We start from the raw sequence: 115343 nt of genomic DNA on the forward strand, positions 1-115343 counted from the left end.
TGAATTTTCTGAATTTGAGAGTTATGAGACATTTTATTTCCTGAGATTCTCTATATGTTGTCCGTTGAATATTCGCGTTTTGCGATTTCGATCGGAGTCAGGGTTATTAAACGGTCCATATCCAAGAAATCAAGCGGGAAACGAAAAAATGGATTGCTTGCGGTTTTGGATTGGTCTTAGTTTGTTTCGTTTGTCTTTGCTTTTGCAAAAGCCGAGAATTTTCCGCTCCGCGGATTTTCGGTGATCGAGACGCGACCTTATCGGAAAAGAGGGAGCGTCTTTAGTTGAGTTTTCTGAGGATCGCTCGATAATGAAAGTTTCTGAAAAACACGCATTCGGTTTTCATATTTGTTTTGCCGTTTTGGCGATTTTGATTTTGTTTCTTCCCGGCGGTGTCGCCACGGGTTGGCGGGTGTTCTCTCTGGTTTTGATTTACAACGTGGGAGTTCCCACATTTGCCAGAGTTTGGGCGCATGAACGCTGGTTGGATCTTTGGCTCTTTCTTCTTCCCTTAAGTTTTTTTCAGGTCTTTCCGGATTGGTTTCTTTCTCAAGTTTTGAACACTGTGGAATTTCCCGAGGACGGATTTCCGAAGATCGGTAGCGTTTCGGGTTATATGGCCGGACTTTGGGTGATTCCATTATTTATTTCCACGTTCATTTCCGTTCGTTATCGAAAACGTCGACCCGACGCGCCCGCGCTCCAAAGTTATTTGGTCGGTGGATTGGTTGCTTTTTTGATTTTTTTAGGTTCGGAAGAAGGTTCTTATTTGATTCCGGTTTGGTTTGCGAAAAACGTTTGGACGATCGGGCATGTCGCGGTTTATGTTCTGGTTCCCGAATTCATTTTGGCGGTTTTCGCTTGTTACGCTTATCATGTTTCGGAATATTCTTCCCTTCCTGAAAAAGTTCTTTGGGCGTTTCTGACGATGCTTGTGTATTTGGGTGCGCTTGGTTTTTTCTTTTTGTTTTTAGAAGGTCGGGTGAAGTTTCCGGTCTGAAGGTGATCGATCGAGTTTTGTAGGATCTCCCACGAGCGCGACAAGGATTCATTCCTTCAAAAAACGGAAGAATGTAGGATCTCCTACGTTTCGTCTTTGAAAAGCCGAGATTCATGTAGGATCTCACACATTCCTTCATGGACGGCGGCCGTATGAGTTCCCACAAATTTCTCCAACCACGACCGATTCTCGCCTAAAAGAAGAAAAAACCCATTCTCCCTATCCAAAGAACCGTAGTATTTTGCTTTCCAGTGTAGGCCTACACCAAAAATCATCGGAATGTACCCTCATGAGTGATAAACAGCAATTCATCCGTAACTTTTCCATCATCGCCCACATCGACCACGGTAAGTCCACCTTGGCCGACAGACTTTTGGAGATCGGTCAAGTTACAAACGACCGAACCAAAAAGGATCAGATTTTGGATTCGATGGACATCGAGAGAGAAAGAGGGATTACGATCAAGGCCAACAACGCGACCTTCGATTATCTCGCCGACGACGGCAATACTTATATCATGAATCTTCTCGATACGCCGGGCCACGTGGATTTTACGTATGAAGTTTCCCGCTCTCTCAAAGCCTGCGAAGGAGTTCTTCTGATCGTGGACGCGAGTCAAGGTGTGGAAGCGCAAACACTCGCCAATCTCTATCTCGCGATGGAACAGGATCTCGAAATTCTTCCGGTGATGAATAAGATCGATCTACCTGCGGCCGACGTGGAAAAAACAAAAGTGCAGATCGAAGAAAGTTTGGGGCTCGATTCCGAAAAGGCCGTCGCGATATCCGCAAAAACCGGACTCAACGTAAAAGCGGTTTTAGAAGCGATCACAAAAGAAATTCCCGCTCCGAAAGGAGATCCGAACGGACCTCTCAAGGCGCTCGTATATGATTCTTACTTCGATCCTTATATGGGAGTTGTGATTAAGATCCGAGTGTTCGACGGTTCGATCAAAAAGGGCGATCGGATTCTCATGATGAGCACAGGTAAGGACTTTAACGTCAACGAAGTCGGAATCAATCGAATCACCTTAACTCCGAAGGACAGCCTCGGCGCCGGAGAAGTGGGTTATATCATCGCGGGAATCAAAAAGGTTTCCGACGCAAAAACCGGGGACACGGTCACGTCATTTTCCAATCCTACCAAGGAATCGATTCCCGGTTATAAAGAAGCGAAGCCGATGGTATTCGCGGGACTTTTTCCGATCAACGGAGAACAATTCGACGAACTCGTGGACGCGATCGAAAAACTCAAGTTAAACGACGCCGCTCTCGTGTTCGAAAAGGAAAGTTCGGTCGCGCTCGGTTTCGGATTCCGAGTCGGTTATCTCGGACTTCTTCACATGGAAATCGTTCAGGAAAGATTGGAGAGAGAATTCAATCTCGATCTGATCACTACCGCGCCTTCCGTGAAATACATCATTCGAAGTAAGGATGGAACCGTCGAGGAAATCGACAACCCTTCCCGCTTTCCCGAGCCGATTACGATCGATTCTACTGAAGAACCTTACGTAAAGGCGACGGTCATTACTCCGAACGAATACGTGGGTAACATCATGGCCCTCGCGATGGACAAACGGGGAATCCAGTTGGATACGGTTTATCTCACTCAGGACAAGGTTCAACTCACGTATGAACTTCCTCTTGCAGAGCTTATATTCGAATTTTATGATAAACTAAAGTCTTTTACCCGAGGTTACGCGTCTCTCGATTACGAACCGTCCGGCTACAAGGCGTCTCAACTCGTCAAGATGGACATTCTCGTAAACGGCGAACCCGTGGACGCTCTTTCCATGATCGTTCATAGAACGAAGGCGGAACAAAGGGGAAGGGAAATCATCGAAAAGCTGAAGGATCTAATTCCGAGACATCAGTTTATGATCCCGATTCAGGCCGCGGTCGGCGGAAAAATTCTCGCGAGAGAAAGTATCTCCGCGCTTCGTAAGAACGTAACCGCGAAATGTTACGGCGGGGACATCACTCGTAAGAAAAAACTTTTAGAGAAACAGAAAGAAGGGAAAAAAAGAATGAAGCAGATCGGGAACGTGGAAATTCCTCAGGAAGCGTTCTTGGCGGTTCTCAAAACCGGGAACTGATCCCTCTGATCGAAACGAATCTTCGAAATCACTTTCTTTCGGAACTTACCGCGACGGAAACATCGCCGTTATCGTCGCTCCGATCCTCTTTTCGGATTCAAACCGTATCTTTCCAAAACGACTCGGAGATGTCGATTCTCCGGGACGATCGTCTTGCCTTCGGAGCAGGAACCAAGGCCCGAAAGTTTTTCGGGATTCACAGCGAACTCGAAACGAAAAAGATCCGATCGATCGTTCTCCAGGGAGAATTGCATAGCAACGCGTTAGGCGCGTTTTCTTTTTTGTTCCGCGTTTTCGGCTATGAGGTTTACACGATCGCTTATGCGCGAAATCTTTTCAAGGTCACCGCAAATTCCGTTCTCGTTAAAAGAAATTCTCATCGTTTGGAAATCTTTTCTTCCCGAAAAGAATGGGAGAATCGAATCGAATCGTTTTCGACAACAAATGAAGAATCCGTTTTGATTCCGGAATACGGGATGTGTTCCGCGGCGACGAACGGTCTCGATTTCCTTTGGAAACGGATTCAAATTTCCGAATATGATCGTTTGGTGTTGGATATCGGCTCGGGTTTGGTTTGGCTTTCCGCGAACTATTCTTTCGGAAAAAGGATTCCGATCTACGGGGTCAGCGTCGGTTTGCCCAAGAGAAAGATGATTCCTTGGCTCGAAGAAAAACAAAAGTCGCTCGGATTTACAAATTTCGTTTTGGATTCGGAAAAAATCATAGAATCTCCGTTCTCATCCGGATTCGGATCGGAGAATCCGCAAGTTTTAGAATATTCAAAATCCTTTTATCAGAAAAACGGAATTCTTTTGGAGCCGATTTATTCCGCAAATTCCGTAGCGGCCGTTCAAAGCCGGATCGATTCGGGAGAATGGAAAGGCCGCACTTTGTATCTGCATCAAGGCGGTCTTTTGAATTTTTTAGATCGTTTCTAAACGATGCGAACGTAGGTAAGGGCTTGCGAACGCGTTTCGTTTAACTTTCTTTCTTTTTACACAAACGGTTCGAAACAATCGTAGTTTTTCTGTCTGAAAATTTTGCCGTCTTTGAACTCGAAGATCATACAAAAATACGCCTTCAAATTTTGATCCGCTTGAAACGGTCCTAAGTCCGTTTTGACCGTCGCTTCCCAGTCGGCTTCCACTACGGCGGTATTTCCGATTTCCATAAAGTTTCGGATTTTCATGGATTGTCGTTTGAGAAGATTTTTGCCCGCGGGCATTCTTTGGAGAAGAGTTTCGAAATCGCTGGTTGTGATCGTTTTTGTAAGAGCGTTCGGATATTCGATTTGTTCGATTTCCGCATGGAAAATCGTTTCAAATTCTTTTCTTTCTAAGACGAAGTCGGAAAGAAGTTTTAGATACGTTTCTATGATTTGTCTTTGTTCGCTCATGATGAGAAAATCAAAAACATTCTTTTTTTTGCAATTGTTTCTCGGAGGAGAATTCTACGGTTCTATAATTTCGAGGTAAGAAAAGTTTCAGGAGCGAGAAGTATGGATCGGGATCTGCAGACTGCGATCCAATCAAAAAGCCGCCCAAGCAGGCGGCTTTTTTCAAAACGGCTTTCGGAATTCTTCTTAAGAAAGAATGTAATCCCGGTTCATCGTGCGGATAAAATCCCTTTTGATCGATTTCGGACACACCGCTTCGCATTCGTATTGGTTTGTGCAATTTCCGAATCCTTCCTCGTCCATTGCGTTGATCATTTTTTTCACGCGTTCTTTTTGTTCCACTTTTCCTTGTGGTAAAAGACCGAGGTGAGTGATCTTTGCGGATACGAACAACATCGCACTCGCGTTTTTGCAGGAAGCGACACAAGCCCCGCATCCGATACAAGTCGCGGCGTCCATCGCAACGTCCGCATCCACTTTAGGAATCGGTAATGCGTTTGCGTCCGGAGCCCCGCCGGTGTTAATGCTGATAAAACCTCCGGATTGGATGATTCTATCGAACGCGCTTCTGTCCACGACGAGATCCTTGATGACGGGAAACGCCTTCGCTCTCCAAGGTTCCACATAGACGGTGTCTCCGTCTTTGAAGGAACGCATGTGCAACTGACAAGAAGTAACTCCTTGGTGCGGTCCGTGCGCTTGTCCGTTGATCATGAGGTTGCAAGAACCGCAGATTCCCTCGCGACAATCGTGTTCAAACGCGATCGGATCGTCCCCTTTGGTAATGAGTTCTTCGTTGACTACGTCGAGCATTTCCAAGAAAGACATGTTCGGGGAAATATCTTTCGCATCGTAGTCTACGATCTTTCCCTTTTCTTCTCCGCTCTTTTGTCTCCAGACTTTGAGTTTCAGATCCATTATTTATAACTCCTTGTAGCGAGGTGAACGTTTTCGAACTCCAGTTTTTCTCTGTGTTCGGTCGGCTTTTTATCGACTCCGTTGAATTCCCAAGCGGTCGCGTGACAGAATTTATCGTCGTTCCGTTTCGCTTCTCCCTCTTCTTGGTATTCTTCTCGGAAGTGACCTCCGCAGGATTCTTCTCTTGTGAGCGCGTCCAAACAGAGAAGTTCTCCGAATTCGAGGAAGTCCGCGACTCTTCCCGCTTTTTCAAGCGATTGGTTGAGTTCGACTCCGCTTCCGGGAACGTTTACGTTTTGCCAGAATTCTTCTCTGATCTTAGGAATTTCGGCGATTGCTTCTCTCAAACCTTTGTCGTTACGCGCCATTCCGCACTTGTCCCACATCAGTTTACCGAGTTGTCGGTGGAAAGAATCAACGGTTCTTTTTCCCTTGATGGAAAGAAGTTTTTTCGTGGTTTCTTCCGCGTCGTTCAACGCCTTCTTCGCTTCCGGATGATCTTCTTTCGGATGAGAACCGAATCCCACTCCCGCGAGATAGTTTCCGATCGTATAAGGAAGAATGAAATATCCGTCCGCAAGTCCCTGCATCAGCGCCGAAGCTCCGAGGCGGTTCGCACCGTGATCGGAGAAGTTCGCTTCACCGATTACGAAAAGACCGGGAAGGTTGCTCATCAGGTTGTAATCTACCCAAAGACCTCCCATGGTGTAGTGAACCGCAGGATAAATTCTCATCGGTTGTTTGTATGGGTTTTCACCGGTAATCTGTTCATACATCTGGAAGAGGTTTTCGTAACGGTCGCGGATCTTCGGTTCTCCGAGTCTTCGGATCGAATCCGCGAAGTCGAGATACACACCTTGACCGGATTCTCCCACGCCGAGTCCGGCGTCGCAGGCTTCTTTCGCCGCACGGGACGCGATATCACGAGGGGAAAGGTTTCCGTAACTTGGATATTTTCTTTCGAGATAATAATCTCTTTCGGATTCAGGGATATCCGCTGGGTTGCGAGTATCGCCTTTCTTTTTGGGAACCCAGATTCTTCCGTCGTTTCTGAGAGACTCGGACATCAGAGTCAGCTTGGATTGATGATCTCCCGACACGGGAATACAAGTCGGGTGAATCTGCGTATAACATGGGTTTGCGAAGAACGCTCCTTTTTTGTGAGCCTTCCAAGTCGCGGTTACGTTACAACCTTTTGCGTTTGTGGAAAGGAAGAATACGTTTCCGTATCCGCCGGTTCCGAGTACGACCGCGTCGGCCATATGAGTCGAAAGTTTTCCGGTTACGAGATCGCGAACCACGATTCCTTTTGCGTGACCGTCGATTACGATCAGTTCGACCATTTCCGTTCTCGGATACATCTTCACGGCGCCGAGACCGATCTGACGAGAAAGAGCGGAATAAGCTCCGAGTAAAAGCTGTTGTCCGGTTTGACCTTTTGCGTAGAAGGTTCTGGAAACCTGAGCGCCGCCGAAAGAACGGTTGGAAAGATGTCCGCCGTATTCTCTCGCGAAAGGAACTCCTTGCGCGACACACTGATCGATGATGTTCACCGAAACTTCCGCCAAACGATGGACGTTCGCTTCTCTGGCGCGGAAGTCTCCACCCTTAACGGTGTCGTAGAACAATCGATGAACGGAGTCTCCGTCGTTTTGATAATTCTTAGCCGCGTTGATTCCCCCTTGAGCCGCGATACTGTGCGCTCTACGAGGACTGTCTTGAAAACAGAATGTCTTCACATTATAACCGAGTTCTGCGAGAGTCGCGGAAGCGGAAGCTCCTGCAAGACCGGAACCGACTACGATGATGTTGAATTTTCTTTTGTTAGCGGGGTTGACCAACTTGATGTTGGCCTTGTGATTGGACCATTTTTGTTCAATCGAGCCGCTTGGAATTTTAGAATCTAAACTCATGAAAGTTTCTCCAAAAAATTACGGATGAACGTATCCCAGCCAAATCGAAAGCGGGATGGAAGTGTTGCCGATAAAAATGATCAGAGCGAAAAGAATCGCTCCGGCTTTGATCTTTCCGCTCAGTTCCGGAGTACTGAGGCCGAGTGTTTGAAACACGCTGGCAACTCCGTGGCTGATATGAGAAGCGAGAAGGAACATCGCGAAGATGTAAGAACCCGCAACGATCGGATTTTGAAAACCGAGGATCACCATCGTAAAAACATCGTGTCTACCCTTGGAATCGGTCATCGCAAAATGATCCGGGTTCGTAACACCGAGCGTAAAGTGAAGAAGGTGATAGACAATAAAGGAAAAAATTAAGAGTCCCGTTAATGCCATGGTTCTGGAAGCGAGTGAAGCCTGAACCGTGTTCTTTTTTGCGTAGGGAACCGGGCGAGCCTGTTTATTCTCGATGGAAAGTTTTATCGCGTAGTAAACGTGTATGATAAAGCTAACGATCAGAATGATTCTGGCAACCCAGAGAAGAGGGGCAATATCTCTAAGTGATTGGCCGTATGCGTTGATTTTTTCTTGTCCTAGGAAGATCTGAAGATTTCCCAACATATGAACAACCACAAAGCCGAAATAAACGAGTCCGGTCGCCGCCACGAGAGTTTTTCTCCCGATGGAAGACCGGAGATATCCAGCCTTAAAATCCATTACATTTTCTCCTGTTTGTTTGGTGGAAAGAATTCATCGAAAAATTAGAATGATTCGAAAAAGTCGGCTCAAAGGCCCACTTTCTATAAATTAGGGTAAAAAAGCGAGTTGGGACGAAAAGCATTTTTATTCGGTAGGGAAAAAATTGATACGGAACCATAAAGTTATTAAGATTCTTTCTCAATTAGAAAATCAAGAAGTGGAAATCCGCTCGCTTGAGAATTTTGTGCGTCGCGTAACGAGCGTTTTTTGTAAGATCCAAAGGATAAAATCATGACTCAATCCGATCCATTCCAAGTTCTTTATCAACGGGACGTACTGAAAGGAGCATCCGATCTCCAAGCTACGAAAGAATATTCGGAAAATTCTCCCTTGATTCGAAACGTCGCGGACAAGGACCAGATTCTAAATCCGTATTTCGAATTTCGAGGAAGAATTCTTTCCCGAATCGCGTTCGGATGTTATCGAGTCGGACTCGAATCTCCCGAACACGAAGACGCGATGGAACTTTCTTTTACGGAAGGGTTCAACGTGATCGATACTTCTTCGAATTACGGAAACGGAGAAAGCGAAAGTTTAGTGGGAAAGGTTCTCCGAAAAAAAATCCAAAAGGGAGAATTAAAACGCGAGAACGTTTTTATTGTCACCAAAGCGGGTTATATCCAGGGAAGAAATCTTCAGATCGTAACCGAACTCGAAAAAGAGAACCGCGAATTTCCGGAGATCACGTATTATTCAGAAGGATGTTACCATTGCATTCATCCTTTGTTTTTGGAGGATCAACTCGAACGATCCCTCAAACGTCTCGGGCTTGAAACCGTGGACGTGTTTCTGCTTCACAACCCGGAATACTTTTTGATGGACCGAGAGAAGCATAACGTGCCCAAGGAAAAGGCCGCCGAACAATATTACGAAAGAATCAAGAACGCTTTCCGTTTTCTGGAACAAAAAAGAAAGGAAGGAAAGATCGTTTACTACGGAATTTCCTCCAATACCTTTCCGGAAGATCCGGAAAAATACACGGCCACTTCGCTTAACAAAATTTTGAAAATCGCGAATGAGATTCAAAAAGAACTCGGTTTGAAAGAATCCGGTTTTGCTGTCGTTCAGTTTCCGGGAAATCTTTTGGAAAGCGGTTTTCTCGAATCGAAGTTCGAAGGAAAAAATCTGATCTCCATCATCCGAGAGAATGGTCTTTTGCCTCTCGTCAATCGTCCGTTAAACGCCATCTCCGAAGCGGGAAGCATTCGCAGACTTGCATACGATCCTTCCAAAAAAAGCGAGGACGTTTTAAAACTTCTCAGGGAAGAATTGAACGGAATCTACGAACGGGAACAAAACCTTCTTTCCATCTTAGCCCAAGGTTCGTATAAATATACGTTTCGAAGCGTGACCGAACCGTATTTGGATCAGTTTCAAAATCAGGATCATCTGGGTCAGTTTTTGGAAAGAACCGTGATTCCGATCGTTCAACAACTCGTTTCTCAAGTGGAAAAAGTAGGCGGGGTGGAAACCCAAAGCGAATACATCGAGGTTTTAAACAGAGCGCTTCCGATTTTGGAGCGGTATGTCCTTCAGAAAAACGTTCAGGACAAAAGCGAACTGTATGAGAAAATTCTAACATACTATCCTCAGTACAAAGGCTGGAATCTTTCTTCGGTGGCTCTTCATTTACTCCATTCTTCCTTGGGAGAAGGGGTCGTACTTCTGGGTATGAGAAGAACGGAATACGTTGAGAACGCGATTCGGTCCTTTGCCGCTCCCGCGAGCGAGATTCAACCGAAGGATTGGAAACGTTTTGAAATTTGATCCGGAGATCGTAGAACTTTTCGAACATATCACCGCGACGAACGATCCCGAGCTTACGATCGACTTCGCTTATCAAAACGCGGAACGGTTGTTTCACGAGGGAAAATATTTCGAGGCGCACGAGGTTTTGGAGTTTCAGTGGAAAAAGGATTTCGGTCCGAGAAAAACTTTTTTGCAGGGGCTCATTCAACTTTCAGTTTCGCTTCACAAAATCTACGTGAAACCGAACGGACGGGGCTCTAGGATGCAGGCGGAAAAGGCCAAGGAAAAATTCGAATCCCTTCTACATTCTTCCGCATTAAACGGACTTGGGAAGAAGGAAACGTTAGACTTGCTTGCCGATCTGGACGGAATTTTAGGTCTTTACGACGGAGACGAACTTCATCCGGAAAGAGTTTCTGCTTTCAGGATTCCGAGGATTCCGAAAGATTGGCGGGAATTATTCAGGGGCTGACATGGGCGAAATCGAAAACGGTTTTTTTCAATCCGGCGGATACAATCTTTCCTATAAGATCCACAAAAACGGAAAAAAGGAAGCGATCCTTCTTTTTCACGGATTTCAGGACGCATCCGATACGTTTCTCTATCAGTTTCCGTTTCTATCGGAACATTTCGATATATATCGATTTGATTATAGAGGTCACGGAGATTCAGATTGGCTTCGGGAAGGAAATTATCATTTCATCCAAACCCTCGTGGACGTAAAGACGTTCGTCTCCAAGTTTCTTCCGGAAAAGTTTCACATCTTAGGACATTCCATGGGCGGAGGAATCGGAGCGCGGTTCGCGGGAATTTATCCCGAACGAATCCAAAGCGTCGTTTGTCTCGAGGGTTTTATGTCGATCCAAACCCCCGAGTTCGAAAAAAAACGTCTCAAGGTTTGGCTCGACACTTTGGAAAACAACGAGGTGGGAACCAAGGATCGGAAGAATAAAAGTTTTTCGAGTCTCGACGAATTGACTCTTCGTTTAAAACCGATTTATCCGAGATTGGATTTGGAAAAGGTTCGAGATTTGGCAAGTTATCTTTCCAAAAAAACGGACGGAGGCTTTCAATGGAAAAACGATCCTCTCTACAAAAGGGGTTTTCCATTCGTGTTTTCTCCGTATTTAACGAGATATCTTTGGGAATCGATCGCGTCTCCGACCATGATTATCTACGGAAAAGAAACACATCTGATGCCGGAGAATCGAGAGGAGATTCTTTCCCATTTTAAATTTTTGGAATACGTTGAAATGGAGAATGCGGGTCACAACATGCACCACGATCAACCCGAAAAACTCAAAGAATTGTTATACGACTTTTACGGAAGACACGGTTTTATTTCCAAGACCTGAACGAAAAAGAACGAAAGCCAATCGACCCGATACCAGAACGACTTCACCGAAAGACGGTCGATTTCGTTTATCATTTCGCTTAGTTTTTACGCTGTTCGATCAAGAAAACGCAGTTCGGGGTTCCGGACGCCGAATTACAATTCGATTCTGAAAACAAAAAGTTATTGATAACGACGCTCGAATTGCGTTATGATCTACGGAAAAGAAATTTCCGAATTTTTCCGCGTAAAAAATCGAGAATTCTTTTTTCTAAAATTCCGGCGGAGTTTTTTTTGAAGAACAGAACGGCTTCCTCATTTCGATCGATTCTCATCCTACTCGTTTTCTTTTCCGTTCCTCTTTGGAGCGCGCAAACCATTCTTCTGAAGAACGGATCTTCCATCAAAGGGGACGTCACCGGACAAAACGAAAAAACTCTCACCGTTCGAACCGAGAACGGTGTGCAGACGATTTCCAAAAGAAGCATTCTCAAGGTGATTTACAAAGACGTAAACGAAGAGGAAGCAAAGAGAATTCGCCAAGAGGAAGAAAACAAAATCCGGGAAGCGAAATCCGCGGAAGAAAAAAAGAAAATCGAAGAGGAAGCGATCGTCCAAAAGCCGGAACCGAAATTGTCCGGAACGAGAAGTCGCTGGAGCCTCGTTTGGAGATCCGCGGTTCTTCCGGGTTGGGGTCATTACAAAGCCGAACGAAAGAAAACCGCGATCGTTTACGGAACCTTATTTTGGAGCGGCGTGATCGCAACCGCGTTTGCCTCTCAACAAATCGGACAAAAAAAATCCGAATACGAAAGTTCCACTCTGATCGCTCAGGCTTCGGGCAATTTATTGTTCGGAGAATTGGTCGTAAGCGGCAAACGGGCCGAGTATAAAAAATCGATCCAAGACTATCAGAATGTCGTCGCGGGAACCGCTTTGATTTACCTGATTCAACTGACTCATTCTTACTTTACCGGAATTTCTTGGGAACAGGAGGAAGTCGCCGTAACTCCGGACGGTTCCATTCTCAAAAAAGGAATCCAACTGGATTCCATGAGGGAAACGAATCCGTTCAACGCAAACTCGATCGGCTCCGTCGGATGGAGAGCGGAAGCCCGTTACAACTGGTTTTTTTAAGGAATTGCTTATGAAACGATATTATTCTATTCTAATATTACTTTCTCTTTTGAACTGTTATAAATTCCAAGAGAGCGCTCTCGATCCTACGGGAACGTTCAGCATTCTACGGACTTTTTTTTCCGGGTCGACCGGTTATACGAATTTTATGATGAATCAATACGGCGCCTTTAAGGGAGCCGGGTTGGACATCTACGTTTCGTATGTAAAAAGAAACTTCGGAGCGGACAGCCCGAAGAATCGAATCGATCTGATCATTGCGGATTCTCAGACGACTACGATGATTCCGACGAACGTACCTATGACCGGTTCTCAGATTACGAGTATGGTGGGATACGGATATACCGCCGGTAACTCTACCAATAAATTCGCGATTCTGTTCGAAGTGAACGACTTCGGTTCCTATCAATATTACTATTGGGTCGGTTCCGCGCTTCCTTCTTCCGGAAGTAGAATGACCTTTACGCCGTTTACTCCTCCGGTTGCGGGCGTTCCGATCGTAGGTTTCGGTCCGTTTAACGTGGGCGCTGTGGAAAAACTCGTCTTCTGTCAGAAGTTGGGAGCGAGCACTCCTACCTGTTACAATACGAACAGCGATTTTACGAACTTACAAACGATCGCCGGTCCGGTTCCGACCTCTTGTACGACCGTGTACAATAACGGTTCCGTGGGTTGGTGTTTGGATTCGATTACGGGAAGCAGTTATTCGTTCTATTCAACGAACGGCGGGGTTGCGGCCTTTGGGGGACCGACTCCGATTACGCTGGTTTCCAACTTTAGATCGGGTGCGTATTCGAATTCGGGTTTGAACAGTTTTTTCGTTTCTCCGATCGGAACCGAATCGCATTACGTCGAACACGGGACCGCAACCTTGAGAATCACTTCCACGTTCGGAGATTTGACTTCTTTGGGCGCGTTGACTTCTCCCGGAAACTCGTATCAACAAGTGATCCCGATGGCCGCGATCGCGAGCACCGATTCCATCTATCCCGTTCGCGGTTTTGTAAACGGTTCCTTTTCATATCTTACGTTTATAGCAAACGCAACCGGTGGAACCAGCACTCCGTATGCGTTTAAGAGCAACGACTTGGGAGCCACTTGGACTCAACTCAACCAGAGTAGTCTTGCGTTACCCGCGCCCGCGTATCCGACGGATCCCGTGCCGAGTTATACGTCCGCTCTCGGTTTTTTTGCGACGAGTACGGGCGGGGACAAACTGCATAACTTCGTGAACATCGAGGGGGACGGTTTGAAACGTTATATGTCCGTGGACAACGGAGCGACTTGGACTTTGCTCGAAGCGATTCCGCTCACTTCCGAATAAATTTTTTTTGTCTCATTGAGAAAAAAAAGCTTGTACTTTCCTCCTTACTCCTAGAACATCCTTTCAACAATTTTAAAGGATGTTTCCATGCAAGAACAGGGTGCAAAGTTCAAGAGCCAGTTAGAAAGATATATTAACTACCGCGGGATCGATATCGTCCTGCATCTCAAAGACGGTTCTCGCGTGGAATTGGATCGTAATCGTAAAATGGTAGGCGAACAAATCGTCTATTTCCCTTCTAAGAACCTTTCCAGCGCGGTGGAACTCGCAAGCATCAGCCGCGCGGAGTTTTTCGTAGCCTAAAAACGATCTTCGAAGAAGACTAAAGTCGATCCGGAACCGTTTCGGTTTAAAATGCGAACGGTTTCTGAAAAATTAGAGAATTAGAATGTTCTAATTCTCTAATTTAACGACCCAAGTCGAGTAAAGTTCCGCAACCAGATCGCCTTCTTCGTCGAAGGCCTTGGAAACGAGCTTTACCACGGAACGTTTTTGGTCCGTGATCTCGCTCGTAACCTTCAAGGTGCCGCCCAATACTTTTTTGAGGTATTTGATTTCGGCCGCCGCGGTCGCCATAAACTTATACTTCAATTCCGAGGCTCGGATCCAAGAAGCCATGGCAGCGCCCGCGGAACTATCCATAGCCGCAAAAAGCGCGCCCCCGTGAACGATCTTGACCGGATTGTAAAAGGATTCGTCGACCGTAAGTTCGTATTCGCTTTTCCCTTCGCTCGCGGAGAGGATTTTATATCCGATCTTACTGGAGAATCTGTCTTCTGCTTGAAAATACTCGGTGAACTCTTTTGTGTTCGCTTCCGGCATAGTTGAGAATGGGTTCATATACGATGATATTTTTTCCCGAAGAATTTTCTGTCAATCCAAGGTAGTAGAACGGAATCAAACTCAGCTTACAAAGGAATATACGATACGTAGATTGCAACCAAATGCAAACTATTAGTTTGACATCAAAATTTTTAAACTTGGATGAAGAAGATGAAAGCGGGTCAAAAGGTTCGGTTCTTATAAAAGAGTCGTTGATTTTTTAAAATTCGACGGCGAGCTTCGTTTCTTTCCGAGTTTGAGAAACAAGGAAAGAAACCTGGAAACACTTACGGAAGAACGTTATGCGTTCTTTCTTTATCTTTTTTAGGAAAGGTCTCGGATCAAATCCTCGATTTCTTGAACCTTGGTGAAATCTCTTTCGGTGTAGTTCAGATAGAGGTCGTATTCCGATCCGGAGATTTTTTCGCAACGGATCACTTTGACCGGAATCTGAATCGCTCCGGACAGACTGATCGTTCCGAGTTTCAGCTCCAAAACCGTTCCCGGTTCTACGGGAGAATCGGTTCTATGGAGCAGACCTTTCAGAATATTCTCAGCCAGCCGAAGACTCTGATCGGCGAGTTCGCTCAGGTAGACGGTGATTGTGTTTGGGATTCTGTTATAGTGCATAGCACAATAGTAAAGAATCCCATTTGATTCGATCAAGCAAAATTCAAAAATTTCTTTCTTAGGACGATGTTTTTTATATTACATTTCCATTATATTTACATTTTGGCAAATCGCTTTACGTTAAGGCAGATTGTTCAGTAAAGAATCCGAGTTTTGATCGAAAACGGGTGTTTTTCGATTTTTTCCTTCAACTCGTCTCCCACGGATTTGTCGATCACCATAGAAAGATAACCGATTTCCGCACTGGTCCCTAAGTGTTGCGAGCTGATGTTCGCTCCGATTTCGGAAACCATGGAGTTGATATCCTTCAAAAAGCCGGGTTGGTTTTTGTGAACGTTCAAAATTCTATAATGACCGGAAGGCAAAGGAGTGATTTCCAAATTCGGAAAATTTACGGAGAAGGTCGTGGAACCGTTGTTTACGAATTTGAGTAACTTGCTCGCGACTTCGGAACCGATATTCTTTTGTGCTTCTTCCGTACTTCCCCCGATATGAGGAGTCAGAATCACGTTAGGCAAATTCTGCATCGGAGTTAAGAAGGGATCGTTGTTCGATTCGGGTTCTTCGGGGAATACGTCGATTCCCGCACCCGCGATATGACCGGACTTGATCGCTTCGGCAAGGGCTTCAAGATCCACGACCTTTCCTCGGGAAAGATTGATCATATAAGCGCCTTTTTTGGTGACTTCGATTTCTTTCTTTCCGTAGAGATTCATCGTCTGCGGTGTTTCGGGAACGTGAAACGAGATGAAGTCCGAGTTTCTTAAAAGTTCTTGATAACTTTCCACCGGGGTCGCGTTTCCGAGGGGAAGAACGGTCTGCACGTCATAGTAAATGACTTTCATTCCCATCGCTTCCGCGAGAACGGAAACCTGACTTCCGATATGACCGTATCCTACGATTCCGATCGTTTTTCCGCGAACCTCGAAACAGTTTTTGGAAATCTTATTCCAGATTCCGGAATGTGTGTTTCGAATATGATCGGGAACCCTTCTTGCGAGCATGATGACTTCGGAGATCACGAGTTCCGCGACGGAACGAGTGTTGGAATACGGCGCGTTGAAAACCGGAATTCCTTTTTTTTCGGCTTCGGTTAGATTCACTTGGTTGGTCCCGATACAAAAACAACCGATCGTCAAAAGACGTTTCGCTTTTTCCAAAACGGGCGCGGTCACGTTGGTCTTGCTTCGGATTCCCAAAACGTGAACGTTTTCGATTTCATTCAAGAGCTCTTTTTCCGAAAAAGCCGCAGGAAGAAGACGGACGTTAAAACCGTCTTTCTTGAATAGATTGAACGCGTCTTGGTGGACGTTTTCGAGAAGGAGGACGTTGATCTTATCTTTTGGAAATGAAATCATAGGTAGTACCTAACCAGGGTTTCAAGAGTGCGATTCTCTGAAAATTGAATTTTTCCTCCACGGTTCTTCGAGGAAGAATCCGAAGGAATTTTCTTTCAAATCCAAGGTAGGCCGGAAAAACTGGGGGAAAACTCTCTCGGGGGAGCCTTTGAAGATTCTATTTTTATCCCTTCTTCTTTGTGTCGTTTCGTTTATAGGAATCGGCTGTTCTGGCGATTTAATCCGACAAACCCCGGAACCAGCTCTCGAACAGGTATTATTCAGTTCCGATCCGTTGTGTCCCGGACTTCATCTTTTTTGCTCCAATGGAGATACGAAATCCCTGAGCTTTCGCGGAGTGTTCAAAAATCCGAGTTCGGAAAAGACGCTCTATTTGGATTATTTTTTGAGTTCTTTCGAAGTCAGTTTTCCGATCGGAGTTTCTCTAAAACTCGACGGGACCTGGTTCAATCTTCGCAAAGTCGGAACGGATTATTCCGATTCCATGAGAATTTCCTCTTTGGTTCCTCCGGACGTCGCTGAAAAAATCTTGAACGCGAAGGAAATCACGTTCAGCTTTTCCTCCCGGGAAAAAACGACGAATCAGACCTTTTCCTCCGGTGAAACCGTCAAGTTTCAGGGACTTCTAAAATCTCTTCGTGAAAAAGTGGATTCTCAATCAAAATTGAATATTCTGAATCTTTAAAATTTCTGTATTATAAAAAACGGAACCGGGTCCGGATCGGATTGTGCAAGAACGGAGAACGGACCGGAATTAGTTTGTCGGAATTCCGACAATTTCTCCGTAAATAACGCGCCGACCCTGCGGAGCGACCTGTAGAGAGCTACGCACTGAGTTGATCCAACTCAAACCTCGTTCCTATGGTTACTCGGTTAGGGTGGGGGCGGAAAATTCGGGAAATTTTTCTCTATCACAATATCATACTTTTTGCAAGTAAAAAGTGTGATTCTTGTCGGAACATTCCAAGAAACTAAGGTTCAATACAAAACAGGGTAGGCAGCGGAGAATTCTATTCTCTCGCCAACTTCTTTACGCTGTCGAGCGTCGGGGAAAGCCAGTCTTCGAGAAGCGGATCCTGTCCGATGGCTTCTTTTTTGAACATAAGATCCTTGTTGGACATCGCGATCTCCGAAACCTCGTTGATTTTTCTTGCGGTTTCGATCGCCTTCCAATAGTGTTTCAAAGCTTCCGCGGTATTTCCCTGTTTTTCGTAGACGGCGCCTATGTTGTTGTAAGCGGCGACTAACGTCTGATAGACTTCCTGGTGATACGGATCGTCGGGTTTCGGAAGACCCATGTTTAGAAGTTTTTCTTCCATGTCGTCTTGGACTTTCAGATAATTTCCGAGACTGGCCTTATACTGACCCGTATAAAAGAATGCGTTCGCCTTTCCCATCAAAAGAGTGGAATGATTGTATTCGTCCTCGTCTTCAAAACCGGACCATTCGTTGAGAGAGGCGGCAAAGTCTCCGCTCATATAATCCACCCAACCTTTGAAGTAACGAAGTTCTCTTTGAATTCCGGACGGAAGAGGGGTTCTCCATCTTCGGATCAACGTAAATTCGTTTTCGTCGCTTTGAACCGATTCCGCTTTGGAAAAACCGTCCAAAGAATTTTTAAGTTCCATCGATCTCGTTTTTGCGACGGCGTCCATCGCGGTTCTCGCGCGGAACGGATAAATCTTGCGGCCCGGAAATTCGGTGATCTTATCCTTTTCGTGAATTCCGGCCGCGGATAGATATTGAATTCTCGCCTTATCGAAATAAATACGACCGACGTTTCCTTGGATCAACGTTTCGTCTTCTTCTCTCGCTCCGTAACCCTGTTTGTAGTTCTCGAAACGTTTGAGGGATTCGTTTAACAATTTGTCCGCTTCCCCGAAGTTCGCGAGTCGGATCGCGTTTTCTGCGAGTTCCGTCGACGCGAGATAATGCGCCGGATCTAAGGTTGCGGCCTTTTCGAAGAATCTTCTGGCTTGAATCGATTCTTTGATCGAAGCGAAGTATCTTCCTCTTTGATAATAACCTTCCGCGTAATCCGCGCCGTCGATTTCCACGCCGGTCACCGGATCTTCTTCGGTTTTATGATAGATTAGATCCAGAATTTCGAGCGCGTTGTCGTTGACTTCCATTCCGGAAACCTGATCGACCGGGTTGATATTGTAACGAATTCTTAGTTCCTTTTTATTCAAGTCCGTATAAAACGAAGCGAGTTTGGAAAGAACGTGCAACGAAAGTTTCTTTTCGATGTCCAGATTGTTTTTGATCTGTCTGTGATGGTTGATGACGAACTGAGGATTTCCGTCCTCTTTCCACATTTCGATATAAGTGGAAAGAAGTCCGCCTTGGCCGACCGGGCTAGAAGGATCGATTTCAACGATCTTATTGTAAAAGGACGCGGCTTTGCCGAATTCTCTTCGGTTGTAATAAACCTTTGCGATTCCCGCGGTGGATTCCTCGTCATACGGTTCGTTTCCGTCCGTATAAACCTGTTTGTAAAAGTTGATCGCGAGCTGGTCGTTTTTGTATTTACCGCCGCCTAACGAGGATTCGGTGAACGAAGGCATGATGGAAGAATGGAATCTTCCCAGGTTTCTGTAAGTCGGGTTGTCGTGGATTTGTTTTTCCAAACGCATCACGATATAAGCGCCCGCTTTCATGATTTTTCTTTGAATCCCGTCCTGAGCCACGAGAATCATTCTGTTTTCGTTTCCGATCTTACCGGCTAACGGAAGTTTGGCGTTGTCCCAAATCTGACCTTTGGCAAGAGTGATGATGGGAACCTTCTCGCGTTTATCCCAAGCGTTGGAGGAGGGTTCTTCGCCGCCCGCGCCGAAATCGGGGCTCACTTTGCCGAAAAGTTTTTCAAAGGCACGATCGTATTCTTCGACGCGCGTGTATTCCACGCCGTAGAGATTCAAATATTTCAGATGGTTCGGAAGAATGTTTTCTCCCTTTGCGAAGGATTCTTCCGCTTCGAAAAATTTTTTCTTCCGAGCCTCGCTGTTTTTCGGATAAGCCCCGGCTTCGCGGATCAAGGTCAAACCTTGATCGTAATATTGAGCCGCTTGATTCGGGATGATGAAGTTTCTATAAAATAACGTTCCGCCGACCACGAGAAAGATCGTCGCCGCGATTCCGAGAATCGTTCTTCGGATCGCTTTCTTTTGTCTTTGTAATCCTTCCTTTGTATAAAGAGGATCGGTGGAAATGATCGGAACCCCGTCTTTGGAGAATCCGCTCGTTCTTTGCGAAATAGAAATCGTTTCGCCGAGAACCCCCGAAAGAAAATCGGCGATTTCCTCCGGAGAACTTTCTATTTTAATAAGTTCTAATAAACCCTTTTGATCTCTCGGCGTTAGGCGATCTTGAACGATCGCGTCGATGACCGCACGACGCAGGGTGGGCGGGTATCTGAGAATTTCCTTTTGAATGATCGCGAGTTCTTCGTCTTTGAGTCCCTTGTCGATTTCCTGTTTTTCTTCGCTCGCAAGACCTTGTAAATCCGCTTCGAGACCGAAAGAACTTCCGGAATCGAAATCCCCGCCGCTATCGGAATCCAGATCGGGGCTAAAGGAATCAAAGGAAGAATCCGCTCCGGCCGGGATGTCGGATAACGTATCTTCTTCTGTGGAAGGAACGAAGTCCGCAAACGGATCTTCCGAAACCTGAGCGGAAGAAGCAAGATCCGAAAACGGATCCTGTCCCGCGGGAGAACCTAAATCGCCGAAGTCGGCAAACGGATCGGTTTCCGCGGAAGAAGGACCGGAGTCCATCGGTTGACTGAAAAAATCGTCGTCTCCGCCGCCGGATGGAGTGGGCTCGGAGGACATGAAGTCGTCAAAAGAATCTCCGCCGCCGGATGGTTCTGCGGACATTCCGAAATCGTCTCCGCCGCTTGGAGAATCCAGTCCTCCCATTCCCGCAAACGGATCGGAATCATCCGACGAGGCTTCGGGAGTGGACGTAAAGGAATCCATATCCGCGAAAGGATCTGCGTCTCCGGAAGGAGCGGATGGAGTGGACGCGAAATCGTCCATCGGTTCGCTTCCAAAGTCGGTTCCTCCAAACGGGTCCGCGTCGGAACTCGTATCTCCCATTCCCGCAAACGGATCGGATTCTGCGGAAGGAGCTCCACCGGTCATCTCGTCTAAACCGGCAAATGGATCGGAGGCTTCCGTGCTCGGAGTAGGACCTTCGTCAAAGGAAAAATTGTCGGAAGAAGAAGCGGGAGTTTCTTCAGGAACTCCAAAATCTCCAAACGGATCGGAATCATCCGATGCGGCCGGAGAAGGTTCCGCATCCATTCCGAAATCTCCGAAAGGATCGGCCTCCGCGCTCGGCGCGGGAGATTCTTCCCCGAATGAAAAATCGTCGGAAGAAGGAGAGGACGCGCCTTGTCCCGGTTCTGATAAAAGTTCGTCTAAGTCGATATCGTCGTCTTCAAAAACCTTTGTCGGAGGTTTTTGCGGTCGGGCCGGTTCGGGAGATTCATCGTCGAAATCTCCGTCTTCGTCCGCTTCTGCGGTCGGCTCGTCGGATGGGGTTTCTTCCTCGTCGTCGGAGGAAGGCATTTGCGATCCGTAACCCATCTTCTGACGGAAAACGGAAAGCATCGGATTCAATTCTTCCGAAATATCCGGGTTCTTGGATAGAGGCTGGAGAATAGAACGAACTTGTTCTAATTCCGCTTCGCTAAGTGGGGTAGAATTCGCCTCTGCCATGATATCCTGCTAAATTATATCGGAATCCTTTGAGATTCTCCAAGGAAAAAACTCTTCCGAAAACCGACGAAACCGCAATCGAACCGAAAAAAAATCTTATGTCCTATATCGGGGGCGACTCGATTTCTTTGGAAGCGAATTTCCTTATTTGCCTTATGCTTTTTCGGAAAGTGATCGAACTTTTATTCAGAATGAAATCGATCCCTAAGACCAAAGTTTTATTAGCTCTTCTTTTAACGATCACCGTCGCCATCGGAGCCGACGATGCAGGAAATTGGATCGGGTCCTTTTCATCCGAAGATTACGAGGATTTTATAGAGCCGGTGGAGAAGGAGAAAATCTACTACTACTGGCAGATGGAAAAACTAAAACGCGCGGTCGCTCCGAGATACATTCGTTACATCGATTCCTCCTTGTCCTTGGAAACGGGGAGACTTTTGAACCGAGGAATTCTTTTCACCTTTGAAGGAATCGAAAACGAGGACGTTTCCGTCTGCGGAAATTTTTCGCTTTGGAGATGTATTCCGCTGAAGAAAAACGATCACGGAGTTTTTTACGCGGTCTACAATCCCGAAAGCAGGGACACGATTCGGGAAGAATTGAAAATCCTCGAATATAAGTTTCGAGTCGACGGACTTTTCACGCACGACCCGTCTAACCCCGATTCGGTGGAGGACGGGGACGGTTCCTTGGTTTCGAGATTGATTGCGGTTCCTTCCGGTTCGGATAAACTCGTAACGACTCGCATCTTGGAAGATTCTCCCTATGAAGAATTGGAATATAGAACCGTCGAGTTTCGGATCTATGCTCCCGACGCGGAGATGATTACGCTCGTGGGAGATTTCAATCATTGGGATCCCGAGGAAGACGTTTTGAAAAAGGAGAAGGACGTTTTCACTCTCATCAAAAAGATGAAGCCGGGAACTTATCTTTATAATTTCGTTCGAGACGGAAAGATCATCCTGGATACGTTCAATCAGAACACGAGACTTCGGGAAGACACGGGGGAGATTTCTTCCTATCTTACGGTTCCCGAACGTTCTTACGCTTTAGAAACGAAATAAGGACCTTTTTTTCATTGACCTGGTCTTTTCCCGGGCTTTTGTCTACTCATGGAAAAAATCCGATTGGGAGTCTACGCGTTCGGGATCATCGTCGTCGGGATTCTCGTCTTTACTCTTTCCAAAAGTTGGTTCATTTTAGATCGAGGTGTGGAACTCGTCGAACCCGGCTCTTCCAAGGAAGAACCTTTGACGCCCGCGGATCGAAGCGGGGATCTGCTGAATCATTCCGTCGTTTTGTGGGAACGTTATCTTTTTTATCCGTTTGAACTTTCCAGAGAAACCGTCGCGGGTCACAGAAAAACTTTGAACCACGCGAGAAATCTTACCGTCATCGATTTGGAATCCGGAAATCCGCGGAAACTTTTCAACCGAAACGTTTACATCTGGGATTATTTCACCGGAACCGAAAAGGAAAAAGAGGTTTCCGCGGCGGAAGGAACGGAAGAATCCGAACTGGATTCCGTTTTGGCGTCGGGGATTTCCACGGGAAAGAATCTGATTTTAATCGGAATGACCGAGGATACGAACAAGGACGGATTTCTAAATCAAAGAGACCGCAAACAGGTCTTCGTCTACAATCCGATCGGCGCTTCTCTTGTGGGAGTTCTTCCGAGAAAGTATTCTTTGGAAAAAATTCTTCCGTCTTCGGGCAAGGAAAGACTCGTAATGATCGTTTCCTTGGAAGAGGAAAAGGAAGAACCGAAAAAGAAAAAGCCGGTCGCGACAAGTCCGAAACTTCCGGAAATCACATTCTATATTTATGATATTCGAAACGGAAGAGGGATGCTTGTGGAACGTCCCTGACGTTCGGCGTTCTCTGAGTTTTCGCGTTCGTTTTATAATTTTGCCGGATTCCTCCGTATTTTTTATTTGCGAATTCGGTTTTTCGGACGAGAAAAAAGGGAACCTCTAAGGTTCCCTTTTTTATAAATTTAGAATATTCTAAAATTCTTATTCTTCTCTGGATTCGAGCCAGCGTTCCGCGTCGAGTGCGGCCATACAACCCGAACCCGCGGCTGAAACCGCTTGGCGATAGATCTTATCCTGAACGTCTCCGGCCGCAAAAACTCCCTCGATGCTCGTGCGAGTGGAACCCGGAACGGTTTTGATATAACCGCTTTCGTCCAGATCCAAAATTCCTTCGAAGATATCGGTGTTCGGTTTGTGACCGATCGCGTAAAAAAGACCGCCCACGGCGAGTTCTTTCTTTTGTCCGTTGACCGTGTCTTGCAAGGTCAAAGCCGTGAGATTTTTTCCGTCGCCTTTGGCTTCCTGCACTTGAGAATTCCAGATGATCTCGATCTTAGGATGTGTGGTCGCGCGTTTTTGCATGATCTTGGACGCGCGTAAAGAATCCCTTCTATGAACGAGATAAACCTTGGAAGCGAACTTAGTCAGGTGAGAGGCTTCTTCCACTGCGGAATCTCCTCCGCCTACGACTACGAGTTCTTTGTTTCTATAAATCGGTAAGGCCCCGTCGCAGACCGCACAAGCCGAAATTCCTCTTTGCCAATACGTATCTTCTCCGTTGACGTGCATTCTTTTTGCGGTCGCTCCGGTCGCGATGATTACGGCTTCGGCTTCGATGAGTTCGTCGTCTGACCAAAGTTTAAACGGTCTGGAAGTAAAATCCACTTTGGTGATCGTTTGTGTGTGGATGGTGGTTCCGTATTTTACGGATTGTTCACGGAAGAGTTGGGTCAACTTGGTTCCGTCGATTCCTTCCGGGAAACCGGGAAAGTTTTCGACCTCGGTAGTTGTCGTGAGTTGACCGCCTGCGGCGATTCCCCCCGCCATAAAACCTTCGTACATCACCGGGTTTAAGTTCGCTCTCGCCGCGTAGATCGCAGCCGTATGTCCGGCGGGTCCGGATCCTATGATGACAATTTTGTGGGCCATTGTTTCCTCGAATTAGAATGATTCTAAACTTGATCTATTTTTAGACTCTCAGGTTGTAAAGTAGATCCTTTTTTTTGCGGACGAATTTTGAAAGTTTTTCTTGGGTTGTCCGGGTTTTCAGGTTCGATCGCCTGCGGGTTTGTAGGGAGAATTCGCTTGCCAGGCAAGGCTTGTATTCCAATCTTTCCTCTATCCATGAAAGGATTCTTCTCCCGGGCAGGGCGAGCCCTCGCATTCTTCATTCTCGTTTTTATCGGAACGGAAATTCTTCTCAACATCCTGAAAGCACCTTCTCTTCAATTTTATAGGGACCAGAAGATTCTCCATAGATACAACCCGGTCTACTACGTGGACTTGGCTCCCAACGAAGACATTTATATCCGCCATTTCGCCGGAAAATGGGAAGGTCGATTCAGAACCAATTCTCTTGGAATGAGAGGACTCGAAGAAGCCGATCCTGAAAAACCGAAAATCGCCTGTCTTGGAGACAGTCTTGTGATGGGGTTCGGAGTTTCCGACGAGGACACGTTCTGTCATCAGTTAAACGGAATCGAACTCAAGGGCGGACCGAGACAGGCGATGAACCTCGCAGTGGACGCCTACGGCTCGTTAGGCGCCGTTCGAAGATTGAAGGACATGGCGCCCAAACTCAAAAATCTGAAAGAGGTTCTTTTTTTCGTTTCGGGAAACGACTTTACGATCCCCGACGAATTGAGAGCGAAGGGAATGCTTTCGGATGACGAGGTCGACGAGATCCGCAGTCAGGATCCGAATTTCAATCGAAACTTTAGAATTCAATTCGAACTTTCCAGAGCGTCCTATACGCTTCAGGCTTTGAAACTCGCCTTCGAACAGCTCAAGGTTCAATACGCGTTTACCGCGTTTAAATTGAAATCGGAATGGAATTCCACCGGACTTTCCGCGAGTTCGAGCGCGGATCAGACTCCCGCCAAGTATATGAAGGATTCCTTTTTTAGAAAACCGGAAGCGAAGTGCGATCCTTCCACTCAGACCGGTTCAAACACATTCGAAAAAAAGAATGTAGTTTTGACTCCGAATCCGGATCGGATGTCCCAAGAAGAATACAAAAAGAATTTTTGTCCCGAGCCGATCCCGGATTATTTTTCCTGCGTGGATCGGGAGCCGAGTCTTTCCTCACTCGAACCTTTGCCCCAGATTACACAAAACGCATACAATGAAATGGTGGAATACTCCAAGGCAAACGGAATCCGTTTGATCGTCGTTTTGATGCCGATCCAAGTCGAAGAGATATTTTGCAGAAACCGGGGGCTTTATCATCCTCTGGAGAATTACGCGCTCCGCGCCGGAGCCTATTTCGAAAAGAAGGGAGTTCCCGTTTTAAGACTCAGAAAAGAAACCGGCGAAATGTGCGGGGAAGTTTTGGAAACGCAGAAGGGCAAAAAGTTTTCGGGGATTCGGGATTATTTCATTCCGGAAGACGGACATTTGACGGTTCCGGGAAACCGTTGGGCAAAACGTTCCGTGGAAAAACAGCTCAAGGAATTGGAAAAGAAGAATGCTCTTTAATTCGGTTCAATATCTCATATTCGCTCCCGTAGTTATCCTGATTTATTTTTGGCTTCCCGCTCGATTTCAAAGACTTTGGCTTTTGGTCGCGAGTTTATACTTTTACGCGATCTTTAAGATTCCTTTTATTCTTCTGTTGATCTATTCGATCGTTTTGACGTTCTACGCGGTCAAGGGGATGGAAGCGGCACATTCAAAATTTGTAAAATTATTCTTTTTGAATATTGCGGTTTGGGGAAATCTCCTTCTTCTTTACGTGTTCAAATACATGGATTTTTCGATCCATGCTTGGAATATTTTTACTAATTCGCAACCTTGCGATCCGGCTTACGTTTCTTTGACGGGGGCGTTGCTTCCGATGGGAATTTCGTTTTTTACTTTGCAGGCGATTTCCTACGCGGTCGACGTTTATAGGGGAACCGTTCCTCAGGCGAAGAGTCTTTTTCAGTTCGGTTTATTCTTATCCTTTTTTCCTCAGTTGGTCGCGGGCCCGATCATCCGTGCACAGGATATGCTTCATCAGTTTCTGGAGAATTATACTTATAAAAAAGAGAATCTTCTTCCCGGAATCAGACAACTCGCTTGGGGACTTTTTAAAAAGACGTTCGTGGCCGATCCGATCTCGTTGACGGTCGATCCGGTTTTTGCCAATCCCGGAGCTTACGATTCTCTTTCGTTGCTCGTTACTTCGTTTTTATTTTCCTTTCAGATCTATTGCGACTTTTCGGGTTACTCGGACGTGGCGATCGGCACGGGAAGAATTATGGGTTATTCGATTCCGGAAAACTTTACGAGACCGTTTTTGTCCCAGACCGTGACTGAGTTTTGGAGAAGATGGCATATCTCATTTTCTTCTTGGCTTCGGGACTACATCTACATCTCGTTAGGCGGGAATCGGGTCAGCATTCTTCGCGCTTACTTTAACGTGTTCATCACGACCTTTGTGAGCGGGCTTTGGCACGGAGCGGATTGGAACTTCATTATCTGGGGAGCTTGCCACGCATCCGTGATGGTATTTGAACGGTTTATCTTTTCGTTTTCGATTTTAAAACGGGGATGGGATAAAATTCCGGAATGGATCAAATACGTTTATCCGTTTTTCGTATTTTCGTTTTCGATGTTTTTCTTTCGGGCCAAACCTTCTCCCGAATACGGCTACGATACGAGCTTGGAACTCGCGTTCGCGATTGTTAAGCGAAGTTTCTCTTTTGAAAGCGGTCAGACGTTGCAGGTTCCGTTTACCGTTTTATTCGCGGTGATCGTTTTGTTCGGCGCGGATTTTCTTCAGGAAAAAAGACAGACTTGGATGGAGAATCTTCAGGACAAACCTTGGATCGTTTATCCTTTGGCGGGAATGATGGTGCTCGTCGGATTCATTCTTTACAGCGTGACGGTCAGTCAGCCCTTTCTTTATTTTCAGTTCTAATTTGGAATTTTAGGAAATTCTAAATTAGGAACGCATGTTATGATTTGTTTTGTTCCGACAGGATTCGAGAATTTGGATTGAAATTTGGGGGAATTTCCGGTAGAGAGGATTTTGCCGTGATTTTCTTCCCACCTCCACACCCCACCACCCTAAACGCGGGTGGGGCCCGTTTCGTTTCACGGAAGAATTGTCGGAATTACGACAACATTCTACACCAACTATCTCGAAATTCTTTCCAAAATCCGATTTGCAATGAGCCGAGCCGAAACCGCGTTCGGATGACCGTCGTTCTGAAGATAAAAATCCGTTTTGTTCCGTTTGTATTCGTCCAAAAAATCGGGTCTCGTATCCAAAACGGGAATTCCGTTTTGTTTTGAGATCGCTTCGACCTTATCCAAAAGAGGCGTCGAAGGAAGAGGGGTCAAGGAATGAGTTCCGTTCGGATACAACACGACCGTCAAAGGAATATTCATTTTTTTGCAAGTATCAAAAAAGACTTTCATTTCCTTGAAAGAAGGATGATCGTTTGGATGATCGTCCAACGTTTCGGGAATCACTTCGGGACCGTTCTCCCTAAGTTTTTCGAGCCTTCTGTTTTCGCTTCTGATTTTGGAATAGTTATAAAGCGCGCTGTATCTGGATAAAAAAACGGAACCGCGGAAGAGCCAACGACCGCTTAAGGAATTTCTTAAATAGAATTCCCGATGAACGTCCTGCAGATCGGAAGGATGATAGATCCAAAAAACGGCCTTCGGCAAAACACAATCCTTTTTTAAGGAATCCTTACAAAGTAAGGCTCTTTCCATTCTTCTTTGAATCCCTCCGGTGCCGAGAGAATCCACTCCTAAATTTCGAACCTGAATCCCGTTCGGCCTAAGCGCTTCTTGGAGTTTCCACGCGATCGTGTCTTCATCATTCTGTCCGAAACCGTAAGCGATCGAATCTCCCATCAACCAAACTTCCGGTTTGGAACCGGGAATCGTTTTTTCTTCGGAGACGATTCTTTCCGCGCGTTCGTCCACTCTCACTCGAAACGTAAATCCGGCGGGATGGGGAAGAATTGTATCCGAATCGGGACAAAGCATGATCTCGGGAATTTCCCGTTCCTCGATGCAGTGAACCTGTTTGTCCCTGAGTCTATAGATCAAACCTACGGGCGGAAAAATTCTCAAGGCAACTTCGCCTAACAAGAGTAAGGCGATCGCGCTCAAAATTATTTTTAGATATGGAATCGATTTCATGAAGCGGGGGAAGCGTAAACCGAAAGTTCACATTTCAAAAACATACGTCTTGCGGGAGGCAATAGGGCGGGAATCGGACTCGCTTTGATTCGATTGAACTCGGAAACGTTTTTCTTTTTATCCAAAAGACAATCCTTTAGAAAAAGCGCGTAACTTTCCATATCCTTTTCCTTGGATTTGGAGAATTTTTCCAGGATTCGTTTCGTTTTATCCCTGTCTTTTTCTTGTAAATGAATTTCAAGAAGATAGAGTAATAGGAAAGAATCTCCGGGGGCCGCGAGTTCCGCGCGTTCGAGGTAAAAGGCCGCGGAGTTGAGAGCAAGACCGCTGTCCGCGAGAATCATTCCCAAGGTGCGATTCGCTTCCAAATGCGTGGGATTCTTTTTGAGAACCATCTCATACAGACGCATCGCCTCGGCGGTATTTCCTCTGGAAAGAGAATCTCTCGCGTCCCAGATCATTTCCTCGTTGGAGGAACAGGAAAAGAAAAAAATAAGAAGCAAAAAAGAGGAAGAAACGTATCGGATATTTAGTCTCATAAATACAGAAGTTTTTACTCTCATCGTTAGAAAAAAAAGAAAACTTAGACCTTCTTTGTCCGGGGTTTCGATTAGAATTTTCCAATAAACCCTTTAGGCAACATAAAAAAGTTTAATTCTCCTGAGAGGAAACGTCCGAAGGATTTAGTACTTGTTAAACATTTCAGACGGGACTAAAAACAGTGACATCTTCACATAACAACCTACTTCAAAATTTCCAGGAATATCTCTCCGTAGAAAAGGGATTAAGCGACAATTCGATTTACTCCTACGGATACGATTTGAACAAGTTTAAGAACTTTCTGGAAAAGGAACATATCGATTTCCTAGAAGTTCAGGCGAACGATATCATGCGTTTTTTGAACGAGGAAAAGGATCGAAAGATCAGTTCCAAGACGATCGCCCGCGAAGTCGTCGCCATCCGCCAGTTTTACAAGTTTCTCAAGGACGAGAAAAAACTCGATACCAACCCGACCGAAAAAATCGAAACGCCCGAGGTGATGCGGAGTATTCCGGATTATCTGACTCAGGATGAAATCGAGGAATTGTTCGCAAGCATCAAAGAGGACAATCTCTACGAACTCAGAGACAAGTGCATTTTCGAATTGTTGTATTCTTCCGGTCTTAGAATTTCGGAAGCCTGCAATCTTCGATTGAGCGATATGGATCTCGAAGGAATGACTCTCACCGTGGAAGGAAAGGGCGGACGTCAAAGACTGGTTCCTTTCGGCGAAAAATCCTTGGACATTCTCAATCGTTATCTAAAACAAAGTCGTCCTTTCATTCTCAAGGCGAGAAATTGCGAATACCTTTTCGTTTCCAAAAAAGGTTCCTATATCAACCGCAAATCCGTTTGGAGACTTCTCAATCATTATATCAAAAGAACTTCCATCGCGAAAAAAGTGACTCCTCACACGCTCCGACATTCCTTTGCGACTCACTTGTTGGAAAATCACGCGGACCTCAAATCGGTTCAGGAACTTTTGGGTCATATCGATATTTCCACGACTCAGATTTATACGCACATGGCCAATAAGACCCTGAAGGAAGTTCATAAGAAATTTCATCCGAGAGGATGATCTTCCTTTTTGAAAAAGGAGAATCCTTCCGAAATTTTTTTCCAAAGGTTTCGGACTCGAACTCGTTCTTGTTCGGCGCCGCGGATCCAAAAGAATTTCGGGAGATTTTTTTCTTTTTGTGATCGCGGTTCGGCGGACCGATTGGAAAAATTGAATCAAACTCGAAATGGATTCCGGCAAAAAGAAAAACTTTGAAAATCTGTTTCGACTGCAGATCCCATCTCATCCCCGTTATCTTTCCATCATTCGAAGTCTTGTTTATAATTTAGCTTTTGAGAACGGATTCACCACGAGCGATTCCGCCGATCTCAAACTCGCGGTCGGCGAGTGTCTTTTGAACGTCATCAAACATTCCTACGGCGGTAAAAAAAATTTACCGATTTTCGTGGAAATCAACCTTTTCGACAATCGAATGGAAATTAGGATTCGCGATTTCGGAAGTCAGAAAAATCTTTCCGAAATCAGAGGATATGAACCCAATGATTATCGGGAGGAAGGAATCGGTCTTTATCTCGTGAAAAAACTCACGGATCATTTTTATCTTGATCAATCCCTGCCGGAAGGGAACAGACTGATTCTTACGAAATTGAAATGAGTAAAACATCCGCTCGTCCTGATCGATCGTCCGTCTTCGCGATCGTTTTTATTTTCGTTTTGTTTTCCATTCTTACCTGCAGAAAAGGACCTTCCGTATCCAGGGAAGAAGTTCAGAAACTAAGTAAGGATTATTTCACCCGTCTTTGTACAAAAACCGCGGAGTGCGCGAGCCGTTATCTCGAAACCTTGCCCGCTTCCGAAAAACCTTCCGAGAATGCGGCTTATTCAGTGGACCAATGTATGGAAGAACAAAAGGATCAGAATATTCTTCCCGACGAATACGAAAAGGTGACCGACGCGCAGATCGCGAAGGTCAAGGTTTGTATGGAGGATCTTTTAAAGGTTCCTTGCGAGGAGATGGAAGGGGGAGGAATTCCTTCCTGTCAGGAATTGTTCCAGTCTTCCAAAGACGAATGAGAATATTCTAAAATACTCATATCTTTTCGAGGTAGTTATGTACGAAACGAATATAGAACTTCTCGGGCAGCTGATCCAAGAAAAGAGAAAGCCGTATGCGATTCTTTCCTTAATCCAGGATACGGTCGATTCCATGCGAACCGACGTGGAAGAAGTTTCCGTTTCCGAAAAGTTTTACGAAGCTTGTCAAAAAATTTCGGAAGCCTTGATTCAGATCGATTCCGAAATCCCGGAATAAAACTTTTCGTTTTTTGATCTTTAATCTTAAACCCGTTTTGTCTTTTGGCGCTCGTTTACGATCCAGAACGGAAGCGTGACCAAAATCAAAACGATGAATAAAAAGACGTCGTACATGTGCGCTCTCAATTCCGGTTCCGTCCGTAAAATTCTTGTTATCAAAAACATCAAAAAGAATGTCCAGAGATAGAGAAAGTAGGCGCGGCTGGAAAATCGGTCGCGTTTCGTTTTTTCCGCAACGAGCGACGGTTCGAAAAAGGGAGCGATAAAGATGATCGCATACGTGATCATTCCCAAAATCAAACGCGAAAAAACGGGAGTTTTTCCGGAAACATAAAGATAACAAAAAACGAAGATCAGATGGATTCCGTGAACGATCGCAAACGCGGAAAAGGGGCGTTTGGAAAGAATTTTTCCGATTCCGTTCTCGTTGGAAAAAACCATCCAAATCAAAAAGGTCAACAGAGAATACCGTCCGGACGTACGGGTCAGGATCTGAAGTCCTTGTTCCGTAAATCCGAACATCGAAAACGAAACGATTGCGATTCCCGTTTCGATCAATAATATATAGACGATCGCTTTGGTCAGTTTCATTTCGTTTAACAAAAATCCCTTTTCGATTTTTTGAAAGACGTTTTTGAACTCGCGCAAACGTTTTGCAAAAAACTTTTAGTCATCATTCTTAGATCCAATGTCTGTCCTCTGGTCCGATGTAAATCGCGTCCGGTCTTAGGATTCTTTCCTTCTTTTGTTCCAAACAATGGGCCATCCATCCCGCGGTCCGGCCGATCGCGAACACGGGCGTAAAAAGTTCCGTGGGCATTTGAAGGCCGTGTAGAAGTAGGGCCGTATAAAATTCCACGTTCGTATGGAGAACCCGATCCGGTTTAAATTCTTTTAATAAACGAAGCGCGATGTTTTCGACGATCATCGCAAGTTCGTAAAATTCTTTCAGCTCGGGTAGTTCGTACAGATTTTTCGCGGCTAAGGCCAACACATCCGCTCTCGGATCTCTGACCTTGTAGATTCTATGTCCGAATCCCATCAGCCTTTCTCCTCGTTCGAGTTTGTTTCTTAGATATTCTTCCGCGTTTTCCTTTTTACCGATTTCAAAAACCATATCGAGCGCGGGTCCGGGAGCGCCTCCGTGTAAAGGACCTTTGAGAGCGCCGACGGCGCCGGTCGCGGCGGAGATCAAATCGGATTGTGTGGATACGATCACTCTTGCGGTGAACGTGGATGCGTTGAGTCCGTGATCGGCCACGGTGTTCCAATAGGCGTTTAACGCTTTTTCTTTTTTAGGATCGGGATCGATTCCGAGCATGGATAAAAAGTTCGCGGCCTGATTGAGGTCGGCTCGAGGAAGAATCGGATTTAAACCTTGTTTGAGTCTGTGAACCCAAGCTACGATCAGAGGAAAACTCGCAACGACCGCATAACTTTCCTCTTCGGGAGAATTAAACGTTTCACCGAGTGAAAGGGAAGCCGCTCCGATTCTAAGACATTCTATGATGGAAGCTCCTTCTCGAACGGCCGCTTCCAAAATTTCTCTTTGCGTTTTTGAAAATCGACGAGCTTCGATCAAATTTCGTTCCATCCGCTCCGTTTCGTCCGAGTTGGGAAGTTTATCCTCCAGGAGCAGAAAGAAAGTTTCCTCGAAGCTGATTCTATTTGCGAACTCCTCGATCGGATAACCGGCTACGGTAAGTTTACCGTTTCTTCCGTCGACTTTCGAAATTCTCGTTTTTACCGCGGGAATTCCCTCGAGCCCCGGACTGTATTTGTTTTCTTCGAATACATTGATCGTGTTCATATTGATTTCCTTTTTCGATTATTAGTGTATAGTATTGACAAAAATGGATCAATATTGATTTTATAGTCAATGTATGAAATCCTCTTCTAAAAAACCGTTTTTATCCGCGTTGGAAGCAGCCCGCGAACTCAGCGTGGAGGTGGAAACGATCTACGCGTATGTCAGCCGGGGAATTCTTCATTCCGAACCGGGAGTGGGAAAGGACAGAAGCAAACGATACAGAAGGGAGGAAGTGGAACGTCTTCTTTTACAACGGGAGGAAAAATTACATCCGGGTAAAACCGCGCGCGCGGCTCTGACTTTCGGACAACCCGTTTTGGAATCTTCGATCACTCTGATCGAAAACGAACGATTGTATTACAGAGGAAAAAACGTTCTTGAGTTGGCGGAACATTTTAAGTTCGAATCGGTTTGCGATCTTCTCTGGGAATCCACGTCCGCGTTCGATTCTCCTTGGCCGAGTTGGAACGAGGCCTGTATCAAATCCTATCCGCATCTATACGATCGTCCTTTGATCGATCTCGGTAGAATTCTTTTAGGCATCGCCGAATACGAGGACGCTGGTTCGCTTTTAAAAAATCAGGAAGCCTTACAAAGAACCGCGACTAGGATCGTCCGTTTGTTGACCTTGTTCTCTTCCAAGTCGAAACGAGGAAGGGAATCGATCGCGGAAACGTTATGGTTTGCTTGGAAAGGATCTTCGGATTCTAAAAAGAACGAAAAGGTTCTCCTCGAACCGAAAAAAATTTCCAATTACACTTCCGAGGATAAAAAAGCGATTCGACTGATCGAAGCCGGTTTGATTCTTTCCGCGGATCACGAGTTGAACGCGTCTTCGTTTACGGCGCGTTGTGTGGCATCGACCGATGCGAGTTTGTATCAGGCCGTGATTGCGGGAATGGCCGCTCTTTCGGGAAGTAGACACGGACTTCTCACGGAAAAGACGATCGATCTTTTGGAAAGCGTTCACTCAAAAAAAAAGGAAAGCAAAGAAATTCTCACCGATCGTTTGCGAAGAGGGGAAAGAATTCCCGGCTTCGGTCATCCGTTTTACAAAAGCGGAGATCCGAGAGGAAAAAAATTGATGGAGTTGTGCGAAAACTTTTTTCCAAAGAATAAGGAATTTCTTTCCGCAAAAAATCTAATCGAGGAGGCGATTCTTCTTTTGGACGATTATCCCACCATCGACACGGGACTCGCCGTCGTTTGTAGAACCTTAAAGTTGCCGAAAGGGGCGGGGCTTGCGTTATTCGCCATTGGGAGAAGCGCGGGTTGGATCGCACATTCCATGGAACAATTCGGTTCGGAACAGTTGATTCGTCCGAGGGCGCGTTACGTGGGGCCTAAGTCCGATCGCGAATCGGAGTTAGGTTAGAATTTTACGAGGTTAAAATCGAATTGATTTCGCATAACGTTTGCGAAGAAGATCGCGAATTTTTTTATCCGTTGTCTTCTTGTAAAATGCCGAGGCGTTTCGGTCTTACCTTCGTGATCTGAGGGTTTCCGTCGTTTCCTAAAAATACGAAGGACGGTCCCGGAATTTCCTTCAAACGAACCTTGAAGTTTTTTCCCTTTCCCGGATAGATATCGACTCCGGGAAAAATTTCCTGTTCGACTTCCACATAAGAATCCTTGTCGGGTTCGAATCCCATAATCATCGACTGTTCCTGACCGAGAAGGTTGTTTAGAATTCCTGAATATTTCTGTTTGATCGCCGAAAGCTTGGGAAGACTTTCCTTTTCCTCGTTTGTGAGTTGTCTTCTCTGAGAATCCTCGTTCAGTTTTACGAGACTGAGTTCGACTTTTTTCAGGATGTCTTGGTTCTTTTGAACTTCGGATCTGAGTTTTTCCAAGTCTTCCAAAAGTTCGGGACGAATCCCCACCGAAACGGAGGTCTTTGTTTCGGCGATGGCGCCTAACTTGGTGCAGATGACGGACTTGCCCGCGACACAACTTCCTCCGATCAATTCTCCTCTTCCTCCTCGGATGACCACGGATTCGCCCGCAACGAGTTCGGAGTGCATGGACGCTTCTTCGATAAAGATCGTGTTTTTTGAAATCAATTTTCCCTGTTCCACGAACCTCGTATAAATGTCCGCGCCGGATTCGATCAGGCCGCCGTTTCTTCCCATAAAACCGCCGGATAACACCACGTCTCCGCCCGCTTTGAGAAACACTTTTCCCACCGATTTTTTTACGATGATCGATCCTTCGGTTTCCAACGTGAACCCGTCCGCGATCGAACCTTCCACGATGATGGTTCCGGGAAAACTGATATTGCCCGTTGAAAAATCGACGTTCTCCAGATGACAAACCTCGTCGACTCGGATTGTTCCTTGACGATCCAGAATCGGTCTTCCGCTGATTAAAGAATGAACGGTATTTCCGTCCGAAGAGAGTCTAACGTTGGCTCCGAGTTTCCATTCCGCTTCCTTGCCCGGATCGTAGGGAAGAATTTCTCCCATTACGTTTTTTCCCTCTTTGCCGGGAACGGGTGAAATTTTTTCCGCGAGTTTTTGATCCTTTGCGACACTTTGAATGATTTGAATATTCTTAAAGTCCACTCTTCCATACTCGTCTTCTTCCAGTTGCGGGGTCGCCGGATGAATGAATAAGATTCGAATGTCTCCATTCTTACCCGGAATCGGAGGAGCACCTTCCGCGATGAGAATTTTTTTTCCGTACTCAGGTTCTTCCGAAATACGATCTATGATTTCCTTATGAACGCCGAATTGAATTCCTCGAAGATGAATCGATTCCTGAATCTGTTCTGTGTTGAGAATTCTTCCTCCGTATTTGGGAGGATGAAAGATCAAAAACGCCTTCATTCGATCTTCCGGTATTTCGATTTCGATTCTCGAACTTTCGGGTTTGCCCGGCCATTTTCCGATGAGATGAGGAAGTCCGTCGGATTTGGATACGAGTTCTTTGACGACCGTGGGCGAGGTTTCGGTGATTTGAAAGAGTTCGATTCTTCTTAGAATTTCTTTGGGATCGACCGCCTTTCCTTTTTTGCCCGCGGGAAAAACGGAAAGATAAGCGAGGCCGTCTTCATTTTCGATTTTGAAGAATCCGTTCTCGTTTTCTTCCAGATCCTTTAAAAGGGAATCCGTGAAATTCTTGAGAGAGTCGCTCATCCGGGGTTTCAGTGTAGAAATCATTGTTCCTTTTTACAATCGAAATCTCCCGGAAAAACTTGAATGTTTGGAAAGATTTTTCGTCAGTGATGGTGAGAATGTTCCTCGCTTTGGGAAGAATTCCATTCTACTTTTTCGGAATTCGAAGGATGTTCGTGGTCTGCGTGATTGTGATTCATTCGAAAGAAGATCGTCGAAATTCCGATCAGGATCACCGCGATTCCTCCGAATCGGATCGCGTTCGATGGAAGTTTTAAAACGAGTTTTCTAAATCCGATTCCGAACAGAAAGAGCCCGGGAAAGGTTCCCAAAAAGAAAGAAGACATCACCAGAGAACCGGCTCCGACGTTTCCGGTTGCAAGCGCCAAACTGAACGCGGGATACAAAACCGCACAAGGCAAAAGTCCCGTGACCATTCCGAACGCGAGCGAAGCGCCGGAAAGATTTTTCCCTTGTTTGAGAGAGGTTACGAGCGAACCCGCAAATTTGTTAAGAATTTTTTGATAAAGTCCGGATCGTTCGGGACTCGCGTTTTGAAAAAGGCTCAGTCCGAAGATCACGATAAAAATCCCCGAAACGATCGCGGCAAACTCGTGAAGGGAAACGAGACTTCCCGCGAGATTGAGACCGGACCCGACGAACCCGAAGATGGCGCCTAACGTGGAATAGGAGAGAAATCTTCCAAGATTGTAGAATAGGTTCAGTCTGAATTTTCGATCCTCTCCCGCTAGGTTGAGAGTTCCCGCAAAGGGGCCGCACATTCCAAGACAATGAAGGGAACTCGTGATCCCGTGGATGAACGCGACCGAAATCGTCGTGAATATCAGTTCAGTTTGCATGAGAATCTCCTTTAGCTTGAATCCCTCGAACGGGCGGAGTTTTTTCCTCGTCGTCGTCGAACAACATCCTGTATTTCGGTCCTTCTATGTCCTCGTATTGCCCGGTCTTCAAAGACCAGAAAAATACAACAAGTGCGCCGAGCGCGATCAACATCGCCATCGGAATCGTAAGATACAAAGCGTTCATAGTTTGGTTCTCCATTGTAAAGAGATGGAATTCAGGACGACGGAAAGGGAACTCAAGGTCATAAACCCGGCGCAGATCACCGGAAGCATAAATCCGAACGCGGCCAAGGGGAGCATTACGGAATTGTAAGTTAAGGATATTAGAATGTTCTGAAATATAATCCTTCTTGTTTTTTGGGAGATCTGCACCGCGGAAACGAGTGAATCCAGCCGATTGGAAAGTAATACGAGATCGGATTTGTCTATGGAAAGATCGGATGCAATTCCCATGGAAACTCCGAGGTTCGCGGCGGCCAAACAAGCCGAATCGTTGATCCCGTCTCCGACCATCACGACGGTTTCTCCTTGGGATTGGGCCTTTTGGATCACTCTCAGTTTTTCTTCGGGTTTCAATTCGTATAAGGAATGTTGAATGTTGATTCGTCGTGCGAGAGTTTCCACGTTGGATTTGGAATCGCCGGAAAGAATTCCCAGAAATCGAATAACGGTTTTGAGTTTTTGGATCGTGGATTCCGCTTCGGGTCGCACCGTGTCTTCCAACGAAAAACTCGCGAGAATCTGTCCGTTCTTTCCGAGATGAATCTTTCCGTCCTGAGGGTTTTGTCCTTTGGTGACGAAGTTTCGGTTTCCGATCCGATAGGTAGATATTTCGTCTAACGCGGTAGCTTCGATTCCGTTTCCGGGGATTTCCTTCAATTCTTTCCAGGCGATCGGATCGGCTTGTTCTCCTAAGGAATCCAATTTTTTTTCGATTTCTTTTGTAAGACTGACCGCGAGAGGATGGGTCGAGCTTGATTCCATCGAAATTACAATCGAATAGAGTTTCGATTTGTCTTCGGGGTTTAAAAACCATTCTTCTTGGATCGATAGTTTTCCGAGGGTAAGCGTTCCTGTTTTATCGAAGTAGATCCGATCGGCGCGGCTTAAAATTTCCAGAGAATCCGGGTTCTTGACGAGAATTCCCTTAGAACCGTGCAGAAGATTGCTGACCACATACGCGGCGGGAACGGCGAGCCCGAGCGCGCAAGGGCAGGCTACGATTAAAACGCTGATCGTATTGAGAACAGCTTTTTCCCAATTCTCATAATAAAAACCGAATATACAAAAAGTTGCAAGCGCTATGACCAAAACCGCTTGGATAAAATATGTGGAAAATTTGTCCGTCGTTCTTTGGATTCCCGGTTTCGCTTGTAAAGACGTTTCGATCAAAGAGGAAATCCTCGACAAGGTGCTTTCTCTTGCGGTTGTGGTCGCCGTGAGGAGGACGTTCGAGCTCAAACAAAGAGAACCGGATAGGATCGTATCTCCGAATTTGTGCGTGACCGGTTTGGATTCTCCGGTAAGAAAGGATTCGTCGAAATATGCGATTTCCGATTTCAACATTCCGTCCACCGGAACCCTGTTTCCGTTTTTTAAAAGAATGGAATCCTCTTTTCGAATTTTACTCGGTGAAACGGAAGTTTCGGTTCCGTTTTGGATCACCGTGTATTCTTCGGGAAGTGTGGATAAAAGTTCTCCGATTTTTCTTCCTGCCTTCAGTCGAATCGCGGATTCCAAAAATTTTCCGATCAGAATGAAGAAGTAAATCGTACAGACCGAGTCGAAGTAAACTTCTCCCTTGTCGCTTAACGTTACGTAGACGCTGTAGAAGTAGGCGAGGGAAACTCCCGAAAAAAGCAACGTGTCCATGGACAAGATTCTTCTTTTGACGGATTCGATCGCTCCTTTGTAAAACGGATAACCGGAATAGAGATAAACGGGAGTCGCGAAGATCCAAGAAACGTAATGAAACAGACGTTTGAATTCCATTTCGATTCCCGTGAAATACCCCGCGTAAAGACCGATGCTGAAAAGCATGATGTTTCCCCAAGAAAAACCCGCGAGGGCCATTCGTAAAAAAAGATCTTTGGAAAAAAGGCCGACCTTCGTTTCCGCTTTTAAGGGAGAATATAGAGACGGTTCGTAACCGATTTGACGGATGATCGCAAAGATCCGGTTGAGATCGATTCGATTTCTGTCGTAGACGAGTTTCATTCTTCCCGTCGCGAAGTTAATTCTCGTTTCGAGAACGCCTTCCTGTTCGGAAAGAACCTTTTCGTTTAACCACACGCAGGCGGAACAATGAATCTTGCCGATGGTGATCGAGGTTTCGCAAATTCCGTTTTCTTTTCGGATTACGTATTCCTCATAGACCGATTCCGTTTCGAGATCCTCTCTTTCGAGTTTGTTTCCGGAAACCGGCTCCAGAGTTTCGGAGCCTCTTAGATCGTAAAAACGAGTCAGTCCGTTTTCCACGAGCAAGGTCGCGAGTGATCTGCAACCGGAACAGCAGAACGTTTCCCGATTTCCCCTCAATTCTCCGTAAATGATTTCCTTTTCGGAGCGGATGGGTGTGTTGCAGTGATAACAACGAGCCTCGATTTTCGTAAGAGTTTGCATGCAGATTATTGAATATTCAAATCCTGTGTTTTTTCGAGAATTCTTCCCGAGACGTCGCCTTTGAGGCTGAGAATCCAACGTCCGCTTTCCGGAAATTCTAGAACTCCCAAATAGGTTCCGCGGTTTTTGGAATCCTCTTGCAACGATACGGTTTGATTGTATTGATCCGTTGCGGATCTTTCGATTTGAACGATCAGCTTCGCGCCGACGATCGGCGTTCCCGACTTTTGAAACCGAATGAGAATCGGATTTTTTCCGACTTTCAAACCGGTGTTGGAGGAGAACAAAATACTTTCGTAAGAATATCCTTCCGCGAGCATCTTTCTTTGTTCGAGGATCGACTTTTCGTAGTTCAATCCTTTTTCGTAATATTCTTTTTCGATCGGTCCCGTATAACCCGTGTTCGCGTATCGGATCGTAACGACGGTCGCGGCGATCAACGCGATAAACGCGATCCAGATCCAGGCGAAAGCGAGTTTCATACTTTTGTGTAAGGCCATAAGATTCTTCCTTTAGTTCGAATCCGTGATAGGAATCCGAAACGGTATCGTTTTCATAATCGTGTAGTTCGGATTTTTGGAATCCGTCATTTTCAACGTAATCTGATGCGAAGTTTTTGTGCGATCCTCCGTTGCAAGGCTCGTCTCGAGGATGATTCTAAATTCTCCCGTATTGTTCGCGTCCACGGAGAACGAAGGAGTTTCCGTTCCGCCCAAAAGAATATGAACCGGAGAATGTAGTGTGCTTTTTTCAACCGTAACATGCAAGGATCGGTTTTCAAAGGTCAGATTCAGAAGTTGAGCGTTGTAAAAATTTCGAATCAATCCGCCCGGAACTTCCATCGGTTGTATGATCCGATCGGGAAGAATGTTCGCATACATCGGAACCCGGTTGTAAAGAAGAATCGTAGAAGTCGCAAGCACGCAGAAAAGCAGAAAGCCGTAGATCACGCTTCTGGGACGAAGCCAACGTACTTTTACTCCCGTTTGTTTGGCTTGGTTCTCGGACATATATCCGATCAAGGTTTTTTTACCTTCTTTCCCCATCGTTTTTGTGCAAGCGTCCACGCACTTTCCACAGGCGATACAGCCCACGTTTACACCTTCTCGAATGTCGATTCCGGTGGGACAGACCACCAAACATAGATTACACGACGTGCAGTCCCCGACTTGTGTTCCCGCTTTTCTTCTGGGTTCTCCGCGCCGGTAGTCGTAAGTGACGTTGACGGAATCTCCGTCCATCATCACGGTTTGAAATCTCGCGTAAGGACATGCGTATTTGCAGAATTGTTCCCGGACAAAAGCCATATCCAGATATAAGGTCATCGTAAAAAAGATCGTAAAGTAGATCCAAACCGGCGGGGAAGTAAAGAAGGAAGCGGAACGAATGTCGCTTATCATTTCGTATGGATCCGCAAAATACGAAACCCATGCGAGCGAACCGATCACGCTGATCAAAATCCAAAGTTTATGAACCGCGATCTTGCCCCAAAGAGGAGCGTCTTTTTTTCCGTATTTGGAACCGAGAACGGTTCTTCCGATCAGATCGAACAGATCTGTGAACACGGTTTGAGGACAGGCCCAGCCGCACCAAACCCTTCCGATCAATGTTGTAAAGAAGAATAGGGACAGGCCCATTCCGATTAAAAAGAGATGTAGATAAAAACCTTCCTGAGGTGTGAAGATGTTTCCGAGCAGATAAAATTTTCTTCCGGGTATGTCGAGCCGGATCAAAGGATGTTCTCCCCAACGCAACCAGGGAAGAAAAAGATAAAATGGAACTAAGACCGCTTCTACAAGATATCTTGCGGAACGAATCTTACCTGAAATATGTCTGGAGATGACCACAAAAGTCCCCCTTGTGTGGTCTCCGGAAAAAATCGGAAAGTAGTTTCGATTCTTTCCTCGTATTTTTTCCGGAGCTTATACATAGATTAACGAGACGCCTTGAGACTTGCGTTTTGAGAAGCAAGCCAAGCCATCACTTGATACACTTTTTCCGAACCGAGAGAATTCTCATGCGGAGGCATCGGTCCTCTTCCCAGTTTGGTTTTGTCCACGGCGATTCCCTTCATTATGTTTTCATAAACTTGTAAATCGGTGGAGCCGTGAATCCATTCTCCGTCCATCAAACTCGGTCCGACCAAACCTTGTCCGGTCGGTCCGTGACACGCCGCGCAGACGGTCTTGAAGGTTTTTTCGCCTTCCGCGATCGCGTTCGTGTTTCCGCGAAACGGATTGCTTCCGTCGTTCGAAGTCACCGCGACTTCTTTCGGAAACTTGGCTTCGTGTTCCTTTACTTCCAATTCGTAAGCGACGTCCTGCGGCCAGTTCGAAAATTTATGGAAATAAACGGAATAGGCGACCGCGACGACGATACAGATCACGAAGATCCATTTCCACCAAGCCGGTAGAGGATTATCCTCTTGTCTGATTCCGTCGAAATCCTTATTTGAATCATGAGTCATCGATCAATCCTCCTCGAGCATTCTAAACTTGGGTTCTTCCATCTCTTTGCTGCGTTTACGATTGTAGACGTAAGCGGTGATGAGCGCGATAGCCATCACGAGGATCGGAAGTCTTGCGAACTTGTAGATTTGAATCAGTTCTAATTCCATAAGGACCTCACTGAATGGATTTGGAAAGAGCCGCCGTGTCCTTTCCGAGTTTGAGAAGATACGCGATGAGAGCGTCTCCTTCCGTTTTACCTTCCAATTCCTTAGGAACGGAAAGATAATCCGCGTCCGTATAAGGAACTCCGACTTTGGAAAGACCTTTCATATGATTTACGATCTCTTCCGCGTTTAACTTGGAACCTTCTTCGAATAACCACGGATAGGCGGGCATAACCGAACCGGGAGAAGTGTCTCTCGGATTGATCAAGTGCGTTTTATGCCAAGCATACGAAGGTTGAATCTGAGATTCGTGAGCGAGATCCGGACCGGTTCTTTTCGAACCCCAGAGAAACGGATGATCGTAAACGAATTCTCCCGCTTTGGAATAACCGTCTCTTCCGAAAGATTTGGAAGGATCGAAACGATCCACTTCCCATTTGAACGGACGAATCATCTGAGTGTGACAGTTGTTACAGCCTTCTTTTTGATAGATGTCTCTTCCTGCGAGTTCCAAAGGGGAGAACGGGGTAACACCTTGAATCGGAACCGCCGTTCTCGAGATAAAAAACGGAGGAATGAGTTCGAAGATACCGCCGATCAAAACCGCGATCGTCGTATAAACGGTGAACTTAACTCCTTGTTTTTCCCATTTTTCGGTGAAACCCGAAAACCAAGTGAGAAGAATGTCGAATAATTTCATACGTTTCCTCCTTGTTCTTTCACTCTTAAATCCGTTTCTTGAAATCCGGAACCGGAGGATTGGATCGTCTTCACGACGTTATAGATCATCACGAAAACTCCGCTCAGATAAATCGCACCCGCAACCCCTCTTGCAAAACGGAAAGGTTTCAGAACTTCGGTGATCTGAACCCAGTTCGGATATTGAAGAAATCCTTTGGAGTCGATCGCTCTCCACATGGAACCTTCGGTGATTCCCGAAACCCACATCGAAACGATATAAAGAAGAATTCCCAGAGTCGCGAGCCAGAAGTGAAGATTCGCCAATCTTTCGGAATAGAGATTCGCGTTCCAAAGTCTAGGAACGAGATAGTAGATCGCTGCGAAGGACATCATTCCCACCCAACCTAAGGTTCCCGAATGAACGTGACCTACGATCCAGTCCGTGTTGTGACCGAGGGCGCTGATGGAACGAATGGAAAGAAGAGGACCTTCGAAGGTTGACATACCGTAGAACGTGATTCCCACGAGCATCATCTTGAGAAGCGCGTCGGTTTTGATCTTCTCCTTCGCTTGAGTCAACGTTAGGAACCCATTGAGCATTCCTCCCCAAGAAGGCATCCACAACATGATGGAAAAAGCCATCCCCGTGGTTTGAAGCCACTCGGGAAGAGGAGTGTTGAGCAAATGGTGAGGACCCGCCCAGATATAAATGAAGATCAAGGACCAGAAGTGAATGATCGACAATCTATGACTGTAGATGGGTTGTTTGATATGTTTCGGAAAGTAGTAATACATCAGACCGAGGAACGGAGTCGTCAATACGAAGGCGACCGCGTTGTGACCGTACCACCACTGGATGTTCGCGTCGTAAACTCCCGAAAAAACAGAATAGGATTTACCGAGTCCGACCGGAACCGATAGGTTGTTCACGATAAAAAGAATCGGAACGGTGACAAAGGACGCTATGTAAAACCAGATCGCCGCGTAGAGTTGTTTTTCCTCTCTCGTAAAGATGGTTGCAAAGAAGTTCACGATGAAGATCACGAACCAAACCACGATCAAAAGATCGAGAGGCCATTCCAACTCCGCGTATTCCTTGGATTGATTGAGTCCGAGAGGAAGCGTAATCGCCGCGAGAACGATCGTTAAATTGTAGAGAACAAAGTGGATCTTTGCTAAGGAATCGCTCCAGATTCTTACCCGGCAAAGTCTTTGGATAAGATGATAGGCTGTCGCGAATATAATACTCAACGCGAAACCGAAGATCGCCGCGTTGGTGTGTAAGGGTCTGATTCTACCGAAGGTGAAATACTGTGTGAAGTTCAACTCCGGAAAAACCATTTGAAAAGCGGCGAGAACTCCCACTAACATGGAAGCGACTCCCCAAACCATAGCCGATATGATGAACCCTTTTACGATGGAATCGTTGTATTTGGCGTTCGTTTGGCTCATGAGATTTTGTCTCCTGATTCGATTTTTCCTTCTGAATTAAACCGCGATTTATATCATTAACCAATTCTAATTTAATAAAATTGAATGTAATAAGTCGATCGGGTCTACGGTTTAACCTTATATTTAAACCGACTTAGGAATGGAACAATTCCGAACGGGATTCCGAGTTCAAAGACCATGATAAAAATCAAGTACTGAAGATTCGCTTGGAGTTGAGTTAAAAAAGGAAAGTTCGAGTATGGTCACTCGATTCGAAGATCTTTATGAGATTCCTTCTCAGAATGAGAATCAACGGTTCACGATCCGTTATGCGCGGTTTCGCGTTGGAAATACCTTTGAAAAGCCTTCCCGTTTTCCGAAGCTTCGGGGCTTTGGAAGAACATGTTCCGGCAAAAAGATTCTGAAAGACAATCCAATGGATACGCACCGGAGAACGGATTTTTACCGATCGATGCAAAAATCGGGGTTCTGCGCCGGGGCTTTCTCGTTCCCGATTCCCTACTAATTTTCATTTTCGGCCTACAGAAGATGCGTTTTGTTCCCTTGGGACCGGACGTTAAAAAATCCGGCGTCAAAAAAACCGATCGAGAATTTTCTCTTTATCGGTAGAATTGGGAAAACGACCGAAACTTAAAACGATGGATCTCAATATAAAAGATAAGCTTCAATCCGGATTTTCGTCGATAGACAGTCTGTCCCGAAATCTTCCTCCTCAAGTTCAAAAAACTCTTTTGTATACGGGGATTTCACTCGCGGTCTTGGGAGTTTCGCTTGCGGTTTTGATCGGAATCCAAAGAGGAAAAGAAGGCGCGGCCTTCGACGATCAGGCCAAAGAATTGGATCGCAAGGCCTTGTTCTTAGAGGATATAGAAAGAAATTATAATCGAAAACGAAGATCCATTCGTTACAGCGATCCCGATCTTTCCATCACGGGAGAATCTTCCGGTTTGGAAATCGATCGTTACGAACGCGAAAAACCGAAAAGCGGACTTCTACCCGAATCCGATCGTCCCGAAGGAAAGGATCCCTTACGAGATGGACGCAGAGAAGGAGTGGGAACTCCGAAACTTCCTACCGAGTCGGACGCACTTCCGACGGAAGATCGGAGAAGAACTCCGGATTCCAATCGAAACCAGGAAGACCCGGGAACGATTTCTCCCGATCGAGGAAATTCAAATCCGTCCAACCAAGATCGTCCGAGTCTGATTCGACCTCCGAAAAACAATTCCAATTCGGGAACTCTCGAACCTCGATGAAATCGATCCGTCCTTTACACAACTTGATCGTTTTGGTTTTTTCTATATTCGTTTTTACGAATGTATTATCTGCGGATATGCCTCTTCCGTTTCCGGAAGAATTGGGAACCCCGTCGAATGAAAGCCCCTCCGTAGAAGAAAAAGAAGGCGCGAACGGAACCGCTTCCGGCTCCGTTCCTTCCGAAAAAAAGGAAGGCTCGGATGAAAATCCGAACTCAAATTCTCAAACGGAAACAAAGACGACTCATGTTTCTTCGTCGGGTTCCGCGGAATCCGGTTCTCCGCAAAAATCCGGGACCGATGCTTCCGTTGTATCCTCGGGAAATTCGGAAATGTCCGAGCAAGAATCTACGAAACCCGCTTCAAAGACAACTCTCCCGAATTCGGAAAAGACGAGTCTGAAAAAGAAAAAGGATAAAAAGAAGGAAGATCCTTCCGAAAGCGGCTACAAAAAAGGGCTTTTGCGTCTGAGAGAAAATCAAAGAAATAATGCTAAGACGGAATTCAATCAATCCGGTGGACAAGGAAAATCGGCCAACGCTTCCCGATTGGAAGATGCAAGACTTACCGCGGAAAATTCGAGCGATACGAACGCGATCACGGAACAAATCGATTCCGAGGATGAAAAGTGGAAGGCGATCTTCGAAGTGGCGCGGGCTTTGCGCGGAAACGGAAAAATTCCGGAAGCGGAAACACAGTATTTAAAAATCATCACGGAAGCGCCCGAGAATTTTCAAAGCATTTCCCTTCTTTCCTTGGGTGAAATGTTGTCTTCCACCGATCGAAAGGATTCGGGAAGAAGATATTTGTTACAGCTTGTGAAGATGCTTCAGAAAAAACCGGAACTCGATCCGAAAAAAGACCAGCTCGAAAAAGCGGTTACCTTGATCGCAAGAATCTACGGAGATCAGGGAAAATACGAGGAGGCGGAGAATTGGGCGAAGGCCTATCTCAACCGAATGAATCCGGACGCCTCCGAGGATTCTCCCTTTGTAAAGGAACTTCGTAGGATTTTAAAACGAAGATATTATTGAATTTTAAATTAGAATTTTCTAAATTTAAAAACCAGCGCGAGAATTCCGCTCGGGTCGTGTTGTTCCTGAAATATTCTAAGATTCTTATGAAATCAAAAACGGGACCTTAGATCCGGTTTTTGGAAAGAGCCGCGTTCGTTCGGTGGACCGTTTTTTATAAGTCATTCGATCGGTCGCATTCATCGGCTTCGCTGAGAAACAAAAGGCAACGCTTCGTTGCCTTTTGTTTGAATTGCTTTCTATAAGAAGCAATAATTCAAAGAATCGCTTTCGAAATTCAAGTAAGAGATACGTTTACGTCTAATTTTCCGAACTTGGAAAACAGACTGATTCCCAAAGAAGGTTTTTTAGGAATCTTTAATGTTTCGTTTTTGGAATCGATGATGTTCGGAGCCGTAATTTCGATCGATTGTCCCGAAGTCGCGAAGATGTTCATCGCGTTCCCCGTGGTCATGTTCGCGATTTCACCCAGAATATCCTTGTATTCGTTTTTGATATCCTGATCGCTCATTCCCGGCATCAGAACCCCGGCGATCTTGTAAGCCGCGTCGTAATTCAATCCGTAGACGACTTCTCCGTTGAAGGTTCCGATTACGCCGATCACGATGGAAAGTTCGAGATTGGTTTCTGGGCTATCCTTGATTCCGATCTTCCCACGGATTAAATCCGTTTTCAAAACGTCTCTAAAAACGATCGTTGCGGCTTCGAGAAAGGGGTTTACCAGTTCAGCCCGGATTTGCATTATTCTTCTGCCTTTTGACCGATCCTTCGTTCAATCGGGTATTTTTCCTGAAGCGCCTGACTGATTTCCATAACGAACCCGTTCATCAGGTTCGGATTGTCTCTCAAATCGGGTCCCTGGGAATTATTGATTTTAGACGAATCGATTTCCAAGGAAGCGAATTCTACAAAAACATTTTTTTCGGATTCTCTGTAAGGGCCGCCGACTTTTTTAGACCCAAATGCTACGGTTGTCAAATCTTTAAGGAATTGCGTATTGTTTCCAAGGCGAATGTTTTGGTTTCCGGACTTAAGTTCCCAAAGGTTCAAAAGGGATTGGTCCTTAAAATCCTGAACGCTTACACCTAACAAGGCCGCGATCTTTTGAAGTCCGTCCGGTTCCTGTTGCAGATTTTTGAGTTTTCCCTTCCATTCTTCCTGGGACTTGGAACGGGTTTCGAGAAGGAGTTTGCTTTTTAGGAAATTTTTTCTTTCCTCGAAGCTGACTTCTTTTCCGTCCTTGTTTTTCGGAAGTTTTCCGTCTTTCTTTTCGTTTTCATATTTGGCGCGAAGAACTTCGTCGGAAACGGGAGCTTCTTTTTCCGCAAGTTTGGAAAGTTGATCGTCGGTATAAGTGACGATTCGGAGTTGAACCCGAGCCGAGGTGGATTCTTTTTGAAGCGTGATTTCTCCGTCGGTTTTCTTAAGATCCGAGTTCAAAAGAGAATCATAGAGACCGCTCGCATTCTTACGATCGATTCTATACTGCATCGGAGCGGAGTTAAGAATCTGCTTATAAATCGCTTCAGGTTTGCGAACGTCTTCGTCGGAATATCCGGCGCCGTTTACGGATTCTCTATAAATTCTACGGGCTTCGTCGGAAAGTTCTTCTCGAATTCCGGTTTCGGAAACGGAGAATCCCGTGGCCGATGCAATCTGTTGTGTTACGACCAAACTGCGAATCGTTTGAAACGCGCAGGATTGGAGCGTCGAAGGATCTTCTGCGAGAGAAGGGGCAATGTTTCTGTATTGGAAAAAACAATCTCTTCGAGCCGCTTGATAATAGTCCATCGGGATGGAGAATTCGCCGATTTTTCCGGCGTTGAGATTGGAACGACCGGCGATCACGTCGAAAAAGCTTTTTTCGGCGTCTCCCGGAAGAAAGGTGATGATCAAACCACCGACAAGGATAAAAAGAAAGAAGGCGACGACCGCGCGAATGATCTTGTCTTTGAGAGAAACGTTTTCTAATTCCATGATTGTATCTGTAAACTTGAAAGGGTTTGTGAAGGAATATTTCTGTAAAGGAGAAAAGTGAGAAAAACGCTTCAGAAACCCGCCCAAACGACAGATACATAAAATGATGCTCTTTATCGCAATCGCACTGATTCTCGTGGGACTTCTTTGTTTTATCTATGTCTCTCTGAACCCGAATCCTTCTTCGGGCGGGGACCGGTTTGGATTTAAGTCCGGTTCCCGAAGTCCTCGAAACGCGGGCTCGGAAAACGAGCATCTGATTTCGAGACCCAACCCTCGAAAAGGCGCCGAAATTTTAGCTTCTTCCAAGCGCGCGCCGAGCCTGGACCAGATCGAAAAACAGAAACATCTGGAAAATCTGTTCGTGGAAGGAAGAAGAATCCCGAAACAAAATCGATCCGCTGAACCGAGTTCGTCTTATAACGCCGCGCCCGAATACGAAGAAGTTTCTTCCATCGAGGAAGAATTTTCGGAGACGGAACTTTCCTCTCATTCTTCCCATTCCGGAATAGAAGTTTTGGAAGAATCTCCTAAATTCTCCTTTGCCGCAGAACAAAAACGTCCGGAAGAAGAAGTGAGAGAGATTCGGTTTGAAATCGAAGGAATTCTTTATTTGGATCAAGGCCGGGAACTTCCATACGAAAAGCTCGCGAACAAAAAAGAAGAATTGAGTCCGGACAAACTGAAGAGTTTAAAACGAGTGGGTCCGGGCCGCTTGAACGAAAGTCGGGATTCTCTTTGTTTCGAAGCGTTGAACAGCAGTTATAAATATTCTTTTTCGGAAATCGAAAAGATTCTTTTTTTCGATGAAGGGATCGTTTTGATTCCTTCCAAGGCCAATTATCCGGTTCCCGTTTTTTTTACGAGAGAAACGAATCACCTCAAATCGTATTTGGAAAATTCTTCCCAGACGTTTTCGAAGTAAACAAGAGCTTGGGTTCCACCGACGTTCGATCGTGAAAACTTGCGGCCCCCTCCCGAATTTGGGTGGTGGAGGCGGGCCTTGTGGGAGCCGTTCCGGGATTTTTCCGTATATCAGAAAAACTGAATGAAGTCAAATCCATCTTGAAGGAACTGTTCCGACAAGATGGATCGATTTTGTATTGATTTATATGAGAATGTTCGGGGGCAAACGCGGACTTTAACCGCTAAGCTCCCTATGGGTCGCTTAACGACCCTCTACATGTAAAAGTTTTGTGGTTTTGACGATGATTCTTACGATGAGATAAAAAACCAAACCGCCTCCGAACAAAATGATCTGCGGAAGTCGAATCGCTTCTAAAAGATTGCTCACCGGCTCGTTAAAATAAACCGCGACTAAATCGAAAACGCTGAAGATCACTAAGATTCCGAAAAGACTCGGATATTCTCTTTTGATAATATTGCGAATGGAAAATCCGAGAGCGGGTTTTTTGTAACCGCTGAACTTAGGAATAAAAGCGGGAATCGTGTTCGCCCAGGAAAGATACGCTTCTCCGAATTTTTTACGTAAGAATTGTTCTTCCGCAAACATAATTCTTTCGTAATATACCCAGAAGAAAAGAATGAAAACGGAAGCGATCAAAAAATTCTTAAGAAAAAGAACCGCTCCGAGATACATCAAAAAATTTCCCAAATACAAAGGATGTCGGATTAAAGAATAAATTCCCTCTTGGTTCACCAAGTCCGCGACTTGTTCTTTCGTGTTTCTTCCCGAGGTTCTCGCCGGAGCGTAACCGATCACGAAACAACGCACGAAAAGACCCAAAAGACTGATCGCTAAACAGATCGATTGATAGTAAAGATGATAGGTATAAGAATTGCCTGGAAATTGATAGAAGGGCAAAAGTCCGATGCAGAGAATCAAAATGATTCCGGGGATATAAGATCTCCAACGAAATAAAAAATTCCCCTGAGATTCAAATTCTTCGATCAAAGCCATGCTTTCGTCCTAAGTTTTAGATTTCTTATGAAATGAAATTGGAAGCCCTTGAACTGTCAATAGAGAATCGAAAGGGTTCCAGGAGCCAGATTTGCGTCAAAAAGGATCGTTCGATTCGCGGAAGAACTCCCTCAGATTTCGAGCTTCTCCGAATTCTTTTAAAAAACGAGGATCGATCAGGTATAAGATTCGATCGGAATCGACTCGAAAAATCGGTTCTTTCTCGGTCGTGTTTCCGATCCATTCCCAATGCAAGATTTCATCTCGGCCCGAAGCGAAACGGATTTCGATTTGAAATCGCTCTTGGGGGGAAAGTGGAATCGACTTTTCCAGAAACGGTTTTTTTAAAATTCGTTCCGCTTTGAGGGAAAGAATTTTGGAAACAATCTCGGAACAATCCTCTCCCGGACAAAGAAGAGGTTCCGTTCGGATCGGTTTCCATCGTCCGGGCGCGTTTTGTTCGATTTCAAGACGAAGGTTCTTTTTGCCGCTTATCTGTATTAGAATAGTATGAATTTCTTGAATACTAATTTCTTCAGGCAACAACAAACTTGAAAAGAAGAAGTTTTCGTTCCCTCTTCCCGCAAGCTGGTTGAGATTTTCTTCTACAAGCCAAACTTCTCCGGTTTCCGGAATACGAACGAAGGTTCCGTTCGAGGATCGATCGCCGACTCCTATGTCCAGTCTGCCGATTTCTCCTGAGGAACTTTGGATCTCGAGTTTTAATTCTTCTCCGTTTAAACCGAAATCGGATGAATCGGAAGAAGACGCGATTTTTGTAAATTTACGGATTCTTAATATGGAATTTAAAAATGAAACGATCTTTTTTACGTCGGGCCGCGCTTGTGTATCCCGGATTTGAACGGACCATGTTGCACCGTTTTTTTGGAGAACGGTTTCGTGTCCTTTTCTGCCGATTTGAATTCTTTCCACGTCGTCCGTTTTAAATGGGAAGAATGGATCCGCGTTTTGATAATTTTTTTGAAACAATCCGAACGGATTGGAAACGGAAAGATAAATCGCACCTAAGAATAAATTGCAAAGAATCAAAAATAAGGCCGTTTCTTCCCGAAAGAGTTTCCGTAAAAAATCGTAAAATTTCACAACCGCTTTCACTGTGTTTCTCTTGCCGTTTTATTTTGCCGAGAATTGCGGTTGCGGATTCTCAAAAAGATATACAACCCGAGCAGGAGAGGAATTCCGAATAGATTCAGAAAACTGAATGTGATTTTTTCGGTTTGTGTGAACGGTTTTAGTTTTAAAATCGCCGATTTTTTGCTCCGAATTTGGATCAGATCCGAATCTCCGTTGGCGATGTCGATCGCGTTTAATAAAAACGGAATGTTCGATTCTTGATACATTTCCCTCGTTTCCGGGTAAACCAAAAGATCGGAAACGAGATAGGGCGATCCGATCGCGAGAATTCTCGAGGTTTTTTCCTCCGAAGTTTCGTTTAAAAATACATTCGTTTTTTGGAATGTTTTCGGAAGGTTCGGCGCCGATTGGAACGCGCTCTTGAATCTTCCTTCCAGAACCGCGCCTAAAACGATTCTTTGATGGTTCGACTGAAACGGAGTCGAAAAGATTTGTTTTTCTCCCAGAGCTACGATGGCGGAGCGAATCTCCGCTTCTTCTGTGGAAAATAAAATCGGTTCCATTCTCACCTTGGGTTGTTTTTCGGGAAATAGATCGACGCTTGAAACCCAAGGAAGAAGCAGGCCTCTCATGGATTTCGTAAACGGATTCGTGTCGCTTAACATTTTTTCGGAATGAGCGGCCACGATCCAGGGAGGATACGGATATCTTCCGATTACTCCGGGTTCCACTTCCATCAAGGAGCCGATCGAAAGGGAATGGTTTAGATCGAATGTCAGGTTTGTGTTGATTCTAAAACCGTAATATTCGAAAAGTCTATTTTGTTCCTCCGCACCCGAGGCCGGTTTTGCGATTCCCGCGCCGACCGCGTCCATTCCGATTCCTTCTTCCCGATTGGGGGATTCCAAGCGAAAGTCCATGGATTTATAAAGAAGAATTAGGTTTCCGCCTCTCATCAAAAACTGATCGAGTTGATACGATGCGATTTCGGAAAGTGATCCGCCTCCGATCCAGAGTAACGTCCGAATTCCTTCCGGAATCGTTTCCTCTTCGAGTTTTATCTCGGGAAGAATTCCGTATTCTTCTTTTAGAATCTGATTCGTAAAAATTCCGATCGTATCCTTTCCGATCTCCGGTCCCGATGACGTCGTAGATAAACTTCCGGGAACGGAAAGAATCGCAACCTCGGCATCGCTCGGTTTGCGAATCATCTTTCGAAGTGTGGTCAGAATTTGATATTCGATTTCTTCCGCGTAAAACGCAACGGGGAGCGTTTCCTTTTGGGTCCCCAAGGTTAAGGTGATTCCGAGAAAGACCTGTTTGATCTGGGAAGAACCTCGTTCCGTTCTTTCCAAAATCTGCGGTTGAATTCCTGCTTCACTCGCTTTTTTTTGTTCCTGAGCCGAAAGATCTGGATCATGAAAACGTAATATTATGTTCGAACCTCCCACGGAAGCCATTTCGCTTAACAATTCTTTGGTAAGATCCAGGCGAACCTTGTATTCGCTCGGGATTTGAGAGGAATAATAGGCGTCTATGTACAGGGGAGAATGTAGGTTTTGAAAAACTTTTTTTGTGCTTTCCGAGATTTCGAACCGACCCGATTCGGATAAATCCTTTTTGCAGTTGAATTTTGAAACGATTCCGTTGCAAAGAAGGAATAGAACAAGAGCCTGCGAAAACATAAACCAACGGTTTTTGTTGTATCGGATCAAAAACGTTCTTATATGCGAAATCATCGTTTCGACCTCAATATAAGAACATTGGAATATACGACAAATAGAATGAAACTCAGATAGAAGAAAACCTCTCTTCCGTCCAGAATTCCCAGACGAAACGGTTCGAAATGTTTGGATAGGGAAAAAAAGGCGAAAGCGTTTCCGAGACCGGCGCCTAAAAACTGAAGAACCGGCCTGAAACCGGAAAGAAAAAACAAAAGACAAAAAATCACACCGAGCAGATACGAAACGATTTGATCCTTGGTCAAAGAAGAAACAAAACTTCCGAGCGCAAGATTGGCACCGCCCAAAAGAAAAATTCCGAAATAACCGACGGCTACGGTTCCAAAATCCAAATCGCCGAGATAAAGAATCGTTCCCGGAATCAAAAACGTAAACGAAAGAACGAATCCCAAAAAGCTCCAAGCCGCAAAAAATTTTCCAAGAATCAATTCCAAGTCGCTGAACGGAAGTGAGAAAAGAATTTCCAAGGTGCCCGAACGTTCCTCTTCGGACCAAAGACGCATGGAAAGAGCGGGAATAAAAATCACGTATAAAACCGGAACGTATAAAAAGTATTCTTCCATACTCGCGGATTTAAAATCCCAAAAAGAACCTTCTCCCAAACCGAAAAAGAATAAAAACGAGGTTAAGAATAAAAAGAAGGAAGCGAAGATCGTTCCCACAGGAGAATTGAAGTAAACGGAAATTTCTTTCCGACACACCGTTCGGAGATTGAAAAAAAAGTTTCGGATCGATTCGGTAAGTTTCATCTTATCGTTGTAAGGTTAAGGACTCGAAAACGGATTCCAAGGAATTCTTTTCCGGAGCAAAGGATCTGATTTGAAACGGAGCGGTTCTCAGAATCTGAAAGATTTCTTCGGGACGGGAATTTGCGGAATGGATTCTAAATTCTCGAAACGAATCTTCTGTTTTTCCGGTTTGAACGATCTCATAGATCGGGGATTTGTCGTTTGCAAAAAACGTTTTTAAAGAATTCAAATCGGTTTCCGCAAGAATCAAACAACCTTGTCCCTTCGACACGGACGCGATCGAGGAATCCGCGATCAATTTTCCTTCGGACAACACGAGAATATGATCGCAGATGTCTTCCACTTCCTTGAGTACGTGCGAGGAAAACAAAATCGTTTTCCGTTTTCCTAATGTACGAATTAAATCCTTGAGTTCGGCGATTTGAAGCGGATCCAGACCCGAGCTCGGTTCGTCCAAAATGATATATTCAGGATCTTGAATGAGGGTTCCCGCCAAAGAAACCCTTTGTTTAAAACCTTTCGAAAGAAAGTGAATCGGATTGTAGACGACGGATTCCAACCTCAACAACGTTAATACGAAATCGATTCTTTCTTTAAGATTCTGATCCGCTCCTTTCGCTTTTCCCAAAAAGGAAAGATATTCGTAAACGGTAAGATCGAAATAGATGGGAGAGGATTCCGGAAGATAACCGATCTTTTTTTGAATCTCGATTTTGTTTTCGAAAAAATCAAGACCGTCGTAAAGGATTCTTCCTTCGTTCGGATGTAAGGAACCGGTGAGAAGTTTGAGAGTTGTGGTTTTACCCGCGCCGTTCGGGCCGAGCAGGCCCGTGATTCTTCCTTGGGGAATTTCAAAACTAAGACCGGAAACCGCGATCTTTCCCGGATAAAACTTGGCGAGTTGACTGACGGAAATCGTTCCCATTGGGATTAATCACAGAGTTCCCGAATCTCGTCGAGAGCGGCAATCGTTTTTCGAAACGGAAAGACTAAAGACCGAGTTTACCGTCCACTTTGAATTTCTTTAAGACTTCCAAAAGATCCGCGCTTAGATTTTTAATCTTCATCTTCACTCCGTAGTTGTCCATCATGTTCTTTACGGTTAAGAGTTTGGCGATTCCGCTCGAAGTGATCTTCTTAACCGGGTCGACCGAAAATTCCACTTCGGTCATGGAACCTGTGGACGCGGTTCTTGTCACCTCGTCGAAGATTTTATCATAACCGTCGATTACCGGAGTATCGATTGCAACTTTACCGAACTTGCCTTCTATTTTGAATTTTGACATATGATCTTTCCCTTAAATACGCGCGCTAACGGAGTAGACGAAGCACTTTACGATCTGAAGAAGATGATAAATATCATCGATTTCGTAAATTAATTTCCGTACTTCGGCAAAGATAATTTACAAGTGACGCGTCTTCCCTCAGGTTCCATTCTTCATAATCGGAACCTTCTTCCAAAAGAATCAGTCCGCATTCTTCTAAAAGAATTCGAATCGTATTTCTTGGGAAGTATCTGTGTCTGTGAACTTCCGAAAATTCTTCCTCTAATTTTCTGTGAGAGAAGGTGAGAGTGGATTCCAATACGTTCGATTCTTCCAAAAACCGATTGATCCATCGGATTTTGTAGTCTCCGATTCTTTCCACAAAAGTATGACCGTCGAAGTGATTCTTAAAGTTGTAGAGGCTACTTAGATCGAAAAAGAAAAGTCCGTCCGGGTTCAAGTGCGATCGAATTTTGGAAAAAACTTTTTTCAGTTCTTTCTCGTCGTTCAAGTAATTCAACGAATCGTGTGTGGAAAGAATGAGATCGAATTTGCGATTTTTTAAATCAAAATCCTGAAGATCGGCCTGAATCAATTCTCCTGAAATCGGCTTTTTTCTCGCAATTTCGAGCATTTCCGAGCTGGAATCGATTCCGGTGCATTGGATGATTTCGGGAAATTCTTCCCAGAGTTTGCAGGTTCCGCAACCCAAATCCAAAACGGTTTTCGGAAGAATATTTCCGGTCTGACCCGCGTACGAAGAGAGAATGAATTCCGACCAACGTCCGTACTGGACGTCCTTCATAACTGCGTCATAAACCGACGAAAAGCCGGAATAAGGCTTTTTTTTAAGCATAATTTAATTTTTTCTTGCTCTTTTTACGATCTTTCCAATAGTCAATCGTAATTTGATGAGACATAATGTTTCCGGAAAAATTGTGTCTATGGTAAACAAAATTCAATGGGAATAGAATTACTCCTGCCGTTTATAGCCAGCGTAGGAATTACAATCCTTCTTCGAAGGCTGGATAAATCCAACTATAAACTCAGTCAGATCAAACGTTTTACGGGAAAAGTTCAAGACGAGTTAAACGACATCGCTCTTGAAAAAATCCAATTCGTAAAAGACGCAGGAATCGATTTAGAAATCAGCCTCAAACAAACGCGCAAACTCGCAAACGACGTTCACGCTCTCAATGAAGAATCCAGACAACTTCTGGATTCCATCAAAACCAACCGCGACTTTTTGGATTCCGTCGCGCGCGATTTGAAAGAAGTAGTGCAACTTTCCTCGGATATTCGGGAAGAATCCAACGCGATTCAACAGGGACTTCTGCGTATGGAGTCCGGTAAAAAAGAAATTCAACTTCTGGATCAAAAGATTTTGGATCTAAGATCCGAAGCGGAAGCGATCCTCGAAGTGTTTACCGATAAGGTCAATCTTCGTTCGGACGAACTTTTACAATCTCTCGCTTCCAAAATCGTGGAGCTCGAAGAACTTTTAGAAATCAAAAACGATAAGATCGATCAAGGTCTGAATTCGATCGCCGCAAACTACAGAGACAGTTTGGATGCACATTCCAATTCTCTAATGCGTGATTCCGTGGGAAGAATCGAACAACTTCGTTCCGAAATTTCTTCCTTATTCGAAACCATCCGTCATAAAGAAGAGGATTTGGATCTAAGATCCGAAAAGTTGCAAACCGTATTCTTAACCGTAAGCGATAAACTCGAACGTTTGGATTCCCGTGTGGAAGAAAAAGCGGAAGCGGCGGATCGCAAACTCGAAGAGATGGCGAGACTTGCGGAAAAATCCGCTCAGGAAAAACTGGATCGAATTCTCGAACAGGTCACTCATTCCAAAGAGGCGTTTATCAACGGTGTCAAACTCGAAGTCGATTCGATTCGAAGAGAAATCGAAGGGATGAGTTTGGAAACCATGACCCGTCGCGACGAAATCTTAAACGAAACAAGACGTCAGGCGGAATCGATCAACGAATCGATTCAATTCTTCCAGGAAAAATATCTGGAAGCGGAAAACAAACTTCTCCGCCAAGCGGACGCACGTAAGTCGGAACTGCTCCGTCAGATCGATACGTTCGAGGAAGAATTCAACCGGATCAGCAGCAATCTTCGCAGCGACGCGGACGGTTTGAAAAAAGATATTTCCATGGGTCTCCGCGAATTTCATTCCGCTTTGGATTCCGCGAGAGAAGACGCAAAAGAAAAGACGATCCACGGAATTTCCAATCTCAAAGAGGAATTCGATTTAGAACTTTCTAAACTTCATTCGGAAAGATCCGCTCTCATTCAACAGGATCTCGACGCCGTGAGACAATCCATCGTCGCTTTGGATAAACAGATTTCAAGTCGTATTAAGGATGTGGATTCGTATCTCGGCGATCTTCAATCCGCGATGGAATCCAGCGCTGGCGATCTGATGTCTCAGGTGGAAGAGAAGATCGATCTTCTTTCCGGAACCGTGGACGAGGAAGTTCGTAAGATCGATCAGAGATTCGAAAATCTTTCCCGTTATTGGGAAGAGGAATTGGGCAATATCCGTTTGAACGCTCAGGATCAAATGGGTCGTCTTCAGGAAAAACTCGGAGACGTTCATGTGGAAGGCAAGGGTCTTCTGGAAGAGTTTAAAAACGAATACGCGATCCAAAAAGACAGGATCGAAGAATTCGTTTCCCGTTATAAAACCAATTTTCAAAAAGAAGGGGATTCCGTTTCCGAAAGACTCGGCGATTCTCTGCGTAACATCAAAGAGGATGGAAACGAAATTCTCCAGACTCTTCGGGAAGAATTTTCCGGAACCATCGACAAGATGGAACAGATCGTTAAAAAGAACGAAAAGGTTCTCGAAATCCACGCGGAAAAAATCCGAACCAGCGTGGAATCCAATCTGGAAAATGCGGGCAAAGACGCCGAACGCGTGTTAGACCGTCTGCGCGATTCGGCCGAAGACTTCTTCGAAAAACAGGAAGAGAAGATCAGTCGTTTAAACGGAACCATCGACGCGAAAATTTCTAAACAACTTACTTCTCTTATGGACAAGGGACAGTTGCAGTTGGGTCAGCTCGAGGAAAGAATCAGCAAATACATTCTCGACGTGAAAAAGAATTTAGAAGATTCTCTCAAGGCTTCCCGCAAGGACAGCGACGATCAGATGAAGGGTTTTCAAAAACAACTTCAGAATCAGCTGCGAGAAATGGAAGCCGCTTCCGAAGAATTCCTTCGTTCCGGTAAGGAAGAGTTCAAAGGTTCTATGGAAGAATACAGAGAACTTCAACTCGATCTCAAACGGGACTTGGAAGAAATTCGCAACGCTAAGAAAAATCTCATCGCCGAAATTCAGGAAGAATCGGAAAGTCTTCGTTCTTCCGTGGAAGAGATCACCGATAAGATGGAAGAGCTCGGAGAAAAAGCGGAACTCTTTCACAAAGCGAGCGAGATCGTCGAAAGAACCGATTCGTATATCCGAACGATGGAAGAACTTTTGTCCAAAGCGGACGAAAGAACTCCTTTGTTAAACGAAATCGAAGAAAAATTAAACGAACTTCAAAATATAAAACATTCTCTCGTAAACGAAACGGAAGACTTAAAACTCAGATTGGATTCTCTGAATTCGATCAAGGATTCTTCCGATTCTCTTCGCAACGAGTTCGAAGAACTCCAAAGAAGATCTTCCGATTGGGAAGATACGTTTACGAGACTTCTCGAAGCGGGTGAAAAAGCCCTGGAGATGGAGGAAACTTTCGGAGATCTTACCGCAAGACTCGAAAGTTTGGAATCCGTTCGCGAAGAAGTCAAAGGTCTTTTCGACGAGACCGACGCTCATAAGGAAGCGGCTAAAGGTCTTACGAATAAACTCTATTCTCTTCAAAACGACGTCGAAATTCTCGAAGCGAGAGAAAAGGAAATCGCGGAAACCGTTCGCAAAACCGACGACCGGATCGAATCCTTGTTCCGCAAAAAAGAAGAGATTCGTTCCGTGGAAGCCAAGTTCGAAAAGATCGAAGACCTTATGGTCGATCTTTCCGAAAGACACAAACAGATCTCCACGTTGCAACATCGTATGGAAGATTTGAAAGCCGGTGCGATCGTTGTGAAGGAAGACCTCGAAGGTCTTTTGAGCGAAGCGGACGACAAGTTCGAAAAACTTTCGGGTTTCTTGGACGCGGTAGGCGCGGTTACGGAAGGAAATCCTTCTTCGAGCAAGTCGAAGGATTCTTCCAAGGATCATCTGATCCAAAGGAAGAAGGCCACGGTGTTGAATCTCTATCACAACTTTCAATGGCCGGCCGAAACCATCGCCGAAAAACTAAACTTAGAGACGGGTCTTGTGAATACGATTCTACAAAGCGAGTCCGTTAAGAAGAAATGAAATATTTCTTGACGGCGCGTAACTTGAGCTCTATGTCTCATTTTCTAAGTTATGGTATCATTTTTTTTAAAACAAAGGTAAGGTCGCAAAGGGGAAAGTTCTAAAAGGTTGTTCTTTTTCCGGGTTTCTGAAAAGAATGCAAACTGGAACCGAAAACGGAACAAAAACAAACTGGACGACCGTGAACCGGAGCAATATTGAAGATGGCACAAAAGAAGAAAACTAAGACAGAGAGGAAGAACTCAATGGCTGGAAAGAATGTCGAAAAGGAAACCCTGATCGTAACGAGCAAAGTAAAGGCTTACATCAAGTCTAAAGGATTTATGACTTCCGGAGACGCGATTGACGGTTTGAATGAGAAGATTCACCAACTGATCGATGACGCAGTGAAACGTACTGAATCCAACAAAAGAAGTACGGTTCGCCCGACTGATTTCTAATTCGATTTGATCTTCATCAAAAACAAGAGCGAAATCGAAAAAATGAGAGCGGCTGGGAAACTGGCCGCTAAACTTTTGGATTACATTTCCGCATACGTTCTGCCCGGCGTTTCGACGTTGCAGTTGAACGATCTTTGCGAGGAGTTTACCAAAAAGCACGGAGCAAAATCCGCTCCGCTCGGTTACAAAGGATTTCCTAAATCGATCTGTACTTCCGTGAATCAAGTCGTATGTCACGGGATTCCAAAAGCGACGGATGTTCTAAAGGAAGGGGATATCATCAATATCGATGTGACTCCTCTTTTGGACGGCTATCACGGTGATTCTTCCCGTACGTTCATCGTAGGCGGCAAGACGCTCCCCGAAGTGGAAACCCTCGTGAAGGATACGGAAAGAGCGATGTATATCGGCATCGAACAAGTCAAACCCGGCAACCGAGTACACGATATTGCGAATGCGATCGACGATTTTCTCACTCCGAAAGGATACGGAATCGTTCGCGATTTGATGGGACACGGAATCGGAAGAGGTTTTCACGAAGATCCTCAGATCCCTCACTTTCGTCAGAATCGAAAACTTGCAAAGCTCGAACCCGGTATGATCTTTACGATCGAGCCGATGGTCAACCTCGGAACTTGGCAAGTCAACTTCTCCAAAGAAGACCATTGGACCGTAACCACAAAGGACAACAAGTGGTCCGCTCAATTCGAGCACACGATTCTCGTCACCGAAAAAGGCTATGAAATTTTAACCGTATCGGGGTAAGCTGGTGTCATGGAAACAGTACTTGGTTATCTGAGCGCTTTGGGTAGAGACGCCGTATTTTTTTTAATCAGTTTTGTTCTCTTTTACATCGGTAAAAAAATCAAGGATTGGATCGAACCCGGCGATCTCGATCACGAAATCATAGTCAACAACAACACGGCGGTCTCTTCGGGTTTGTCCGGTTATTATCTCGGACTCACTTTGATTCTTCTCGTCATTCTATCTTCCCCCGGAACGGATTTTATCTCGGATTGTTTTCAAGTTTTATACTACGGCATTCTCGGAATTCTTCTTTTGAACCTTTCCTACTTTATCAACGATAAGGTGATCTTTCGAAGTTTGGATTTTAACGAACTCGTTTATTCGGGTAAGAATGTAGCCGTGGGCGCGGTCGTTTTCGGAAGTAGCATCGCGTCTTCGATCATCATTGCGGCTTCCTTAAGCGGGGACAACGCGGGACTTGCGTTCCCGATCTGGAAGGATCTTGGGCTTTTGGAACCGGTTCAAAAACTTTTGGACGGAACCACGCTCGGAGTTTTGTTTTTTTCGATCGGACAAATCGCTTTGATCCTCTTTACGCTCGCGTATCGTAAGATCGTTCCGTATTCTTTGGATGTGGAACTGAAGGAAAAGGAGAATCTCGCCTCCGGGATTTCCTACAGCGGCGCGTTAGTCGCGCTTGGAATCATCATCGCGAGGGCGCTTCATAAGGATCCGATTTCCATGGAACACACTTTGTTCCAGATCTTTTTGGATTTCGTGCTTGGATTGATCGTAATTCCGGCCGTACGTCTTTTGACGGACGCGGTAATTTTGCCGGGAAGCACTTTAAAAGAGGAAATCAGTCGGGATCAAAACGTCGGCGTGGGAATTTTGGAAGCGGTCGTACTCATCAGCTTTGCGGGAATTCTATTTTACGCGGTTTAAGGTTTTCGCGGGATTTCTTTCGCAAAGAAATACTTCTCCGTTTCTGATTTCGTTTTAATAAATTTCTCTGGAAGTGTAAAGTTTCCATTCGAAGTGATAGACTTTGCGGATTCCGTACTCGAAAGAATCTTTGAGAAGTTTGATTCGATCCTCTTCGGAAAAATTCTCGATCGAACCGGAAACTTGTACGGTTTGTAAAACCTCGGAACCCAACTCCGCGAAAATATATTTATGATTGGTATGAAACGGTTTCAAATCCCTTTCCTGAAAACCTTTCAACGCTCCGACTACGGAAGCGAACACGATCTGTTTGGAAAGTTTATCCTTCGGCAAAACCGCGAGACGAATCGCGGAGACTACGTCCGCATAGGAAATGATGCCGGAATGATTCGGAAGAAGAGCGATGTCCGTTCGAGGGAATTTAATCTTTTCGGATAATTGTTTTTGCATAATCGATTTGTATCAAATTTATGATCGAAAGTAAAGAAATAATTTCCGAATTCAAAAACCTGATTGAAAGCTCGGGTTTTGATCTTTATGGAATTTGTGACGCAAAAATTCCACAAGAAGACAGAGATAACATTCTTTCCTGGGTAAAGGATGGAAAACACGGAAAGATGGAATGGTATCCGAAGAACATGGATCTTCGTTTGGATTTTAAGAATCTCGGCTTCGATCCAGTTTCCGTAATCGCACTCGGAACGATTTACAACGATCCCGAATACGACGAGTTCTCCCGAAAAATGTCGTATCGATTTTCAAGATACGCGATCGGAGAAGATTATCATCGCGTACTCCGAAGACTTGCAAAACCTCTAATACAGGCCTTGCAAACAAAATATCCGAATCATAAGTTTCGGCAAGGCGTGGATTCTCTACCGGTTCCCGAAAAGGTTCTCGCGCGAATGGCCGGACTCGGATGGAAGGCGAAGAATACGAATCTCATTCATCCCGAATTCGGGTCCTTCTTTTTTATCACCGTGATCTTAACGGATCTGCCCGTTCATACGGCGCAGATCGAAGTTAAGGATCGTTGCGGAACCTGCACGGCTTGTATCGATTCCTGTCCGACCGGCGCCTTGGAACCGTATCGAATCGACGCCGGAAAATGTATATCGCATCACACCTTGGAAGATTCTTCCCTGAAGATCGAAAACACGCACGGATGGCTCGCGGGTTGCGACGTTTGTCAGGACGTCTGTCCTTGGAATCACGTAAAAGCGCGTAAAAAAGGGATTCGAACAAAACGGGAAGAATTTAGAACCCGTTCTTACTTTAAGGAGAATCCGGATTCCGTCCTGGATTTCGACGAACAAGAATTCAAAAATCACTTTTCTGACTCCGCGATCTCACGAATGAGCTTCGATATGTTTCAAAGAAACGCGAATATGTTAAAAAATGATTTAAAAAATCCCAAAGTTTGATCGAATATCGTTCTCGGATTTTCGATCCGAAAACGGTTTTGACCATGAATTCTAATCCGGAATCAGGGGAACAACTTAAGCCACCGATCTTTCGAACCGACAAACTCGGCGTATACATCTCCTCAAACGAAGAATTTCAAAAATTTTTGGAGCTAAACGAGATTCGGGAAGAATCGTTTCGTTTCTCCAAACAGGTTTCGAGTCTCATCCAAGAATTCACACAGAAGGCTTTTAGGGATAAGATTATTCTTCCCATCGAGTTTACGACCGAAGTGGGTTATATCAAACCTCGGTTCGTATTTTTAAGAAAGTTATTCAAGGACGAAGAAGTATCCGAAGTGGAAGGCGTTCTACTTCCCGAACTCGAAAGGATAGAACCTCGTCAGGACCGAAGAATCAAAATCAACCGTTCCTATCTCATTTCGAACGAAATCAATCAATGGATTCTAAAATCCAAATCGGTTCAAGAACTCTACGGAGGAATCTGCAAGATTCTGGTCGCGGAGGAGAACTTCGGATTCGTATGTTTTGGAACGGTGGAATCTAGGAAAAATCTAATATTCAAAGTTGCTTATGCGGGTGAAAACCTATTTCAATCCAAAGAGGATTCGGAAGCGATCGATTTAGGGCCAGCGCTCCGCGTGGTCAAAACCGGAAGTCCTTTGATCGTAGAGGACATCGGTTCCCAAGAGGATTTCGGAACCTGGAAAGAATCCTGTCTCAAGGCAGGTTTGAAATCCATGGGAGTTTTTCCCATCTTTCTCATGGGAGAATTGACGTCCGTCCTCTGCATTTTTTCAAAAGAGACGGATTATTTTTTGGAAGAAGAAGCGAACGCTTACGTAGGAATCGCAAAAAATCTGGGATTAGGACTTAAGAATATTCGAGAAAGCGAACAAAGATTTTTAGCGGTAAACGCGATGCGGGAAAGCGACGAACGTTTTCAGGCGATCTTCGAGACCGTGGTCGACGCGATCATCATGATCACGCCGAAAGGAACGATTATGATGTTCAACACGGCCGCGGAAAGAATGTTCGGTTATAACTTCACGGAAGTCGTCGGAAAGAACATAAAGTTTCTGATGCCGGAGCCGTATCATTCCGAACACGATCATTATCTTCTTCGTTATTTGGAAACGAGGGAAAAAAAGATCATAGGAATCGGAAGGGAAGTGATGGCTCTTCGAAAGGACGGAACCGTTTTTCCGGTAGAGTTGGCCGTATCGGAATTTTTTCAAAATCAAAATCAGTATTTCGTCGGAGTGATCCGCGACGTTACCGCCCGCAAAAAATCAGAAACCGAACTCAAGGAAAAGACGAACGCACTGGAGGAATTGAATCGAAGCCTCGAAGCGAGGGTGGAACGGGAAATCGAAAACAGAAGGGAACAGGAAAAGGCCCTGATCCTAAGATCGCGTCTCGCGGATATGGGAGAGATGATCGGAAACATCGCACATCAGTGGAGACAACCTTTGAACGCGATCGGTTTGTTCGTGCAGGATTTCTTATATTCCTATCAAGCAGAGGAGATGGACGAAAATTACATACGTCAATCCACGGATAAAATCATGAATTTGCTCGAGCAGATGTCCGGAACCATCGACGATTTTAGGAATTATTTTCGTCCGAATAAGACGAAGGAAAAATTCTCCGTAAGATCGGCGATCGTCAAAACGTTTTCACTCTTAGAAGAAAGTTTAAAAAATCAAAATATTAGGATTTACTTTAATTTAGATTCGGATTATGAAGTATTCGGTTTTCCTAATGAATTTTCGCAGGTAATCCTAAACGTAATCGCGAACTCAAGGGACGCAATCATGGAAACGAAACCGGAAGAACCTCTTATCAAGGTAGAATTGAGCGAAAAAGATGGTAAAAAACTTGTTTCCATATCGGATAACGGAGGAGGAATCGAGGATTCCGTTCTTGAAAAACTGTTTCAACCGTATTTTACGACCAAGGATCAAGGCAAAGGAACCGGAATCGGACTTTATATGTCGAAGTCTATCGTAGAGAACAATATGGGCGGAAGAATCTACGCATACAATTCCGAACAAGGCGCGGTGATGGTCATCGAACTTCCATGAGACAAATCCCAATAAAACTTTTGTATGTAGAAGACGAGGTGTTGATTCGAATCATGATGGTTCGTTTTCTGGAACGTTTTACAACTTCTGTACGTTCGGCGGAGAACGGAAAAATCGCTTGGGACATGTTCCTTGAGTATCAACCCGACGTAGTAATTACCGATATCAAGATGCCCGTGTTAGACGGAATCGAACTCACGAAAAAAATTAGAGAACAAAATTTGAATATTCCGATTGCCGCAGTAACCGCTTTCTCAGAACCTGAGATTATAGAAGCGGCGCGCAACGCAGGTGTAAACGAGATCATCATCAAACCTGTAAGTGTGGATAAGTTAAGAAAGCTACTTCTTACATTCGAAAAATAGAATATTTGTAAACCGACGGATCGATATACGTTACGATCAATGGATCGAATAGAATAAGGAGTCGGTATTTGTCAGTAGAAATAGCTCAAACAGACAATCACAAGAACGTCCCACGAGAACTCACGTTGGAAATCGATACGAACTACGCGGTTGAAATCGCGGAAGACGTTTATTGGATCGGTTTTTACGACGAAAGAGAATCCCTTCACTGTAATCCCTACATGATCAAGAACGGGGAAAACACCATTCTGATCGATCCCGGATCGATTCCGGACTTTCCGGTCGTTGCGAGAAAGATATTCTCGCTCGTCGCTCCGGATTCCATAGAAACGATCATTCTTCAGCACCAAGATCCGGATCTATGCGCCAACGTTCCCATCTTCGAAGACTTACGAGGCGATACTCAAGTACAGTTGATCGCGGAAACAAGAACCGTTTATCTCATCAAACACTACGGAGTGAAAGGAAGCGTGGTTCGTATCGGAGACAGTCTCACCGATTTTGAAACTCCGAGCGGAAGAAAACTTCAATTCATCAGTACTCCGTTCGCGCATTCTCCGGGTGCGATGATCACATACGACGTTAAGTCGAAGGTTCTTTTTACGAGCGACATTCTCGGCGGTTTAGGAAACGAATGGGCCTTGTATCACGACGCAAGAGCCCTGGACAATATGAAGGCGTTTATGCAAGCCTACATTCCATCGAATCTCGCTCTGCGTTATGCGCTTCTTCGGATTCAGAGTTTCGACGCGGACGTGATCGCACCCCAACACGGACAAATCATCCGTAAGGAACAACTTCCTGCGATCATCGACGAACTTTGGAATCTTCCCTGCGGATTGGATCTGATCAAGGACGATATGATTCAAAAGGCGAGAAAAGGAGATCTGCGTTGAACGAACTTGCTGAATTTGCGAAGAGTATCGCGATCGGAAGTCCCGAAGACATCATTCGAAGAGAAGAGGACTACTATCGCGCTTTGAGTCGGATCGTCCGTTATCGAAATAAGGAAGCGTTGACGAGAGAGATGATGAATCACTTGGTCAACAGCGACCGCAATCGGATCTTGGAAGAAAAAAAGAAAGCGGACGTCTTATTGCAGAATATTCTTCCCGAATACATGATCGACGAGTTGAAACTCAAAGGAAAGGTAAGGCCGATCCAACACGAAAACGCAGTCGTGATCCTTACGGACTTCGTAGGTTTTTCGGATATCAGCCGTTATATGAGCCCGAACGAACTTCTCAAAGAACTTTCGATTTACTTCGACGAATTCGAAAGAATCTGCACCAAACATAGAATCGAAAAAGTAAAAACGATCGGGGACGCCTTCCTTGCGGTCTGCGGTCTGGGCGGATACAAAAGAACCGCGAAACTCGATTCCATTCTCGCTTCTTTGGAAATGATGGAATACACCGAAAGAAAAAAGAAAGAGAAGATCAAGGAGGGAGACGACGCTTGGGGGCTTCGAATCGCGATTCATTCGGGGACGTTGATCGCCGGAGTCGTCGGTCATACGAAGATCGCCTTCGACATTTGGGGACATACTGTGAACCTCGCTTCTCGGATCGAAAACATAGGCGAACCCGGAAAGATCACCGTGTCCAAATCGGTTTACAACGACGTTCGGGATTATTTCGAATGCGCTTATATCGGAATGAAGGAGCTCAAGGGTGTAGGAAGTCACGATCTTTATACGATCGATTCCATCAAAAAGAATTTGGGAAACGGGGAATCGTCTCAAATTCCGGGTGAGAATTTTAGAAAACTGTATAAGGCCTTGGAGCAGGGAAAACACATCATGTTCTCGGACGGGAAATATCATATTTCCAATCCGGAGAAGTCGGAAAAACAAAGAGCGCTTCTCACGAGAGAATGAATTGTCTCCGAGAAAGACAAAAACGTCTCGGATCGTCTCGTAACTTTTTCGGTTTTCGGATGAAAATTAGAATCCGGGAACAAAACAGGATTTACCTTCCTCACGGATCTCATTCCATGTAAAGAAATCGCATTTCTTTACGACTGTGGAATCCAAAACCAACTCCATCGATACAAAACTAATTTCGGAACTCAGAAAGAATCTTCTTTCCTGGTTTCAAAAAAACAAAAGAGAACTTCCGTTTCGAATCAACAAAAACGCATATCGAATTTGGGTGAGCGAAATTATGCTCCAGCAAACCCGAGTCGCGGCCATGCTTCCGATTTATGAAACGTTCTTAAAAAGATTTCCCGATCCGCAAACCTTACAAGCCGCTTCGGAAGAAGAGGTGATGAAATACTGGAAGGGGCTCGGTTATTATTCCAGAGCTAGAAACTTAAGAAAGGGCGCGGCGATGATCGTCGCCAAACACGACGGATTTTTTCCGAAAGAATACGACGAGGCGTTGGCGATTCCGGGCGTGGGAAGTTATACCGCTTCCGCGGTTTTGTCGATCGCGTACGGAAAACAACACGCCGTCTTGGACGGAAACGTGAAACGAGTTTTATCCCGATTGTTTTTGATCGAGTCCGATCCTCTTGCGAGTTCAACCAATCAAATCCTCGGAAACTTGGCGCAGGAATTTTTAACTCCCGGATCGCCGGGAGATCACAACGAAGCGATGATGGAACTCGGAGCCTTGGTTTGTGTTCCCGTCCCGAATTGTTCTTCTTGTCCTTTGGCAAATCGTTGCGAGGCCCGCATCGCCGGAAAAGAAAAGGAAATCCCCGCTCCGAAATCGGTGGAGAATTGGATCGAACTCGATCTCAACTTTTTATTCGTAAGATCGCCTAACGGACTATTGGCGGTAAAGTATCCGAGTCGAAGATTTTTTAAAACCATCTATTCTTTGCCGTTTCGATTGGAAGGAAAACATCCGTATGAAAAGGACGAGTTCGCGGAAGAATTGTTCGAGGCTCCTTCGTTAAGGGAGAATTCTCTAAGCACAAGACATTCGATCACCAATCATAAGATTCGTTTGAAATACAGCGAACTCGAAGAAACAAACGCGGCCAAAATTGAAAAAATCCTGCAAAAAAGAAAGGACGTCGAATTCAAGTGGGTCAAAGAATCCGATCTCAAGGAAGAATTTCCGTCGTCGATTTCGGGCAAACTGATCCAACTTAAGAATAAGAATAAAAAACAACCGGAACTTCCGGTAGGAAAGTCATGAAAATCAGATCCACCTCCGAATTCGTAAAGGAATTACAAAGACACAAAGAGTTACTCGTAATCGAAGAGGAAGTCGATCCGGTTTTGGAACTCGCCGAAATTCAAAGACGTGTGGTCGACAAAAGAGGACCCGCGGTACTTTTTAAAAACGTAAAAGGTTCCCGTTTTTCCGTCGCGACCAATCTCTACGGATCCGAAAGAAGAATGAAAATCGCTTTCGGCGAGGATCCGATTCGGTTCGTGCAAAAAATTGCATATACGATCCAACACTTTCTTCCTCCGACTCCCTCCAAAATCTGGGATTTGAGAACGATCGCGTTTCAGGCTTTGAGAGTGGGATTGAAAAAAGTCAAAACCGCTCCGGTGCTCGAACATACATTAGATTCTTTGCATGAACTTCCCACGATCAAGTCCTGGCCCAAGGACGGAGGAAATTTCGTGACCTTACCTTTGGTTTATACGGAAAGTCCGAAAACCGGAAAGGGAAACCTGGGAATGTATCGGATTCAAATCCACGGACCGATGGAAACCGGAATGCATATCCAAATCCACAGAGGGGGCGGAAATCACTATTACGAAGCGGAAAAAGAAGGAAACTCTCTTCCGGTTCATATCTACGCCGGAGGTCCTCCCGGGCTTACGATCGCGGCGGTTGCACCTCTGCCGGAAGAGATCAGCGAATTGATTCTCGCCTCTTTGTTGTTAGGTGAAAAACTTGGAATCAAAAGAGATAAAAATATTTCTTCTCTTCCTATCGTAGCCGACGCGGACTTTCTGATTCGGGGGAACATTCCTCCAAAGATACGAAAACCGGAAGGACCTTTCGGAGATCACTACGGTTACTACGCCTTAAAACACGATTATCCGATCGTTCAAGTCGGTAACATCTATCATCGAAAGGACGCGATTTGGCCGGCGACCGTTGTGGGCCGTCCTCCGCAAGAGGATCATTGGATCGCGGAATATTTGCAGGATCTTTTGTCTCCGATGTTTCCGGTCGTGATGCCCGCGGTCAAAGGGGTTTGGGCGTATGAAGAATCGGGAGTTCATTCTTTGGCCGCCGCCGTCGTAAAGGAAAGATATCAGAGCGAAGCGTTTACGGGCGCGCTTCGGATTTTGGGAGAAGGTCAACTTTCCCTTACGAAGGTCCTTCTCGTCACGGATCAAAACGTGGAACTCAAGAACTTTAGAGAAACGTTTATTAGCGTTTTGGAAAGAATGAATCCGGTTACGGATCTTCATATTTTCGCGAATATTTCCCAGGACACGTTAGACTACACCGGACCGGAAGTGAACAAGGGAAGTAAGGCGATATTTCTCGGTTCGGGCAAAAAGAAAAACGATCTCAAAACCCGTTTTCAGGGAAAGTTTACGAATTCTTTCTTTAAAGATCCGAAGGTTGCCTATCCGGGAGTTTTGGTCGTATCGGGTCCGAAGTACAAAATCAAGGACGGGGTTCCCGCAAAACTTCTCAAGGAAAAATCGATCAAAGACTTTTTGTTCGTCTTTATCGTGGACGACTCCGAGGACGCGACCAAAAGCGATCACGATTTTATCTGGTCGATCTTTACCCGTTTCGAACCCGCCGGAGACATATACGCAGACACGAAATTAATCCGAAATCATCCGGCGTTGTATCCTCCCGTCGTGATCGATTGCAGAATGAAAACCTGGTATCCTTCCTTGACGGAGGCGGACGCAAAAACGATCCGCAAAGTGGACGATAGATTTGGTAGACTGATAGACTCTCTTTAGGAAATTTGAATTCTATGACTAAAAAAAGATGTATCGTTACCGGCGGAGCCGGGCTGATCGGATCCAATCTTATCCAGGAACTCAATCGACAAGGGATCGACGATATTTTGGTCGTGGATCATTTGGGAACGTCGTCCAAATGGAAGAATCTTCTCGGAAAAAAATATTCCGATTATCTCGAAAAGGACCGTTTTTTGGAGGCCGCAGTCCGTTCTAATCTATTAAAAGATTATGATATTCTGTTTCACTTGGGAGCCTGTTCCTCCACGACCGAAACGGACGCTTCCTATCTCATCGAAAACAACTTCGAGTATACAAAACTTCTCGCAAACGAATCCTTAAAGAACGGAATTCGTTTCGTGTACGCTTCCTCGGCCGCAACCTACGGGGACGGGGCTCACGGATACGACGATAAGGCGCCGATCGATTCTTTGAAGCCGCTCAATATGTACGGATATTCGAAACATATGTTCGACCTCTATGCGCAAAAACACGGTTTTTTAAATCGAATCACGGGGATCAAATACTTCAACGTGTTCGGATACGGGGAAGGTCATAAGGGAGACATGAGAAGCGTCGTTCTGAAAGGATACGAGCAGATCAAAAAAGAGGGAACGATTCGTCTTTTTAAATCCTATAAACCGGAATACAAGGACGGGGAACAAAAAAGGGATTTTTTATACGCAAAAGACGCCGCTAAGATCACCGCCTATCTCGCGTTTGGCGGACACGGAGGTCTTTACAATCTCGGAAGAGGAATCGCGGAAACCTGGAACGATCTCGTGTCGGCCATCTTCGATACGTTGAAACTTCCGAAAAACATAGAATATACTGAAATGCCGGAAAGTTTAAAGGCAAAATACCAGTATTATACCTGCGCCGATACGGCGAAACTTTTGAAAACGGGCTATGGAGATGGATTTACTCGATTGAGCGATGCGGTGAGAGAGTATGTAACCCTCCTCGATGAGGAAGAGGGTACATAACTAATCTTTAAAGTGATTTTAAAGGATTGATTAACCGTAGATTTTGACGATCGTACGGATCAGATCCTTGTATTTTCCGTCTTTCAGATAATAGAAGACTTGGTTGGATTCTTTTCTGCTGGAAAGGATTCCGTTGATCTTCATTTTGCTGAGGTGCTGAGAAGCCGCGGATTGGCTGATTCCCAGTAAATCCACAAGTTCGCCTACGCTGTGTTCTTTCTGAGATAGGAAGAAAAGAATCTGCAAACGGTCAGGGTGAGCGATCCCCTTGATCCCGCGAATTGCGGATTCTAACTGGTTTTTCTTTAATGCTGATTTTTCTTTAGACATTGTTTTACTCTTATTTATATTTCTAAAAGAAGATGCTTTTTCTTTTTAGACCAAAATACCAAATTTAGTTTATTCAATTTTAGTAATCTAGTAAATCTAAATTTGATAAATTACGGTCTATTATATTATAATTTTATCTTAGTGTAAAGTTATTTTCTTAAAAAAACGATTTCCGATTAAATTTTTACTCCACCTGAAATTTCTAATATAACTCCGGACACTAAATCGTTGTTAGCAATGAACTCAGCAGTGAGAGCAATCTCATGAGGTTCTCCTAATCTACCGATCGGGATCAACGCTTCCCATTTTTTTAATGCTTCCGGATTCATATCCTTCATTACCATTTCTGTTTTTATAAATCCGGGCGCAATACCTGCCACACGAATGCCGTATCTACTTAATTCTTTTGCCCATAGTTTTGTCATCGATGCGACGCCCGCTTTCGCTGCGGAATAATTCGTTTGTCCGGGGTTTCCGTGCATTGCAACGGATGCAATCGGAATGATAACACCTTTGCTTTTGCTTTCTATCATTTGAACTGCGGCTTCTCTTGCGGTTAAGAATACTCCGGTTAAGTTGACGTCTATAACCGATTGCCAATTTGAGAGTGACATTTTAGAAACTACTTTGCCAGTTTCTTTATCCGTTTTTACTAATAAACCGTCTCTTAAAATACCTGCGTTCAAAACGGCGACGTCCAAACTTCCGAAATGTTTCACCGCGGACTGCATAAGCTTTTCTGCATCTTCTTCTTTCGATACGTCCGCTTTGAAAGAAAATACTTCCGCGCCTAAAGCCTTGATGTCGTTTTCCGCTTCTTTCAGTTTTTCTTCAGATATGTCCGAAAGAACAATTTTTGCCCCTTTTTTGGCGAAATGCTCCGCCATGGCTTTACCGAGTCCGCCTGCGGAACCGGTAACGAGTACTGTTTTACCTTTAATGTCCAAGATTGTTTTCCTTTAATTCTTTACTTCTGATGCTGATGTATTCTTCGGAGAACGGAATTTCCACGCGTGCGATCGTTTCGTGTTCGCGAGTCATGATCCTAAAGAGATGCGGATCTATATTCTCACTTTTTAATAGAATCATAATGAGAGCGATCCCGAGTCCCGCTCCTTCCGTATTGTCCATGTTGTCCATATAGAATTCCGCGATGTCGTTGTAACTCATCGCCTTTCTCATCTTCTCCCGCATCCTTTCTTCTTCTTCCTCGATGACGGGAGTGTTGTTCGTGACTTCGACCACGACACCTTGATTCGTATAAGTAATGTTTAATTTTACAGAAATTCCACGTGCAAGACATCGTTTGCCATATTCATCCGCCATCTTTTCGGAGAACTTCGCTTTAAACGCGGTGATTCCTTTTTCGTAATCTTCCGGATTTCGAATGTCCAAACCTTCGTCTTCGAAAAAGACCCGTTTCTGATTCGCTTTGACTCCGTTGATGGACATCTCTTTGGTGATCGTATATAACATTTCGATATAACGAGTTTGTCCGACCTTTGTTAAGATTTCCGTAATGATTCTGAGGACGTATTTTTCAAGTTTTGAGTTCATCCGGGAGGATTGAACCGTAATTCGGGAACGAGTTTGGATGAGTTCGGACAGTTTCTGATCTAGGTCTTGAAAACTTTTTGCCATATTTTTTTAAATCCCCGTTTATACCGGACGCTACAAATTTCCCTGTCAGTTTCGATCACAAAGAGAGGGAATCAATCAAATTCCAGAATTAGGATATTCTAAAAATCGATTAAATCCATTCGGAATCCCAAAGGCCGTTTCTCACCCGAGAATGGTGATTCCGAGATTCATTCTTTAAGGTTCGATCTGTCGTCGGTTTTATAACCTATCGTCGGCAAATTTTTCTCATAGAATCACAAAAGAATGTATTCTTAATTCTTCATATTTGAATTTGAAAAATTATCGGATTCATTATTATAAGAAGGGAATTTCTAAATTCGTAAAGTAGGAGTTTGTCGTTCTATCGTTTGGTTCTTAAGGAATCGATAACATACTCCCGCGTCGTCTTCATTTGCTTTTGTGTCAAACAAACACGGTCCAAGGCATTTCACTTTCATAATTTAAAAGGAAATGAATTTCGGTTTTGGTTTTTTCCATTCTCCCTTGCGCCTCCGGCGAATCCGACCTAAATCGTTTGGTCTTTGAATTAGAAAAAAATTCGGTCCCAAGAAAAAAGGATTGCAATCATTTGTATAGCAATTATATGAAGGGTATAATTTGTTTAGTATTTCGAGGTATGTATGCTGAAGACCCTGAATATAAGAGATTTTGCTCTGATCGAAGACGCTTGTATCGATTTTCAAAAAGGAATGACCGTGATCACGGGGGAAACCGGGGCCGGAAAATCCCTGATCCTGGACGCCATCTCGTCGCTGTTAGGCGGTAAGAGCAGTCCTATGGAAATCCGAACCGGAGCGCCGCGTTATGTGTTAGAGGGAGTGTTCGATCTTTCCAAAAACCCCGTCGCTGTAGAATGGTTGAAGGAGAAGGGATTTCCGTTTGATTCCAAAGAACTGACGTTGCACAGAGAATGCAGTCGGGACGGAAAATCCAGAATTCTCATCAATCAATCCCTGGCTTCTTCGACCACGTTACGCGGTTTGGGAGAATTGCTCGCGGAAGTGCACAATCAAAACGATCAGATTCTTCTTTTGGATCGAAGCGAACAACTCGATATCATCGATCTGCACGCGGGTTTGATTCCGCTTCGAAACGAGGTGAAGGAATGTTTTCTCACATACAGAAGTTTGAAAAAACGTCTGGAGGAACTTCGCAAGAACGAAGAGGAAAAATCCAAACGGATCGAATTTCTTACGTTTCAAATCAAAGAGATCAAGGAAGCGGATCTGAAAGAAGGAGAAGAGGAGGGTTTGGTACAAGAGGAACATCTTCTCGCGCACGGAGAACTTCTTGCGGAGAATTATGAAATTCTTTCCTCGTATCTCGCCGATAGCGAATCCGCGATTCTTCCTTCGTTTCCGAGACTTTTAAGCGCGGCGGAAAAGATCAAATCGATTCAACCCGATTTCGGTAAGACCTTGGATTCGTTACAGGAGATTTACATTCAGTTAAAAGAAATCAATTCTTCCGTGTTGGATGAAAAGGAGGAGATTTTCTTTTCTCCCGATCGTCTTCAGTTCGTTCAATCCCGTTTGGATCTGATTTCCAAAATCAAAAAGAAATACGGTTCCACCGTAAGCGAGGTTCTAGATTGCAAAAACAAGGCGGAACAAGAACTCGAAGCGATGGAAAAAAATTCCAAAAATAAGGAATCCATGGAAACCGAAATCGAGAAGGTCACTTCCAGACTCGGTTCTCTTTCGATTCAACTTTCCAAAGCGAGACGGGAATCTTTGATTCGTTTCGAATCTTCTTTGAAATCGGAATTGGAACAACTCGGAATGCCGGGCGCCGCGGTTCAGGTGGTTCTTCGCTGGGAACCGAGTCCCGAAGGTGAAATTTCGGCTTCCGGTAAAAGTTATATCGTAAACGAATCCGGTTTGGATCAACTCGAGTTTTATTTCAGTCCGAACCCAGGTGAAAAACCGAGACCTCTTCGTAAGATCGCTTCCGGTGGGGAAGTTTCCAGAGTGATGCTCGGCATTCGTTCCATTTTGGGCGGACAATCCAATCTGAGAGTTTTGATTTTCGACGAGATCGATTCCGGTTTGGGCGGAGAGATCGCTATGGATGTGGCTCGTAAACTCAGAAATCTGGCGGGGAATCATCAGCTGATTTTGATCACACATTTGCAGCAGATCGCGTCGGCGGCAAACGACCATCTGAAAATCACAAAATCGGTGGAAGGCGGGCGTACTTTTTCGAAGGCGGAATTCTTGAGTTTAGAAGAACGAACTTTGGAACTTGCGAGAATGATTTCGGGTCAAAGGGTATCGAAAGGCGCTCTTGAACACGCTAAAGAACTGCTGAAAAAACAGGCGGTCTAATGGTGCAGATTTCCCGATTTGGAATCCCTGTAAAAAGGAGGTACGCGGATTAGAAAACTGTTTGGCAGCTGCAAGAGAGTTTTAAACTCTACTCAGGGGAGAATTTTACTCAAATGTTTTTAGCCAAATCCGATTCTCTGATTTCCGCGATTCCTCCGGAATCCGTACCGATCGTTATCGTTTTAGTTTCCATCATCGGTTTTACAATCATCATCGAAAGATTGATCTACTTTTCAAAGTGGAAACCGATCACTCCCGAGGATTGGCGTTCTCTCAAAGACTTATTCCGTCAAAAAAATTGGGACACCGCGACCGATTATCTCAAAGGTTTGAGCAATGGTCCTTCCGCTCAGGTTCTTCACGCGGGAATCGAATCCAGTCGTAGAAACTCGGAAGCCGCCGAAGAGGAAATGCTCTCCGCCGGTTTTGCTCAGATTTTAAAAATGGAAAGATTTCTTTCCGGACTCGGAACCATCGCGACGATTTCTCCCTTACTCGGAGTTCTCGGAACGGTTTTGGGAATCATTCGTTCTTTCGAAGAAGGTTCCGGTACGAGAGGAGCGGAAGTGGGAATCAGCGAGGCCTTGATCACTACCGCGATGGGTCTTGCGATCGCGATTCCAGCTTACGTTGCTTACAATTACTTTCAAAAGAAAAAGGAAGATACGATAGCCGAAATGGAAAACCTTTCCGGTCAGGCTCTCAAATATCTGAAATAATCCCCTATGAAATTCAGAAAGTTTCGATCTTCCGCAAGTAGAACGGGCCAAATCGAATTAGCGCCTCTCATCGACGTTATTTCTTTTATCGTTATTTATTTTTTGATGAACGCGACTTTGGAAAAATCGACGGTGATGAAGATCGAACTTCCGCGTTCTTCGTCGACCGCACAAGAAAAGAAAAAAGACGAACTTGTGATTACGGTCAACAAAGACGGTAAGGTGTTCTTGGATAAGGACACGGATCCGGTTCCAGTGGAAAAACTTACCGAGAAGATAAACGTTTTCCTCGGACCGGCGGATAAAAGAGAACCGGGTAAAAACAGAGTTATCATTCGAGGCGACGGCACAGCGAGTTACCAAACCGTGATCAAGGTCATCGACAAGGTAAACGAGGCGGGAGTTAGTAAATTTAACTTAGCCATGGTGCGACAAACAGGTTCCGGGGAAAAATAAAAATCCGGTTGAGAAGGTTTTGGTTCTGGTTGCAAATATCGGGTGGCTTTAGACTTTACGTTGAAACGAATATTCTCCCTAACTCTGAAAGGATCCGTAATCGCGATTCTTTTAGGACTTTTATTCAACTCAGGAGAACTGACTCAACTCCTTTCCAAACGTTCCGACTTTTTGGGAAAGGTTATCAAAGAAGTCAAATTCAAGGGAAATAAAAACACGCCCGACGGCGATCTCGAATCCATGATCGAGATGAAGGTCGGCAAAACCCTCACGAAAAAAATTCTCGACCGAGATCTCAAAACGCTTTTTAACTCGGGTTTTTTCTACTTCGTCGATATCCAAGCGGAAGATTTACAAGACGGCGTTCGTATCATCGTCGATCTCAAAGAAAGACCGCGCGTACGAGACGTGGAATTCGTCGGAGCCGACGAGGTTTTTCCCGCGGACTTACGGGATAAACTTCCTCTCAAAGACAACGAAGTCATCACTCCACAAAAGATCACCAAGTCCAGGGATTTGATTCTCCAGAAATACAGGGACGAAGGATTCTTTCTCGCATACGTAAAAGTGGAATTGGGAAAACCCGATCCGAAAACGAACTTAGTGCGCGTTCGTTTTATCATAGACGAAGGCGAGGAAATTCCCGTTTCCAAAATCAACGTCTACGGAAACGAATCGATTGAAACGTCCGAAATTCTTTCGGTGATGGAGATGAAGGAAGAAGGAGTTTTCGAAGGCGGAAACTTTAAGGAATCTTCCTTTGAAAAAGACAAGGATACGATCGTCGCTTACTTAAAAAGTAAGGGTTATCTCGACGCGGAATTGATCCGGGAAGGAACGAACTGGGAAATCCATTGGGAGAATCCCGAAAAAAAAGACCGAAGAGTAATCATCGTAAACATTAAGATTTCCGAAGGTCAGGTTTACTTCTTCAACGGTTATACGTTAAATCACGATATGTCCTTGGACGGAGAAGGTCGTCCTCTCTTCTTAAACAAGGAGAAAAATCCTCCCGAAACTTCCAAGGACGAACTCAAACCACTTTTTACTCCGAAAGAAATCGAAAGAGGTTTGGATTACAGCGACGGGGACGTAGGCGTGATCTTCGACGAAACCCGTTTTATGCGGGATCGCGGAGCGATGAACGAACTCTACAGTTCGAAAGGTTATCTTTTCGCGCAGGTGATTCCCCGCAGAAAAGTGATCTCTCTCGATCGGGAAAACATAGAATATTACGAAAACTGCTACAGCCGTAAGTCCGAAGAAGAAAGAAAAATCTGCGAAACGGAATACACACAACTTCACGTTAAGCGTCTCAGGCAACTCTATAACACCAAACCGGAGTTACACGGTAAAAAATTCGTTCACGTGGATTTTAACATCCGCGAAAACAATTTGGCGTATGTCGAAAACGTAGTCATCAAAGGAAACAAAAAGACCCAGGATCGGGTGATTCGAAGAGAATTACTTTTTAAACAAGGGGATTTGTTCAACTCCACTTTGGTAAACCGTTCTCGGGAAAGAATTTATAACCTAGGTTACTTCAAAGAAGTGAACTTCAACATGAGACCCGGTTCGGATCAGACGAAAATGAACCTGATCATCGAGGTTCTCGAACAACCGACCGGAACGGTTTCCATGGGGGGCGGTTACGGAACGATCACCGGTTTCTCGATCTTCACCGAGGTCGGGGAAAACAACTTAAACGGAACCGGTCAAAAAATTTCGGGACGTCTTGAATTCGGTCCGTATCGCAGACTCTTTCAGATTACTTGGACGGAACCTTGGCTTTACAATAAACCTTGGTCTCTTTCTCTTTCTCTTTTTTATTCCTCGAGAATCTACAACGTCGGTGCGGTTTCGATCACGGAGAACAACAACCAATCTTCGATCAAGGAGCAGGCGATCTATTCTCGGGACGGGGTGGGTTTTACGGTCGGTATCGGTCATAGGATCTTTATCAACTGGACTCACTTCCACAGATATTCTCCGAGTATTTACGCATCGACCAATCCTTCTTCCCTCGTATCGGATCAGGTTCTTGCCGAGGTGCGGAGAGGTTGGCAGTTCCGTTCTCAGATTTCGAACGGGATCGCGTATGATATCCGGGATAACGTATTCAACCCGACACAAGGATACGACTTACTTTTCCAGATGGACAACGTAGGTCAGTTGTTAGGCGGTCAGTCCCACTTCGATCAGTATAGAATTCTCGCGGAATACTATCATACCTGGTTCGACTATAGTTTCTTCGGTCTTTTCAGAAACAACGCGCTTAGACGTTGGAGAGTCGTTCAGGAATTTAGAAGTTCTTCCTTGTTTACCTTTCAACGCGTTCCTTCGTACGGGAAACAGGATCCGATTCAGAATCCGTATATTCAGTTGCAGGACTTACAGTTCTTAGGCGGTTACGAATCCTTGCGCGGTTGGTTCTACAACGATGCGAAGTATCCCACCGAATGGAGGGACGGGGCCGCGAGCAGGATGATCTTCGGTTCCGAACTTCGTTTTCCGATCGAACCCACCTTACTCTGGTTAGTCGCCTTTTTCGACGCAGGCGCTCTTTATGAGGAAGTCAACCGCGCGACCGGGGTGCGAAGGGATCTTTTTACGACCTACGACCAACGGATTCGAGAAGCACAACTCAAAGATCCGGTCGGATACGCGCTCACGAACAATTATAATCTAAGCGCGCTTCGCAAAGCGGATTATACATACGAAGAATTGAACAATCCCGCGAACCTCGTTCTTTCCGGAAACAATATCGCATTGGATAAGTTTCGATTCTCCTGGGGGGTCGGTCTTAGAATTCAGATCCCGGTTCTTCCGCTTCGGATTTATTTCGCACAGAAGTTGAAATACTCCGGAGTTGCGGATCACCCGTTTACAAAATTCGATTCGGACAACGCGTTTCAGTTTGTATTCGGGATCGGAGACTATAGGTTTTAACCGTGGATCCTCTCCTTGTCGGTCTGAACGAAGAACAAAAAAAAGCGGTTCTCCAGGTTTCCGGTCCCGTTTTGATCTTAGCCGGAGCGGGCTCGGGTAAAACGAGAGTTATCACGCATAGAATCGCGAACCTTCTCGTCAATCACGGGATCGATCGTATCTGCGCGGTGACCTTTACGAACAAGGCCGCGGCAGAAATGTTGGAACGCGTAAAAGGTCTGGTTCCGTTTATACCGGCCAATCTTCAGATCAAAACCTTTCACTCTCTTTGTCTTTATATCCTTCGAAGAGAAGCGTCTTTTTTCGGATTCGAAAGCGGCTTTACCGTATACGATACGACCTTGCAGGAATCGCTTCTCAAACAAGTCGTAAAGGATCTTTCCCTCGATCCGAAATTTTACAAACCGTCGATGCTCGGAAATTATATCAGCGGACTCAAGGACAAGATGTTGTCCCCCGAAGCGTATTTGGAAAAGGAAGGACGCACCGATTTTTCCAAAACGGTTTCCGCGATTTACAAAGAATACGAAAAAAGAAAGGACGCGAGCCGCGCTTTCGACTTCGGAGATCTCATTTGGAAAACGGTGCAACTCTTTCAAAAATCCCCCGATGCGATCGCGAAGTATCGTCATAAATGGGAATACGTGATGGTGGACGAGTATCAGGATACGAACAAGGTCCAATACGAACTCGTACTTCTTCTCGCCGGAGAAAAAAAGAATCTCTGCGTGGTGGGCGACGACGATCAGTCCATTTATTCTTGGAGAGGGGCGGACATCGGAAACATTCTCAACTTTGAAAAGGATTTTCCGAATTCTACCGTAATCAAACTCGAGGAGAATTATCGTTCCTCGTCGAATATCATTCTCGCGGCGTCCAAGGTCATCTCGAACAACACACAACGAAAACAAAAAGAAATTTTTACGAACAACCCTTCGGGTTCTCCCGTCGTGTTGAACGAATTCGAAAACGAATCGGAAGAGGCGCACGGAACGATCACGAGAATCCGCTCCGCGTATTCTTCGGGAACCGAATATAAGAATATTGCAATATTCTACAGAACGAATTCTCAATCGAGATACTTCGAAGAGGCTCTTCGCAACGTAGGAATTCCGTATAAGATTTTCGGAGGTTTTCGATTTTTCGACCGCGCCGAGATCAAGGACTTTATCGCGTATTTAAACGTGGTTTCCAATCCACTCGACAGTGTTTCTCTTCTTCGAATCGTAAATTATCCGCCGAGAGGAATCGGAGATTCCGGGATCGAAAAGATCCGAGAATTCTCCCTCGAGAAGGGAATTTCTCTTTTGGAAACCCTCGGACAAGAGGACATTCCCCTAAAAAAAGCCGCGAAGTCCAAGGGAAAGGAACTCTATAATCTATTCAGCGATCTGATCGAAAAATCCGAAAAGGATTCTTCTCCTTCCGAAATCGCATTGGAACTTTTGAATCGGTCCGGGCTCATGTCCTATCTCAAGGAAGAAGGCACGGAAGAATCCGTCGCACGTTTGGAAAACTTACAGGAACTCATCAACTCCATCGAAGAATACGAAAAGAATTCGGATTCTCCCTCTTTGGAAGAATATCTAAATCAGATCAGTCTTTTAACGAGCGAAGAGGATACGAAGGAACTCACCGATTACGTAAACCTGATGACGGTGCATAACGCGAAAGGACTCGAATTCAAAATGGTTTTTCTTTCCGGACTCGAAGAGGGGACCTTTCCGCACAGCATGAGCTTGGAAGATTCTCACCTCGGAGACGAGGAAGAAAGAAGACTTTTTTACGTAGCTCTCACCCGCGCTCGGGAAGAATTGTTTATGAGTTATTGTAGAACCTCGAGAAAGTTCGGTAAGGTGGAGGATCGAATTCCTTCCCGATTTTTATCCGAGGTTCCGAAAGAATGTTTCGGAGATCGGGGTTACGGAGCGCGCGAACGAACCGCAAGAAGACCGCAGGGCCCGCCCTTGGCCTCGAAGGTTCGCGAAACCGAGGAAGAATTCGATACCGGATTCTCGCCCGCTCCTTCTCCGGACAACGCGTTTCTCAAACCGGGGGACCGCGTAAAACACAAACAATTCGGAATCGGGACCATTCTAACCGTTTCGGGAAAGGACAAAAATACGAAGGTCGCGATCCGTTTCGGAAACGTTGAGAAGAACTTTTTTGTTGCCTATACCCCGCTTGAGAAATTATAAGGAAGGGGTAAGTTTGGCTCTCGATAATCCGATACTAATAGCAGAAACAGGAAACCTAGATGAAGAAATTACTCGCAATCTCTCTCTTACTTCTCATTGCCTTTGCCGGTCTTCAGGCAGGAAAATCCCAAGGTGTCGTGGAAGAATTCAACAAGGTGGAAGAATTCAACAAGAACGTTAAACTTTCGGACTCGGTTAAAAAAGCGACTCTCGAAAAGAACCTTCTTTCCGCGGTTAAATATACGCTTCACCATAGATATCTGGAATATAAGGAAATCACCAAGGACTTGAACGCGGAAACCATGCTCTACGAACCTCAAAAAGGAACGTATACGGTTTACGTAAAGTTTAAGAAATATCTTTTCTTCTACAGCTTTAAAATGGATCCCGAAATCTATCTGCAAACTCCGGAAAACGAGGTTTTTTATCTTCGTCCCGAGAATTTGGACGATCCGCACAAAGAAAACACTCCCGCACCGGACAAAACCGGAAAGTAAGTTTCGTTCCGAGCATTTTCTTTTTTGGATTCGATTCAATATCTTCAGCCCGCCGTGAATTCCGTTCTCGAGGCGGGCAAAATCGTATTAGAAATCTATAATTCGGATTTCAAGGTTACCGATAAGGGAAAAAACGATCCCGTAACCGAGGCCGACGTGAAAGCCGGTCTTCACATCTCCGATCGTTTACGTTTTTCGAATATTCCGGTTCTTTCCGAAGAGGATTCGGAAAGAAAGGATATTTCTAAACTGCCTGCGGCTTGGATTCTCGATCCGATCGACGGAACCCGGGAATTCGTCCATAAAAATCCCGAGTTTGCGATCAGCCTCGGTTTGTCCGTCGCGGGGAAGGCCACGTTAGGCGTCATTCTAAACCCCGTTACGGGCGAACTCATCTACGGGGTCGAAAACGTAGGAGTCGTTTATCAAAAATTCGATCGGGTTCCCGATTCTTTTTCCGTTTCGACGGAGAATTTAACGAGATTTTTGGATTCTTCCGAACCGGTCAAAAAGGCTTTGATTTCAAGAACCGAAGAAAGAGAAGGACTGTTTCGTTCTTCCATGTTACCGCCCGCTTGGGAATTGAAGGCCGTCGGTTCGATCGCGTATAAGCTCGGTTTGGTGGCGGCGGGAAAGGCCGCGTTGTCGATTTCCTTAAAACCCAAAAACGAATGGGATATCTGTGCGGGAATCGCGCTTGTAAAGGCGTCGGGCGGTTCCGATTTGGAGATTCGATCCGGAAAACAGTACGAGTTTCAAACGGTAAGCGGAAGAGGAGAGGGGTTGATCGCGGGTCATACTTCTTCCTTGATCGGAGTTTGGGAAAATTCGAAATCCTATTTTCAAACCGGTCTCAGAGACTGGGACTGATCCTTTTTACGGATAACTCCATGAAGAAAAAAAAATATTCAAAAAATAACATACAAAAAATCAAAATCGGAATGGACGCTAGGCCGTTTTCGACTCCGGTTTCCGGCGTGGGAAAAATGATCCACAGCGCCCTTCTCGATCTGGGAAAGGATCCCAGTTTCGAATTTTATCTTTTTTCACACAAGGATCTTCATCCGAGTTATTCCGATCTTTTAAAACTTCCCGGAATCCGTTTTATCAAGGGAGAGGGAATTCTTTCCAAGAAGGGCGGTCTTTACTTTGCGATCGCGCTTCCTATGCAGTTGAAAAAATTGGATCTGGATCTTTTTTGGGGAACCCAACAGGTTTTTCCTCCTTTTCTTTCCCAAAAGACCGCGACTGTGCTGACCTACAACGATCTGGTAGCGTATCGTTTTCCCGATACGATGCGAACTCTCGCAAGACTTCAGCAGAAATTTTATCTTTCGAGATCGATACGACGCGCGGATAAACTGCTTCCGATCTCACAATCGACCGCCGACGAAGTTTCGTCTTTTTTCGGAATTTCTCCGGAAAAGATGCAGGTCGTTTATCCGGGAATCGAACTTTCCGAATTTAAGGGCCTCCTTAAACAAAAACCGGGAAAGCGCGTAGATTCTCTCCCGAAGAAATATTTTCTTTCTGTGTCCACGGTGGAACCCAGAAAGAACTATCAATTTTTGTATAGGGCTTATTTGGAATATTCAAAATCCGTAAAGTCGAATCAAAGATACTCCTGGGTGATCGGAGGAAAGGCGGGTTGGGAAGATCCGGCCTTTATCGAAACTCTGAGAAGCGAAGAAAGCAAAGCCGCGGGAATCGTTTGGATCGAAAGCCCGAGCGACGTCGAACTCGCGCACATGTATCAAAAATGTTCCCTGTTTTTGTTCGCGTCCTTGTATGAAGGATTCGGAATTCCTCTTTTGGAAGCGTTGAGTCTGCAAAAACCCGCGATCGTTACGGATCTTTCCGTTTTTAGAGAGATCGGGGCGGATAAGATTCAATATCTGAAGTTGGAGGAAAGTCTTTGGACGAACGCTCTTTTGCAATTCTCCAAAAAACCGTATCCCGGAAAAAAAGCGGACCTACGAAAATTCTACCGAAGCGTCGCCGCAAAGACGATCGCGGATCAGATCCGAGAAGTGTTAAAGTTTAAAACCACTTCTTCCAACCGCTCTGGCGCGTAAGAGTTCCCGAAAATTCCAAACCGATTTTGGAATCGATCTGAAGATGAATTCTTTCGCGATCGAGAGGTTGAAGACGAACCGAAAAACCTTCGGAACCTTCTTGAAATCCTAAGTAATCGGGTAGAAATTCGAGTTTGGTTTTGTTCTTCGATTTGGAATTCGCGACCGCGTTCAACGGAATCGAAAAGGATTTTGAATCTTCCTTTCCTTTGAGAAGAATCAGAATCTGATCTTCCTTGGATTCCAACTTCGCCTTGCGAATCGTTTCGGAAAAATAAGGTTCTTTTTGCGCCGGAGTGGAAATCATACCCGAACCCGAAAAACGATCGTTCCCAAGATACGTTAAGAATTCTTCACGACCCGAAAAATAATTGTAAAAGACCGGATTCACTGGAGTGATCCCAATTTGAACGAAGCCTTTCTACTGAAAAGATTTTTTCCTTTTACAAACCCGCGCTTTCTTTTAACATGAAATCGATGTTCCGCTTTTACTCGATTTTACCGTTCTTTTTATTCTCGTTATTCGCCTGTAATTTTTCCAAGGAAGAATCCGTTCTCTATAAACTTTCTCTCTACGATTTGGAGGGGCGCGCGGTTTCTCTCAAAGAGTATCGGGGAAAGGTTTTGCTTTTGGATGTTTGGGCTTCTTGGTGCGAACCTTGTAAGGACGCGGTTCCGGTTCTTGAAAAACTTTCCAAGGATCTCGAAGGGAAGAATGGAATTCTTCTCGGGATCAATACCGAGCCGGAACTCACCAAGGAAGAGCATCTCAAAGCGGCTCGGGAATTCGGGATGACGTATCCTTCCTTTGTGGATAAGGATTTTTCATTCGTCAATCAGTACAAGGTGGAAGGGCAACCTGCATTGATCGTGTTCAGTCCTTCGGGAACTCTTCTTAAAATTCAATACGGAATCCGAGAAAGAGATTATCCGAAACTCAGGGCGAGTTTTTCGAATTGGTTCACTGCACCATAGTATTGCATAACAAAGGAAATAAATAGGAGCTTCTTCAACCTGTCGGGAAAAAAAGGGTTTATTTCTCAGGTTCCCTATTTACCTTTGAATCCTTGCCGACAAGCATCTTTGTCGGAATTCCTAAGTTGTTATAACAAAAGATATCAGGAGTTAAATGAGTTTCATGGCGGAGAATTTAGCGCAGCTATTTCGCGAATCTGCGGAAAAATTTCGGGACCTTCCGGCTTTCTTTTCAAAGGATTCTAAAAAGGATTATTACCCGACCACTTACGGTCAATTGTATGAGCAAGGAATTCAACTTGCGGAAGCGTTGATCGAGTTAGGCGTTCAGCAAAGACAAAGAGTCGGTTTACTGGCTGACAACAGAATCGAATGGATCGTTGCGGATTACGGCGTGATTCTTACGGGAGCGGCCGACGTTCCTCGCGGAACCGATATTACGGATTCTGAAATCGTTTATATTCTCAATCACTCGGAAGTCGAAGTCGTTTTTATCGAAAACGATAAGATGCTCGAAAAGTTTAACAGAAACAAGTCCCAGTTAAACAACGTTAAAACCCTGATCATGATGGATCCGGCAAGTTCCGCGCCCGGCGTGTTGAAGATGCAAGACCTGATCGAAAAAGGAAAAAGTCTTCGTGCCGGCGGATCTAAAAAAGCGGAAGAAAGAATCGCCGCAATCCAACCGGAAGACCTTTTCACGTTGATCTACACTTCCGGAACCACGGGACTTCCGAAAGGCGTTATGTTGAAACATTCCAACATGATGCATCAGGTGAACAACGTAAGTCCTATGCTTAAGATCAAAGCGGACGCTCGTCTTCTTTCCATTCTCCCGATTTGGCACGTATTCGAACGAGTTGTTGAATACGTTTGTATCGGACTCGGCGCGGCTACGTATTATACGAACGTTCGCGATCTTCGTCAGGATTTAGCGACCGTAAAGCCTACGTTTATGGGTTCCGCTCCTAGACTTTGGGAAAACATCTACAACGGGATTTACACGAGAATCAACGATCCGGCTCAAACTCCGGCTCTTCGTAGAGGTCTTTTCAAGCTCGCGTATTTCTTTTCCAGCAAAAAGAACCAAGCGGTTCGTTTTTTGAAAGGAATCGAAGTGGACTATATCGGAAGAAATCCGATCGGGTCCTTATTTTACGGAATTCTAATGTTCGTTCAACTTCTGTTGACTGGTCCGTTTACGTTAACCGTTCTTGCGGGTGCGTTAGGCGCTTATTTCGCCGGAACGGAACTGCATTTCCTGACTTCTCCGCTTTATACGATCTCCGGTCTTGCGGTTCTTTTGAACAGCTTCACTTTGGATAGAATCGTTCTCGCGAAGATCAGAGCGGCTACGGGCGGTCAATTGAAGGCTTCCATCTCCGGCGGTGGCGCTCTTCCGAGACACGTGGACGAATTTTTCGGCAATATCGGAATCAACGTTCTTGAAGGTTACGGTATGACCGAAACTTCCCCCGTGATCTCCGTAAGAACTTTTGAAAAACTCATCATCGGTTCCGTGGGTGTGATCGTTCCGAAGACCAGACTTCAGATCCGTAACGATAATAACGGCGTGTTGACCGAGATCGACGAAACCGGAAATATCACTCAAGGTAAACTCGGATTGAAGGGTGTGGTTTTTATCAAAGGACCACAGGTCATGAAGGGTTATTTCAAAAACGAAGAAGCGACTTCCAAAGCGATCAGCGACGGTTGGATGAACACCGGCGACATGGGAATGATCAACTTCAAAAAGACCCTGACTTTGACCGGTCGTGCAAAGGACACCGTAGTTCTTCTCGGCGGGGAAAACGTGGAGCCGGTCCCGATCGAAAACAAACTGCAAGAATCCGCTTACATCAGCCAGTGTATGGTGATCGGACAGGATCAGAAGAACCTAGGCGCGATCGTGGTTCCCGATTTCGAAAAACTCCAGGAATGGGCGAAAGAAAACGGGGTCAACGAAACGAGCAATGAAAAGCTGATCGAAAATCCGAAGGTCTACGATCTTTACAGAAAAGAGATCAAGGCTTTGAACAATACGAAAAACGGGTTCAAATCCTTCGAGCAGGTTACGCCTTTCATTCTCATCGCGAAGCCGTTCGAAGTGGGCGACGAGCTCAACAACATGATGAAGATGAAACGTCACGTGATCACCGAAAAATACATCGACAAGATCAAGAAAATCTACGCTACAAACCAAGACTAAGATTTTCGAACACTTTCATCGAATTGAAAAAGCCGGCCTTTCAGGTCGGCTTTTTTTATTTCTTCGGAGAATCGGAGCTCGTACCGATAGGATTGATATGGCCGGTACTCAGAAACAGATCCAAAAATCCTCCGTATTTTCCCCATCGGGACACGGAGATTTATACGCTCTCGACAATCTTTATCTTTCGCCGCTCCGAGAAAACGAGATCTGGGACTTTTCCAATGTAAGTCAGTTTTCCCCTTTGAACCTGGGATTTCTTTGTATGCGATCCGTTCTCGCGGATCAAAACGAAAGTAAAATCACCGTCCAAGGTTTTGGACACGGGTTTGTACGAGGACTTTCCAAAATTGAAGGTTTCGAAGAATGGGATCTTTTCCACACCAAGGGATTTATTCCGAAAGTGATCGGGAAAGAATCTCCCATGAAACTCAGTTCTTCCATCCACGAAATTTTAAATCCTGCGCTCGCCAGTTACGAAAAGGAACTCTTTGAAGAATGGAATCCGAAAGGAATTTCCATCGAGGGTCATTCTGAAAACAAACAAATTCTGATTGCGGGAGCGGCCCTTCCCGAAGACGAAAAAAATCTTCCGAAACTTCTGAAAGAGCTGATCCAAATTCTTTCGGGAACGTCCGGGAAATTCTATCTGAGAACGGACAAACATTCGTATCTTTGTCTGAAAAAGGAAAAGGAAAGTTTAGGTCCGGTTTTCTTTCAGGAAAAAGAGAAGGTCTGGAATTCTTTCGTGTTTCTGATTTTGGAACTCGAAAATTCTTAACTTAAGTGTTTGCTGAATAAGAACGCTTCGATGTTTTCGTAACTTTCCTCTTCGGAAAGTTCGAGAATCTTTTTGACCAAGGTTCCCGCCTGATGTAAGGAAATCGAACGGATGATCTTTCGAATCGGATTCAAAAAAGGAATTGAAACCGAAAGTTCCCGAATGCCGATTCCGATTAAGAAAATTGTAAAATTCGTATCCGAAGCGAGTTCTCCGCAGATGCTCAGAGGTTTATCGTAATCCCTGGAAACTTCCACGATTCGTATGAGCGCTCGTAAGAACGCGATATGATACGGATTGTAAAGCGAAGAAACGTGGATATTGTTTCGGTCCACGGCCATGATGTATTGTAAAAGGTCGTTGGTTCCCACGGAAAAAAAGTCGGCTTCTCTTGCGATCAGATCCAGGGAGGAAACCGCGGCCGGAGTTTCGATCATCACGCCGATCTTGATCTTTTTGTTGTATTTTTCCTTATTGGCGCTCAGTTTGCGTTTGCATTCTTCCAAAAGCGCGCGCGTCCTTACGATTTCCGCGGGGCCGGTGATCATCGGTAAAAGAATACTCACGTTTCCGTACGCGGAGGCTCGCAAAATCGCCGTTAGCTGCTCTGAAAACCATTCCGGGTTGGAAAGGGAATAACGGATTCCTCGGTTTCCCAAAAACGGATTTTCTTCCGGTTCTCCGGTGGAGAATTTATCCGCGCCGATATCGAAGGTTCGGATCGTTACGGGTTTATCCTCCATTCCTTCGGCGATCGCTTTGTAGGCTCTGAATTGTTCTTCTCCGGAAACGTTGCTATCTTGATATTTTAAGAATAAGGATTCGCTTCTAAAAAGTCCGACTCCTTCCGCTCCGAACTTAATCGCTTGTTCGCAGTCGAGTTCGGTTTCCAAGTTGCACTTGATTCTTACCCGAATCCCGTCCTTGCTCACGGCCCTTGTTTTTTTCGTTTCCCCTTCTTCCACGGGATACGAAGAGGAGAAGCCGTAGTATTTCACTTCTTCGAGCGTTGGAAAACGAACCGCGCTTCCGGACTCCGCGTCCAAAAAGATAAACTCGTTGTCTCGGACATAGGAGGAAAAATCCTTCAAGCCGACGATCGTAGGAATCCCGTAGTTTCTCGCAAGAATCGCCATGTGACCGGTTTTTCCGCCGAGATCGGTTGCAATTCCTCGGATTCTCGTTTTATCCATAAGAATCATCTGGGAAGGAGTGAGTTCCCTTGCCACGAGGATCAGATCCTCTTTCAGACCGGAAAGAAAAGAATCCTCTTCCTTTTTACCGGCGATAAACTCGATCAATCGGTTGGAAACGTCTTGGAAATGATCCACTCTTTCACGGAAGAATTCATTCTCGAGCGCTCTGAACTTTTCCGAAATTTCGTGGGTTACGTTTTGAACAGCGAGAATCGCGTTTTCCCCAAATTCGGTGATTCGTTTTCGAACCGAGGATGCGAGGCTAGGATCGGAACAGATCATGGCCTGGGTTTCTAAAATTTCTTGGACTTCTTTTTGATCGGGGCCCGAGGCTTCCACGGACGTGATCAAAATTCTCAAACTATGAAGACTTTCCTCAAGGGCGATGTGGAACTTTTCGAGTTCCCGTTCCTTTTCGGTTTCGTGTACGTAGGTTCCGGTGAGGATCGTGTTCCTCTTTTTTCCGGTTTTTAGGACTTTACCGTATAGTTTTCCCGGATAGGCCGTGATTCCTGGAAAAACTGTACGTTTGGAGGGGATCATTCTTGAAGTGATTCCGAGTTCAAACTCGACTACAGGATTCTCGAAAAGAAGAATCTGACAATTCTTTTCTGATTTAGGAGAGGGATGTGGAGAAACGCGGAAATCCCGAATCCGAAAGCGCTAATGCTTCCGGTCGGGATTTGAACATCCTAAAAGGGGGAATTTTAGACGACGGCCGCTTTTCTTTTGAAAAGTGGAATTCTCCGGCTTTTGTATTTGCTGATCTCGTCTCCGGTCACGCTACTCATTACGAGTTTGGCCATGGAAATATCCAGAGCGTGTCCCGCCTTAGAAGCGAGATAATGACCGATGATCGGACGACCGGCTATGGATATATCACCAAATAAGTCCAAAATCTTGTGGCGAACGCATTCGTTCTCAAAACGAAGCTGTTGATTCAAATATCCGTCCTGGGTCAATACGATCGCATTGTCCAAAGAACCGCCCATCGCGAGTCCTCTCGCTTGCAGGGCTTCCACGTCCTTTAGAAAACCGAAGGTTCTCGCGGGGAGAATCTCCTGTTTGATCTTTTCCCGATCGAGGGAAATCGTGATGTTTTGTCCTTTGAGAAGCGGGTGGTTGAAGTCGATTGTGTAGGTAACTTTGAGTTCGTCGCTGGGAAGTAGAACCAGATATTTGTCTCCGTCCACGACCCAAAGCGGGTTTTGAACGTAAATCGGTTCCACGATTTCAGGGAATTCCACGATTCCGGCTGATTCCAAGGCTTGTAGAAAGGGAAGGGAGGAACCGTCCATAATCGGAACTTCCACCGCGTCGATTTCCAAAATGAGATCCGTCAAACCGAGTGCGTAAACTGCCGCCAAAAGGTGTTCTACGGTTTGGATTCTATGTAGACCGTCTCCCAAAGTAGTCGCGTTGCTTGTATCGACTACGTTGCTGAGTTCGGCCGAGATGGAGGCTTTTTCTAAACCCTTTCGGTATTCAAAGACGATTCCCGTTCCGGAAGGGGCCGGATGAGCGATCAGATTCACTTCCTTACCGGAATGAAGTCCTATGCCCTTGATTCTAATTGTATCCTGTATGGATCTTCTATATATCGTTTCTTTCATAGTTTTGAATTTTCGATTTTCCAATGGCCCATATTCAAAAGACGGCCTGTACGGATTCGAAGTTCGCTTTGGTATTTGCCAAGGGACAAAATCCGATTTCCTTTCGGTTTCCGGTCTTTGTCGCACTGCACCTAATAAGCAAACTCTATGCCAAAAGAGTTAGGAAAATCGGTTTTTTCCAGCTCCGAAATCGGGGTTTGCGGTCCAATCCGACATAATTTGAAATAAATTTCTGAATCACTGTCTCCTTTTTGCAACTGTGTATCCATGCGGACACAGGTTATGGTCCCATTGAGTTACCAGGGCAGTTCTTCCCCGTTTTGATGAAAGAATTTGCCGGAGTTGTTTAGATTCAAGGATTCGATTCTTTCGATCAGACCTTGAACGCTTTCGGTCGTAGGAATTCCTTGGCGTCCCGTCATCTCCGTCGCGACCATTCCCGGATGAAAGATCCCAACCGAGATTCCTTTGGGACTCAGATCACGGGCCAAGCTGACCGCGATCGCGTTTAGGGCCGCCTTGGACGCTCTATATCCGTAATAAGAACCGGAAGAATTGTCTGCGATCGAACCCATTCTACTCGTCAAGAAGATCAGCTTCGCATTCGCTCCCAAAGAAGGCAACAAGGCCTTTACGATTTTCAGGGGACCGAGAGCGTTCACTAAAAACTGAGTGAATACGTTTTCTTCGTCCAAACTTTGGAGATTGTCCGGAATCAAAATTCCAGCGTTGTTGATGAGAATGTCGATCTTCGTATCCAAAAGTTTTGCGGATAAGTCCCGGATCGAGTTGGAATTCAAAACGTCGACTTCCTCGAAAATTTGAGTCGGTTTCAATTTCACCAAATCGTTTGAAGCCTTTCTACACAAAGCGAAAACACGATCGCCTTTGGCGATGAATTGTTTGGTGAATTCCAAACCGATTCCCCGATTGGAGCCCGTAATAAAAACGTTTCTTGGAGTCATATTCGTCTTCCAAACTAACAATACCGATCGGATCTGGAAACACTTTTCGATTGACGTTCCGGTCAATTTATTTACATTGCTGGTTCTATGAATTACGAGATCATTCACAAACCTTCGTATTCTTTTCTAAAAGTAAAACTATCACCGGGACAAACGATCAAGGCCGAAGCGGGCGCGATGGTTTATATGACTCCGGGAGTGGACGTTGAAACCAAAATGGGAAGCGGATTTCTTTCCGCAATCTCCAGAAGATTTTTCGGAGGAGAATCCTTCTTCTTTAACATCTTCAAAGCGCCTTCCGCAGGCGCGGAGATCGGACTTGCACCGGAACTTCCGGGAGACGTAGTCGGCGTCGATCTAACCGATACGGGACTCATCGTGGAAGCCGGAGCGTATCTCGCATCCGACGAGACGATCACCATGAAACCGAAGTTTGGCGGAATCCGTTCCTTCTTCGGCGGAGAAGGAGTTTTCCTTTTGGAGATTCTCGGGAAAGGAAAACTTTTCCTAAACGCGTACGGTGGAATTCTTCCCATAGACGTACAAGGATCGTATACGATCGATACGGGACACGTGGTCGCGTTCGACAAAACCCTTCAATACAGAATCGCAAAGGCGGGAGGAAGTTGGAAGTCCACTCTGTTCGGCGGAGAAGGACTTGTGATGGAATTTACGGGTCACGGAAAGGTATTGATACAAACGAGAGTCCCATCCGGATTTTTATCCTGGTTGACCGGACTTCTTCCTCAATAAGTAAAAAGGAATATTAAATATTATGAATATTGAAATTCTTAGCAAACCATCCTACAGTTTTGCGAAGGTTCTTCTAAACGGAGGAGAATCGATCAAAGCCGAATCCGGTTCCATGATGTCCATGAGTTCCGGGATCACGATTCAAACTCACAAGGCGCAACAGGGCGGATTTTTAAAAAGTTTAAAGGCCGCGTTTCTCGGAGGAGAATCCTTTTGGATGAACACGTTCACAGCGTCCTCGGGAAACGGAGAGGTTTTACTCGCTCCTACCTTACCGGGCGACGTGGATCGGATCGATTTGTCGGGAACGGTTTACGTTCAATCCAGTTCCTTTTTGGCTTCGTCGCCTAACATCGAAATGGATACGAAGTTCCAAGGACTCAAAGGATTTATCAGCGGAGAATCGCTGTTCTTTTTAAAACTTTCCGGCAACGGTCCCCTTTTGATTTCGAGTTACGGTGGGATCGACGTCCTGAACGTAGACGGAGAAATGATCGTGGACACGGGTCATATCGTGGCTTTCGACGAGGGTTTGAATTACGAGATGACCAAGTTCGGAGGTTGGAAGTCTTTCTTTCTCGGCGGAGAAGGATTCGTCGCGCGGTTTAAAGGAAGAGGAAGGGTTTGGATTCAATCCAGAAACGTTCCTTCTTTGGGGAGTTGGTTCCGCGATCAGCTTCCTCCGATCAAAAGATAAGGGAGAATGAATCGTGAAACATGAAATATTATTAAAACCTGATTTTCCTATCGTTCAAGTTCAATTGGAAAACGGAGAATCGATCCGGGCCGAATCCGGCGCGATGGTCGCGATGAGTCCAACCGTGAAGATGGCTACAAAGGCCGAAGGAGGAATCTGGGCTTCCGCCAAACGCGCGTTACTCAGCGGAGAATCCTTTTTTCAAAACACGTTCAAAGCGGAAGGCGGAACGGGAACTTTATTTCTGACGAGCGCGACCCAAGGCGATATTGAATATCGTAAGATGAACGGAGAAGAATTGATCCTAAGCCGAGGCGCTTACGTAGCCGGTTCGGAATCCCTCGTCATCGACAGCAAGTGGGGAGGATTCAAAGGATTCTTTTCCGGAGAAGGGTTGTTCTTTTTGAAGGTAAGCGGAAGCGGAGATCTTTTCTTTTCGAGCTTCGGTGCGATTCACACGATCGACGTCAACGGTCAATACGTAGTCGACACGGGTCATATCGTCGGTTTCGAAGGAACGTTGAATTATACGATCCAAAAAGTGGGCGGTCTAAAATCTCTCTTTTTAAGCGGGGAAGGTTTGGTCGCTGTTTTTTCGGGCAGCGGCAAGTTGTATATTCAATCCAGAAACCAAAACGCATTTGCGGGTTGGGCCAATCAATGGAGAAGGGTGGAGCGTTCCTCTTCTTCGAGTTGATCGTATCAAAAATGCGGGAGATCGGCGATTCGCCGACTCCTGCCTCGCTTAATTTTTAAGCGTTTATTATATTCTAAAAAAAGAATATTCCGAATACCCGCCCTTTGCGAAATCTTAGTCCTGCCTAATTTTTAGACAATATCTCTTCTTAGATTTCGATCTCTTAAGTATCGTAAGGAAAAATTGATCCGATTCGAATCTTGGTTGGAAAAAGAAGGATCGGTTCTGAAATGAATCCAAATTCGATAGGAGTTGAATCGATGAAAAAGTTTTTAGGTTTTATTTTGGCCTTGTTCGTTTCCGTTCAAGGAATTTCCGCACTTTCCGATATCGAGAAGATCTTGATCAAAGAAGCCACCAATCCGGAGTTAAAAAAGATCGCCAAAGATTATCTCATTAAAAAGGCAAAGGATCATAGAAGTTTATCCGAAAAATACAAAAGCCTTGCGGCTCGAAGCCAGGGAGGCAAAGCCAACGCTTCCAACGAGGAACACGCAAAGTATAAGAAGTTGGCGGATCATTGCGACGCGGAAGCAAAGGAATACGAAGAGGAAGCTAGTAAACTATAAGTTCCGATTCTGATTTAAGTTTTTATCGGATCGATCTTTTTGGAAAGGTCGATCCGTTTTAGTTTTCACTCAAATAAGAAGCGATCATCTTTGCCGTTTCCCGAAGAACGATTTCGTTTTTGAGATCGAAACCCTGTAAGACCATATAACTGATGATATCGTCCATCGCTCTTTGTGCGATCGTCAACGCGATCGGTTCCGATCGAAATTTTATTTTTCCCGCGAAGTGATTGAAAATGCCGGCCGCCTCCGTTTGAATTCTTTCCCGTTCGATCGTTTTTACTGCCTTCGCGATTTTATCGTCGGTAAGAGAAAGAACGATCCATTCCCGATGTAAATTAGGATTCTTTTGCGCGGCTACGAGCATTCGATTCAAAATTTGATAAACGACTTCGGCTAAACCGACGTTCTTTCCGATTGCGGCGACGGTTTCCAAAGCGAGATTGCCGTAAAATTCTTCGCTGTATTTTCTCAGAATTTCCAGAGCGATATCGTTCTTATCTCGGAAGTAAGAATAAAACGTTCCGATCGAAACCTCCGCCGTTTCCACAATGTCTCTGATTCCCGTTTCGGAATACCCGTTTCGTTTTACGAGTTTATAGGCGCTTTGAACGATCTTTTCCTTGGTTTCAATCGATCGGTCTTGGATCGGTTTTCGTGTTTTCGATTTTACGGGTTTCATTCGCCCTTATCATCGGCCGATTTCTCGTTTTTCGATATAAAAATATGAACAAAGTTCATATTTTTTGGTTTGATTTTGAATTCGGGAATTATGAATATGAACAATGTTCATATTTTGATGCGCTCGAAACGATACTACCGAAAGCAAAGTTTCAGGTTTTTGGAGAAAGGGCCTTTAAAAGAAACGGAGTTCGGAGTTTGTATCCATCGGCCGCAAGGGAGAATCGAATGAAAACAAATCAAAAGATCAAAACGTTACTCGTCTTTTTAGGAGTCGTCATTTTGTCAACGGACTGCGGTTCGAAAGGAAATACGCGATTTTTTAAGGATCAGGCGTATCACTTTCAAACCTTACGCGCGCTCAACGACGTAAAATCCGACGGAGCGGAAGTCGGCGAGGTGATGGAAGCGATTCGAACGATTCGCGAAGGGGACGCTCAGAGTTGGTTCGAGGGTTGGGAAAATGCGGCCGAACGAGCGTTGGTCCGGGCCGAAAAATATTCGGATCGAAAAAGCAAGGCACGAGCGTATCTTCGCGCCCACAACTACGTTCGAACCGCCGAATTCTTTCTTCCACCCGACGACTCAAAAAGAATTCCTTCCTTTCAAAAGGGAGTTCAACTTTTTTATGCGGGATTGGATCTATTAGAAATTCCTTATGAAAAAATTTCAATTCCGTACGGACAAGGGGCGTATCTAAACGCGATTTATTATCCGGGACCAGCGGGAGCCGATCGAAAACCGCTTTTGATTTTGGTGGGAGGTTTCGATTCCACCTTGGAAGAATTGTATTTTACTTTAGGTCGAGAAGGATTTGAAAGAGGATATAACGTTCTCACATACGAAGGCCCCGGACAAGGTTCCGTGATCCGAAACCAAAACTTGGGATTCACACACGAATGGGAGAAGCCGACAAAGGCGGTCCTCGATACCTTTCTTTCCAAACGCAAACGTCCATCTAAAATGATTTTGGTGGGAATGAGCTTAGGGGGTTACTTTGCACCGAGAACGGCGGCCTTCGAAGAAAGAATCGACGGAGTGGTTGCGTATGACGTGTTTTTTGACGGAGGAGAAATTTCCCGTAGAACGGTTCCCGGTTTTGTGGATTGGCTTCGTGAAAAGAAACTCGACGGCTGGATCGACGCGCTCGTTTTTCTAAAGTCTAAATTTTCCGCTTCGTTTTCCTGGGCGGTTTCCAACGCAAAGTGGACGATGAAGACTAAAAATCCCAGAGAATCAATGGACGCGTTTCGTTTGTTTTCATTGCACGATGTAGCTTCCCGGATTCGACAAGACGTGCTTATTTTGGCGGGAGAAGAGGATCATTTTATTCCCTTGAACCAGGCGGAAGAATTTCATTCTTCCTTAACGAACGCAAAGAGCGTTACCACGATTCGATACGATCGGGCTTCCGGCGGAGCGGAACACTGTCAAATGGGTGCGCAAGCGCTCTGGCACGCGGATTTTTTCGAGTGGATCGCCGCGCGCTTTCCCTAGATATTTTTAAACGGACGAGGATTCTACAAAAGATTGCCGATCTCTGAAAGTGTTAGGGGTTTTCCGCATTAGGGAGAATCCCTATAGACAAGCGTCCAAAAACGGTTAGAATGCGAGTATAGACTTCGGGTCTAATCGTTAAGGAGGCGTTCCATGAAAGTGAACGCAAAAAGATTCTTCTTTTTAGGATCGGTAGGACTTTTCCTTCTTTTATCAACGGGCTGTTATACCGGACCGTATCGATACTACGATGATTGTCAGTCTATGGGTTCTTCGTATTCCAGAGACTGCGGAAGATATTCAAACTATGGATACGGAGGTTACGGATATCGCAACCAAGGGTATTATCCTTATTATCGAAACAATCCTTACTACTATGGAAACGGGGGCGGAGGCGGTTCGAGACACAACCCTTTGCATATCCCTTCCGGAAGATTTCACAACGCGGGTCATCCCGGTAAGTGGAAGCTCTGAGAAAGGACCGATTCAACTTTAGAAATTTTGAATGCAGTCCTTGTCGGATTAATTTCTTCCCTGATAACCGATCACATCCATAAAAGCGGAAACGGAAAATACCGCCTTGCCCGGACCGGGTTCGCCGTAACCCGGAGGAACCGGTAAATTATACTTTTCGAATGTAGCCTTCCACACGGTCAAAAGTTCGCAGAAATATTCCAAAGGAGGACCGGCCTGAGTTCCGAGAGTCGTATACGGTTCCGGGCACCAAGCGGTAAACCTCGGCATGATTCCCTTCGACATAAAGAAATCCAAACCTTCTCCCGTGGAAGCGATCGCTTCCGCGACGGTTGCAAATCCGTACGGTTTGGAAAGTTCCACGCCGCCGACGAAGTTCGGAATCACGTAAGAAGGTCCGAACACTTCCGCGGAGTCGACGACTCTTCGAATCCAATTGTCTCTTCCGATATACGCTTCTTTACCGGGGCAGATCTTTTGAAATAAATTCTTATCCCAGACCTCGTAGTTCGGATGATAGACTTGGATTCCCGCGTCTTTGAATTTTTGACAATCTTCGATCTCCCAGGCTTGAGAAACGATCTTGCCCATCCATCTTCCGGGGAATTTGGATTCGATCGCTTGCGCGTAATCCAGATAAAAATCGATTTCGTTTTTTTTCTTTAAGGAAGTGATAACGCTTCCGCCGGTGATCGTATAAACCTTTGCGGTTTTGTCTTCTTCATCGATCCAGGAAAGAACTTCCAAAATATCTTCGATGTCTTTTACGCCCGTGTAAGGACGACCCGCGTTCTTTTGTTGACGATAGTTATGATTGATATCGCAGTACGCGCATTCTTCTTCTTTACCGAAATACTGACAGTTTCTAAAAACAGTAAGATAGATGAGATAACCCCATTCGATAACCGGTGCGATTTCTCCGGGAATCTTTCCGTTCTTCGTTTTATGACGATACCAAGCGGGAAGAGGAGGAAACTCCACGTTTCCCAAAAAAGTTTCTCCGAGATAGAGCGAAGGTTTTCCATCGGGAGATTTTTTCACCTTATACGGAGAATTCGGATTGTTGCGCGTCGAGATCACGGTCGGAAGCAAACCGAAATGACCTCCGGAAACCTTGATCTCTTCGGGAGCTTTTACGTCCGCGCCTTCTCCCAACTCGGAAAGAGGAATATGATCAAAGGAGAATATAAAGTAATCCTTGGTTTTGTATTCTCCGGAAACCTCGAAGGCTTCCTTGAGAAAATGAATTCCCTGTCTGAGAATGTCCTGTTTAACGATGGCTTCCATCGGAATGGATTTGTATTTCCTCTCCATTTCTTCCAGGAGGGGAATGGTAGAACTTTGGCGGATTGAATCGGTAGCTTCCATCTTGATTAGACAATATCCCGAATCGAACTGAAATGACACGCAGTTTTTTCGAGGAAACTCGGTTGATTTTTTTCCAAAACCCCGTACGAAGGACGCATGATTTTTCCTTCTGTACGCTCGGTTTTTATCCAAGGGTTCTTGCTTGTTTTTTTACTCCATTCTCCCTTGTTTGCTAAACCGAAAAAACCTTCCCCACAAAAGAATCCGGTTCGAAAAGGAGCGGAAGCGGTTCCCGCTTATGCGCCGGTCGCGGAAGGATTTCGCGAACCCACGGACATTCAATTCTTTCCCGGAAACGATCAACGAATGATCGTCTTGGAAAAACGGGGGAAACTTTTCGAAGTCGATTTAACGACCAAGATCAAAACGTTGCGCGCCGATTTTACCGGACAAGTGGAAACAAGATCGGAGGAAGGTCTTTTGGGTCTTGCGTTTTCACCGGACTTTTTGTCGGATTCCAAATTTTTCGTAAACGTGATCGTAAAGGAAGGTGGAAAGGATCATTCGAAGATTCTCGAATTCGAATGGAAGAACGACACGGTTCAAAAAATCGAACACGCAAAAAGAACTCTTCTCAAACAGGAACAACCGTATTCCAATCACAACGGCGGTCAGCTCGCGTTCGGTCCCGATAAAAAACTCTATATCGGTTTGGGAGACGGGGGCGGGGCCAATGATCCTTATAAAAACGGACAAAACCCCACAACGTATCTCGGTAAGCTCCTTCGAATTCTTCCCAACCCACAATCCTTCGGAGCTCCTTATAAGATTCCCGAAGACAATCCTTTCGTGGGTCGTCCCGGTTTTTTACCCGAGATCTGGGCGTATGGTCTGAGAAACCCTTGGAGATTCTCCTTTGATAAACTTACCGGCGAACTCTACTTAGCCGATGTCGGTCAAAACGAGTTCGAAGAAATCGACCTGATTCGAAAGGGGGGAAATTACGGCTGGAACATCAAGGAAGGATTTCACTGTTTTAAAAACAATCCTTCCTGCGAAGAGACGACTTGGATCGATCCGATTCACGAATATCCCCGAAACGAGGGACAATCGATTACGGGCGGTTACGTCTATCGGGGAAAGGATCTGCCCAAACTGGTAGGTTCTTATATCTACGGGGATTTTGTGCTCGGTAAAATCTGGATCTTAAAACAAAAGAACGGTAAAAAAATCTCCAACGAGCTTCTGTTTCAAATACCGTATCAAATCAGCACTTTTGGCCAGGATAGCGCCGGAGAGGTCTATTTTGCCGATTTTGGATCAGGAAATATCTTTCGTATTATAAAAAAAAATTGAAAGATTTGGAAAAAGCGATTCTATTGTCTGTTGAGAAACAATAGATAGAGGCTGCTACCACCGCAGTCCTGTTATCAATCCAATCTTAAGGAAAATGGGTATGAAGAAGCTCTTAATCGTTTCCTCAATCGTCATGACCGCCGGAATTCTGGTGTTCAGCGCTTGTAAGAAACCTACGGAAAATTCCCAGGCAGCCGCTACCGGTAAAGAAAACAGTCCTTCGGCTGTTGTTGTGTTCAGCGTTGGAGAAGCTAAGATTCTTCACGCAGATTTAACCGAAGAAAAAGCGACTTTAGGCGCCAGCTTAAAAACCGGCGACAAAGTCAGCACAAAAGACAAATCCAAAGTTGACATTCAGTTTGCTGACGGATCCGCGATTCGTATCTCCGAAAATTCGGTGATCGACTTCGACGGACTTTCCATCAACTCCAAAGGAAACTCAGATACAAGACTGGCTCTTGTTTCCGGAAAAGTTTTCGCGAAGGTCAACAAGGCTTCCAAAGAAGACCAGTTCTCCGTGGTTACTCCGACCGCGATCGCTGGTGTGCGTGGAACGTCCTTCATCGTAGACAGATCTAAATCCGACAAAGCTGTCGTAAAAGTTTTGGACGGCGCGGTTGCGGTTGCTCCTCGCGTTGCGGCTTTGGAAGGCTTGAGCGACGAAGAAATCGCTAAAAGCGAAGATCTGAGAAAGATTCAACAATCCGTTGCATCTTCCGAGATCGTTCTTGAAAAGAACCAAGCTTCCGTGTTGAAAGCGGACGAAAAATCTTTGGACGGAAAAGACGCTTCTAAAATCAGCGAAAAGAACATCGCCGGTGTAGTGAAGAAGTTGGACAATTCCGGAATTTCCAAGAAAGAAGAAGAAGAGATCAGAACGATCGTAACCGTGGACAAAGAAACTACGGATAAGATGGTTCGTATCAACGAAGAATCTTCCGGCAAAGTTGACGAACAAAAAGCCGCTTCTCTCGAAGCTGAGAGAAAAAAACTTGAGGGCGAAGTAGCCGCTCGTCAAGAAGAAGAAGCTAAGAAATTCAAACAAATCCTGATCTCCGCTCCGAAAGAGCTGAAATCCAGCAAGGATATCGTAAACTACTACGAAAGAATCGAAAAGATCATCATGACTGACGGATCTTCTTTGATCGGTGCGATCGTGGATCAACAAGGATCTACGATGATCGTTCATACAGAACAAGGTATCAAGAAGATCAATCAAGCGGATGTTCAAGAAGTGATTTACGACTTCCAAACGAAAGCTAAATTCTGATAACAGTGACTGAACCTGAAATCAGGTGGAAAAAACCCGGGCGTAAAACCTCGGGTTTTTCTTTGTACTCAGGATTTCGGGGAACGGATGAGAATCGTTTATAAAAAGCGGATCGAATGAAATTTCTGCAAGCGCCGGATCGGACCGGATTCGGAACCAAGGAGCATCCAAAGATTCTTTCGTTTGAAAAAAAGTTCTAAGAAAAAATACGTTCTTGTTTAAGAATCGAACTTCTGATTCCAAAGCAAGTGAATCGAATCCAAAATCTCTTCCATATCGATGAGCATAACGCGCTCTTTCCAATGAAGAATCATCTTATTTTTGCCGAATCCGTTGATCGGAGCCCAGTTCGCTTTTAAATCCGGAATCAGATTGATCGTTTTTTCAAGAAGGTCTTTGACTTCGGATCGACTGACCGGACCTTCCTTGCTGGAAAGAAATTGGATGATGGAGTGATAGAGAAGTTTTTTAATCTCTTCGGGAGGAGGACCGGCGGATGAATCTTCTATCCGTTCCATGAGATTTGTTCGTCCGCGTGATAGGAACTTCTTACCAAGGGCCCGGAAAAAACTCCCTTGAATCCAATCGATTTTCCGAATATTCTCAATTCCTTAAATACTTCTGGATGAACGTATTCCTTAACCGGAAGATGAGTCGGAGTCGGTTGCAGATATTGTCCGAGGGTCAAAAGTCCAACGCCTACGTTTGCAAGATCCTGCATACATTCCTTTACCTCGTCCACGGTTTCGCCCATTCCCAAAATCAAACCGCTCTTGGTCAAAAATCCCCGCTCGGAAGCGATTCTCAAAACGTCCAAAGAACGTTCGTATTTTTTTTGAGGAGCGACTTCGGGGAAAAGTCTTTTTACGGTTTCCAGGTTATGATTGAAAATATCCGGTTTACAATCGAAAACGATTTCCAACGATTCCCGTTTTACTTTCAGATCGGGAATCAAAAGTTCGATCTTACAATCGGGAAGTCCTTTGCGGATTTCAAAAACGGTTTCCGCAAAGTGGGAAGCGCCTCCGTCTTCGAGATCGTCCCGGTTTACCGCCGTGATCACGACGTGTTTGAGTCCGAGTGAAATCGCGGATTCCGCGATTCGTTTCGGTTCTTCCCGATCCAATGGAAACGGTTTTCCCGAAGCCACGTCGCAATACGAACAACGTCTCGTACAAATATCTCCTCCCAACATATACGTCGCCGTTTTTCTGGACCAACAGTGGTTTAGGTTCGGACAAGACGCGCTTTCACAAACCGTGTTGAGTTTTTTTTCCTGTAAAGAATCCCGAACCAACGCGACCGTATCGTTTTGTCGATCGGGGAAGGTCAGTTTTACTTTGAGCCAATCCGGTTTTTCGGGAGCTTCTCTAAGAGAATGAGTTCGAGGCTTTTTTTTAAGAGGATTCATACGATCGAAGATTGTCGAAGCGGGTTCAAGACCCGACTTTCTACTTCAATCCTCGGGACTTCGAGAACCCGGTCAACGAAAGTTTTAGGTAGAAGATTTTTTGAATCTTTTCGGAATGGAAGAATCCATGCAGTCCAAGGATGATTTGAACTCTCGGGACGGAATTCGACTGAACCGGTTTCTCGCAGATTGTGGTCTGGGTTCCAGAAGAAAAGCCGAGGAATTGATTCTCGGCGGTCAAATCGTAATCAACGGGAAAAAGGTCACGGATCTCGGAACTCGGGTGAACCCGGAAACAGACGTCGTTTCTTACCGAGGTGATATTCTTCGTCCGACCGACGCGCCCAAAAGAATTCTTCTTTTAAACAAACCGGTCGGTTATCTCTGTTCCCACGGAGATCGTTTTCACGAAAAAACCGTATTCTCCCTTCTTCCTTCGGAATACAAAAACTACAAAATCGCGGGCCGACTCGATCTCAATTCGAGAGGACTTTTGATTTTGACGAACGACGGAGAATTGGCTCAGAGAATTTCTCACCCCTCCAACGGTTCCGAAAAAGAATATCTTGTGACCTTAAAATACGATCCGGGCGAAAAGGGAATTCAAGCGGCGTTTCAAAAAGGGATTGTGGATGCAGGAGAAATTCTGCGTGCAAAGATGGTTAAACTCGTTCCCGGAAAAAACTGCGTCTATCGGGTGATTCTCGGGGAAGGAAAAAAAAGACAAATCAGAAGGATGTTTCACGCATCCGGAGCCAGCGTGGTCGATCTGCAAAGAATCCGCGTCGGTTCGATACAACTAGAAAAACTGAATTTGGAAGAAGGTAAGTTTCTTCTAAAGGATGTCGGGGTTTGGGAATGAACTTTATCAGCATTGAGTTTTTATTATTCTTTTTGACGTTTTATCTGATCTACTGGAACGTTCCGGATAAAAGCAGAAAGTATCTTTTGATCGCGGGTTCGGCGATCTTCTATTCGGTATTCAGTTTTAATTTTCTGTTTCATCTGATTCTTGTCGTATTAGCAAACTGGTTTTTGTTCCGCTTTTTTTACGATAAATCCTGGTATGTGAAGTCCGCGGTGATCTTGAATCTTCTCAACTTGGGTTTATTCAAATATTTTTATTTACTCATGGAGTTTATCGGGTTCGTTTTTTCCGTTCCTCTTCTTCAGGAGAAAGTAACGCTCGACGCAAAGGTTTCTTCGCTTTTCGGTTTAACGGGATTCGAGGTGGTTCTTCCCGCGACGATCAGTTATTATACGTTCCAGTTGATTTCCTTCGCCGTGGATTCCAAAAAGGAAGGCTTTGATAAGAATGTCGGTTTAACGGGATTTTTCTCCTTTATCTTCTTTTTTCCCGTGATGATCGCGGGACCGATTCTCCGTTTCGATCAAGTCAGAAATCAATTCGAAAATCCCACGATGGATCCTTCCAAATTGATCGACGGTCTTTGGCTTTTTCTACGAGGACTTGTCAAGAAGGGATTGTTATCCGCGGCCATTCTTCCCTTGATCGCGCCCGCGTTTTTATCTCCGAAGGATTATTCGGGAATCGCGTTGCTCTTAACCTGTTTCTTTTTCGCTGCCAATCTTTACTTCGACTTTTCGGGTCTTACCGACATGGCGAGAGGAATCGGAAAACTGATGGGATTCGATTTACCCGAAAACTTCAAGGCTCCTTTTTTCTTTCAGAGTTTCGGAGATTTGTGGAGAAGGTGGCACTTAACGTTCTCGTATTGGATCCGCGACTACATCTACATTCCGTTGGGCGGTTCGAGAAAGGGAGAATTCAGAACCTCGATCAACTTCATCGTTACGTTTATGTTAGGCGGTCTTTGGCACGGAGCCAATTTGAACTTTCTGATCTGGGGACTTCTCACCGGGATTTATCTTTCCTTGGAAAGAATTTTCGAGGTTCAGAATTGGAAAATTCTTCCCGAGATTCCGTATGTGAAGGCGACTCTGCGTTATTTGTTCGTTCTTCTCGTATATTCGATCTCGTGGACTTTCTTTTTTACTCCCGATTTTAATTCCGCGATTTCTTCCATCGGAAGAATTCTGACGTTCCAAAACGGACAATCCTTGAGCGGACTCGAAACCGGATTTTATATGTTGGTCTTTGTGTTTCTGTTTCACGTCGGTGAAGAATGGCCCGAAAAATACGGCGTTCCCCAGGTTTGGAGGGCGAGACTATTACCGATCTTGGGACTTCTGATTCTTTTTATCATGGTAGGAATGAACGCGGGCAACGCGGACTTTTTCTATTCAAGGTTTTAACGGTTATCCTTTATGAAGAAATTTTATATCTACTATCCGGTTCTTTTTCTCGTTTTCGTTTTTTGTTTGGATAAGATCTTCACGCTCGAATACTTTCAAAAAAGTTTTATCCAAGCGGGAAACACGGTATATTACACGCAAAGAAAATCGCTTTTCGAAAAGTTGAGCAAAGACAAGGAGTTGGAAACAAAATCCTTGGCTCTTGCTTTCGGAGATTCCAGGGCTTATCCGTATTCCGTAATCGGAATGGATAAAAAACTCCAAAAGGATTGGGTTCTGTATAACTTTTCGGGGCCGCAAGCGGTTCCGGCGTACGGTTTGTATTGGCTGGAAAAGATCATCGCCAAGGGACTTAAACCGAAGATGGTTTTTTACGTGGTAAGCCCGGAAGGTTTCGACGATACGAAAGGAATCGCGTATGATCCTTTTCTAAAATACGGAGCCGACGACGATTTTTTGATCCGATATATGGATCAGATCTCTTTTGAGGATCGTAAAAAACTTCTTTTGGATCGCCTCTTTGCGGTTCGAAGAATCAACCCCGATCTAAAACTTTTTTCCAAAAGACTTCAGGAAAAGAAACTCACGGAATACAATCCCGCGTTTAACACGGATTATATGGTTCTCAATTTGAATCACGGGGAACAATTCGCATACACGACTTTTTTAAACGATCCGGACCGATTGGAAAAGGACGCGGTTCGTATCCGTAATTTGTATCTTTCCACGTTTACGCTCGGAACCACTCAATTCTTTTTTGTGGAACAGTTCTTGAAGCTTGCGAATGAAAACGACGTGAAGGTTTATCTGATCTGGCCCAAAGTTTACGAAACTTACCGAAAACGATACTACGAGTTGGAGATAGAAAAAACTTGGTGGCCGAAGATCCTGGATCTTTCCGCCAAATATTCCGCGGTTCCGGTGGATTTGAACACGCAAACGTCCTGCGATCTTTTTTACGACGCGTCCCATCAATCCATCATGTGTTTTCTGGAATCGATGAAACTGATGATGGACGACTACTACGGGTTTAAAAAAATTCCGCATCCTCGATAGAATCGGAAAATGTCTTCGTTTAACGATTTTGAAAAAGCGTTTCACGCTTAACACGCGGCGGCTTGAAAAACTCGGGTCGCTTTTGTCGAAATTCGAAATAAAAAAGCCCTCCGCATTTCTGCGAGGGCTTTTTTATTTTCAAGTAGTATCTAAAAATATAATTTAGTTTTTTCTAAATCACCATTTTAGTTTTTTGGAATCTTCCAAGAACTTTTCCAATCCGATATCGGTTAACGGATGTTTGAAAAGTTGCAGGAACGCGGAATGAGGCATGGTCGCACAATCCGCCCCGCGAAGCGCGGATTCTTTTAAGTGCATAGGTCCGCGGATGGAAGCCGCGAGAATTCTCGTATCGTATCCGTAGTTGTCGTAGATTTCACGGATCTCGGAGATCAGTTCCATACCGTCCCAGCTCGTATCGTCCACTCTACCGATAAAGGGAGAAATGAAAGTCGCTCCGGCCTTTGCGGCAAGAAGCGCCTGAGGAGCCGAAAAACAAAGAGTTACGTTGGTAGGAATGTTTCTTTTTGTAAGTTCGACTACCGTTTTGAGTCCTTCCGGAATCAAAGGAACCTTGATGACCACGTTTTCCGCGATCTCGACGAGTTCGAGAGCCTCTTTCATCATTCCGTCGTAATTTGTGGAAAGAACTTCCGCGCTTACGGGACCGGGAACGATGGAACAAATTTCTTTGATGACTTCTTTGAAACTTCTTCCGGATTTTGCGATGATCGAAGGATTTGTGGTAACGCCGTCTACGAGTCCGTAGGATGCGATTTCTTTAATTTCGTCTATGTTTGCGGTATCTAAATATAATTCCACCGACATGCTCCATAAAAATAGGATGCTTAGAGCATGCGGGGAAAGCTAGGGTAGGGTCAATTGAAAAATTGCGCCACGCAACACTGTTTAAATTCAAAGTGTTTCCCAGTGCAACGGAATTTCTCGATACATTGTGCAACAGGCTTTTCGAAAAATTCTTCCTAAACGCAAGCTTCGCTCTCTATGGATCGCGAAGATTTTTCCGCTTCGCAGAAAGCCACTCACGACGCTCCGCTGTTCGTTGGCTAATTCGCTCTCTATGGATCGCGAATTATGGAATCAAATCGCGCAGGGTTTTGATTTCTTCCGCGCTGAAAAATTCTTTGTATTCTTTTTCGATCTGAAACTTAATCGAAGAACTGAAATAATCCACCCTTCTGGTAAAAGGCATTTTTTTATAAGCCTCTTTCCACTGAACCACATAACCGCCTTTCGGAGGAGATTGTTTTTCATCGGTTTTTTCCCAGAGAACCGCGCCGCCGATTTTGTTTTCGGCCAAGGATTCTTTCTTGGGTTTTCCGTATTTTTGTTCGAGCTTTTGTTGAACGTCCTTGCCCGGAAGATAACGAAATAAAACCCCGACGGAGAATAAAACTCCTGGCGCCGAATGATTCTCATCCTCCAACTCGGATCTGTTTTCCGCGGTCGGAGTCGTTGATCTTTGATCTTTCGGTCTGGAATCGATTACGATTTTGGGAGTGGAATAAAAACGATACGAATATAAGATTCCGTTTCTGCGGATGAGAAGAGTCTTTTCCTTATCCTCGAAAACGATTTCCACCTTTTCGTCGTTTTGCGGATTGGTGGAAAGAGATAAGAATTTTTCGCGCATGTTCGCGTAACTTTCACCCCAAGAAGATTCGGCGAATCCTTCTAGAAGATTGATCGCTTGTTGGTTCGTGTTTGTCGGTTGTCTTCGGTTGGGACCTTCGTCCGGAAGTTGGGCGAAAACGGTCGCGGGAGCCAGGATCAAAGAAAGAAACAATGCGAAAATTCTCATATTCTTCCTATCGGCAAATTCGGGAGAAATTTATTCAGAATCTTCTTCGTGCGAACGGTTTTTCGAACCCGAGAATTGAATCCCGCCGATCTTGACTTTCCCATTCCAACGGAGAATGAGCAGAACCGCAATGATTCCCACGTTTGGAAGCACGAATAAAAAAGGAATTTCGTGAAAAAGTCCGTAAACCGCGAGGTTCGATGCGATGACCGAAATCGAAGATCCGCTCAGCACCGCCACTTCCTGTTCGAAAAAACGAACCAAAAAGTGATTCGGACTCGTGGTCGGAAGGTCCTTGAGAATCAGTTCCACAAGAACCCCGTATGTCGTTAAAAGTGTGACCGGCAACAAAAACGAAAGAAAGAAATAATTTCCGAACGCGTCCGCGTAGTGGGGCGCTCCGATGATTCCTCCGAGCAAGGTCCAAAGATACGATATAAAGGCCGCGACCGAGAATGCGATCGCTCCGTACTGAAGACTTCCTCCCGATTCCAGAAGTTTGATCAGTTCGTCGGGAAGAATTCGGATCCAATCGATCAGTTCCAATCTTTCGAAAGATTCTCTTCCGGAAAGAAAGAGAAGTTTAAAGTAATAACTCGCAAGAACGAGCGCGCTTGAAACGATTCCGAAAAAGATTAGATAGAGTAAAAATTCCATATCAGTGCCTGAAGTGCCTCATCCCCGTAAAGACCATAATGAGTCCGTGTTCGTCGGCCGCCTGGATGACTTCCGCGTCCCGAACCGAACCTCCCGGTTGGATGATCGCTTTCGCTCCCGCTTTTGCAAGCGCGTCGATTCCGTCTCGAAACGGAAAGAATGCGTCGCTTGCCACATAAGAACCTACGACGGAAAGTCCGACGTTCAGTGCCTTATTAGCGCCTAACTGCACAGAGTCGACCCTGGACATTTGTCCTGCGCCGATTCCGAGCGTCGCGTTTTCTTCCGTGTAAACGATCGCGTTGGACTTGATAAAACGAACACAAGACCAAGCAAACATCAAACCACGAATATCATCGGGCGTTGGCTGTTTTTGGGTGACTACTTTTAGATCTTTTTCGGTGATCGTTGTGTAATCTCGATCCTGTATAAGCAAACCGTGATGGATCGGTCTGAGATCCAATTCGTCGAGCGCTTCTTTGAAATCCTCGATTTCGATCAGACGAATGTTCGGTTTTTTGGAAAAAATTTCAAGTGCTTCCGGAGTGAACTTCTGCGCGATCACACCTTCCACGAAGTTTTCCGTGATGAGGTTCGCCAATTCTCCGTTTACGATTCCTTTGATTCCGATCACGCCGCCGAACGCTGAGATAGGATCGGTTCTTCTCGCGAGTTGATACGCTTCCAAAGGATCGTCGGCGTATGCGATTCCGCACGGATTGAGATGTTTGATGATGCAGACCGTGTTTTCGGGAAGAAGACTCGAGATATGAAAGGCCGCGTCGAAATCCAACATATTGTTAAACGACAATTCTTTTCCCTGCAAAGGAGAAAAGTCGCTCTTCACGAAAAGAGGTTCGTAGAAAGCGGCGGCCTGATGCGGGTTTTCTCCGTATCTGAGTTTTTGTTTTTTCAAAAACGAAAGATTGAGAACGTCCGGAAAAACGTCTCCGGCTTGTTTGTTGAACCAGGAAGAAATCGCGGTGTCATACATCGCAGTATGAGAAAAGGCCTTTCTCATATAACCCGCGGCGACTTCTTCCGAAACTCCGCCCGAAGAAATCAGAGTCTGCACTTCCTTGTAATCGTTCGGATCCGTGAGAACTAACGTGTGTTTGTAATTCTTAGCCGCGCTTCGAATCATGGAAGGTCCGCCGATGTCGATATTCTCGATCGCTTCTTCCAATTGAACGCCGGGTTTGGAAACCGTCTTTAAGAACGGATATAAATTCACGACGACCAAATCTATTTTAGGAATCTTTAATTCTTCCATCTTCTGTTTGTGAGCGGGATTGGAAGTGACTCCGAGCAAACCTCCGTGCACTTTCGGATGCAGGGTTTTGACTCTTCCATCCAGAATTTCCGGAAACCCGGTGTAGTCGTCGATCGCAATGGCGGCGATTCCGTTGTCTTTTAAAAGTTTTAAGGTTCCGCCGGTGGAGATGATTTCAACGCCGCTTTGATTTAGAAATTGCGCGAACTCGACTAAGCCGGATTTATCGCTGACGGAGATAAGTGCTCTTTTGATTTGTATCATTGTTTATTGAATGCTGACCTTTCTATTTTGGATCTTAAGCCGATTCTCGCAAAAGTATTGAACCGCGAGCGGCAGGATTTTATGTTCCTCTTTGAGAATCTCCAGAGTCAAATCTCTTTCCGACATTCCTTCCTCGATTTTCACGGTTCCCTGGAGAATCACCGGACCCGAATCCACACCGTCGTCCACAAAATGAGCCGTACAACCGGCGATTTTTACCCCGTATTCAAAGGCTTGTTTTTGCGCGTTCAAACCCGGAAAGGCCGGAAGAAGGGACGGATGGATGTTGATGATCCGATTGGGAAAGGCCTGGATCACGGGAGATTTTAGAATCTTCATATAACCCGCCGTCACGATCAGATCTGGTTCGAGTTCGGTCAGAAGATTCAGAAGTTTTTTGTGATATTCGGATTTGTCCGTAAAGGACGCGAAATTCAAAACGTGAGAAGGAACCTGAAACTCGAGCGCGATATCCAGAGCCTTCGCCTCGGGACTGTCGCAGATTAAGGCTTGTGCGATTCCTTTGATTTTTCCGGCCTTGATGTTCTGGAGAACCGCCTTGAGATTGGAGCCTCTCCCGGAGGCCAGGAACACGATCTTTTTTTTAGGTTTTGTAAACAGGCTTGCCAAGAAAATTCTATCCGGATAAAATCAGAACCGTCCCCGTTTTGAAATTCGATCAGAAGGACGATTCGGGAACCTCAAGCGAATTCCTCCGAAAGACCCAGGCTTTAGCTCGAAAGCGTGTGCGGATTCTTTCTTATCGATTAAAATCCGTGCCAAACCCGTGGAAATACCGGTATTTAGACATTTCTACGAGAATTTTTTTGAGTTTTCGGTCTCTCGAATCTGCCGAAAGTTTTGAGAGAAACCGCAAGAATGTTCAAGCCCAGCATTAAGGAGGCAAGCGTTTTTGTCGAAGAGTATTTCAGGAGAGATACATGTCACTTGCCAGAAAATCCACAGCGACCGTTGAACAATATAAATCCAACGAAATCTCGACTGTCAGCCAGGGAAAACTCATCGTCATGCTCTATGACGGGGCGATTCGTTTTCTAAATATCGCTCTGGAGAATAATACTCCCCGGAAATACGATGTGGTTAACAATCATATCCTCAAAGCCGGCGAGATCGTAACGGAACTCATGCTTGCACTCAACCTGGAACAAGGCGGAGAAGTGGCCAACAACCTTTTAGGAATCTACGTTTACGTCAAAAAACGTCTTCTAGAAGCGAACATGAAAAAGGATTCCGAAATCATTCAAGAAATCATCAAATACATGGAAGATCTCAAATCCGCTTGGGAAGAAATCGAGAAAAAAGAAAAGTCCAACGTCGTTTCGGCGCCGTTTCAAGGAAGCCGCGGAAGCGGTCTATCCATTCAAGGGTAACTTTTTGTCGAGCCAGTCTTCCAGCGATAAAAACCGCGACCTTGTCGTCCTGTACGGAGATAAGATTCTTCTGTTGAATCAACTGATCGAAAATCAGAAAAGACAGATCGAAGTTTTCGGATTCGGTGACGGGGAAGGCGGGGCCAAAATCGAGGATTCCAACTTACAAATCATCGATCAACTTTGTTCGGTGGATCGTAAGATCGAAAAGATGGAAGAGGGAGTTCCTCAAACTCTCGAGTTCATCGAACTGGCGGAAATTCTTTTTCAAAAAATGGAAGAGTCCAGAAATCTCCATTCTCAAGTGGAAGAAAGAATGAAGGACATCCTCAAGGAATATCAAAAAGAGTTGAACCAAGTACAGGTTCAAATCCAACTCAAGCGTCATTTCAGACAAGACTATTGGAACACGGGGACCTGTTAGAAAGAGCCCTGGAGTTTCTAGGTTTAGAACCGGGGTTCGACGAAGCGGAACTGAAAAACCGTTTTTACTTTCTTTCCAAAAAATATCATCCCGATACGGGAGAATTCTCAAGCGATTCGCTTTTTAAGGAATTGATCGAATATAGGGACGTTCTCCATTCTTATCTCGAGCAAAAAACATTCAAAAAAATGAATGCGTCTTCCGAAACGAAAGGATCGCATAAGAACGATTATACGATCTACAAACAGGCTCGGGAAATCTACGATTCGTCGATCCACGAATATTACAAACTGACCGACGGAAATCCGATCTTTTTAAAAGGAGAGGAGAATCCCGCTCTTCGCAAACTCAGAAATTCTTTGGAAATCTCAAAATCCGGATTTGAGAATCTGATCTCTTCCTATCCGGAAAGCATCTGGATTGCGGACGCGAAGGATACTCTCGCAAAGATCGAGGTTTGGTTTAAGGAACCTTAAGAGAATTGGAAGGCATCGAGAACACGAAACCGGACGCGCTTCCGTTTCGAACGCTGATTACCAAAACCTCGGACCGCAAAGTCAAATACTGACCCGAGGTCAAGGTCACGTTCATCTTACAGATTCGGTTTGCGTTTTCCCCCGTTCCGATTGCCGCAAGCGGTCCGCTGTTCGGACTTAGTTCGATCGAATATTCCAAAGGCTGGTTGGGAATTAGGTTTAGAAGTCCGTTCACACAATCGATTCCCGTGTTTAGATCCGCGGGAAATCTCGAATCGTTTTCCGTATTTGCAACAAACAGCCGATATCCTCTAAAAAGAAGTTCGGGGTTTCCCGCTCTGAGTCTGAGTTCGTAGCCGGTCGCGATCGGAACGATGCTGATGAGCGTAGGCGGCGTCGAAATCAGTCTGGTTGTGGAATAATGAGGACATCCGAGTAAAAGCGAAAACACTGGAAGTAGAAATAAAAAATAAAAACGTTTCAAAAAGAAATATACTCCCGCCAGCCGAACTTCTCCGCCTGCTGATCCGATATTGAGAAGAGTGGAAAGCGTAGCTTGGGTGTCACCCGATTTTCTTCCGGCAAGTTCCACTTCAATTCGGCGAGAAGTTTGTTTCCCTTTCTCGTATTGCAGTGTTTGCAGGCCGCGACAAGATTCTCCCAGGAATTGAATTCCTTCGGTCTTTCTTTTTTTGGGACGTGTTCCCAGCGGCTTCTCGGAATCACGTGATCCAGAGTCAGCTTCGATCCCGGAAATTTTTTTCCGCAATAAACGCAGTGATAGTTGTCTCGTTGAAAAATATTCTCTCTGGAAACCCGATCCCTTCTCGGAGGAACCCTGTAGTAATCCCGAAGAAGAATGATTCTGGGCGCGGTGAATTTGAGTTTTTCGGAGCGGATTAAAAAGTTTTTATCATCCTTGATAAGTTGTGCCTTTTCAAGAATGATCAGGATAAGGGCGTCTTTGACCGACCGGATCCCGATGGGGACGTAACCGGCATTCAGCACAAGCACCGGCTGCGCAAGAATGTCCATAACTGGTCAAAAAATATCCGATGCTCGGAAGATGTAAAGAAATTCTTAGATTAAGATCGCTTCTTTCGGATCCAATACGCGATTCCGAAAAGCAAAAGAACCGTTCCCAAAAGTCCGAGAACCGTTAGTTGACCATTGTGAACCCAACGCATTAGCGTATCGAAGTTATACGCGCCGAAGTAACCGAGATAGACCCAGACCGGAACCGAAATGACTGCGGCCATAAAATCCAAGGCAACAAAACGATAAAAGGAAATTCGATCCGAGGTTCCCGCGGTAAGATAAATCGGCATTCTGAGTCCCGGCATAAAACGCGCCATAAACGTAACCCAATTTCCGTAACGTCCGATCTTGTCCTGAACCTTAGCAAAACGTTCGGGAGTTACGATTCTCGAGATAAAAGGAATCTGAAGAACCCGCACTCCGTAGATTCTCCCGATTAAAAAAACCGCGCTGTCACCGATCAGAACCCCGGCCATTCCGACCAAAAACATATAATGCGGATCGGCTTTTCCGAAACCCGCGATCACGCCGCCGGAAACCAAGGAAATGTCTTCGGGAACGGGAAGGCCGAAACCGCAAAGAATCAGCACTAAAAAAACCGCAATGTAACCGTATTCGGAAAAGATATTAACGAGAATATTTAAAAATTCCATTCCTTCAGTAGACGCCTTAGTTTTGGATTCCAAGGACAGTAAAATATGGCTTTGATAAAATAGCAGTAAACAAACGAAAAAAGTAGGGGGACTTTTGGGAAAAGTTTAGGAATTTTGTAAAACGTGTACTATTCCAGAAACGATTTGATCCAAAAAGAAAAAGAAGCGTTAGCTCCTTACGCGATTTCCAGCACGAATAACGGAGGAAGAATCTACGAAGAAGAGGAACATTCGTATCGACTTCCGTTTCAAAGGGATCGGGATCGTGTTCTTCATTCCAGCGCGTTCAAACGTCTTCAATATAAAACGCAGGTTTTTATTTTTTCGGTAGGGGAGAATTATAGAAACCGAATGACTCATACTCTTGAAGTCGCCGGTCTTTCGAGAACGATCGCGAGCGCGCTCGGACTCAATTCTCACTTATCCGAAACAATCGCTTTGGCGCACGACCTCGGTCATACTCCCTTCGGTCACGCCGGTCAAGAAATTCTTTCCGGTTTGATGAAGGAACACGGCGGTTTCGAACACAACAAACAATCCTTACGAATCGTTACCTCGATCGAAAAAAAATATCCGAACTTCCCCGGACTCAATCTTTGTAGAGAAACCCTCAAAGGTCTGATGAAACACGGAACGGATTACGATCCTTCTATGATGCTTTTGGAAAGAAAAGAAAGCGGACCTTCCTTGG

The 115343-nt window shown here is 45.1% G+C and carries 112 protein-coding genes and 1 pseudogene (2 of these 113 cut by a window edge); 60 read left to right on the forward strand and 53 right to left on the reverse strand.

What is annotated here, in order from left to right:
* A protein-coding gene (eno, locus tag LEP1GSC052_RS04260) for a phosphopyruvate hydratase (RefSeq protein WP_010574583.1) crosses the window boundary here: on the reverse strand, positions 1-32 show its start. The gene continues 1267 nt to the left of window position 1, outside the view; 32 of the gene's 1299 nt are visible here — the first part of the coding sequence; the start codon lies at positions 30-32; its stop codon lies beyond the left edge, outside the window.
* 278 nt (positions 33-310) lie between these two features.
* Between eno and LEP1GSC052_RS04265 the strand changes: the two genes are divergently transcribed.
* The 3 genes from LEP1GSC052_RS04265 (at position 311) to LEP1GSC052_RS04280 (ending at position 4033) form a co-directional block, all read left to right on the forward strand.
* Positions 311-1000 (forward strand): DUF6989 domain-containing protein, encoded by a 690-nt coding sequence (locus LEP1GSC052_RS04265; RefSeq protein ID WP_020986777.1) that lies wholly within the window; start codon positions 311-313, stop codon positions 998-1000.
* 289 nt (positions 1001-1289) lie between these two features.
* Complete coding sequence (lepA, locus tag LEP1GSC052_RS04275; RefSeq protein ID WP_020985589.1) at positions 1290-3095, forward strand: translation elongation factor 4; 1806 nt, start codon at positions 1290-1292, stop codon at positions 3093-3095.
* 128 nt (positions 3096-3223) lie between these two features.
* Complete coding sequence (locus LEP1GSC052_RS04280; protein WP_010574588.1) at positions 3224-4033, forward strand: PALP domain-containing protein; 810 nt, start codon at positions 3224-3226, stop codon at positions 4031-4033.
* Between the two features lie 56 nt (positions 4034-4089).
* Here the strand turns inward: LEP1GSC052_RS04280 and LEP1GSC052_RS04285 are convergent, their stop codons facing one another.
* From LEP1GSC052_RS04285 to LEP1GSC052_RS04305, 4 genes are all read right to left on the reverse strand, one after another.
* Positions 4090-4491, reverse strand: coding sequence for a nuclear transport factor 2 family protein (locus tag LEP1GSC052_RS04285; RefSeq protein ID WP_010574589.1), 402 nt, complete (start codon positions 4489-4491; stop codon positions 4090-4092).
* Positions 4492-4677: 186 nt separating this feature from the next.
* Positions 4678-5409: a succinate dehydrogenase/fumarate reductase iron-sulfur subunit gene (locus tag LEP1GSC052_RS04295; protein WP_010574591.1), complete on the reverse strand. Its 732-nt coding sequence runs from the start codon at positions 5407-5409 to the stop codon at positions 4678-4680.
* A complete protein-coding gene (locus LEP1GSC052_RS04300; RefSeq protein WP_010574592.1) occupies positions 5409-7322 on the reverse strand; it encodes a fumarate reductase/succinate dehydrogenase flavoprotein subunit in 1914 nt (637 codons plus the stop codon). The genes LEP1GSC052_RS04295 and LEP1GSC052_RS04300 overlap by 1 nt, the downstream gene beginning before the upstream one ends.
* Before the next feature lie 18 nt (positions 7323-7340).
* Entirely contained in the window at positions 7341-8021 is a 681-nt protein-coding gene (locus tag LEP1GSC052_RS04305) for a hypothetical protein (protein ID WP_010574593.1), read from the reverse strand.
* A 273-nt stretch (positions 8022-8294) separates the two neighbouring features.
* Here LEP1GSC052_RS04305 and LEP1GSC052_RS04310 point away from each other — a divergent pair, with 273 nt between their 5' ends.
* The 6 genes from LEP1GSC052_RS04310 (at position 8295) to LEP1GSC052_RS04335 (ending at position 13909) form a co-directional block, all read left to right on the forward strand.
* Positions 8295-9830, forward strand: coding sequence for an aldo/keto reductase (locus LEP1GSC052_RS04310; protein WP_020986016.1), 1536 nt, complete (start codon positions 8295-8297; stop codon positions 9828-9830).
* On the forward strand, positions 9820-10284 hold the full coding sequence (locus tag LEP1GSC052_RS04315) for a DUF309 domain-containing protein (protein WP_010574594.1): 465 nt from the start codon (positions 9820-9822) through the stop codon (positions 10282-10284). The genes LEP1GSC052_RS04310 and LEP1GSC052_RS04315 overlap by 11 nt, the downstream gene beginning before the upstream one ends.
* Before the next feature lies 1 nt (position 10285).
* Positions 10286-11167 carry an alpha/beta fold hydrolase gene (locus LEP1GSC052_RS04320; protein WP_010574595.1) on the forward strand — a complete coding sequence of 294 codons (882 nt, stop codon included), beginning with the start codon at positions 10286-10288 and terminating at the stop codon, positions 11165-11167.
* Between the two features lie 254 nt (positions 11168-11421).
* Positions 11422-12282 (forward strand): LA_0442/LA_0875 N-terminal domain-containing protein, encoded by an 861-nt coding sequence (locus LEP1GSC052_RS04325; RefSeq protein ID WP_156892141.1) that lies wholly within the window; start codon positions 11422-11424, stop codon positions 12280-12282.
* Positions 12283-12292: 10 nt separating this feature from the next.
* Positions 12293-13606, forward strand: coding sequence for an LIC11996 family lipoprotein (locus LEP1GSC052_RS04330; RefSeq protein WP_020986308.1), 1314 nt, complete (start codon positions 12293-12295; stop codon positions 13604-13606).
* An 87-nt stretch (positions 13607-13693) separates the two neighbouring features.
* Entirely contained in the window at positions 13694-13909 is a 216-nt protein-coding gene (locus tag LEP1GSC052_RS04335) for a hypothetical protein (RefSeq protein ID WP_010574598.1), read from the forward strand.
* A gap of 90 nt (positions 13910-13999) precedes the next feature.
* Here the strand turns inward: LEP1GSC052_RS04335 and LEP1GSC052_RS04340 are convergent, their stop codons facing one another.
* From LEP1GSC052_RS04340 to serA, 3 genes are all read right to left on the reverse strand, one after another.
* On the reverse strand, positions 14000-14446 hold the full coding sequence (locus tag LEP1GSC052_RS04340) for a PaaI family thioesterase (protein ID WP_084492195.1): 447 nt from the start codon (positions 14444-14446) through the stop codon (positions 14000-14002).
* Between the two features lie 306 nt (positions 14447-14752).
* Positions 14753-15058, reverse strand: coding sequence for a hypothetical protein (locus tag LEP1GSC052_RS04345; RefSeq protein WP_010574600.1), 306 nt, complete (start codon positions 15056-15058; stop codon positions 14753-14755).
* Positions 15059-15192: 134 nt separating this feature from the next.
* Positions 15193-16416, reverse strand: a complete 1224-nt coding sequence (gene serA / locus LEP1GSC052_RS04350; protein ID WP_020986482.1) for a phosphoglycerate dehydrogenase — start codon at positions 16414-16416, stop codon at positions 15193-15195.
* A 43-nt stretch (positions 16417-16459) separates the two neighbouring features.
* On the opposite strand from serA, the gene LEP1GSC052_RS04355 reads away from it, so the two are divergent.
* Entirely contained in the window at positions 16460-17101 is a 642-nt protein-coding gene (locus tag LEP1GSC052_RS04355; protein WP_208855704.1) for a hypothetical protein, read from the forward strand.
* Positions 17102-17426: 325 nt separating this feature from the next.
* Here LEP1GSC052_RS04355 and LEP1GSC052_RS04360 read toward each other — a convergent pair whose 3' ends face one another.
* Entirely contained in the window at positions 17427-21140 is a 3714-nt protein-coding gene (locus tag LEP1GSC052_RS04360) for a tetratricopeptide repeat protein (protein ID WP_010574602.1), read from the reverse strand.
* A 155-nt stretch (positions 21141-21295) separates the two neighbouring features.
* Here LEP1GSC052_RS04360 and LEP1GSC052_RS04365 point away from each other — a divergent pair, with 155 nt between their 5' ends.
* Positions 21296-22204 (forward strand): early set domain-containing protein, encoded by a 909-nt coding sequence (locus tag LEP1GSC052_RS04365; protein ID WP_040913282.1) that lies wholly within the window; start codon positions 21296-21298, stop codon positions 22202-22204.
* 48 nt (positions 22205-22252) lie between these two features.
* Positions 22253-23008 carry a hypothetical protein gene (locus tag LEP1GSC052_RS04370; RefSeq protein ID WP_010574604.1) on the forward strand — a complete coding sequence of 252 codons (756 nt, stop codon included), beginning with the start codon at positions 22253-22255 and terminating at the stop codon, positions 23006-23008.
* 147 nt (positions 23009-23155) lie between these two features.
* On the opposite strand, the gene trxB is transcribed toward LEP1GSC052_RS04370, so the two are convergent.
* Complete coding sequence (trxB, locus tag LEP1GSC052_RS04375) at positions 23156-24103, reverse strand: thioredoxin-disulfide reductase (RefSeq protein WP_010574605.1); 948 nt, start codon at positions 24101-24103, stop codon at positions 23156-23158.
* 195 nt (positions 24104-24298) lie between these two features.
* Between trxB and LEP1GSC052_RS04380 the strand changes: the two genes are divergently transcribed.
* The gene (locus tag LEP1GSC052_RS04380) at positions 24299-25651 is read left to right on the forward strand and encodes an LA_2490 family SGNH/GDSL-type esterase (RefSeq protein WP_010574606.1); all 1353 of its coding nucleotides are present in this window, start codon (positions 24299-24301) and stop codon (positions 25649-25651) included.
* Positions 25641-27077 (forward strand): MBOAT family O-acyltransferase, encoded by a 1437-nt coding sequence (locus LEP1GSC052_RS04385; protein WP_010574607.1) that lies wholly within the window; start codon positions 25641-25643, stop codon positions 27075-27077. The genes LEP1GSC052_RS04380 and LEP1GSC052_RS04385 overlap by 11 nt, the downstream gene beginning before the upstream one ends.
* 218 nt (positions 27078-27295) lie before the next feature.
* On the opposite strand, the gene LEP1GSC052_RS04390 is transcribed toward LEP1GSC052_RS04385, so the two are convergent.
* On the reverse strand, positions 27296-28318 hold the full coding sequence (locus LEP1GSC052_RS04390) for an LA_2486 family SGNH/GDSL-type esterase (protein WP_010574608.1): 1023 nt from the start codon (positions 28316-28318) through the stop codon (positions 27296-27298).
* Between the two features lie 11 nt (positions 28319-28329).
* Positions 28330-28942: pseudogene (locus LEP1GSC052_RS04395) on the reverse strand (tetratricopeptide repeat protein); the annotation flags it as partial.
* A 97-nt stretch (positions 28943-29039) separates the two neighbouring features.
* Between LEP1GSC052_RS04395 and xerD the strand changes: the two are divergent.
* From xerD to LEP1GSC052_RS04415, 4 genes are all read left to right on the forward strand, one after another.
* A complete protein-coding gene (gene xerD / locus LEP1GSC052_RS04400) occupies positions 29040-29936 on the forward strand; it encodes a site-specific tyrosine recombinase XerD (protein ID WP_010574610.1) in 897 nt (298 codons plus the stop codon).
* 166 nt (positions 29937-30102) lie between these two features.
* On the forward strand, positions 30103-30531 hold the full coding sequence (locus tag LEP1GSC052_RS04405; protein ID WP_020986288.1) for an ATP-binding protein: 429 nt from the start codon (positions 30103-30105) through the stop codon (positions 30529-30531).
* Positions 30528-30950, forward strand: a complete 423-nt coding sequence (locus LEP1GSC052_RS04410; protein WP_010574613.1) for an LA_2478/LA_2722/LA_4182 family protein — start codon at positions 30528-30530, stop codon at positions 30948-30950. The genes LEP1GSC052_RS04405 and LEP1GSC052_RS04410 overlap by 4 nt, the downstream gene beginning before the upstream one ends.
* A gap of 37 nt (positions 30951-30987) precedes the next feature.
* Positions 30988-31188 carry a hypothetical protein gene (locus tag LEP1GSC052_RS04415; protein WP_010574614.1) on the forward strand — a complete coding sequence of 67 codons (201 nt, stop codon included), beginning with the start codon at positions 30988-30990 and terminating at the stop codon, positions 31186-31188.
* Positions 31189-31214: 26 nt separating this feature from the next.
* Here the strand turns inward: LEP1GSC052_RS04415 and LEP1GSC052_RS04420 are convergent, their stop codons facing one another.
* Positions 31215-31781: a hypothetical protein gene (locus tag LEP1GSC052_RS04420; RefSeq protein ID WP_156892102.1), complete on the reverse strand. Its 567-nt coding sequence runs from the start codon at positions 31779-31781 to the stop codon at positions 31215-31217.
* Between the two features lie 88 nt (positions 31782-31869).
* Positions 31870-33000 (reverse strand): citrate synthase/methylcitrate synthase, encoded by a 1131-nt coding sequence (locus LEP1GSC052_RS04425; protein ID WP_010574616.1) that lies wholly within the window; start codon positions 32998-33000, stop codon positions 31870-31872.
* A gap of 73 nt (positions 33001-33073) precedes the next feature.
* Here LEP1GSC052_RS04425 and LEP1GSC052_RS04430 point away from each other — a divergent pair, with 73 nt between their 5' ends.
* On the forward strand, positions 33074-34375 hold the full coding sequence (locus LEP1GSC052_RS04430; protein ID WP_020986161.1) for a citrate synthase family protein: 1302 nt from the start codon (positions 33074-33076) through the stop codon (positions 34373-34375).
* A gap of 64 nt (positions 34376-34439) precedes the next feature.
* Here LEP1GSC052_RS04430 and LEP1GSC052_RS04435 read toward each other — a convergent pair whose 3' ends face one another.
* The 10 genes from LEP1GSC052_RS04435 to ccoN form a co-directional block, all read right to left on the reverse strand.
* Positions 34440-36137, reverse strand: a complete 1698-nt coding sequence (locus tag LEP1GSC052_RS04435; protein ID WP_010574619.1) for a DUF342 domain-containing protein — start codon at positions 36135-36137, stop codon at positions 34440-34442.
* An 83-nt stretch (positions 36138-36220) separates the two neighbouring features.
* Positions 36221-36976, reverse strand: coding sequence for a sulfite exporter TauE/SafE family protein (locus LEP1GSC052_RS04440; RefSeq protein ID WP_010574620.1), 756 nt, complete (start codon positions 36974-36976; stop codon positions 36221-36223).
* Entirely contained in the window at positions 36966-37163 is a 198-nt protein-coding gene (ccoS, locus tag LEP1GSC052_RS04445; RefSeq protein WP_010574621.1) for a cbb3-type cytochrome oxidase assembly protein CcoS, read from the reverse strand. Before ccoS ends, LEP1GSC052_RS04440 begins: the two co-directional genes overlap by 11 nt.
* A complete protein-coding gene (locus LEP1GSC052_RS04450) occupies positions 37160-39601 on the reverse strand; it encodes a heavy metal translocating P-type ATPase (protein WP_010574622.1) in 2442 nt (813 codons plus the stop codon). Before LEP1GSC052_RS04450 ends, ccoS begins: the two co-directional genes overlap by 4 nt.
* Positions 39602-39606: 5 nt before the next feature.
* Positions 39607-40101: a FixH family protein gene (locus tag LEP1GSC052_RS04455; RefSeq protein ID WP_020985942.1), complete on the reverse strand. Its 495-nt coding sequence runs from the start codon at positions 40099-40101 to the stop codon at positions 39607-39609.
* Between the two features lie 12 nt (positions 40102-40113).
* Positions 40114-41448, reverse strand: a complete 1335-nt coding sequence (gene ccoG / locus LEP1GSC052_RS04460; RefSeq protein WP_010574623.1) for a cytochrome c oxidase accessory protein CcoG — start codon at positions 41446-41448, stop codon at positions 40114-40116.
* An 86-nt stretch (positions 41449-41534) separates the two neighbouring features.
* Entirely contained in the window at positions 41535-42068 is a 534-nt protein-coding gene (locus LEP1GSC052_RS04465; RefSeq protein ID WP_010574624.1) for a cbb3-type cytochrome c oxidase N-terminal domain-containing protein, read from the reverse strand.
* Between the two features lie 3 nt (positions 42069-42071).
* A complete protein-coding gene (locus tag LEP1GSC052_RS04470) occupies positions 42072-42218 on the reverse strand; it encodes a hypothetical protein (protein WP_010574625.1) in 147 nt (48 codons plus the stop codon).
* Between the two features lie 7 nt (positions 42219-42225).
* Positions 42226-42915, reverse strand: coding sequence for a cbb3-type cytochrome c oxidase subunit II (locus tag LEP1GSC052_RS04475; protein ID WP_010574626.1), 690 nt, complete (start codon positions 42913-42915; stop codon positions 42226-42228).
* Positions 42912-44348, reverse strand: a complete 1437-nt coding sequence (gene ccoN / locus LEP1GSC052_RS04480) for a cytochrome-c oxidase, cbb3-type subunit I (protein WP_010574627.1) — start codon at positions 44346-44348, stop codon at positions 42912-42914. The genes LEP1GSC052_RS04475 and ccoN overlap by 4 nt, the downstream gene beginning before the upstream one ends.
* Positions 44349-44986: 638 nt before the next feature.
* Here ccoN and LEP1GSC052_RS04490 point away from each other — a divergent pair.
* Positions 44987-45604, forward strand: a complete 618-nt coding sequence (locus LEP1GSC052_RS04490) for an LIC_11485 family protein (RefSeq protein WP_020986050.1) — start codon at positions 44987-44989, stop codon at positions 45602-45604.
* Positions 45601-46638 carry a hypothetical protein gene (locus LEP1GSC052_RS04495; RefSeq protein ID WP_010574630.1) on the forward strand — a complete coding sequence of 346 codons (1038 nt, stop codon included), beginning with the start codon at positions 45601-45603 and terminating at the stop codon, positions 46636-46638. Before LEP1GSC052_RS04490 ends, LEP1GSC052_RS04495 begins: the two co-directional genes overlap by 4 nt.
* A 277-nt stretch (positions 46639-46915) precedes the next feature.
* Here LEP1GSC052_RS04495 and LEP1GSC052_RS04500 read toward each other — a convergent pair whose 3' ends face one another.
* Positions 46916-47380 (reverse strand): chemotaxis protein CheX, encoded by a 465-nt coding sequence (locus tag LEP1GSC052_RS04500; protein WP_010574631.1) that lies wholly within the window; start codon positions 47378-47380, stop codon positions 46916-46918.
* Positions 47380-48615: a hypothetical protein gene (locus LEP1GSC052_RS04505; RefSeq protein WP_020985864.1), complete on the reverse strand. Its 1236-nt coding sequence runs from the start codon at positions 48613-48615 to the stop codon at positions 47380-47382. The genes LEP1GSC052_RS04500 and LEP1GSC052_RS04505 overlap by 1 nt, the downstream gene beginning before the upstream one ends.
* A 103-nt stretch (positions 48616-48718) precedes the next feature.
* Between LEP1GSC052_RS04505 and LEP1GSC052_RS04510 the strand changes: the two genes are divergently transcribed.
* Entirely contained in the window at positions 48719-49540 is an 822-nt protein-coding gene (locus LEP1GSC052_RS04510) for an LIC_11490 family protein (RefSeq protein WP_010574633.1), read from the forward strand.
* A gap of 243 nt (positions 49541-49783) precedes the next feature.
* Here the strand turns inward: LEP1GSC052_RS04510 and lmtA are convergent, their stop codons facing one another.
* The 7 genes from lmtA to LEP1GSC052_RS04545 form a co-directional block, all read right to left on the reverse strand.
* Positions 49784-50536, reverse strand: a complete 753-nt coding sequence (lmtA, locus tag LEP1GSC052_RS04515; RefSeq protein ID WP_010574634.1) for a lipid A Kdo2 1-phosphate O-methyltransferase — start codon at positions 50534-50536, stop codon at positions 49784-49786.
* Between the two features lie 96 nt (positions 50537-50632).
* The gene (locus LEP1GSC052_RS04520) at positions 50633-51652 is read right to left on the reverse strand and encodes a DUF4340 domain-containing protein (RefSeq protein ID WP_010574635.1); all 1020 of its coding nucleotides are present in this window, start codon (positions 51650-51652) and stop codon (positions 50633-50635) included.
* Entirely contained in the window at positions 51649-53370 is a 1722-nt protein-coding gene (locus LEP1GSC052_RS04525) for a GldG family protein (RefSeq protein WP_010574636.1), read from the reverse strand. Before LEP1GSC052_RS04525 ends, LEP1GSC052_RS04520 begins: the two co-directional genes overlap by 4 nt.
* The gene (locus LEP1GSC052_RS04530; protein ID WP_020986061.1) at positions 53367-54122 is read right to left on the reverse strand and encodes an ABC transporter permease; all 756 of its coding nucleotides are present in this window, start codon (positions 54120-54122) and stop codon (positions 53367-53369) included. Before LEP1GSC052_RS04530 ends, LEP1GSC052_RS04525 begins: the two co-directional genes overlap by 4 nt.
* A 1-nt stretch (position 54123) precedes the next feature.
* On the reverse strand, positions 54124-55047 hold the full coding sequence (locus LEP1GSC052_RS04535; RefSeq protein WP_010574638.1) for an ABC transporter ATP-binding protein: 924 nt from the start codon (positions 55045-55047) through the stop codon (positions 54124-54126).
* A gap of 64 nt (positions 55048-55111) precedes the next feature.
* The gene (locus LEP1GSC052_RS04540) at positions 55112-55408 is read right to left on the reverse strand and encodes an anti-sigma factor antagonist (protein ID WP_010574639.1); all 297 of its coding nucleotides are present in this window, start codon (positions 55406-55408) and stop codon (positions 55112-55114) included.
* Positions 55409-55481: 73 nt separating this feature from the next.
* Positions 55482-56243 carry a class I SAM-dependent DNA methyltransferase gene (locus LEP1GSC052_RS04545; RefSeq protein WP_020986644.1) on the reverse strand — a complete coding sequence of 254 codons (762 nt, stop codon included), beginning with the start codon at positions 56241-56243 and terminating at the stop codon, positions 55482-55484.
* A gap of 105 nt (positions 56244-56348) precedes the next feature.
* Between LEP1GSC052_RS04545 and LEP1GSC052_RS04550 the strand changes: the two genes are divergently transcribed.
* From LEP1GSC052_RS04550 to LEP1GSC052_RS04565, 4 genes are all read left to right on the forward strand, one after another.
* A complete protein-coding gene (locus LEP1GSC052_RS04550; protein WP_020985640.1) occupies positions 56349-59777 on the forward strand; it encodes a SpiroCoCo family coiled-coil protein in 3429 nt (1142 codons plus the stop codon).
* A 245-nt stretch (positions 59778-60022) separates the two neighbouring features.
* On the forward strand, positions 60023-60217 hold the full coding sequence (locus tag LEP1GSC052_RS04555) for a hypothetical protein (RefSeq protein WP_003008197.1): 195 nt from the start codon (positions 60023-60025) through the stop codon (positions 60215-60217).
* Between the two features lie 6 nt (positions 60218-60223).
* Entirely contained in the window at positions 60224-60982 is a 759-nt protein-coding gene (gene map, locus LEP1GSC052_RS04560) for a type I methionyl aminopeptidase (protein WP_010574643.1), read from the forward strand.
* Between the two features lie 9 nt (positions 60983-60991).
* Positions 60992-61909, forward strand: coding sequence for a DUF350 domain-containing protein (locus LEP1GSC052_RS04565; protein ID WP_020985828.1), 918 nt, complete (start codon positions 60992-60994; stop codon positions 61907-61909).
* Positions 61910-61963: 54 nt separating this feature from the next.
* Here the strand turns inward: LEP1GSC052_RS04565 and LEP1GSC052_RS04570 are convergent, their stop codons facing one another.
* Complete coding sequence (locus tag LEP1GSC052_RS04570) at positions 61964-62359, reverse strand: LIC_11502 family protein (protein WP_010574645.1); 396 nt, start codon at positions 62357-62359, stop codon at positions 61964-61966.
* Between the two features lie 20 nt (positions 62360-62379).
* On the opposite strand from LEP1GSC052_RS04570, the gene queG reads away from it, so the two are divergent.
* The 8 genes from queG (at position 62380) to rfaD (ending at position 71677) form a co-directional block, all read left to right on the forward strand.
* On the forward strand, positions 62380-63333 hold the full coding sequence (gene queG / locus LEP1GSC052_RS04575; RefSeq protein WP_020986690.1) for a tRNA epoxyqueuosine(34) reductase QueG: 954 nt from the start codon (positions 62380-62382) through the stop codon (positions 63331-63333).
* A 44-nt stretch (positions 63334-63377) separates the two neighbouring features.
* Positions 63378-65420: a GAF domain-containing sensor histidine kinase gene (locus LEP1GSC052_RS04580; RefSeq protein ID WP_125184784.1), complete on the forward strand. Its 2043-nt coding sequence runs from the start codon at positions 63378-63380 to the stop codon at positions 65418-65420.
* Positions 65417-65785: a response regulator gene (locus LEP1GSC052_RS04585; RefSeq protein ID WP_010574649.1), complete on the forward strand. Its 369-nt coding sequence runs from the start codon at positions 65417-65419 to the stop codon at positions 65783-65785. Before LEP1GSC052_RS04580 ends, LEP1GSC052_RS04585 begins: the two co-directional genes overlap by 4 nt.
* Positions 65786-65853: 68 nt before the next feature.
* Positions 65854-66681 carry an oxygen-binding di-iron domain-containing protein gene (locus LEP1GSC052_RS04590; protein ID WP_156892103.1) on the forward strand — a complete coding sequence of 276 codons (828 nt, stop codon included), beginning with the start codon at positions 65854-65856 and terminating at the stop codon, positions 66679-66681.
* On the forward strand, positions 66678-67664 hold the full coding sequence (locus tag LEP1GSC052_RS04595; protein ID WP_020986128.1) for an adenylate/guanylate cyclase domain-containing protein: 987 nt from the start codon (positions 66678-66680) through the stop codon (positions 67662-67664). The genes LEP1GSC052_RS04590 and LEP1GSC052_RS04595 overlap by 4 nt, the downstream gene beginning before the upstream one ends.
* Before the next feature lie 145 nt (positions 67665-67809).
* Positions 67810-68937 carry an A/G-specific adenine glycosylase gene (gene mutY, locus LEP1GSC052_RS04600; protein WP_020986515.1) on the forward strand — a complete coding sequence of 376 codons (1128 nt, stop codon included), beginning with the start codon at positions 67810-67812 and terminating at the stop codon, positions 68935-68937.
* Entirely contained in the window at positions 68934-70691 is a 1758-nt protein-coding gene (locus LEP1GSC052_RS04605; protein ID WP_010574653.1) for a UbiD family decarboxylase, read from the forward strand. Before mutY ends, LEP1GSC052_RS04605 begins: the two co-directional genes overlap by 4 nt.
* A 14-nt stretch (positions 70692-70705) precedes the next feature.
* Positions 70706-71677, forward strand: coding sequence for an ADP-glyceromanno-heptose 6-epimerase (rfaD, locus tag LEP1GSC052_RS04610; protein ID WP_010574654.1), 972 nt, complete (start codon positions 70706-70708; stop codon positions 71675-71677).
* Positions 71678-71707: 30 nt separating this feature from the next.
* Here rfaD and LEP1GSC052_RS04615 read toward each other — a convergent pair whose 3' ends face one another.
* The 3 genes from LEP1GSC052_RS04615 to LEP1GSC052_RS04625 form a co-directional block, all read right to left on the reverse strand.
* Positions 71708-72007 (reverse strand): ArsR/SmtB family transcription factor, encoded by a 300-nt coding sequence (locus LEP1GSC052_RS04615; RefSeq protein WP_000031888.1) that lies wholly within the window; start codon positions 72005-72007, stop codon positions 71708-71710.
* Positions 72008-72183: 176 nt separating this feature from the next.
* Positions 72184-72954, reverse strand: a complete 771-nt coding sequence (locus tag LEP1GSC052_RS04620; RefSeq protein ID WP_010574655.1) for an SDR family oxidoreductase — start codon at positions 72952-72954, stop codon at positions 72184-72186.
* Entirely contained in the window at positions 72944-73648 is a 705-nt protein-coding gene (locus LEP1GSC052_RS04625; protein ID WP_010574656.1) for a hypothetical protein, read from the reverse strand. Before LEP1GSC052_RS04625 ends, LEP1GSC052_RS04620 begins: the two co-directional genes overlap by 11 nt.
* A 620-nt stretch (positions 73649-74268) precedes the next feature.
* Between LEP1GSC052_RS04625 and recN the strand changes: the two genes are divergently transcribed.
* The 8 genes from recN (at position 74269) to LEP1GSC052_RS04665 (ending at position 84869) form a co-directional block, all read left to right on the forward strand.
* On the forward strand, positions 74269-75975 hold the full coding sequence (gene recN / locus LEP1GSC052_RS04630; protein WP_010574657.1) for a DNA repair protein RecN: 1707 nt from the start codon (positions 74269-74271) through the stop codon (positions 75973-75975).
* A gap of 113 nt (positions 75976-76088) precedes the next feature.
* Complete coding sequence (locus LEP1GSC052_RS04635; protein WP_010574658.1) at positions 76089-76694, forward strand: MotA/TolQ/ExbB proton channel family protein; 606 nt, start codon at positions 76089-76091, stop codon at positions 76692-76694.
* 6 nt (positions 76695-76700) lie between these two features.
* Complete coding sequence (locus LEP1GSC052_RS04640; protein ID WP_010574659.1) at positions 76701-77150, forward strand: ExbD/TolR family protein; 450 nt, start codon at positions 76701-76703, stop codon at positions 77148-77150.
* A gap of 60 nt (positions 77151-77210) precedes the next feature.
* Complete coding sequence (locus tag LEP1GSC052_RS04645) at positions 77211-80099, forward strand: BamA/OMP85 family outer membrane protein (protein WP_476703344.1); 2889 nt, start codon at positions 77211-77213, stop codon at positions 80097-80099.
* Between the two features lie 2 nt (positions 80100-80101).
* On the forward strand, positions 80102-82297 hold the full coding sequence (locus LEP1GSC052_RS04650) for an ATP-dependent helicase (protein WP_010574660.1): 2196 nt from the start codon (positions 80102-80104) through the stop codon (positions 82295-82297).
* 59 nt (positions 82298-82356) lie between these two features.
* The gene (locus tag LEP1GSC052_RS04655; RefSeq protein ID WP_010574661.1) at positions 82357-82794 is read left to right on the forward strand and encodes an LIC11625 family surface-exposed protein; all 438 of its coding nucleotides are present in this window, start codon (positions 82357-82359) and stop codon (positions 82792-82794) included.
* Between the two features lie 24 nt (positions 82795-82818).
* Positions 82819-83664 (forward strand): 3'(2'),5'-bisphosphate nucleotidase CysQ, encoded by an 846-nt coding sequence (locus LEP1GSC052_RS04660; protein ID WP_010574662.1) that lies wholly within the window; start codon positions 82819-82821, stop codon positions 83662-83664.
* Between the two features lie 20 nt (positions 83665-83684).
* On the forward strand, positions 83685-84869 hold the full coding sequence (locus LEP1GSC052_RS04665; protein ID WP_020985740.1) for a glycosyltransferase: 1185 nt from the start codon (positions 83685-83687) through the stop codon (positions 84867-84869).
* On the opposite strand, the gene LEP1GSC052_RS04670 is transcribed toward LEP1GSC052_RS04665, so the two are convergent.
* Positions 84835-85260, reverse strand: a complete 426-nt coding sequence (locus tag LEP1GSC052_RS04670; protein WP_010574665.1) for a hypothetical protein — start codon at positions 85258-85260, stop codon at positions 84835-84837. The two genes, LEP1GSC052_RS04665 and LEP1GSC052_RS04670, sit on opposite strands and share 35 nt — an antisense overlap.
* Positions 85261-85346: 86 nt before the next feature.
* Between LEP1GSC052_RS04670 and LEP1GSC052_RS04675 the strand changes: the two genes are divergently transcribed.
* The 3 genes from LEP1GSC052_RS04675 (at position 85347) to LEP1GSC052_RS04685 (ending at position 88834) form a co-directional block, all read left to right on the forward strand.
* Positions 85347-85844 (forward strand): TlpA disulfide reductase family protein, encoded by a 498-nt coding sequence (locus LEP1GSC052_RS04675; RefSeq protein ID WP_040913292.1) that lies wholly within the window; start codon positions 85347-85349, stop codon positions 85842-85844.
* Between the two features lie 163 nt (positions 85845-86007).
* Positions 86008-88053 carry an AMP-dependent synthetase/ligase gene (locus LEP1GSC052_RS04680; protein ID WP_010574667.1) on the forward strand — a complete coding sequence of 682 codons (2046 nt, stop codon included), beginning with the start codon at positions 86008-86010 and terminating at the stop codon, positions 88051-88053.
* Positions 88054-88150: 97 nt separating this feature from the next.
* The gene (locus tag LEP1GSC052_RS04685) at positions 88151-88834 is read left to right on the forward strand and encodes an LIC11631 family protein (RefSeq protein ID WP_010574668.1); all 684 of its coding nucleotides are present in this window, start codon (positions 88151-88153) and stop codon (positions 88832-88834) included.
* On the opposite strand, the gene ptsP is transcribed toward LEP1GSC052_RS04685, so the two are convergent.
* The 3 genes from ptsP to LEP1GSC052_RS04700 form a co-directional block, all read right to left on the reverse strand.
* Positions 88831-90573, reverse strand: a complete 1743-nt coding sequence (gene ptsP / locus LEP1GSC052_RS04690; RefSeq protein ID WP_010574669.1) for a phosphoenolpyruvate--protein phosphotransferase — start codon at positions 90571-90573, stop codon at positions 88831-88833. The genes LEP1GSC052_RS04685 and ptsP overlap by 4 nt on opposite strands.
* 164 nt (positions 90574-90737) lie before the next feature.
* The gene (gene lpxC, locus LEP1GSC052_RS04695) at positions 90738-91643 is read right to left on the reverse strand and encodes a UDP-3-O-acyl-N-acetylglucosamine deacetylase (RefSeq protein WP_010574670.1); all 906 of its coding nucleotides are present in this window, start codon (positions 91641-91643) and stop codon (positions 90738-90740) included.
* Positions 91644-91939: 296 nt separating this feature from the next.
* Positions 91940-92608 (reverse strand): SDR family oxidoreductase, encoded by a 669-nt coding sequence (locus LEP1GSC052_RS04700; RefSeq protein ID WP_010574671.1) that lies wholly within the window; start codon positions 92606-92608, stop codon positions 91940-91942.
* 87 nt (positions 92609-92695) lie between these two features.
* Here LEP1GSC052_RS04700 and LEP1GSC052_RS04705 point away from each other — a divergent pair, with 87 nt between their 5' ends.
* From LEP1GSC052_RS04705 to LEP1GSC052_RS04720, 4 genes are all read left to right on the forward strand, one after another.
* On the forward strand, positions 92696-93361 hold the full coding sequence (locus tag LEP1GSC052_RS04705; RefSeq protein ID WP_010574672.1) for a TIGR00266 family protein: 666 nt from the start codon (positions 92696-92698) through the stop codon (positions 93359-93361).
* A gap of 22 nt (positions 93362-93383) precedes the next feature.
* On the forward strand, positions 93384-94058 hold the full coding sequence (locus LEP1GSC052_RS04710) for a TIGR00266 family protein (protein WP_010574673.1): 675 nt from the start codon (positions 93384-93386) through the stop codon (positions 94056-94058).
* A 13-nt stretch (positions 94059-94071) separates the two neighbouring features.
* Positions 94072-94755, forward strand: coding sequence for a TIGR00266 family protein (locus tag LEP1GSC052_RS04715; protein WP_010574674.1), 684 nt, complete (start codon positions 94072-94074; stop codon positions 94753-94755).
* A 260-nt stretch (positions 94756-95015) separates the two neighbouring features.
* Entirely contained in the window at positions 95016-95324 is a 309-nt protein-coding gene (locus LEP1GSC052_RS04720) for an LIC_10421 family protein (protein WP_020986026.1), read from the forward strand.
* Between the two features lie 58 nt (positions 95325-95382).
* Here LEP1GSC052_RS04720 and LEP1GSC052_RS04725 read toward each other — a convergent pair whose 3' ends face one another.
* Positions 95383-96006: a TetR/AcrR family transcriptional regulator gene (locus tag LEP1GSC052_RS04725; RefSeq protein ID WP_010574676.1), complete on the reverse strand. Its 624-nt coding sequence runs from the start codon at positions 96004-96006 to the stop codon at positions 95383-95385.
* 227 nt (positions 96007-96233) lie between these two features.
* Here LEP1GSC052_RS04725 and LEP1GSC052_RS04730 point away from each other — a divergent pair, with 227 nt between their 5' ends.
* The gene (locus LEP1GSC052_RS04730; RefSeq protein ID WP_010574677.1) at positions 96234-97502 is read left to right on the forward strand and encodes an alpha/beta hydrolase family protein; all 1269 of its coding nucleotides are present in this window, start codon (positions 96234-96236) and stop codon (positions 97500-97502) included.
* A 153-nt stretch (positions 97503-97655) separates the two neighbouring features.
* Positions 97656-97976: a hypothetical protein gene (locus LEP1GSC052_RS04735; RefSeq protein WP_010574678.1), complete on the forward strand. Its 321-nt coding sequence runs from the start codon at positions 97656-97658 to the stop codon at positions 97974-97976.
* Between the two features lie 48 nt (positions 97977-98024).
* On the opposite strand, the gene LEP1GSC052_RS04740 is transcribed toward LEP1GSC052_RS04735, so the two are convergent.
* Positions 98025-99344, reverse strand: a complete 1320-nt coding sequence (locus LEP1GSC052_RS04740; protein ID WP_040912832.1) for a radical SAM protein — start codon at positions 99342-99344, stop codon at positions 98025-98027.
* 96 nt (positions 99345-99440) lie between these two features.
* Between LEP1GSC052_RS04740 and LEP1GSC052_RS04745 the strand changes: the two genes are divergently transcribed.
* On the forward strand, positions 99441-100640 hold the full coding sequence (locus LEP1GSC052_RS04745) for a PQQ-dependent sugar dehydrogenase (protein WP_020985966.1): 1200 nt from the start codon (positions 99441-99443) through the stop codon (positions 100638-100640).
* A 100-nt stretch (positions 100641-100740) separates the two neighbouring features.
* Positions 100741-101910 carry a lipoprotein LipL45 gene (locus tag LEP1GSC052_RS04750; protein ID WP_010574680.1) on the forward strand — a complete coding sequence of 390 codons (1170 nt, stop codon included), beginning with the start codon at positions 100741-100743 and terminating at the stop codon, positions 101908-101910.
* Positions 101911-102128: 218 nt separating this feature from the next.
* Here LEP1GSC052_RS04750 and LEP1GSC052_RS04760 read toward each other — a convergent pair whose 3' ends face one another.
* Together LEP1GSC052_RS04760 and lipA are read right to left on the reverse strand one after the other, a co-directional pair.
* Positions 102129-102428, reverse strand: a complete 300-nt coding sequence (locus LEP1GSC052_RS04760; protein WP_010574682.1) for a hypothetical protein — start codon at positions 102426-102428, stop codon at positions 102129-102131.
* Positions 102416-103321, reverse strand: a complete 906-nt coding sequence (gene lipA, locus LEP1GSC052_RS04765; protein WP_020985939.1) for a lipoyl synthase — start codon at positions 103319-103321, stop codon at positions 102416-102418. The genes LEP1GSC052_RS04760 and lipA overlap by 13 nt, the downstream gene beginning before the upstream one ends.
* 100 nt (positions 103322-103421) lie before the next feature.
* Here lipA and LEP1GSC052_RS04770 point away from each other — a divergent pair, with 100 nt between their 5' ends.
* Genes LEP1GSC052_RS04770 through LEP1GSC052_RS04780 form a run of 3 tightly spaced genes read left to right on the forward strand, consistent with a single transcriptional unit; the run spans position 103422 to position 106654 of the window.
* Positions 103422-104183, forward strand: a complete 762-nt coding sequence (locus LEP1GSC052_RS04770; protein WP_010574683.1) for a pseudouridine synthase — start codon at positions 103422-103424, stop codon at positions 104181-104183.
* Positions 104180-105598, forward strand: a complete 1419-nt coding sequence (locus LEP1GSC052_RS04775) for an MBOAT family O-acyltransferase (RefSeq protein WP_010574684.1) — start codon at positions 104180-104182, stop codon at positions 105596-105598. Before LEP1GSC052_RS04770 ends, LEP1GSC052_RS04775 begins: the two co-directional genes overlap by 4 nt.
* Positions 105599-105610: 12 nt before the next feature.
* Positions 105611-106654 carry a DUF1574 domain-containing protein gene (locus LEP1GSC052_RS04780; RefSeq protein WP_010574685.1) on the forward strand — a complete coding sequence of 348 codons (1044 nt, stop codon included), beginning with the start codon at positions 105611-105613 and terminating at the stop codon, positions 106652-106654.
* Positions 106655-106831: 177 nt separating this feature from the next.
* Here the strand turns inward: LEP1GSC052_RS04780 and fsa are convergent, their stop codons facing one another.
* The 5 genes from fsa to purN form a co-directional block, all read right to left on the reverse strand.
* Positions 106832-107476, reverse strand: a complete 645-nt coding sequence (gene fsa, locus LEP1GSC052_RS04785) for a fructose-6-phosphate aldolase (RefSeq protein WP_010574686.1) — start codon at positions 107474-107476, stop codon at positions 106832-106834.
* Positions 107477-107747: 271 nt separating this feature from the next.
* Positions 107748-108476, reverse strand: a complete 729-nt coding sequence (locus LEP1GSC052_RS04790) for a hypothetical protein (protein WP_010574687.1) — start codon at positions 108474-108476, stop codon at positions 107748-107750.
* 30 nt (positions 108477-108506) lie between these two features.
* Positions 108507-109133 carry a hypothetical protein gene (locus LEP1GSC052_RS04795; protein WP_010574688.1) on the reverse strand — a complete coding sequence of 209 codons (627 nt, stop codon included), beginning with the start codon at positions 109131-109133 and terminating at the stop codon, positions 108507-108509.
* A 1-nt stretch (position 109134) separates the two neighbouring features.
* Positions 109135-110670 carry a bifunctional phosphoribosylaminoimidazolecarboxamide formyltransferase/IMP cyclohydrolase gene (gene purH, locus LEP1GSC052_RS04800; RefSeq protein WP_010574689.1) on the reverse strand — a complete coding sequence of 512 codons (1536 nt, stop codon included), beginning with the start codon at positions 110668-110670 and terminating at the stop codon, positions 109135-109137.
* 3 nt (positions 110671-110673) lie between these two features.
* Positions 110674-111300, reverse strand: a complete 627-nt coding sequence (gene purN / locus LEP1GSC052_RS04805) for a phosphoribosylglycinamide formyltransferase (RefSeq protein ID WP_010574690.1) — start codon at positions 111298-111300, stop codon at positions 110674-110676.
* A gap of 311 nt (positions 111301-111611) precedes the next feature.
* Between purN and fliS the strand changes: the two genes are divergently transcribed.
* From fliS to LEP1GSC052_RS04820, 3 genes are read left to right on the forward strand one after another with little or no spacing between them, the layout of a single operon-like run.
* On the forward strand, positions 111612-112061 hold the full coding sequence (gene fliS / locus LEP1GSC052_RS04810; RefSeq protein ID WP_010574691.1) for a flagellar export chaperone FliS: 450 nt from the start codon (positions 111612-111614) through the stop codon (positions 112059-112061).
* A gap of 4 nt (positions 112062-112065) precedes the next feature.
* Positions 112066-112485, forward strand: a complete 420-nt coding sequence (locus LEP1GSC052_RS04815; RefSeq protein WP_010574692.1) for a hypothetical protein — start codon at positions 112066-112068, stop codon at positions 112483-112485.
* Positions 112479-112961: a J domain-containing protein gene (locus tag LEP1GSC052_RS04820; protein ID WP_040913294.1), complete on the forward strand. Its 483-nt coding sequence runs from the start codon at positions 112479-112481 to the stop codon at positions 112959-112961. The genes LEP1GSC052_RS04815 and LEP1GSC052_RS04820 overlap by 7 nt, the downstream gene beginning before the upstream one ends.
* Here the strand turns inward: LEP1GSC052_RS04820 and LEP1GSC052_RS04825 are convergent.
* Genes LEP1GSC052_RS04825 through LEP1GSC052_RS04835 form a run of 3 tightly spaced genes read right to left on the reverse strand, consistent with a single transcriptional unit; the run spans position 112948 to position 114652 of the window.
* Complete coding sequence (locus LEP1GSC052_RS04825; protein WP_010574694.1) at positions 112948-113445, reverse strand: LIC11661 family lipoprotein; 498 nt, start codon at positions 113443-113445, stop codon at positions 112948-112950. The genes LEP1GSC052_RS04820 and LEP1GSC052_RS04825 overlap by 14 nt on opposite strands.
* A complete protein-coding gene (locus LEP1GSC052_RS04830) occupies positions 113442-113996 on the reverse strand; it encodes an HNH endonuclease (protein ID WP_010574695.1) in 555 nt (184 codons plus the stop codon). The genes LEP1GSC052_RS04825 and LEP1GSC052_RS04830 overlap by 4 nt, the downstream gene beginning before the upstream one ends.
* A gap of 50 nt (positions 113997-114046) precedes the next feature.
* The gene (locus LEP1GSC052_RS04835) at positions 114047-114652 is read right to left on the reverse strand and encodes a DedA family protein (RefSeq protein WP_010574696.1); all 606 of its coding nucleotides are present in this window, start codon (positions 114650-114652) and stop codon (positions 114047-114049) included.
* A 123-nt stretch (positions 114653-114775) separates the two neighbouring features.
* Between LEP1GSC052_RS04835 and LEP1GSC052_RS04840 the strand changes: the two genes are divergently transcribed.
* Positions 114776-115343: the beginning of a deoxyguanosinetriphosphate triphosphohydrolase gene (locus LEP1GSC052_RS04840; protein WP_010574697.1), read on the forward strand. Its footprint extends 578 nt past the window's final position; the window shows 568 of its 1146 coding nt (coding positions 1-568); it begins with the start codon at positions 114776-114778; its stop codon lies off the right edge, out of view.

The organism is Leptospira kmetyi serovar Malaysia str. Bejo-Iso9 (assembly GCF_000243735.2).
GTDB lineage: Bacteria > Spirochaetota > Leptospiria > Leptospirales > Leptospiraceae > Leptospira > Leptospira kmetyi.

Coding starts and splice junctions, on each gene's coding strand:
- LEP1GSC052_RS04730 (WP_010574677.1), top strand. CDS start 96,234: ATGAAAACAAATCAAAAGATCAAAACGTTACTCGTCTTTTTAGGAGTC.
- LEP1GSC052_RS04680 (WP_010574667.1), top strand. CDS start 86,008: ATGGCGGAGAATTTAGCGCAGCTATTTCGCGAATCTGCGGAAAAATTT.
- LEP1GSC052_RS04450 (WP_010574622.1), bottom strand. CDS start 39,601: ATGCAAACTCTTACGAAAATCGAGGCTCGTTGTTATCACTGCAACACA.
- LEP1GSC052_RS04510 (WP_010574633.1), top strand. CDS start 48,719: ATGATGCTCTTTATCGCAATCGCACTGATTCTCGTGGGACTTCTTTGT.
- LEP1GSC052_RS04335 (WP_010574598.1), top strand. CDS start 13,694: ATGCAAGAACAGGGTGCAAAGTTCAAGAGCCAGTTAGAAAGATATATT.
- LEP1GSC052_RS04540 (WP_010574639.1), bottom strand. CDS start 55,408: ATGTCAAAATTCAAAATAGAAGGCAAGTTCGGTAAAGTTGCAATCGAT.
- LEP1GSC052_RS04835 (WP_010574696.1), bottom strand. CDS start 114,652: ATGGAATTTTTAAATATTCTCGTTAATATCTTTTCCGAATACGGTTAC.
- trxB (WP_010574605.1), bottom strand. CDS start 24,103: ATGGCCCACAAAATTGTCATCATAGGATCCGGACCCGCCGGACATACG.
- lpxC (WP_010574670.1), bottom strand. CDS start 91,643: ATGAAAGAAACGATATATAGAAGATCCATACAGGATACAATTAGAATC.
- LEP1GSC052_RS04615 (WP_000031888.1), bottom strand. CDS start 72,007: ATGTCTAAAGAAAAATCAGCATTAAAGAAAAACCAGTTAGAATCCGCA.
- fliS (WP_010574691.1), top strand. CDS start 111,612: ATGTCACTTGCCAGAAAATCCACAGCGACCGTTGAACAATATAAATCC.
- lepA (WP_020985589.1), top strand. CDS start 1,290: ATGAGTGATAAACAGCAATTCATCCGTAACTTTTCCATCATCGCCCAC.
- LEP1GSC052_RS04390 (WP_010574608.1), bottom strand. CDS start 28,318: ATGAAATCGATTCCATATCTAAAAATAATTTTGAGCGCGATCGCCTTA.
- LEP1GSC052_RS04500 (WP_010574631.1), bottom strand. CDS start 47,380: ATGCAAATCCGGGCTGAACTGGTAAACCCCTTTCTCGAAGCCGCAACG.
- LEP1GSC052_RS04330 (WP_020986308.1), top strand. CDS start 12,293: ATGAAACGATATTATTCTATTCTAATATTACTTTCTCTTTTGAACTGT.
- LEP1GSC052_RS04405 (WP_020986288.1), top strand. CDS start 30,103: ATGGATTCCGGCAAAAAGAAAAACTTTGAAAATCTGTTTCGACTGCAG.
- LEP1GSC052_RS04565 (WP_020985828.1), top strand. CDS start 60,992: ATGGAAACAGTACTTGGTTATCTGAGCGCTTTGGGTAGAGACGCCGTA.
- LEP1GSC052_RS04570 (WP_010574645.1), bottom strand. CDS start 62,359: ATGCAAAAACAATTATCCGAAAAGATTAAATTCCCTCGAACGGACATC.
- LEP1GSC052_RS04725 (WP_010574676.1), bottom strand. CDS start 96,006: ATGAAACCCGTAAAATCGAAAACACGAAAACCGATCCAAGACCGATCG.
- LEP1GSC052_RS04320 (WP_010574595.1), top strand. CDS start 10,286: ATGGGCGAAATCGAAAACGGTTTTTTTCAATCCGGCGGATACAATCTT.
- LEP1GSC052_RS04790 (WP_010574687.1), bottom strand. CDS start 108,476: ATGAGAATTTTCGCATTGTTTCTTTCTTTGATCCTGGCTCCCGCGACC.
- LEP1GSC052_RS04385 (WP_010574607.1), top strand. CDS start 25,641: ATGCTCTTTAATTCGGTTCAATATCTCATATTCGCTCCCGTAGTTATC.
- LEP1GSC052_RS04285 (WP_010574589.1), bottom strand. CDS start 4,491: ATGAGCGAACAAAGACAAATCATAGAAACGTATCTAAAACTTCTTTCC.
- LEP1GSC052_RS04640 (WP_010574659.1), top strand. CDS start 76,701: ATGAAATTCAGAAAGTTTCGATCTTCCGCAAGTAGAACGGGCCAAATC.
- LEP1GSC052_RS04780 (WP_010574685.1), top strand. CDS start 105,611: ATGAAGAAATTTTATATCTACTATCCGGTTCTTTTTCTCGTTTTCGTT.
- LEP1GSC052_RS04340 (WP_084492195.1), bottom strand. CDS start 14,446: ATGAACCCATTCTCAACTATGCCGGAAGCGAACACAAAAGAGTTCACC.
- LEP1GSC052_RS04370 (WP_010574604.1), top strand. CDS start 22,253: ATGGAAAAAATCCGATTGGGAGTCTACGCGTTCGGGATCATCGTCGTC.
- LEP1GSC052_RS04365 (WP_040913282.1), top strand. CDS start 21,296: ATGCTTTTTCGGAAAGTGATCGAACTTTTATTCAGAATGAAATCGATC.
- LEP1GSC052_RS04505 (WP_020985864.1), bottom strand. CDS start 48,615: ATGGAATTAGAAAACGTTTCTCTCAAAGACAAGATCATTCGCGCGGTC.
- LEP1GSC052_RS04300 (WP_010574592.1), bottom strand. CDS start 7,322: ATGAGTTTAGATTCTAAAATTCCAAGCGGCTCGATTGAACAAAAATGG.
- LEP1GSC052_RS04665 (WP_020985740.1), top strand. CDS start 83,685: ATGAAGAAAAAAAAATATTCAAAAAATAACATACAAAAAATCAAAATC.
- LEP1GSC052_RS04310 (WP_020986016.1), top strand. CDS start 8,295: ATGACTCAATCCGATCCATTCCAAGTTCTTTATCAACGGGACGTACTG.
- LEP1GSC052_RS04675 (WP_040913292.1), top strand. CDS start 85,347: ATGTTCCGCTTTTACTCGATTTTACCGTTCTTTTTATTCTCGTTATTC.
- LEP1GSC052_RS04455 (WP_020985942.1), bottom strand. CDS start 40,101: ATGGCCTTACACAAAAGTATGAAACTCGCTTTCGCCTGGATCTGGATC.
- LEP1GSC052_RS04265 (WP_020986777.1), top strand. CDS start 311: ATGAAAGTTTCTGAAAAACACGCATTCGGTTTTCATATTTGTTTTGCC.
- LEP1GSC052_RS04490 (WP_020986050.1), top strand. CDS start 44,987: ATGGATCTCAATATAAAAGATAAGCTTCAATCCGGATTTTCGTCGATA.
- LEP1GSC052_RS04750 (WP_010574680.1), top strand. CDS start 100,741: ATGAAGAAGCTCTTAATCGTTTCCTCAATCGTCATGACCGCCGGAATT.
- LEP1GSC052_RS04440 (WP_010574620.1), bottom strand. CDS start 36,976: ATGCAAACTGAACTGATATTCACGACGATTTCGGTCGCGTTCATCCAC.
- LEP1GSC052_RS04745 (WP_020985966.1), top strand. CDS start 99,441: ATGATTTTTCCTTCTGTACGCTCGGTTTTTATCCAAGGGTTCTTGCTT.
- LEP1GSC052_RS04410 (WP_010574613.1), top strand. CDS start 30,528: ATGAGTAAAACATCCGCTCGTCCTGATCGATCGTCCGTCTTCGCGATC.
- LEP1GSC052_RS04705 (WP_010574672.1), top strand. CDS start 92,696: ATGAATTACGAGATCATTCACAAACCTTCGTATTCTTTTCTAAAAGTA.
- LEP1GSC052_RS04585 (WP_010574649.1), top strand. CDS start 65,417: ATGAGACAAATCCCAATAAAACTTTTGTATGTAGAAGACGAGGTGTTG.
- LEP1GSC052_RS04535 (WP_010574638.1), bottom strand. CDS start 55,047: ATGGGAACGATTTCCGTCAGTCAACTCGCCAAGTTTTATCCGGGAAAG.
- LEP1GSC052_RS04760 (WP_010574682.1), bottom strand. CDS start 102,428: ATGGAACGGATAGAAGATTCATCCGCCGGTCCTCCTCCCGAAGAGATT.
- LEP1GSC052_RS04605 (WP_010574653.1), top strand. CDS start 68,934: ATGAAAATCAGATCCACCTCCGAATTCGTAAAGGAATTACAAAGACAC.
- LEP1GSC052_RS04420 (WP_156892102.1), bottom strand. CDS start 31,781: ATGAAACTGACCAAAGCGATCGTCTATATATTATTGATCGAAACGGGA.
- LEP1GSC052_RS04425 (WP_010574616.1), bottom strand. CDS start 33,000: ATGAACACGATCAATGTATTCGAAGAAAACAAATACAGTCCGGGGCTC.
- LEP1GSC052_RS04655 (WP_010574661.1), top strand. CDS start 82,357: ATGAAGAAATTACTCGCAATCTCTCTCTTACTTCTCATTGCCTTTGCC.
- LEP1GSC052_RS04465 (WP_010574624.1), bottom strand. CDS start 42,068: ATGACTCATGATTCAAATAAGGATTTCGACGGAATCAGACAAGAGGAT.
- LEP1GSC052_RS04555 (WP_003008197.1), top strand. CDS start 60,023: ATGGCTGGAAAGAATGTCGAAAAGGAAACCCTGATCGTAACGAGCAAA.
- LEP1GSC052_RS04735 (WP_010574678.1), top strand. CDS start 97,656: ATGAAAGTGAACGCAAAAAGATTCTTCTTTTTAGGATCGGTAGGACTT.
- LEP1GSC052_RS04525 (WP_010574636.1), bottom strand. CDS start 53,370: ATGATTTCGCATATAAGAACGTTTTTGATCCGATACAACAAAAACCGT.
- LEP1GSC052_RS04345 (WP_010574600.1), bottom strand. CDS start 15,058: ATGCACTATAACAGAATCCCAAACACAATCACCGTCTACCTGAGCGAA.
- LEP1GSC052_RS04685 (WP_010574668.1), top strand. CDS start 88,151: ATGGCCGGTACTCAGAAACAGATCCAAAAATCCTCCGTATTTTCCCCA.
- lmtA (WP_010574634.1), bottom strand. CDS start 50,536: ATGGCTTTGATCGAAGAATTTGAATCTCAGGGGAATTTTTTATTTCGT.
- LEP1GSC052_RS04475 (WP_010574626.1), bottom strand. CDS start 42,915: ATGAAATTATTCGACATTCTTCTCACTTGGTTTTCGGGTTTCACCGAA.
- LEP1GSC052_RS04635 (WP_010574658.1), top strand. CDS start 76,089: ATGTTTTTAGCCAAATCCGATTCTCTGATTTCCGCGATTCCTCCGGAA.
- LEP1GSC052_RS04795 (WP_010574688.1), bottom strand. CDS start 109,133: ATGGAATTTTTACTCTATCTAATCTTTTTCGGAATCGTTTCAAGCGCG.
- LEP1GSC052_RS04740 (WP_040912832.1), bottom strand. CDS start 99,344: ATGGAAGCTACCGATTCAATCCGCCAAAGTTCTACCATTCCCCTCCTG.
- LEP1GSC052_RS04580 (WP_125184784.1), top strand. CDS start 63,378: ATGAATTCTAATCCGGAATCAGGGGAACAACTTAAGCCACCGATCTTT.
- queG (WP_020986690.1), top strand. CDS start 62,380: ATGATCGAAAGTAAAGAAATAATTTCCGAATTCAAAAACCTGATTGAA.
- LEP1GSC052_RS04305 (WP_010574593.1), bottom strand. CDS start 8,021: ATGGATTTTAAGGCTGGATATCTCCGGTCTTCCATCGGGAGAAAAACT.
- rfaD (WP_010574654.1), top strand. CDS start 70,706: ATGACTAAAAAAAGATGTATCGTTACCGGCGGAGCCGGGCTGATCGGA.
- lipA (WP_020985939.1), bottom strand. CDS start 103,321: ATGAATCCTCTTAAAAAAAAGCCTCGAACTCATTCTCTTAGAGAAGCT.
- ptsP (WP_010574669.1), bottom strand. CDS start 90,573: ATGATCCCCTCCAAACGTACAGTTTTTCCAGGAATCACGGCCTATCCG.
- LEP1GSC052_RS04530 (WP_020986061.1), bottom strand. CDS start 54,122: ATGAAACTTACCGAATCGATCCGAAACTTTTTTTTCAATCTCCGAACG.
- LEP1GSC052_RS04720 (WP_020986026.1), top strand. CDS start 95,016: ATGAAAAAGTTTTTAGGTTTTATTTTGGCCTTGTTCGTTTCCGTTCAA.
- LEP1GSC052_RS04545 (WP_020986644.1), bottom strand. CDS start 56,243: ATGCTTAAAAAAAAGCCTTATTCCGGCTTTTCGTCGGTTTATGACGCA.
- LEP1GSC052_RS04415 (WP_010574614.1), top strand. CDS start 30,988: ATGTACGAAACGAATATAGAACTTCTCGGGCAGCTGATCCAAGAAAAG.
- LEP1GSC052_RS04470 (WP_010574625.1), bottom strand. CDS start 42,218: ATGGAATTAGAACTGATTCAAATCTACAAGTTCGCAAGACTTCCGATC.
- purH (WP_010574689.1), bottom strand. CDS start 110,670: ATGATACAAATCAAAAGAGCACTTATCTCCGTCAGCGATAAATCCGGC.
- serA (WP_020986482.1), bottom strand. CDS start 16,416: ATGATTTCATTTCCAAAAGATAAGATCAACGTCCTCCTTCTCGAAAAC.
- LEP1GSC052_RS04280 (WP_010574588.1), top strand. CDS start 3,224: ATGTCGATTCTCCGGGACGATCGTCTTGCCTTCGGAGCAGGAACCAAG.
- LEP1GSC052_RS04380 (WP_010574606.1), top strand. CDS start 24,299: ATGAAAGGATTCTTCTCCCGGGCAGGGCGAGCCCTCGCATTCTTCATT.
- LEP1GSC052_RS04625 (WP_010574656.1), bottom strand. CDS start 73,648: ATGGCAAAAAGTTTTCAAGACCTAGATCAGAAACTGTCCGAACTCATC.
- LEP1GSC052_RS04295 (WP_010574591.1), bottom strand. CDS start 5,409: ATGGATCTGAAACTCAAAGTCTGGAGACAAAAGAGCGGAGAAGAAAAG.
- LEP1GSC052_RS04495 (WP_010574630.1), top strand. CDS start 45,601: ATGAAATCGATCCGTCCTTTACACAACTTGATCGTTTTGGTTTTTTCT.
- ccoS (WP_010574621.1), bottom strand. CDS start 37,163: ATGAACGCTTTGTATCTTACGATTCCGATGGCGATGTTGATCGCGCTC.
- LEP1GSC052_RS04430 (WP_020986161.1), top strand. CDS start 33,074: ATGAAATCCTCTTCTAAAAAACCGTTTTTATCCGCGTTGGAAGCAGCC.
- LEP1GSC052_RS04700 (WP_010574671.1), bottom strand. CDS start 92,608: ATGACTCCAAGAAACGTTTTTATTACGGGCTCCAATCGGGGAATCGGT.
- LEP1GSC052_RS04775 (WP_010574684.1), top strand. CDS start 104,180: ATGAACTTTATCAGCATTGAGTTTTTATTATTCTTTTTGACGTTTTAT.
- LEP1GSC052_RS04435 (WP_010574619.1), bottom strand. CDS start 36,137: ATGAGCGACTCTCTCAAGAATTTCACGGATTCCCTTTTAAAGGATCTG.
- LEP1GSC052_RS04550 (WP_020985640.1), top strand. CDS start 56,349: ATGGGAATAGAATTACTCCTGCCGTTTATAGCCAGCGTAGGAATTACA.
- LEP1GSC052_RS04360 (WP_010574602.1), bottom strand. CDS start 21,140: ATGGCAGAGGCGAATTCTACCCCACTTAGCGAAGCGGAATTAGAACAA.
- recN (WP_010574657.1), top strand. CDS start 74,269: ATGCTGAAGACCCTGAATATAAGAGATTTTGCTCTGATCGAAGACGCT.
- ccoN (WP_010574627.1), bottom strand. CDS start 44,348: ATGAGCCAAACGAACGCCAAATACAACGATTCCATCGTAAAAGGGTTC.
- LEP1GSC052_RS04710 (WP_010574673.1), top strand. CDS start 93,384: ATGAATATTGAAATTCTTAGCAAACCATCCTACAGTTTTGCGAAGGTT.
- LEP1GSC052_RS04830 (WP_010574695.1), bottom strand. CDS start 113,996: ATGGACATTCTTGCGCAGCCGGTGCTTGTGCTGAATGCCGGTTACGTC.